Annotated in this window: 94 protein-coding genes, 3 tRNA genes, 1 other RNA gene and 2 pseudogenes; 80 read left to right on the top strand and 20 right to left on the bottom strand. The window is 32.1% G+C overall.

All coding sequences use genetic code 11. The features are described from left to right. Window positions 1-69: 69 nt before the first annotated feature. The 3 genes from PW5551_RS04425 (at window position 70) to thrS (ending at window position 4,013) form a co-directional block, all read left to right on the top strand. Window positions 70-939, top strand: coding sequence for a DegV family protein (locus PW5551_RS04425; protein WP_113074584.1), 870 nt, complete (start codon window positions 70-72; stop codon window positions 937-939). A gap of 63 nt (window positions 940-1,002) precedes the next feature. After that, a complete protein-coding gene (gene prfA / locus PW5551_RS04420; protein WP_199562191.1) occupies window positions 1,003-2,073 on the top strand; it encodes a peptide chain release factor 1 in 1,071 nt (356 codons plus the stop codon). A 14-nt stretch (window positions 2,074-2,087) separates the two neighbouring features. Then, window positions 2,088-4,013 (top strand): threonine--tRNA ligase, encoded by a 1,926-nt coding sequence (thrS, locus tag PW5551_RS04415; protein ID WP_113074583.1) that lies wholly within the window; start codon window positions 2,088-2,090, stop codon window positions 4,011-4,013. Window positions 4,014-4,023: 10 nt separating this feature from the next. On the opposite strand, the gene PW5551_RS10660 is transcribed toward thrS, so the two are convergent. Both PW5551_RS10660 and iadA read right to left on the bottom strand, forming a co-directional pair. After that, the gene (locus PW5551_RS10660) at window positions 4,024-4,158 is read right to left on the bottom strand and encodes a hypothetical protein (RefSeq protein WP_255420117.1); all 135 of its coding nucleotides are present in this window, start codon (window positions 4,156-4,158) and stop codon (window positions 4,024-4,026) included. Window positions 4,159-4,193: 35 nt separating this feature from the next. Beyond that, window positions 4,194-5,336, bottom strand: coding sequence for a beta-aspartyl-peptidase (gene iadA / locus PW5551_RS04410; protein ID WP_113074582.1), 1,143 nt, complete (start codon window positions 5,334-5,336; stop codon window positions 4,194-4,196). 428 nt (window positions 5,337-5,764) lie between these two features. Between iadA and PW5551_RS04405 the strand changes: the two genes are divergently transcribed. From PW5551_RS04405 to PW5551_RS04360, 10 genes are all read left to right on the top strand, one after another. After that, the gene (locus tag PW5551_RS04405; RefSeq protein ID WP_113074581.1) at window positions 5,765-7,153 is read left to right on the top strand and encodes an ATP-binding protein; all 1,389 of its coding nucleotides are present in this window, start codon (window positions 5,765-5,767) and stop codon (window positions 7,151-7,153) included. Between the two features lie 421 nt (window positions 7,154-7,574). After that, a complete protein-coding gene (locus PW5551_RS04400; RefSeq protein ID WP_113074580.1) occupies window positions 7,575-8,597 on the top strand; it encodes a LacI family DNA-binding transcriptional regulator in 1,023 nt (340 codons plus the stop codon). 17 nt (window positions 8,598-8,614) lie between these two features. After that, complete coding sequence (galT, locus tag PW5551_RS04395; protein ID WP_113074579.1) at window positions 8,615-9,598, top strand: galactose-1-phosphate uridylyltransferase; 984 nt, start codon at window positions 8,615-8,617, stop codon at window positions 9,596-9,598. 31 nt (window positions 9,599-9,629) lie between these two features. Continuing rightward, window positions 9,630-10,790, top strand: a complete 1,161-nt coding sequence (locus PW5551_RS04390) for a galactokinase (RefSeq protein ID WP_113074578.1) — start codon at window positions 9,630-9,632, stop codon at window positions 10,788-10,790. Window positions 10,791-10,945: 155 nt separating this feature from the next. Next, the gene (locus PW5551_RS04385; protein ID WP_158526135.1) at window positions 10,946-12,178 is read left to right on the top strand and encodes an ABC transporter substrate-binding protein; all 1,233 of its coding nucleotides are present in this window, start codon (window positions 10,946-10,948) and stop codon (window positions 12,176-12,178) included. Window positions 12,179-12,287: 109 nt separating this feature from the next. After that, on the top strand, window positions 12,288-13,157 hold the full coding sequence (locus PW5551_RS04380; protein WP_113074576.1) for a carbohydrate ABC transporter permease: 870 nt from the start codon (window positions 12,288-12,290) through the stop codon (window positions 13,155-13,157). Further along, window positions 13,154-13,960 (top strand): carbohydrate ABC transporter permease, encoded by an 807-nt coding sequence (locus tag PW5551_RS04375; RefSeq protein ID WP_113074575.1) that lies wholly within the window; start codon window positions 13,154-13,156, stop codon window positions 13,958-13,960. The genes PW5551_RS04380 and PW5551_RS04375 overlap by 4 nt, the downstream gene beginning before the upstream one ends. 45 nt (window positions 13,961-14,005) lie before the next feature. After that, entirely contained in the window at window positions 14,006-15,025 is a 1,020-nt protein-coding gene (locus PW5551_RS04370; protein WP_199562187.1) for a glycoside hydrolase family 43 protein, read from the top strand. Between the two features lie 47 nt (window positions 15,026-15,072). Next, on the top strand, window positions 15,073-16,815 hold the full coding sequence (locus PW5551_RS04365; RefSeq protein ID WP_113074574.1) for a glycoside hydrolase family 2 protein: 1,743 nt from the start codon (window positions 15,073-15,075) through the stop codon (window positions 16,813-16,815). Window positions 16,816-16,862: 47 nt separating this feature from the next. Beyond that, window positions 16,863-18,929 carry a beta-galactosidase gene (locus tag PW5551_RS04360; RefSeq protein WP_113074590.1) on the top strand — a complete coding sequence of 689 codons (2,067 nt, stop codon included), beginning with the start codon at window positions 16,863-16,865 and terminating at the stop codon, window positions 18,927-18,929. Window positions 18,930-19,000: 71 nt separating this feature from the next. On the opposite strand, the gene mscL is transcribed toward PW5551_RS04360, so the two are convergent. Continuing rightward, the gene (mscL, locus tag PW5551_RS04355; RefSeq protein WP_113074589.1) at window positions 19,001-19,402 is read right to left on the bottom strand and encodes a large-conductance mechanosensitive channel protein MscL; all 402 of its coding nucleotides are present in this window, start codon (window positions 19,400-19,402) and stop codon (window positions 19,001-19,003) included. Window positions 19,403-19,504: 102 nt separating this feature from the next. On the opposite strand from mscL, the gene PW5551_RS04350 reads away from it, so the two are divergent. The 12 genes and pseudogenes from PW5551_RS04350 to PW5551_RS04295 all read left to right on the top strand — a co-directional run bounded on the left by PW5551_RS04350 (window position 19,505) and on the right by PW5551_RS04295 (window position 31,803). Next, on the top strand, window positions 19,505-21,655 hold the full coding sequence (locus PW5551_RS04350; protein ID WP_113074573.1) for an alpha-galactosidase: 2,151 nt from the start codon (window positions 19,505-19,507) through the stop codon (window positions 21,653-21,655). A 254-nt stretch (window positions 21,656-21,909) separates the two neighbouring features. Further along, complete coding sequence (locus PW5551_RS04345) at window positions 21,910-23,028, top strand: ROK family transcriptional regulator (protein ID WP_113074572.1); 1,119 nt, start codon at window positions 21,910-21,912, stop codon at window positions 23,026-23,028. 99 nt (window positions 23,029-23,127) lie between these two features. Continuing rightward, window positions 23,128-24,999, top strand: a complete 1,872-nt coding sequence (locus tag PW5551_RS04340; RefSeq protein ID WP_113074571.1) for an ABC transporter substrate-binding protein — start codon at window positions 23,128-23,130, stop codon at window positions 24,997-24,999. A 99-nt stretch (window positions 25,000-25,098) separates the two neighbouring features. Then, a pseudogene (locus tag PW5551_RS10805) lies at window positions 25,099-26,108 on the top strand (ABC transporter permease). Between the two features lie 12 nt (window positions 26,109-26,120). Continuing rightward, window positions 26,121-26,984, top strand: coding sequence for an ABC transporter permease (locus PW5551_RS04330; protein ID WP_113074570.1), 864 nt, complete (start codon window positions 26,121-26,123; stop codon window positions 26,982-26,984). A 5-nt stretch (window positions 26,985-26,989) separates the two neighbouring features. Beyond that, the gene (locus tag PW5551_RS04325) at window positions 26,990-27,826 is read left to right on the top strand and encodes an ABC transporter ATP-binding protein (protein ID WP_199562182.1); all 837 of its coding nucleotides are present in this window, start codon (window positions 26,990-26,992) and stop codon (window positions 27,824-27,826) included. Beyond that, window positions 27,795-27,899 (top strand): annotated as a pseudogene (locus PW5551_RS10800) (oligopeptide/dipeptide ABC transporter ATP-binding protein); the annotation flags it as partial. The gene PW5551_RS04325 and the pseudogene PW5551_RS10800, both read left to right, overlap by 32 nt. Window positions 27,900-27,989: 90 nt before the next feature. Beyond that, window positions 27,990-29,003 carry an ABC transporter ATP-binding protein gene (locus PW5551_RS04320; RefSeq protein ID WP_113074588.1) on the top strand — a complete coding sequence of 338 codons (1,014 nt, stop codon included), beginning with the start codon at window positions 27,990-27,992 and terminating at the stop codon, window positions 29,001-29,003. 206 nt (window positions 29,004-29,209) lie between these two features. Continuing rightward, the gene (locus tag PW5551_RS04315) at window positions 29,210-29,614 is read left to right on the top strand and encodes a carbohydrate ABC transporter permease (RefSeq protein WP_199562180.1); all 405 of its coding nucleotides are present in this window, start codon (window positions 29,210-29,212) and stop codon (window positions 29,612-29,614) included. 590 nt (window positions 29,615-30,204) lie between these two features. Beyond that, on the top strand, window positions 30,205-31,098 hold the full coding sequence (locus tag PW5551_RS04305) for an MFS transporter (RefSeq protein WP_113074568.1): 894 nt from the start codon (window positions 30,205-30,207) through the stop codon (window positions 31,096-31,098). 128 nt (window positions 31,099-31,226) lie between these two features. Continuing rightward, complete coding sequence (locus PW5551_RS04300) at window positions 31,227-31,631, top strand: hypothetical protein (protein ID WP_113074567.1); 405 nt, start codon at window positions 31,227-31,229, stop codon at window positions 31,629-31,631. After that, window positions 31,591-31,803, top strand: coding sequence for a hypothetical protein (locus PW5551_RS04295; RefSeq protein ID WP_146738327.1), 213 nt, complete (start codon window positions 31,591-31,593; stop codon window positions 31,801-31,803). The genes PW5551_RS04300 and PW5551_RS04295 overlap by 41 nt, the downstream gene beginning before the upstream one ends. Window positions 31,804-31,865: 62 nt before the next feature. On the opposite strand, the gene PW5551_RS04290 is transcribed toward PW5551_RS04295, so the two are convergent. From PW5551_RS04290 to PW5551_RS04280, 3 genes are all read right to left on the bottom strand, one after another. Continuing rightward, a tRNA-Met gene (locus PW5551_RS04290) sits at window positions 31,866-31,942 on the bottom strand. A 10-nt stretch (window positions 31,943-31,952) separates the two neighbouring features. Further along, window positions 31,953-32,029: transfer RNA gene (locus tag PW5551_RS04285), tRNA-Met, on the bottom strand. A 30-nt stretch (window positions 32,030-32,059) separates the two neighbouring features. Further along, window positions 32,060-32,148, bottom strand: a tRNA-Leu gene (locus tag PW5551_RS04280). 134 nt (window positions 32,149-32,282) lie between these two features. Between PW5551_RS04280 and PW5551_RS04275 the strand changes: the two genes are divergently transcribed. Continuing rightward, on the top strand, window positions 32,283-34,730 hold the full coding sequence (locus PW5551_RS04275; protein ID WP_113074565.1) for a hypothetical protein: 2,448 nt from the start codon (window positions 32,283-32,285) through the stop codon (window positions 34,728-34,730). A 10-nt stretch (window positions 34,731-34,740) separates the two neighbouring features. Here PW5551_RS04275 and PW5551_RS04270 read toward each other — a convergent pair whose 3' ends face one another. From PW5551_RS04270 to ftsH, 5 genes are all read right to left on the bottom strand, one after another. Further along, window positions 34,741-37,071 carry an RND family transporter gene (locus PW5551_RS04270; RefSeq protein WP_158526134.1) on the bottom strand — a complete coding sequence of 777 codons (2,331 nt, stop codon included), beginning with the start codon at window positions 37,069-37,071 and terminating at the stop codon, window positions 34,741-34,743. 524 nt (window positions 37,072-37,595) lie between these two features. Further along, the gene (locus PW5551_RS04260; protein WP_113074562.1) at window positions 37,596-38,279 is read right to left on the bottom strand and encodes a hypothetical protein; all 684 of its coding nucleotides are present in this window, start codon (window positions 38,277-38,279) and stop codon (window positions 37,596-37,598) included. Window position 38,280: 1 nt separating this feature from the next. Next, window positions 38,281-39,561, bottom strand: a complete 1,281-nt coding sequence (locus PW5551_RS04255; protein ID WP_113074561.1) for a S41 family peptidase — start codon at window positions 39,559-39,561, stop codon at window positions 38,281-38,283. A gap of 41 nt (window positions 39,562-39,602) precedes the next feature. Then, window positions 39,603-39,872 carry a metal-sensitive transcriptional regulator gene (locus PW5551_RS04250; RefSeq protein ID WP_113074560.1) on the bottom strand — a complete coding sequence of 90 codons (270 nt, stop codon included), beginning with the start codon at window positions 39,870-39,872 and terminating at the stop codon, window positions 39,603-39,605. 32 nt (window positions 39,873-39,904) lie between these two features. Beyond that, window positions 39,905-41,797, bottom strand: a complete 1,893-nt coding sequence (ftsH, locus tag PW5551_RS04245) for an ATP-dependent zinc metalloprotease FtsH (RefSeq protein ID WP_113074559.1) — start codon at window positions 41,795-41,797, stop codon at window positions 39,905-39,907. A gap of 309 nt (window positions 41,798-42,106) precedes the next feature. Here ftsH and PW5551_RS04240 point away from each other — a divergent pair, with 309 nt between their 5' ends. From PW5551_RS04240 to PW5551_RS04215, 6 genes are read left to right on the top strand one after another with little or no spacing between them, the layout of a single operon-like run. After that, window positions 42,107-43,108, top strand: coding sequence for a TolC family protein (locus PW5551_RS04240; RefSeq protein ID WP_113074558.1), 1,002 nt, complete (start codon window positions 42,107-42,109; stop codon window positions 43,106-43,108). Further along, the gene (locus tag PW5551_RS04235) at window positions 43,105-44,451 is read left to right on the top strand and encodes a TolC family protein (protein WP_113074557.1); all 1,347 of its coding nucleotides are present in this window, start codon (window positions 43,105-43,107) and stop codon (window positions 44,449-44,451) included. Before PW5551_RS04240 ends, PW5551_RS04235 begins: the two co-directional genes overlap by 4 nt. Then, window positions 44,448-45,527 (top strand): efflux RND transporter periplasmic adaptor subunit, encoded by a 1,080-nt coding sequence (locus tag PW5551_RS04230; protein ID WP_113074556.1) that lies wholly within the window; start codon window positions 44,448-44,450, stop codon window positions 45,525-45,527. The genes PW5551_RS04235 and PW5551_RS04230 overlap by 4 nt, the downstream gene beginning before the upstream one ends. Beyond that, window positions 45,524-46,222 carry an ABC transporter ATP-binding protein gene (locus PW5551_RS04225; protein WP_370445906.1) on the top strand — a complete coding sequence of 233 codons (699 nt, stop codon included), beginning with the start codon at window positions 45,524-45,526 and terminating at the stop codon, window positions 46,220-46,222. The genes PW5551_RS04230 and PW5551_RS04225 overlap by 4 nt, the downstream gene beginning before the upstream one ends. Continuing rightward, entirely contained in the window at window positions 46,209-47,417 is a 1,209-nt protein-coding gene (locus PW5551_RS04220) for an ABC transporter permease (protein WP_158526133.1), read from the top strand. Before PW5551_RS04225 ends, PW5551_RS04220 begins: the two co-directional genes overlap by 14 nt. 5 nt (window positions 47,418-47,422) lie before the next feature. Further along, window positions 47,423-48,553 (top strand): hypothetical protein, encoded by a 1,131-nt coding sequence (locus PW5551_RS04215; RefSeq protein ID WP_113074553.1) that lies wholly within the window; start codon window positions 47,423-47,425, stop codon window positions 48,551-48,553. Window positions 48,554-48,558: 5 nt separating this feature from the next. Here PW5551_RS04215 and PW5551_RS04210 read toward each other — a convergent pair whose 3' ends face one another. Genes PW5551_RS04210 through PW5551_RS04190 form a run of 5 tightly spaced genes read right to left on the bottom strand, consistent with a single transcriptional unit; the run spans window position 48,559 to window position 52,545 of the window. After that, a complete protein-coding gene (locus PW5551_RS04210) occupies window positions 48,559-49,032 on the bottom strand; it encodes a metallophosphoesterase family protein (RefSeq protein WP_158526132.1) in 474 nt (157 codons plus the stop codon). A 37-nt stretch (window positions 49,033-49,069) separates the two neighbouring features. After that, window positions 49,070-50,122 (bottom strand): S-methyl-5-thioribose-1-phosphate isomerase, encoded by a 1,053-nt coding sequence (gene mtnA, locus PW5551_RS04205; protein WP_113074551.1) that lies wholly within the window; start codon window positions 50,120-50,122, stop codon window positions 49,070-49,072. A 20-nt stretch (window positions 50,123-50,142) separates the two neighbouring features. Further along, window positions 50,143-50,946, bottom strand: coding sequence for a protein-glutamate O-methyltransferase CheR (locus PW5551_RS04200; protein ID WP_233488431.1), 804 nt, complete (start codon window positions 50,944-50,946; stop codon window positions 50,143-50,145). 30 nt (window positions 50,947-50,976) lie between these two features. Continuing rightward, window positions 50,977-51,732: a hypothetical protein gene (locus PW5551_RS04195; protein ID WP_113074549.1), complete on the bottom strand. Its 756-nt coding sequence runs from the start codon at window positions 51,730-51,732 to the stop codon at window positions 50,977-50,979. A 57-nt stretch (window positions 51,733-51,789) separates the two neighbouring features. Then, window positions 51,790-52,545 carry a YebC/PmpR family DNA-binding transcriptional regulator gene (locus PW5551_RS04190; protein WP_113074548.1) on the bottom strand — a complete coding sequence of 252 codons (756 nt, stop codon included), beginning with the start codon at window positions 52,543-52,545 and terminating at the stop codon, window positions 51,790-51,792. Window positions 52,546-53,001: 456 nt separating this feature from the next. Here PW5551_RS04190 and PW5551_RS04185 point away from each other — a divergent pair, with 456 nt between their 5' ends. From PW5551_RS04185 to rplQ, 45 genes are all read left to right on the top strand, one after another. Beyond that, window positions 53,002-54,984: a transglycosylase domain-containing protein gene (locus tag PW5551_RS04185; protein WP_146738325.1), complete on the top strand. Its 1,983-nt coding sequence runs from the start codon at window positions 53,002-53,004 to the stop codon at window positions 54,982-54,984. A gap of 115 nt (window positions 54,985-55,099) precedes the next feature. Continuing rightward, window positions 55,100-55,414 carry a 50S ribosomal protein L21 gene (gene rplU, locus PW5551_RS04180; RefSeq protein ID WP_113074546.1) on the top strand — a complete coding sequence of 105 codons (315 nt, stop codon included), beginning with the start codon at window positions 55,100-55,102 and terminating at the stop codon, window positions 55,412-55,414. Between the two features lie 6 nt (window positions 55,415-55,420). Beyond that, on the top strand, window positions 55,421-55,714 hold the full coding sequence (locus PW5551_RS04175; protein WP_113074545.1) for a ribosomal-processing cysteine protease Prp: 294 nt from the start codon (window positions 55,421-55,423) through the stop codon (window positions 55,712-55,714). A gap of 3 nt (window positions 55,715-55,717) precedes the next feature. Beyond that, complete coding sequence (gene rpmA / locus PW5551_RS04170) at window positions 55,718-55,987, top strand: 50S ribosomal protein L27 (RefSeq protein ID WP_113074544.1); 270 nt, start codon at window positions 55,718-55,720, stop codon at window positions 55,985-55,987. Between the two features lie 6 nt (window positions 55,988-55,993). Continuing rightward, window positions 55,994-56,554: an ECF transporter S component gene (locus PW5551_RS04165; protein ID WP_113074543.1), complete on the top strand. Its 561-nt coding sequence runs from the start codon at window positions 55,994-55,996 to the stop codon at window positions 56,552-56,554. A 43-nt stretch (window positions 56,555-56,597) separates the two neighbouring features. Then, the gene (gene rplM, locus PW5551_RS04160) at window positions 56,598-57,023 is read left to right on the top strand and encodes a 50S ribosomal protein L13 (protein ID WP_113074587.1); all 426 of its coding nucleotides are present in this window, start codon (window positions 56,598-56,600) and stop codon (window positions 57,021-57,023) included. A gap of 16 nt (window positions 57,024-57,039) precedes the next feature. Next, window positions 57,040-57,447 carry a 30S ribosomal protein S9 gene (gene rpsI / locus PW5551_RS04155; protein ID WP_113074542.1) on the top strand — a complete coding sequence of 136 codons (408 nt, stop codon included), beginning with the start codon at window positions 57,040-57,042 and terminating at the stop codon, window positions 57,445-57,447. 45 nt (window positions 57,448-57,492) lie between these two features. Further along, the gene (gene dnaG / locus PW5551_RS04150; protein WP_113074541.1) at window positions 57,493-59,235 is read left to right on the top strand and encodes a DNA primase; all 1,743 of its coding nucleotides are present in this window, start codon (window positions 57,493-57,495) and stop codon (window positions 59,233-59,235) included. A 59-nt stretch (window positions 59,236-59,294) separates the two neighbouring features. Next, window positions 59,295-60,539, top strand: a complete 1,245-nt coding sequence (gene rpoD / locus PW5551_RS04145) for an RNA polymerase sigma factor RpoD (protein ID WP_113074540.1) — start codon at window positions 59,295-59,297, stop codon at window positions 60,537-60,539. A gap of 14 nt (window positions 60,540-60,553) precedes the next feature. Then, complete coding sequence (locus PW5551_RS04140; protein ID WP_113074539.1) at window positions 60,554-62,530, top strand: ATP-dependent helicase; 1,977 nt, start codon at window positions 60,554-60,556, stop codon at window positions 62,528-62,530. Between the two features lie 186 nt (window positions 62,531-62,716). Beyond that, window positions 62,717-63,091 (top strand): 30S ribosomal protein S12, encoded by a 375-nt coding sequence (gene rpsL / locus PW5551_RS04135; RefSeq protein ID WP_113074538.1) that lies wholly within the window; start codon window positions 62,717-62,719, stop codon window positions 63,089-63,091. Between the two features lie 19 nt (window positions 63,092-63,110). Further along, a complete protein-coding gene (rpsG, locus tag PW5551_RS04130) occupies window positions 63,111-63,578 on the top strand; it encodes a 30S ribosomal protein S7 (RefSeq protein ID WP_113074537.1) in 468 nt (155 codons plus the stop codon). Between the two features lie 30 nt (window positions 63,579-63,608). After that, window positions 63,609-65,696 (top strand): elongation factor G, encoded by a 2,088-nt coding sequence (fusA, locus tag PW5551_RS04125; RefSeq protein ID WP_113074536.1) that lies wholly within the window; start codon window positions 63,609-63,611, stop codon window positions 65,694-65,696. Window positions 65,697-65,760: 64 nt separating this feature from the next. Next, window positions 65,761-66,960: an elongation factor Tu gene (gene tuf, locus PW5551_RS04120; RefSeq protein WP_113074535.1), complete on the top strand. Its 1,200-nt coding sequence runs from the start codon at window positions 65,761-65,763 to the stop codon at window positions 66,958-66,960. A 69-nt stretch (window positions 66,961-67,029) separates the two neighbouring features. Then, a complete protein-coding gene (gene rpsJ, locus PW5551_RS04115) occupies window positions 67,030-67,338 on the top strand; it encodes a 30S ribosomal protein S10 (protein WP_113074534.1) in 309 nt (102 codons plus the stop codon). A 62-nt stretch (window positions 67,339-67,400) separates the two neighbouring features. Continuing rightward, on the top strand, window positions 67,401-68,042 hold the full coding sequence (gene rplC, locus PW5551_RS04110) for a 50S ribosomal protein L3 (protein WP_113074533.1): 642 nt from the start codon (window positions 67,401-67,403) through the stop codon (window positions 68,040-68,042). A 16-nt stretch (window positions 68,043-68,058) separates the two neighbouring features. Further along, window positions 68,059-68,724 carry a 50S ribosomal protein L4 gene (gene rplD / locus PW5551_RS04105; protein WP_113074532.1) on the top strand — a complete coding sequence of 222 codons (666 nt, stop codon included), beginning with the start codon at window positions 68,059-68,061 and terminating at the stop codon, window positions 68,722-68,724. 5 nt (window positions 68,725-68,729) lie between these two features. Further along, complete coding sequence (gene rplW / locus PW5551_RS04100) at window positions 68,730-69,020, top strand: 50S ribosomal protein L23 (protein WP_370445908.1); 291 nt, start codon at window positions 68,730-68,732, stop codon at window positions 69,018-69,020. Window positions 69,021-69,035: 15 nt separating this feature from the next. Further along, the gene (rplB, locus tag PW5551_RS04095) at window positions 69,036-69,860 is read left to right on the top strand and encodes a 50S ribosomal protein L2 (RefSeq protein ID WP_113074586.1); all 825 of its coding nucleotides are present in this window, start codon (window positions 69,036-69,038) and stop codon (window positions 69,858-69,860) included. A gap of 30 nt (window positions 69,861-69,890) precedes the next feature. After that, window positions 69,891-70,184 carry a 30S ribosomal protein S19 gene (gene rpsS / locus PW5551_RS04090; RefSeq protein ID WP_113074530.1) on the top strand — a complete coding sequence of 98 codons (294 nt, stop codon included), beginning with the start codon at window positions 69,891-69,893 and terminating at the stop codon, window positions 70,182-70,184. Window positions 70,185-70,196: 12 nt separating this feature from the next. Further along, entirely contained in the window at window positions 70,197-70,646 is a 450-nt protein-coding gene (rplV, locus tag PW5551_RS04085) for a 50S ribosomal protein L22 (protein WP_113074529.1), read from the top strand. Between the two features lie 15 nt (window positions 70,647-70,661). Further along, window positions 70,662-71,297: a 30S ribosomal protein S3 gene (rpsC, locus tag PW5551_RS04080; protein WP_113074528.1), complete on the top strand. Its 636-nt coding sequence runs from the start codon at window positions 70,662-70,664 to the stop codon at window positions 71,295-71,297. 42 nt (window positions 71,298-71,339) lie between these two features. Next, window positions 71,340-71,765, top strand: coding sequence for a 50S ribosomal protein L16 (gene rplP / locus PW5551_RS04075; protein WP_113074527.1), 426 nt, complete (start codon window positions 71,340-71,342; stop codon window positions 71,763-71,765). After that, window positions 71,765-71,965 (top strand): 50S ribosomal protein L29, encoded by a 201-nt coding sequence (gene rpmC, locus PW5551_RS04070; protein WP_113074526.1) that lies wholly within the window; start codon window positions 71,765-71,767, stop codon window positions 71,963-71,965. Before rplP ends, rpmC begins: the two co-directional genes overlap by 1 nt. A gap of 7 nt (window positions 71,966-71,972) precedes the next feature. Beyond that, window positions 71,973-72,305 (top strand): 30S ribosomal protein S17, encoded by a 333-nt coding sequence (gene rpsQ, locus PW5551_RS04065; RefSeq protein WP_113074525.1) that lies wholly within the window; start codon window positions 71,973-71,975, stop codon window positions 72,303-72,305. Further along, window positions 72,286-72,654 (top strand): 50S ribosomal protein L14, encoded by a 369-nt coding sequence (gene rplN / locus PW5551_RS04060; RefSeq protein ID WP_113074524.1) that lies wholly within the window; start codon window positions 72,286-72,288, stop codon window positions 72,652-72,654. The genes rpsQ and rplN overlap by 20 nt, the downstream gene beginning before the upstream one ends. A gap of 9 nt (window positions 72,655-72,663) precedes the next feature. Further along, complete coding sequence (rplX, locus tag PW5551_RS04055) at window positions 72,664-72,984, top strand: 50S ribosomal protein L24 (RefSeq protein ID WP_113074523.1); 321 nt, start codon at window positions 72,664-72,666, stop codon at window positions 72,982-72,984. A gap of 75 nt (window positions 72,985-73,059) precedes the next feature. Then, on the top strand, window positions 73,060-73,617 hold the full coding sequence (rplE, locus tag PW5551_RS04050; RefSeq protein ID WP_113074522.1) for a 50S ribosomal protein L5: 558 nt from the start codon (window positions 73,060-73,062) through the stop codon (window positions 73,615-73,617). Window positions 73,618-73,633: 16 nt separating this feature from the next. Then, window positions 73,634-73,819 carry a type Z 30S ribosomal protein S14 gene (locus PW5551_RS04045; RefSeq protein ID WP_113074521.1) on the top strand — a complete coding sequence of 62 codons (186 nt, stop codon included), beginning with the start codon at window positions 73,634-73,636 and terminating at the stop codon, window positions 73,817-73,819. Between the two features lie 14 nt (window positions 73,820-73,833). Continuing rightward, window positions 73,834-74,238: a 30S ribosomal protein S8 gene (gene rpsH, locus PW5551_RS04040; RefSeq protein ID WP_113074520.1), complete on the top strand. Its 405-nt coding sequence runs from the start codon at window positions 73,834-73,836 to the stop codon at window positions 74,236-74,238. 12 nt (window positions 74,239-74,250) lie between these two features. Next, window positions 74,251-74,811 carry a 50S ribosomal protein L6 gene (gene rplF, locus PW5551_RS04035; protein WP_113074519.1) on the top strand — a complete coding sequence of 187 codons (561 nt, stop codon included), beginning with the start codon at window positions 74,251-74,253 and terminating at the stop codon, window positions 74,809-74,811. Between the two features lie 47 nt (window positions 74,812-74,858). Further along, window positions 74,859-75,227, top strand: a complete 369-nt coding sequence (rplR, locus tag PW5551_RS04030) for a 50S ribosomal protein L18 (RefSeq protein ID WP_113074518.1) — start codon at window positions 74,859-74,861, stop codon at window positions 75,225-75,227. A 16-nt stretch (window positions 75,228-75,243) separates the two neighbouring features. Next, a complete protein-coding gene (gene rpsE, locus PW5551_RS04025; protein ID WP_113074517.1) occupies window positions 75,244-75,783 on the top strand; it encodes a 30S ribosomal protein S5 in 540 nt (179 codons plus the stop codon). 4 nt (window positions 75,784-75,787) lie between these two features. After that, the gene (gene rpmD / locus PW5551_RS04020) at window positions 75,788-75,982 is read left to right on the top strand and encodes a 50S ribosomal protein L30 (RefSeq protein ID WP_233488430.1); all 195 of its coding nucleotides are present in this window, start codon (window positions 75,788-75,790) and stop codon (window positions 75,980-75,982) included. Between the two features lie 27 nt (window positions 75,983-76,009). Then, complete coding sequence (gene rplO, locus PW5551_RS04015) at window positions 76,010-76,465, top strand: 50S ribosomal protein L15 (RefSeq protein WP_113074515.1); 456 nt, start codon at window positions 76,010-76,012, stop codon at window positions 76,463-76,465. Continuing rightward, window positions 76,466-77,746, top strand: a complete 1,281-nt coding sequence (gene secY, locus PW5551_RS04010; protein WP_113074514.1) for a preprotein translocase subunit SecY — start codon at window positions 76,466-76,468, stop codon at window positions 77,744-77,746. It begins immediately after the preceding gene. A 7-nt stretch (window positions 77,747-77,753) separates the two neighbouring features. Further along, window positions 77,754-78,395, top strand: coding sequence for an adenylate kinase (locus PW5551_RS04005; RefSeq protein WP_113074585.1), 642 nt, complete (start codon window positions 77,754-77,756; stop codon window positions 78,393-78,395). 2 nt (window positions 78,396-78,397) lie between these two features. Continuing rightward, complete coding sequence (gene map, locus PW5551_RS04000) at window positions 78,398-79,150, top strand: type I methionyl aminopeptidase (protein WP_113074513.1); 753 nt, start codon at window positions 78,398-78,400, stop codon at window positions 79,148-79,150. A 33-nt stretch (window positions 79,151-79,183) separates the two neighbouring features. Further along, window positions 79,184-79,417, top strand: coding sequence for a translation initiation factor IF-1 (infA, locus tag PW5551_RS03995; RefSeq protein ID WP_113074512.1), 234 nt, complete (start codon window positions 79,184-79,186; stop codon window positions 79,415-79,417). Window positions 79,418-79,430: 13 nt separating this feature from the next. Further along, entirely contained in the window at window positions 79,431-79,547 is a 117-nt protein-coding gene (gene rpmJ / locus PW5551_RS03990) for a 50S ribosomal protein L36 (protein ID WP_113074511.1), read from the top strand. A 67-nt stretch (window positions 79,548-79,614) separates the two neighbouring features. Further along, window positions 79,615-79,980, top strand: a complete 366-nt coding sequence (gene rpsM / locus PW5551_RS03985; protein WP_113074510.1) for a 30S ribosomal protein S13 — start codon at window positions 79,615-79,617, stop codon at window positions 79,978-79,980. Between the two features lie 82 nt (window positions 79,981-80,062). Then, complete coding sequence (gene rpsK, locus PW5551_RS03980; RefSeq protein WP_113074509.1) at window positions 80,063-80,452, top strand: 30S ribosomal protein S11; 390 nt, start codon at window positions 80,063-80,065, stop codon at window positions 80,450-80,452. A 15-nt stretch (window positions 80,453-80,467) separates the two neighbouring features. Further along, window positions 80,468-81,103 carry a 30S ribosomal protein S4 gene (rpsD, locus tag PW5551_RS03975; protein WP_113074508.1) on the top strand — a complete coding sequence of 212 codons (636 nt, stop codon included), beginning with the start codon at window positions 80,468-80,470 and terminating at the stop codon, window positions 81,101-81,103. A gap of 90 nt (window positions 81,104-81,193) precedes the next feature. Then, the gene (locus tag PW5551_RS03970; RefSeq protein WP_113074507.1) at window positions 81,194-82,258 is read left to right on the top strand and encodes a DNA-directed RNA polymerase subunit alpha; all 1,065 of its coding nucleotides are present in this window, start codon (window positions 81,194-81,196) and stop codon (window positions 82,256-82,258) included. Then, the gene (rplQ, locus tag PW5551_RS03965; RefSeq protein ID WP_113074506.1) at window positions 82,248-82,634 is read left to right on the top strand and encodes a 50S ribosomal protein L17; all 387 of its coding nucleotides are present in this window, start codon (window positions 82,248-82,250) and stop codon (window positions 82,632-82,634) included. The genes PW5551_RS03970 and rplQ overlap by 11 nt, the downstream gene beginning before the upstream one ends. 50 nt (window positions 82,635-82,684) lie before the next feature. Here the strand turns inward: rplQ and rnpB are convergent. The 4 genes from rnpB to PW5551_RS03945 form a co-directional block, all read right to left on the bottom strand. Beyond that, an RNA gene (gene rnpB, locus PW5551_RS03960) (RNase P RNA component class A) lies at window positions 82,685-83,013 on the bottom strand. Continuing rightward, a complete protein-coding gene (locus PW5551_RS03955) occupies window positions 83,013-83,939 on the bottom strand; it encodes a TIGR01212 family radical SAM protein (RefSeq protein WP_370445905.1) in 927 nt (308 codons plus the stop codon). The genes rnpB and PW5551_RS03955 overlap by 1 nt, the downstream gene beginning before the upstream one ends. Then, the gene (locus PW5551_RS03950; RefSeq protein ID WP_146738324.1) at window positions 83,933-84,394 is read right to left on the bottom strand and encodes a hypothetical protein; all 462 of its coding nucleotides are present in this window, start codon (window positions 84,392-84,394) and stop codon (window positions 83,933-83,935) included. Before PW5551_RS03950 ends, PW5551_RS03955 begins: the two co-directional genes overlap by 7 nt. Continuing rightward, a complete protein-coding gene (locus PW5551_RS03945; protein WP_113074503.1) occupies window positions 84,333-85,661 on the bottom strand; it encodes an amidohydrolase in 1,329 nt (442 codons plus the stop codon). Before PW5551_RS03945 ends, PW5551_RS03950 begins: the two co-directional genes overlap by 62 nt. A gap of 512 nt (window positions 85,662-86,173) precedes the next feature. Here PW5551_RS03945 and PW5551_RS03940 point away from each other — a divergent pair. The 3 genes from PW5551_RS03940 to PW5551_RS03930 all read left to right on the top strand — a co-directional run bounded on the left by PW5551_RS03940 (window position 86,174) and on the right by PW5551_RS03930 (window position 91,343). Further along, a complete protein-coding gene (locus tag PW5551_RS03940) occupies window positions 86,174-88,162 on the top strand; it encodes a hypothetical protein (protein ID WP_113074502.1) in 1,989 nt (662 codons plus the stop codon). 18 nt (window positions 88,163-88,180) lie between these two features. Further along, the gene (locus PW5551_RS03935; RefSeq protein WP_113074501.1) at window positions 88,181-90,655 is read left to right on the top strand and encodes a S8 family serine peptidase; all 2,475 of its coding nucleotides are present in this window, start codon (window positions 88,181-88,183) and stop codon (window positions 90,653-90,655) included. Window positions 90,656-90,758: 103 nt separating this feature from the next. Next, window positions 90,759-91,343 carry a protease complex subunit PrcB family protein gene (locus tag PW5551_RS03930; protein WP_113074500.1) on the top strand — a complete coding sequence of 195 codons (585 nt, stop codon included), beginning with the start codon at window positions 90,759-90,761 and terminating at the stop codon, window positions 91,341-91,343. Window positions 91,344-91,775 lie beyond the last annotated feature (432 nt).

Below are 91,775 nucleotides of genomic sequence, written 5' to 3'. Positions count from 1 at the left end.
AAAGTTTTAAAATTTGAAAGAATTTTAATGATTAGAAAATCTATAAAATTAAAGAAATGAGGAGAAAAAATGGGGAAAATTGGTATAATAGCAGATTCCGGAGGTTACCTGCCTTCAGAAGTATTGGAAAAATATGATGTTTCTTTGGTTCCTTTTTACATAACCTTGGATGGTGAAAATTACTTAGTTCAGGGTAAAGACATTACAGATAAAGAGCTCTACAAAAAAATGAAAGATGATCCTAATTTACTTCCTAAAACTTCAGCACCCAATCCAGAAGATTGGTATAATAATATTTTGTCCAAGTATGAAAAAGGGCACAAAAATATATTAATAACAACTATATCAAGCAAATTATCATCGAGTTTTAGCAATGCTAATGTAGCAAAGGAATCTTTTGAAAAAAAGTACCCTGATTGTAAGATTAAAATAATAGATACCAAAACCTGTTCCGGAGGTCAAGCAGCTTTGGAAAACAAAATATATGAAATTATTGAAAAAGGAAAAAATACAATAGAACAATTGTATGAGATATCTAAAGGATTAATTGAAAAAACTCATACTATATTTACGGTTAAGTCCTTAAAATATATGAGTGCAGGAGGAAGAATAGGGGGAGCTGCCAAATTTCTGGGTATGATGCTAAGAGTTAATCCTATCAGTGAATTCATAGAAGGAGAAGTTAAGCCAATAAAGTTAGCTAGATCTAGAAAAAAAGCTCTAGAGGGAATGGCTGATATTGTTGTGACAAGAATTTCGAATCTAAGTAATTTAATTTTTCATACTCGAAATGCTTTATTTGACGAAGATGAAAATTACTTTGTAAATCTACTAAAAGAAAAGTTGAATGGTAAAGTAGAGATACAGTCTGGTCCTTTAGAATCAGTAATTGGAGTTCATGGAGGTCCGGGAACCATTGGGATCGGATTTGTAGAATAAAATTTCAAAATATAACGAAATTAATTTTTTGGGAAGGAGGAAAGGTGTTTTTACACCAAACCTTTGAACATATTAGATTTTAAAGAGGAAGTTAAGAAAAAAATAGAAGAATTGGAAAAACAATTAAGTGATCCAGAGGTAACCAATGATGTAGAACAACTGAAAAAACTAGGTCAAGATCATTCTCGTTTATCGGAATTAGATGGTCTATTTAGTAGTTATGAAGAAGTGTTAGAAGATAAGAAAACCTTGAAAGAAATGTATGACGATGGAGAGATTTCTGAGGAAGAATATCAATCTATGCTAAGTGAGATAGAAAAAAAAGAAGGGAAGATAGAAAAACGGATTTTGGAAGGTTTAGTTACACAAGATAAATACGATGAAAGAAATATAATAATGGAAATAAGGGCAGGAACAGGCGGGGACGAAGCAAGTCTTTTTGCTTCAGAATTGATGAGAATGTATCTCCGTTATGCCGAAAGAAAGGGTTGGAAGTATGAAACACTAGATCTTAACGAAAACGAACTAGGGGGAATAAAAACCGCTATAATAAAAATAAAAGGAAAAGATGTTTACAGGAGATTTAAATATGAAAGCGGAGTACACAGGGTGCAACGCGTGCCTCAAACAGAATCTTCTGGAAGAATACATACATCAACCGCAACAGTGGCTGTTCTGCCAGAAGCTACAGATATAGATGTTCAAATTAACGAAAATGATTTAAGGATAGATACTTACAGAGCAAGTGGTGCAGGAGGTCAATACGTAAATAAAACGGATTCGGCAGTTAGAATAACTCATCTTCCAACAGGGATAGTGGTTACTTGTCAAAATGAAAGGTCTCAGCACCAAAACAAAGAGAAAGCATTAAACATATTACGAACTAAGCTTTTTGAAATAAAATTGAATGAGCAACAATCTCAACTTATTCAAGAAAGAAAATCTCAAATAGGTAGCGGGGATAGAAGCGAAAAAATCAGAACTTATAATTTCCCACAAAACAGAATTACAGATCACAGAATTCATTATACAACTCATAGAATAAATGAATTACTTGATGGTGACTTAGATGAAATTATAGATAAACTTATAGAAAGAGATTTAAAAGCAAAACTTGAAAGTTTAACGATATAATCAGAGGTGATTAAATGGTTAAAATAACTTTTCCTGATAATTCGGTTAAAGAATTCGAAAAGGGAGTAACACCGGCGGATATAGCAAAAAGTATATCTGAGGGGTTATTTAGGAACTCTATTGCTGCAGAAATAAATGGTGAGTTAAAGGATTTAAATACTTCTATTACCGAAGATTCTACCATTAAACTGATAACTTTAGGTGATGAAATAGCTCCTAAAATATATAGGCATACAATGGCTCACATTATGGCTCAAGCAGTGGTAATAATCTTTGGAAAAGATAAAGTGAAATTGGCTATAGGACCAGTTATAGAAGATGGATTTTACTATGATTTTGATATTGAAGGATACAGTCTCTCAGAAGAAGATTTTTCAAAAATAGAAGAAGAAATGAAAAAAATTATAAAAGAAGATATCTCTATAACAAGAAAAGAACTTTCCAAAGAAGAGGCTAAAGAATTATTTAAGGATCAACCGTACAAAGTTGAATTGATTGAGGAACTTCCAGGGAATAAAGTTTCCGTTTATTACCAAGGAGATTTCTTTGATCTATGTAGGGGTCCTCATCTTCCTTCAACTGGATACGTTAAATATTTTAAACTTCTTTCAGTTTCGGGGGCATATTGGCGAGGAAATGAAAATAATAAGATGCTTCAAAGGATATATGCAACGGCTTTTTCAAAAAAGAAAGACTTAGAAGATTATCTAACTATGTTGGAAGAAGCAAAAAAAAGAGATCATAGAAAACTAGGTCCTAAATTAGATTTATTTATGTTGCAATCCGAAATGGCGCCAGGTATGCCTTTCTTTTTACCAAATGGTAAGATTATACTGAACGAATTAATGTCTTTTTCACGAGAGATTCACAAGAAATATGGATACGAAGAGGTTGAAACTCCACAAATAATGAACATTAAATTATGGCATCAATCTGGTCACTGGGATCATTATCAAGAGAACATGTTCTTTACAGAAAAAGAAGATATGCCTATGGCTGTAAAACCTATGAATTGTCCTGGCCATATCTTAATATATAAGAATAAGTTTATAAGTTACAGAGATCTTCCGATAAGAATGTTTGAATTCGGTAAAGTTCACAGGTATGAAAGAAGTGGAGTTTTACATGGATTATTTAGAGTAAGAGCTTTCACACAAGATGATGCCCATATTTTCTGTACTCAATCACAAATAGAAGAAGAAATAATAAAAGTCATACAACTCACAAATGAGATATATTCAACGTTTGATTTTAAATACGAGGCAATATTGAGTACAATGCCTGAAGATCACATGGGAGATTTGGAAAGCTGGGAAAGAGCCACAAACGCCTTAAAACTAGCTTTGGAAAAATCTAACATTAAATATCGGATTGATGAGGGAGAAGGAGCTTTCTATGGTCCCAAGATTGATTTTAATCTAACTGATTCATTAGGAAGAAAATGGCAGTGTACCACTATTCAACTTGATTTTCAAATGCCAGAAAGGTTTGACCTGGTTTATGCAGATGAAAATGACGAACAAAAAAGACCTGTAATGATTCATAGGGCTATTTTGGGTTCTCTAGAAAGGTTTTTTGGTATATTAGTAGAAAATTTTGCTGGAGAATTTCCAACTTGGCTATCTCCAACGCAAATTTCCATAATTCCTGTTTCTGAAAAGTACAATGAAGAAGCAAAGAAGTTTGCTCAAGAACTTGACAAAGAAAATATTAGAGTTTATGTAAATGACTCTGATTCAACTGTTGGTTACAAAATACGAAGCGAACAGATGAAAAAGATACCTTACATGATAGTTTTTGGGGAAAAGGAAGTAAGTGGTGATACCATAAATGTAAGAACCAGAGATGGGAAAACAGTGGAAAATATTTCAAGAAAAGATTTTATAGCCACTATCAAAAAAGAGATAAAAAACAAAAATTTAAAATTGAGTTATTCATAACAGTAAATAACTAAATTTCTATTTCTGATCCCGTTCCTATCTCTATAAAATTGCCTTTGAAATTTGCTTTGAATAAATTTCTCGCTAAATCACCACTACAATGAGTTGGAGCTACTTTTGTGGCTCCACACTTTTTTATTTTCATTATAACTTCTTCAATATTAGATTTTGAAAAATCTTTTAGAAAATGGTTATTAGAAGTTTCCCTTTTGCCATGACTTTTTCAATATTCAAAGTGTCTTTTTGTAATAACACCAAATCTGCATCGAAGCCTTCTTTTATTTGCCCTTTGTTTTCTAATTTAAGAAAATTAGCAGGATTAGAAGTAATGACTTTTAAGGCCTCTTCTAATGGGATATTTTCTTGAATCACGCAATCTCTTACCTCTTCAAAAAGCGTACATACATCTGCTACATCCAATTTTAAGAAATTACCTTTTTCATCAAACTTTGGTAGACTTCCTTGACCATCAGAAGAAAAAGAAATATTATCTATATTTACCCCTTCGTCCAATAAAGTTTTCAAGGCTTTAGAAGGTTTTGAAAAATCATCTTTGCTTCTCTTTTCAGAACTACTAGTTGTAAAATCCACTCTCCCTCCTAAGTCAATAAATTCTTTGCATACCTGAATAGATTCTTTACCTTTGTTCATATGAGTTGGCAAGAACTGGGTAATAGGCAAATCTGAGTTCTTAACCACTTCTATTAAAGGGTCTACAAAATTTTTGCCTCTTCCAACATGAACATTGACAATACCAGCTTTTTTCGACAAAATACCTCCAACTCTTGCATCCGAAGTTAATCTTGTCAACTCTTCTATCGTAGGTTGAGAACCTCGATGATCTGAAATAGCTATTTCTCCAACACCTATGATTTCTTCAATAAAAACTATATCGTCTATAATTCTTTTGGTAAAAGTCTTCAAAGGCAAATGATAAGAACCAGTATATGCGTAACAACTAATTCCTTCTACATTTAATGATTTAGCCTTAGCTATTAAGTTCTCCATACTTCTTGTTGCATTATCTGTTCCTAATACACCTACCAACGTAGTTATTCCGCCTTTTACTATTTGAGAAAGGGTAATTTCTGGAGTTCTGGTATTGTATCCCCCTTCTCCACCTCCACCAACAATATGTACGTGAGAATCGATAAAACCAGGAACTAATAGATAACCCTCTCCATCAACTATATCTACCTGTAAATTTGTATCTAATTTTATATTTTCTTGAATGTATAAAATCTTTCCTCCACCTATTAAGACATCTTTCTTTCCTTCATAAGAAGGAGAGTAAACTTCTGCATCTTTTATTAATGTTAACAATTTTTTCACCACCTATCTATTTTCTGACCACAATAATATACTCTGTTTTCAGTTTTCTGGAAATCCTCGCTTATATCTCTCAGATTGGATACCATATAACCGTTTTCGCTTTTTCTGGTGCGACCTTTCTAACATCACTCGAATAAATTTCATCATTCAGGGACTTATCTGAAAATATCCAACAAATATGCCCATATCGCATCATATTTTTATTATAGCATAATTTTTAAAGTCAACTTTTTAATATAGTTTGTTTATTGTTTTCTATGTTTGTTCTGTGAGTTTTTCTGTAAGATTAGAGTGTAGATTTTTGTCTAATCAATTCGACAAAACCGTGCGTTTTTGTCAAATACCTTAGATAAAAACCTTCACTTTATGATATAATTAATTCGTAGTAGGGAAATTTTGGATTAGAGGTGGGATTATAAATGGACTTTGAGGACTTGCACATCATGAATCCTTGGTGGAGAGATAAGATGACCATATACCAGGATAGAAATATAATCAATTATGAAAAAAGTAATTTCAAATATTATCCAGAGAAACTTTTTTCAAATATTCCTGTTGATAAATTCGGTATATATACTATAAGGGGTCCGAGACAGGTGGGAAAAACTACTTTTATTAAATTATTTATTAGGAAGTTAATCGAAGATAATATTGACCCCCTACGTATATTATTTTTTACATGCGATATGATCAAAGATAAGTCGGAACTGGCTGACATAATAAAAATTTATTTACAATCCTTCAATATTTCAAAAAACGAAAGAACTTACATATTTATAGACGAAATAACAATGGTTAATAATTGGCAGAGTGCGATTAAGTATTTGGTAGATATAGGCTTAATAGTTAATGCAGTGGTTATCTTAACAGGTTCATCTGCTTATGACTTGAAAGTATCAAGCGAAAGAATGCCAGGAAGAAGAGGCGTGGGTAAAGATCTAGTGTTTTTACCTTTAACGTTCAACGAATATCTAAAAGCAAGGGGAATAGAGATAGATTCATTAAATCTAAGAGAAATTGTTTCGCTTGGCGAAGAAGATATCAAAGGTTTAAATTTTCGATATTCTTTTTTACAAGAATATTTTTTAAAATATATCAATTTTGGCGGATTTCCAAAAGTAATAGATGAATATATGATCGAAGGTAAAATTACAGAACAAACTAAAAACATATATCGCGATTTTATTCTAGGCGATGCTGAAAAATATATGAATTCAAGAGGAATTATAATTGAAATATTTAAAAAACTTCCTGGAATAATTGGTCAGAGATTTTCCTGGCGTTCAATCTTAAACGATTTAAGTGAATCGATAAAATCTGTTGACACAATTCAAAAATATTTTGAATATTTAGCATATAGTTTTATTATCTCAACGATTTATTTTATAGATCCTTCAACAAAAACTATCAAGTTTAAGAAGCAAAAAAAAGTTTATCCTTTAGATCAAGTAATTTGCACTTTGATTACTGAAACAAGTGGTAAAGAGATAAAAATGTCACAAAGGATAGAACAAATAACCTTGCGGCATCTATTAAATTTAAACAAACTGAGTACTTATGCTTTAAATTTATACAACGGACCATATTTTTGGTATTCAGATAGGGGTAATGAAATAGATTTTGTAATAGAAGAAAATGAGGGATTATTTCCAATAGAAGTAAAATTTCAAAACAATATCACTAAAAGTGATTATTTTAGTATGAAAAAAGTTTTTGGTAAAGGTGTATTGATAACAAAAAACACACTAGCAAAAGAAGAAAATATCGTAATAATGCCGGCGTGGTTATTTTTTGCTCTTTTAATTTGACAGAAAAATAGGGCTTGATAATGTTGTTAAAGGCGGGCAAGAGGGTGTATAATCTCAAAAAAAGAAAGATTCGATAGCTAAAGCCGAGGACTTTTGTAGATCTTTGGACTAATCTTTTGATGTTGAAATGATATTATGATAAACGTTTGATTTGTCTTTTTTGATGTCTAGATTGGGGTGATGAGTTTTATAGAGAATCGTTGAGGGAGATTCAGTACCCTCAATGCCGTAGCCACAAAGACCTTCAATCAAACTCACCCTTTTTCTTATTAATAAGAGTGAAAGCAAAGCGTTATTTTCTAAAAATATTCTTTGATAAATAGGAAAATTATAAAAAACATTTTGTTTTTTATTTTTTTTGGTGTAAAATTAGTTTGATACCGTTAACGTTAACATAATTAGATTAGTGAGGTGATTAAAAATAAGCCGAAGTAGCTTTGTTACTATAAAAGATATTGCTAAAAAAGCTGGTGTATCTCCCAATACAGTATCCCGGGCTTTGAATGATAAACCTGATATAAACGAGAACACGAAGAAGAAAATAGAAAAAATAGCCCAAGAAATGGGATATGTTAGAAATGTATATGCAACTATGCTTAAATCAAGTGTTACTCATACCATTGGAGTTATAATGCCTGATAGCTCTAACCCATTTTTTTCAGAAGTTTTTAAAGGCATTGATAAAGCTGCGCAGGAAAGAGATTATCAAATAATAATAATGAACTCTGAAGGAGTTTATGAAAACGAAGAAAAATTCATTAAAACGCTTTTAGAAAGAAGAGTAGATGGAATACTGCTTTTTCCAATGCAAGAAAGTTATGAAGATATTAGAGAACTCATTAAAGAACATTTCCCTATGGTTTTAGTAGGAAGGGAAATTTATGAATGGAATGTTGATGAAATCTTTAGTGATGAAGTAAAAGGTGGGTATATAGCTACCAAACATTTAATTGAAAAAGGGCGAACAAAGATAAAGATGATTACCGATCAATTGTATAATTCTGCCTCTTTTGGAAGGTTGGAAGGTTTTAAAAAAGCTTTAAAAGAAAAAGGAATATCTTTTTCAGAAAACGATGTAAAACTGTGTCATCATGTTCATGAAGGATACCATGTTCAAGCGGGATATGATAAAACTATGGAAATGCTTCAAAAAAAAGAAAAATTTGATGGAATCTTTTGTTATAACGATCTAATAGCCTATGGGGCTATTAAAGCTTTAAAAGAAAAAAAGGTAAAAATTCCTCAAGAAGTTTCGATAGTTGGATACGATGACATAAGATTTTCTAGATTAATAGAACCAGAATTAACAACCGTAAAAGTACATAAATTTGAAATGGGATATCAAGCGTTCCAAATGATTTATAAAAGGATAAAAAATAAAAACAGAGTCAATTCCTCAACAAGAAAAGTTTTGGATGTGGAATTAGTAGTGAGAAATTCTTAGAAAAGGAGAGAAAAATAATGCCTGAATTAAGATGGAATCCTTTATTAAAAACTTGGACAATGGTTGCTGATAATAGGCAAAACAGGCCCCATCTTCCAGAAGATTGGTGTCCTTTTTGTCCAGGCCCCGGGAAAAAAGTTCCCGAAAACTACGAAGTTTATACATATGATAATGATTTTCCTGCCTTGAAATTGGATCCTGATGAACCAAATATAAAAGGAACGGATTTATACAAAGTAGCTAAAAATTATGGAAAATGTGAAGTAATATTATATTCTCCCGATCACAACGTTACTCTTCCACAACTATCCATTGAACATATATATAAACTTGTCAATTTGTGGGTAGAACGGTTTGTAGAATTATCAAAAGACAAAAACATCAAATATATCTTTCCTTTTGAAAATAGGGGAAAAGAAGTTGGAGTAACCATGTTTCACCCCCACGGGCAACTCTATGCTTATTCTTGGATTCCCTTGAAATTAAAAGTAGAACTAGATAGTTGCAAAGAATATTACGAAGAAAAAAATAATTGTCTAATTTGTGATATGAACAAAGAAGAAAAAAAATTTGAAAAAAGAATACTTTTTGAAAATGATTCTTTCCTTGTTTATCTTCCTTTTTTTACAGATTACCCGTATGGCGCTTTTATCGTTAGTAAGTCTCACAAAGGCAACCTTTCACAGTTTACGGATAAAGAAAAATGGGATTTAGCAGAAAGTTTAAAGTTATTAACAGGTGGATTTGATGCTCTTTTTGATAAACCATTTCCATATATGATGAACATACATCAAAATCCTGTGAATTCACAAGAATATAAAGATTCTGACAAATATTTTCACTTTCATATAGAATTCTATCCTCCTCTTAGAGATAAAAACAAAATAAAATGGTACGCGTCTAGTGAAATGGGAGCTTGGGCTGCAGCTAATACCTTAGCAGTCGAAGAAACAGCAGTTACTTTAAAAAAAGCTATAGAAAAATACAAAAAATCCTTATAAATATCTTAACTAATAAGAGAGGTAAGAAGAAATGAATCTAAGAAATTCTTTTATTGAAACTTATGGAGAAGTAGAAAAACCAATATATAGTTTTTTTTCACCAGGTAGAGTAAATTTAATAGGAGAGCATATCGATTATAATGGTGGTTATGTTTTACCAGTTGCTATTAATTTAGGCATATATGGAGTAATGTCTCTTAGGGATGATAAGATAATTAGATTAAAATCTATGGACTTTTCTAACGAAGTTATAATTGATTTGGAAAAAGAAATAAAATACGAAGCCAAAGACGGTTGGGGGAACTATGCTAAAGGTGTAATGAAGTTTCTAAAAGAAGATGGATATTCTTTGAAAGGTTGTAATATATTGATTAAAGGGAATCTTCCCAACGGTGCAGGCCTCTCATCTTCCGCTGCTTTAGAAGTGTTAATTGCCTATATGCTTTTATACCCAATTTTGCAACCAGAAAGTATAAATAAAAAATATATTGCTCTATTAGGGCAAAGAGTCGAAAACAAATTTATAGGTGTAAATTCAGGAATAATGGATCAATTCGTTGTAGCCAATTCGAAAAAAGATCATGCTTTACTTTTAGATACACAAAATCTATCTTATGAAAATATCCCATGTTACTTAAATGGGTACATTTTGATTGTTATGAATACAAATAAAAGAAGAGAATTAGCCTCTTCAGAGTATAATAAAAGAAGAAAAGAATGTGAGAATGCCTTAGAAACAATAAATAAAGCAAAAAATAACAAGGTTAGTAATTTATGTCAATGTACACTCGATGACCTTAAATATTTGAAAGATGAGATAGAAATAAAAAGAGCAAGGCATGTAATTACTGAAAATCAAAGGGTGATTAAAGCTGTTGAATTACTAAAAAAGGACGATATAAAAGGTTTTGCAAAATTATTAATCCAATCACATGACTCACTAAAATATGATTATGAAGTAACTGGTTTGGAACTGGATACCATCGTCGAAGAGTCATTAAAAACACAGGGTTGTGTAGGGGCAAGAATGACAGGCGCAGGTTTTGGCGGATGTGCGATAGCCGTAGTTGAAAAAAATAAAGTCGAATCATTCATACAAAATGTCTCTGCTGCTTATTTTAATAAAACCAATATAAAAGCTTCTTTTTATACTACATCAATTGAAAGTGGAGTAAGAATTTTAGAAAATTAAGAAAAACCAAGTTAATCATAAATATTTGCTCTTAATCAAACCTAAACTTCCCTAATCGTTCATAAAAAAGTTTTGCAAATAACGTTAACTTTGTTATAATGTTTTTGGTATCGTTAACGGTATCGGTATCAATAATATATAAGGAGGCAGAAAAAATGAAGAAGTTAAGTAGATTTTTTTTGGTATGTTTCATAGTTATTCTGACAACTGTTGGATTTTCGAAAGCTACTGAAATAACTTTTTGGACTCTTTTTAGTGGTGGGGAAGGACACATTATAACTGGGCTTGTCAATCAATTTAACAAAGAGCAGAATGAAATTTTTGTTAATCAACAACCTCTTGATTGGGGCGAGTATTATAACAAGTTACTAGCTTCAATGGTTGGCGGTAATCCCCCTGATCTAGCCATAATGCATAGATCATCTTTAGTAGATTACGTAGAAAGAGGAGCATTATTACCGATAGATAAATATGTTTCTAATAGCTTAAAAGTTGATTATTTTGATAATATTCTTCAAGCGGCTACTTTTAATTCTCAACTATATGCATTACCCTTAGATGCACATCCTTTAGTTTTATATTATAATAAAAGTGTACTTCGCGAAGCTGGTTTAGTAGACAGTAATGGTCAAATATTACTTCCTAAAACATTCGAGGAATTCTATAATTTCTGTAAACAAATTAAGCAAAAGACTGGAAAATATGGTGTGGCTATAGAAGATTTGAACGGTTTAGGTGAGAGATTATGGCTAACTTTGTATAGAAATTTTGGTGGAAAACTAGAAGACGAAAATGGTAATTTCATGATTGATAAGAACATTGCAGAAAAAACTTATGCAGAAATACTCAAATTCTATAAAGAAGATTTAACGACTTACGTAGATTATGAAACAGCTAGAGCGCTATTTATAACTGGGCAAGCTGGTTTTACTTTTGACGGCGTCTGGGCAATGGCTGCATTCGAAGATATGGGGGTTTTAGAAGAAATTGGCGTTATGCCTGTTCCGCCTTTCTCTTTTACTGACACACCATATGTTTGGGGAGATTCTCATACGTTAATTATACCAAAAGCTCCTAAAATAAATGAAGAGAAAGTAAAAGCAGCTGTTACTTTTGCAGAATGGCTAGTAAATCGCTCATATGAATGGGCTAAAGCTGGACATCTTCCTGTTGTAAAAAGTGTTGCAGAGTCAACAGAATTTTTAAGTTTGCCACTAAGAGAAAATTTCATAGTTTCGTCTGAAAGGGCGTTTGTACCTGAAGTTAGGGGATGGAAAGAAATACAAGACAAACTATTGGAACTTTGTCAAGGTGTAGTTTTAGGTGCACTTACGCCCGAAAAAGCTGCAGATGATCTTGTTAATACAGTTAAACAAGTAGCGAAATAAGATTTATTATCTCATTATCGCACATCCCACGATATTTCGTGGGATGTTTCTCTAACTTATTATTTATTTAGAGGAGTATCTTAAAAATCATTGAGAGGAGACTTTAAAAATGAAAAAAAGAACTCTTAGTGGGTATCTTTTTTATATTCCCTTCGGTTTTTTATACATTTTATTTTTAATTTATCCACTTATACAAGGGTTTAGAATGTCATTTTATGAATGGGATCTATTTAGTGAACCTACCTTTATAGGATTAGCTAATTTCACAAAAATGTTCAATGATCCCACTTTTTGGGAAACTTTATGGCACACGCTCTACTTTGTTATATTAACTGTGCCTATTTTAGTAATTTTAGGTTTTTTAATAGCACTTTTATTAAACTCTAAAATATATTTTCAAAAATTATTTAGAGTATTGTTTTTTTTCCCTTATATTTTATCCATTACAATTGTATGTAGCATATGGGTATTTATGTATCAACCCAATTTTGGAATTATATCTAAAATATTTCAAGCTGTGGGTATTAACTATAGAGGCTGGTTAACAAATCCTACTACTGCCATGCCTGCTATCGCTTTAACTACTATTTGGTGGACTCTGGGCTTTAATGTAATTCTCTATTTAGCAGGATTACAAGAGATTTCTCCTTCTATATATGAAGCGGCTACAATAGATGGTGCTAATTCATTTCAAAAAACTTTTTTTATCGCAGTTCCCCTTTTAAAGAGGACTCATTCATTAGTTTTAGTTCTTCAAACAATTGCCTCTTTGCAAATATTCGGTCAAGTTTATATTATGACTGGAGGAGGGCCGAATGGCAAAACGAGAGTTTTAATTCAGTATATTTATGATCAAGGATTCAGATACTTTAGAATGGGATATGCTCAAGCAATGGCTTTATTCTTTTTTGTTATCATGTTCATAGTTAGTATTGTACAATTTAGGTTAACTCTTGGAACAGGTGGTGAAAAAAGTTGAAAAAATCAAAGCTATTAACCTTTGTAGCAATTTTGATTATATTTATATACATATTTCCTATCTTTTGGATGGTTATTTCTTCTTTTAAGACTGATTTAGAAGTAATTACCCAAAAATTTTTCCCTTCAAAAATAAATTTTAACAATTATAAATATATTTTGGAACAATCAGGGGTCTTAAGATGGTTTTTTAATAGTACTTTAATCTCGTTAATTTCAACTTTTGGTGTGGTAATTATTACGATTTTTGCCTCTTACTCATTAGGAAGGTTAAACTTTCGAGGAAATAAATTTTTATTTTATTTCACGTTAGCAGGAATTATGATACCTCTCCAAGCCATTATGATACCTAGATATTTGCTTTTAAGGGACTTAAATTTATTAAATTCCTATTGGGGCTTAATAATTCCATATATGATAAATCCTATGTTTGTTTTGATTGTATCTCAATTTTTCAAAGGCATCCCCAATGAGTTTGAAGAAGCGGCTCGGATTGATGGAGCTGGTGAATTGTATATTCTGTTTCGAATAATGGTCCCATTAGCTAAGCCTTCTTTAGTTGCTATATCCGTTTTCAGTTTTGTAAGTACATGGAACGATTTTTTATGGCCTTTAATAGTTATGACTGATCAAAAAATGTACACTTTACCAGTCGGTTTGGCAACTTTTTATGGTTCATATTCTATGAAATATGGTATTACGATGGCAGGAAATGTAATTGCAGCTCTTCCTATTTTTATATTCTTCATGATCTTCCAAGAACAACTCATACAAGGATTAAATGTAGGAGGACTGAAAGAGTAAGAATTAAAAATATACAATGTGTACTGTAGACAGAGGTGAAGCAGATTGAAAACTCTTTTTTTAATTATTTTAAGTTTATTTTCGTTGTTTATTTACGGTAATAATCATATTGGCACTGATTCATATCCTGATTCTACCTACACTAATCCTTTAAAAGTTTTTGTAGCTGATCCTTATGTATTGAAAGTAGAAGACACTTACTATCTTTATGGTACATCAGTTGCAAATATGGGATTTAAAGTATGGGAATCAAACGATTTGGTCAATTGGGAGGAAAAAGGTTTTGCTTTTAGTAAGTTTGAAGAAGGAAATGAATGGGGACAAGGTGATTTTTGGGCACCAGAAGTTGTTAGCTATAAAAATAAATATTATATGATATATAGTGCTCGAGCTTCTGACGGGCACTTAAAAATAGCCCTTGCTGAAAGTTCATCTCCGATAGGACCTTTTTTAAACATTAAAGCTCCTTTATTTGATAAGGGTTTTTCAAATATCGATGGACATATTTTTATCGATTCAGATGGAACTCCATATTTATTTTACGTTAGAGATTGCTCAGAAAATATTATTGATGGAAAGCATATAAGTCAGATCTATGTTCAAAAAATGTCCAAAGATCTTTTAACTTTAGAGGGAGATCCTATTTTAGTTGTTGAACCTTCTCAAGATTGGGAAGGAATTGGAGAAGATTGGCAATGGAATGAAGGTCCTTTCGTTATAAAAGAAAATGGAATCTATTATCTACTATATTCAGCTAATTATTTTGCTTCTCCAGAATACGCAATAGGATATGCTACGGCTGACAACCCAATGGGACCGTGGATCAAAAGCGAAGATAATCCGATTCTTTCAAAAGATTTATCATTAGGTGTTTCTGGTCCTGGACACTGTTCAGTTACTAATTCACCTGATAGCAGCGAACTTTTTATAGTTTATCACTCACATGCTTTTCCAAAATCTCCGAGTGGAATCAGAGTGCTTAATATCGATAGAATTTATTTTAATGAAAATGGAGAATTAAGAATAAAAGGACCTACAAGGACTCCTCAACCTTTTCCATATTGAAATTTATTCTTATGAAAATATCTAATAATAAGAAAGGAGATATAATTATGAATGAAATACCTCGTCCTGAATATCCTCGACCGAACTTTGTTAGGAAAGAGTGGTTAAATTTAAACGGCACATGGGATTTTGAATTTGATGATGATAATGTTGGAGAAAAAGAGAAATGGTTTATATCGCATAGTTTTTCACAAGAAATAGTAGTTCCGTTTTGTTATGAAAGTGAAATGAGCGGTATTAACAATAAAGGCATTCATGATTATGTATGGTATAAAAAGAATTTCTCTATACCAGAGTCTTGGAAGAATAAAGTAATAAAAATAAATTTTGGAGCAGTTGATTATGTAGCCAAAGTATGGTTAAATGGTAATTATATAGGTAGTCATAAGGGAGGTTATACTCCGTTTAGTTTTGATATTACTAATTTTTTAAATTGGAATGGTAATGAAGAAATTGTAGTGAAAGTTGAAGACCAGAGCTATAATGCAAAACAAGCAAGAGGGAAGCAAACATGGATAGGAGAACCTTTTGCTTGTTGGTATACAAAAACTACTGGTATATGGCAAACAGTCTGGTTAGAAGCTGTCGATGATGTACATATCGAAAAAGTCAAATTGACTCCAGATTTAGACAATGGTAATCTAAAGGTTAATATTTTAATGACACCAAAAGCGGTTGGAAGAAAGCTAAAGGTCAAAATAAAGTTTGAAGAAATAGATGTTGTAGAGACACAATTTCAATGTTCGAATGATGAAATGAGTTTTGTTTTAAATTTGTTAAGTAAGAAATTCGAGTGGAAGATTAAACTATGGACTCCAGAGGAGCCTAATTTATATGACATTTACTTTGAGTTAATAGATAATAATGGAAAAACTGTAGATTCTGTTAAAAGTTACTTTGGGGTTAGAAAAGTCTCCATCAAAAATGGAATGTTTTTATTGAACAATCGTCCTTATTACCAAAAGTTAATATTAGATCAGGGTTATTTCCCTGGCTCATTGTTAACTCCTCCAAGTGAAGAAGCAATTATAAATGATATAAAAATGACTAAAAATTTTGGATATAACGGGGCACGAAAGCATCAAAAAGTTGAAGATCCACTATATCTTTACTGGTGTGATAAGTTAGGATTATTGGTATGGGGTGAAATGGCTTCTTTTTATGAGTTTACGGACGAGGCAGCCAACCAATATACAAGGGAATGGCAAGAAATCTTAGATAGGGATTATAATCATCCTTCTATAGTAGTTTGGACACCTTTTAACGAATCATGGGGAGTTCCTAGCATTTTGGTAGATAAAAGTCAACAGAGTTATACAGTAGGTCTAGTTAACATGATAAAATCTATAGACTCCACAAGATTAGTTGTATCCAATGATGGTTGGGAACATACAGACACTGATTTATGTACTATTCATGATTACAGAGAATCCGGAAAAGAATTTCTGAAAATATATGAGGATAAAAATAAAATTATCAATGATGCTCCTGCGAATAAATTTATATTTGCAGAAGAATTCTCATATAATGGTCAACCAATTTTAATAACGGAATATGGGGGAATTGCTTTTTCACAGGCAGAAGGATGGGGTTATGGAAATAAAGTAACTAATGAAGAAACTTTTTTAAAACGTCTAATCGAAATAACCAATGCAATAAAATCTATTGAATACATAGTCGGTTATTGTTATACACAGTTGACAGACGTTGAACAAGAAATGAATGGGCTTTTGACTTATGATAGAAAGTTTAAAATTGATCCTGAAAAAATAAAAGCTATAAATGATTGATTTGTTTAACTACCTCCGAAACAGTATCTATTTCAAAGGAGCAAGAAATTGTGAAGTATAAACCAATTAGTGAAAAACCCCCTCATTTTTTGCATGGTGCTGACTATAACCCCGACCAATGGTTAAAGTATCCAGATATTTTAGAAGAAGATATTAGATTAATGAAACTAGCTAACTGTAATGTTATGTCAGTTGGGATTTTTGCGTGGAGCACTCTTGAACCTGAAGAAGGAAAGTTTAATTTTGAATGGTTAGACGAAGTTATTGACCGATTGTATAAGAACGGGATTTATACTATTTTAGCAACTCCAAGTGGTGCAAGACCTGCATGGATGGCTCAAAAATATCCAGAAGTTTTAAGAGTGGGACCAAATAGAGTAAGAAACTTATTTGGAGAAAGGCATAATCATTGTTATACTTCTCCTATTTACCGAGAAAAAGTTAGAATAATGAACACAAATCTTGCTGAAAGGTATTCAAAACATCCCGGAGTAATCATGTGGCATGTATCTAATGAATATGGAGGAGAGTGTCATTGTAACCTTTGTCAAGAAGCATTTAGAAATTGGCTAAAAGATAAGTATGGAACTCTTGATAATCTTAATCATGCTTGGTGGACTGCTTTTTGGAGTCATACATATACCGACTGGTCGCAAATAGAATCACCTGCTCCACATGGAGAAAATATAGTACATGGCTTAAATTTAGATTGGAAAAGATTTGTAACATATCAAACAGTTGATTTTCTTAAACATGAAATCAAGCCTTTAAAAAAGATAAATCCAGATTTACCCGTTACAACTAATTTCATGGGGGTGTACGAAGGTTTAGATTATTGGAAATTTGTAGATTATTTAGATATTATATCTTGGGATAGCTATCCAAAATGGCATATATATAATGATGATATTGATTTAGCTTCTGGTGTGAGTTTAGTTCATGATTTAAATAGATCCTTAAAAAGTGGGAAACCTTTTATGTTAATGGAAAGTACTCCAAGTACCACAAATTGGCATGAGATAAGTAAATTAAAAAGACCTGATATGCATTTGCTTTCTTCTATTCAGGCAGTTGCTCATGGTTCAGATACAGTTCAATATTTTCAATGGAGAAAAAGTAGAGGAAGTACAGAAAAGTTTCATGGAGCTGTTGTTGATCATTGTGGGTACGAAAATACAAGAGTTTTTAATGATGTTAAAGAAGTAGGGAATATGCTTCAAAAGTTAGATGAGATTGTTGGAACAAGTGTAAAACCTGAAGTAGCCATAATCTTTGACTGGGAAAATAGATGGGCAATGAAAGATGCAGAAGGACCCAGAAATATTGGAATTAATTATGAAGAAACAGTTGTAAGTAATTATAAACCTTTCTGGAAAAATGGGGTTTCTGTTGATGTAATTAATATGGATTGTGATTTTTCAAAATACAAGCTACTTATTGCTCCTATGTTGTATATGGTTAGACCAGGAGTTTCTGAAAGAATAGAAGAATTTGTAGAAAGTGGCGGAACGTTTGTTGCAACCTATTGGTCTGGGATAGTTAACGAAACAGATTTATGCTTTTTAGGGGGATTCCCTGGACCTTTAAGAAATGTTTTGGGTATTTGGTCTGAAGAAATAGATGCTTTATATGATGGAGAAGAAAGGCTTGTCTCTTTTAATGAAGGAAATGAATTAGGGTTAAAAGGAGATTATAAAGCAAAAGAGTTGTGTGATTTGGTTCATTTAGAAGGAGCTCAAAGTTTAGCAAACTACAATGAAGATTTTTATAAAGATAGACCGGCTTTAACGGTTAATAGTTTTGGAAGAGGAAAAGCTTATTATATTGCTTCAAGAAATGAAGAAAAATTCAACGATACTTTCTATTCAGCCCTTATAGAAAATTTGAAATTAAAAAAAGTCATTGATACCAAGCTGCCAAGTGGAGTAACAGCTCAAATGAGAACAGATGGGCAAAACGATTACGTATTCCTAATGAATTTTGGGAATAAAGAAAAAGTTATTAATTTGGATGAAAATAACTATTTTGATATAATAACTGAGCAATTTATAGAAAGACAAGTAGCATTACCTATTTATGGATTAAGGATTTTAAAGAGAAAAGCAAAAATATAAAAGAAGAAATAATAAAAAAGGGGTGTTTCACCTCTTTTTACTTATACTTGGTTATGAATTTAACTGAAAAATTATTTTTTAGATTTAATTTCTTCTAAAATGTTTTTGATATCTGTTAACAGCATCTCTTCTTTAGAAGGAACTGGTGGAGCGGAAGTAGGCGGAGGAGGAGCGGGTTTTTCAAATTCCTTTCTTATCCTATTTATGAAGTGAACAAATATGAATATAGAAAATGCTACTATTAGAAAATCCACCACTATTTGGATAAAATTACCATATTTAATGGACGCCTCTCCTATGCGAAATTCAAGGCTTGCGAAGTTTATGCCCCCGATGAGTAAACCTATAAAAGGCATTAAAATATCGTTTACTAAAGAAGTGACAATTTTACTAAAAGCAGTCCCTATAATAACCCCAACAGCGAGATCAATGATGTTTCCTTTGACAGCAAATTTTTTAAATTCTGACAACATACCTTTCATAAGATCCCCCCTCGTATAATAGTAAATTGAGGAAGTATTTCAATTAATTTTATCATATTAATAATATAAAACAAATGTGAAGAGGTGATAAGTGTGGCAATAACTTATGAAGGCAAAAACAAAAGATGGTTTTTAGAAACAGAAAATATGGGTTACGTGTTTGGATTGGATGAAAAAGGCAAGTTGAAAAATTTGTATTGGGGATCAAAATTGCCAAGATTTGATGATTATCCTGGGGTTAATGACCTTGTTGTAATGGACAGATACACTTGGAATGATGAGTTTTCTGTGAGAGGTGAAAAGAATAATGTTGAACATTGCCTTAAAGTTGAATATTACGATGGAGTGAGAGACGTAGTTTTGAATTATGTTAATTTTGAGATTAAAGGCGATCAACTAATTATAAAATTATTAGATGAACAATATGGATTGAGTGTAAAACTTTTTTATAGATTAATAGAAAAGTACGACATTATAGAAAGATGGGTAGAATTAGAAAATAATTCTGATAAAGAAATAAAGATAGAAGATATAAAATCAGCGTCATTATACGTTGAAAATTCAAAAAAAGCGAGCTTAAATTATTTAACTGGTATGTGGGGAAGCGAATTTCACTTACGAAAAGAAAAAATAAATGAAGGGAGCAAAGTTTTAGAAAGCAGAGTAGGTAAAACCAGTGCTTATATGAATCCGTACTTTGCAATTGACTATGAAGCTACTGAAGAAAGGGGTAAAGTATATTTTGGTGAATTAGCCTGGAGTGGAAACTGGAAAATATCGATCCAGAAAAGGATTTATGAGAGAATAGGAATCATCTCTGGGATAAATGAATGGGACTTTACATATATTTTAGAACCATCAAAAAAATTCATAACCCCTAAGTTTGTGTTTGGTTTTTCAAATGAAGGATTTTCCAAAGCTAGTCAAAATCTTCACCATTATCAACTAGATTATATATTGCCCCAGGATAAAGCTCATAAAATCAGGAAGGTTTTATACAACTCATGGGAAGCAACTACGTTCAATGTAACTGAGGAAAATCAAAAGATTCTTGCAGAAAAAGCAGCAAAAATAGGTGTTGAATTATTTGTAATCGATGATGGATGGTTTGGTCAAAGGAATGACGATCATGCCGGCCTTGGAGATTGGTATGTCAACAAAGAAAAGTTCCCAAATGGGTTAAAACCATTAATAGAGTATGTAAAATCCTTGGGAATGGATTTTGGTATATGGGTAGAACCAGAAATGGTTAATCCTGATAGTGATTTGTATAGGAACCATCCAGATTGGGTGATCAATTTTCCTAATAGGCCTCGTTCATTACAGCGAAATCAGTTAATACTTAATCTTGCAAGGCAAGATGTAAAACAATTTATAATAAATTTCATGGACAAGCTTTTAACAGAAAACGATATAGATTTTGTTAAGTGGGATATGAACAGGCATATTTTTGAATCAGGCTGGTCAGAAACGGAAGTGAAAAAACAAAGAGAAATATGGGTTAAATATATTTGGAATTTGTACGATATTTGGAAATACTTAAGAGAAAAGTATCCTCAAGTTACTTTTGAAAACTGTTCTAGTGGTGGAGGAAGAGTAGATTTGGGTATTATGCAGTATGCAGACCAAGTTTGGACAAGTGATAACACAGATCCTTTTGATAGGTTGGAAATCCAAGAAGGGTTTTCTTATGCCTATGCTCCTAAAATAATGATGGGTTGGGTAACTGATTGGGGAGGAAAAGAAGCGTACCCTTTAGAATACAGGTTTCATTCATCCATGATGGGATCTTTAGGAATTGGAGCAGATTTAAACAAATTTAGCGAAAAAGATTTTGAAATAGCCAAAAACCAAGTTCAATTTTACAAAGAAATAAGAAAAATAGTACAAGAAGGGTATCAATACAGGCTGTCATCAGTAACAAATGAGAGATATTTTGCAGTTCAATATCTAAACGAAGATAAGAGCGAAGGAGTCATTATATATCTTAGAAATCCAATGAGATTTGGGTTGTTTGATAGAGTCAATTTAAAGTTAAAAGGTTTAGAAGATGAGGCTTTATATACAATTTACGAAGGAGTTAAAGATGAAGAAAAAGAAGTGATCACTTTGTCTGGTAAAGCACTGAAAGAAAGAGGAATTATTATAGAAGATTCAAGTAAGAAGTTTCTAACTTATGGAAAAATAGACCATTTTTTTAGCAGAATATTGAAAGTAAAGAAAATTTCTAATAATATTAAGTAAATCAAGTAAATTTTGTTAAGATAAATTAATCTTAGGTTTTATGGTTATTTGAAAATAGTTCTATATTTTTTATTTTGTTCAAAATTAAGTAATTTTGAGATTTCTTTTTGTAATTGAATTTAATTACGAATAATCTACCGTGATTTAAAATAGCTAACGTTTATTAGACTTGCTTTGCATTATAATAGTTGATATAATATTTTGTGTAATGTGCAAATATTAAGTTAAATTAACAATATTTTTTGGTGATAAAAATGCTTTTAAATAATAATACTCAACTAAAAATAATACAAAATATCTGGTTAAAGGGAAATGTAACAATGTTAGAGCTTAGTAGAGAATTAAATATTGATAGATCAAATATTTCGAGAAATTTAAAGAAATTAAAGAAAAGCGGTCTTATTATTTATGATGCTGAAAAAGTTGAAAATCATACCGTTGGTAGGAAATCTTATCAGATAAAATTCAACTATGATTTCGCCTATAATATAGGAGTAACTGTTACAGAAAGCTTTATTCTTGCATATCTGATGAATTTAAATTTTAAGGTTATTAGAAAAGAAATTCTTTTTAAAAAGGTTGATGAAAAAACAATCATAGATGATTTAAATTATTGTATAAATCTTTTCTCATCTTATTTAGATAATGTTCTTTTTATAGCGGTTTCTTTCCCTGAACCTGTGGACCATGAACAAGGAATGGTTTTATCATCCGGTATTTTCCCAATTCAAGATCTGCCTTTAAAAAGAATATTAGAGAAAAAAATTAACAAGTTAGTTTATCTAGAAAATGATGCTAATGCAGGTGCAATGTATCATTTTTTACGAAATAGAGGAAAATATCAAGATATTGTTTTTATGTTTTTAAGTTTTCATATAAATGAGAAAAATATAGAAGGGATTCAAGGTAATGGAATAATTATAAATGGTGAACTTTACAAAGGAGCTCATAGTTTTTCGGGAGAATTACCCTTAATAATAAAAATAGTAGATCAAGAAAAAACTAATGCTTTAGATCTTTTACGATTTCAAAAATTTGTAAACAGCAAACAAAATTCTATTATTTTAGAACCTTACGTTGAATGGTATTCGAAAATAGCATCTATTATGATTAATTTTTTAGATCCAGAAATATTCATTATTGGTGGACATACGGAAATTCTACCTAAAAAAGCTTTAAAAGAAATGGTGAAAAAAACAGAATCTAAAATTATAGACAATGGTAGAAGGAAAATTAAAATAATAATAGATGAAAATGGATTAGAGAGCATTTCAAAAGGATCTGCTATGTCTTATATGAACCAAATTATGAATGATACAGAATTAGTCAATAAAATTTTCTCAAAAATTAGCGCCAATAATAAATATAATTAATGCTTCAATTAGATCTAAGAAATTTATTCTGTAAAAACTTCATAATAAGTATCATCGTTCTTTTGTTTTCTATTTTAATTTTGAAGGAGGAATACGGGCATGAAAAAGAGAGTGTGGATAGTAGCTTTAGCTATTTTGTTGGTTGGGACTTTTTTTTCACAGGTATTACCAACGATCCCACGAAGTGAAACTTTGATTGTCGATAACTTGCACGGAAGAGTTGGTAATCCAGGAAATTTTAATCTCTGGATACCTGGATCTCTAGCAGGACATGGGCCTCAACAGGTATTAATGGATGCTTTGTGGTATGTTGATCCACAAACAGGTGAATGGATAAATGCTTTAGCAGCAGAGGAACCTGTGTATAATGAAGATTTCACCAAAATAACTATAAAATTAAGGGAAGGGATTTACTGGAGTGATGGGGTTCCTTTCACAGCTGAAGATGTAATATTCACTGTAAAAAATATAGCAAGTAATCCGGGAATGAATTCAAGTGCTCAACTTCAAATGTACGTAAAAGATATTTACAAAACGGATGATTATACCGTGGTTATAGAACTTAATTCTCCAAATCCTAAGGCTCATAACATTTTTACTTCATTAGTTTATGGAGCTCTTTTTATCCAGCCAAAACATATTTGGGAGAATGTTGAAAATCCTTTAACTTTTACTTTTAACCCACCTGTTTCAATAGGTCCATATATACTAGATAGTTACGACCCACAAGGATATTGGTTTCTATTCAAAAAACGTGATGATTGGCAAAGAACAAGTGTAGGTCAATTGTATGGAGAACCAAAACCTAACTATGTTCTCTTCATTTACTATGGTACTGATGATAGAAAAGTAGCTGCTCAGGCTCGTCATGAATTGGACATGATTTTTGACTTAACTCCTGAAGCGTTTGAAGTTTTGAGAGAAAGGAACGAGTATTCCGTGGTATGGTACGAAGACTTCCCTTGGGCATGGATGGATGATGTTAATTCCAGAGGGATGTTCATTAACAATGCTAAATATCCGTTCGATATAAAAGATGTAAGATGGGCATTAACCCTAGCGATAAACATAGAGGAAGTTGTTATTTCAGGATACGCTGGAATAGAGAGAGTTTCTCCTCTCCACTCGTGTCCTACTCAATATTTCACTGAGATATATTATGATCCTTTAGAATCCTGGCTTGAAAGCTTTACATTAGATGATGGATATAAACCATATGATACAAATGTTGCTTACAGAATAGCTGATTGGGCTGAAGAACAATACAATATTGAAGTAGAAGATCCCGAAGCAGTTTGGGGGGTCGGTTGGTGGAAATACGATCCTCAACAAGCTGAAAAACTTCTTTTGCAACATGGTTTTTCTAAAGACAAAAATGGAAGATGGTTACTCCCTGATGGGACTCAGTGGAAGGTAAGCATCGTTGCACCAGCTGATTTTGAAATAGATGCCACAAGATTAGCTTTTGCGGTAGCCGATCAGTGGAGAAAATTCGGGATACAGGTTAATGTTGAAACCCTAGAAGCAGGTCCCTTATGGACAAGACAGGCTATAGGAGATTATGAAGTTGGTTCATTCTGGGGAGGAATGTTGGCATCCTCAGGTATTCCTGATATTTGGACGTTCATCAATGGCTTTAAATCCGACTTCTATACCCCTTTAGGAACTGCCGTAACAACTGCGAACAATTACAGATGGAAAGTCCCTCAAAGAGTAGATAAAATAATAGATGAGATGGGCGCTTCTTATTTTGCAGATCCTAAAGTTATGGAATTAGCGCAAGAGTTCTACAAAATAGCTGTTGAAGAAATGCCTATAATTCCAATGGTAATAAACAAAAAATTTAATGCTAACGATAACTATTATTGGACAAACTATCCTTCGGCAAAAAATCCTTATATGGCCAATGTTTCTTGGTGGGCTGAATTTAAGTTCATGCTGCCAAGACTAGAACCTACAGGAAAAAAGTAAACTAATAATAAAAATTTTCACAAAAAAACTAGGTAGTCAAAAGGTTCGATGCCCGCTCGTAAGAGCGGGCATTTAACAAATAAAATGGAGGGGAAACTATTGAGAGTATTGAAAACATATGTTATTCCTCGTTTAATTCAGTATGTAGTCGTTATATTCATTGGAATAACAATAACTTTTATAATTCCCAGATTAACTCCGATAGATCCGGTCCAAACGGCAATAAATCGCCTTACTTCTTATGGTGGAATGTATATGGAACCTGAAGCTATTGCAAGCTTACAAAATAATTTAAAAGAATTATATGGTTTAGAAGGAACATTATTTGAACAATATTTAGCTTTTTGGAAACATCTTTTTACTTTTGATCTGGGTCCATCATTATCCATGTTTCCAACACCAGTTATGGAAATAATAGCCAACTCTCTTCCATGGACATTTTTTTTACTTTTGACTTCTATGATCATATCATGGCTCATCGGTAATATTTTGGGAGGATTAGCCGGATATTTCAAAGATAAAAAATGGTCTGATGTATTAGCTGTAATATCTATGTCCATTTATCCTATTCCATATTATGTTATGGCACTAATTTTAGTTATTTTGTTTGTTTATATTTTCCCAATATTTCCAATGATGGTGGATACAGTATAGGAATCCAACCGTCTTTTAGCTGGACGTTTATTATGGATGTTATTAAACATAGTATTTTACCTGGTATATCTTTAGTAATAATAGGTATAGGTTGGTGGTTTTTAAGTATGAGATCGCTGACTTCTAATATAGTAGCAGAAGATTTTGTGACTTATGTAGAATTTGCAGGGTTACCTAAAAACAAAATACTGTTTAGTTATGTAATGAGAAATGGTATGCTTCCTCAAATTACTAATTTAGGTCTTCAAATTGGAGGCATTTTTAATGGAGCAATTATAACTGAAGTTGCTTTCTCTTACCCAGGAGTTGGTTCTTTATTAAAAATGGCAATTACTAATGGAGATTTTAACTTAATGATGGGCATCTCAGTTTTTTCAATTATAGCTATTGCAACTGCTTCTTTGATAGTTGATTTAACTTATCCTTTGTTTGATCCAAGAATAAGGTATAAATGAGGTGATGATAATATGTTTGTTATATTTAAAGACCTTTTAAAAAGGGATAAAAAATTTTTATTTGGATTTGTAGTAATCTTTATCTTAGCTTTTTTAGCTATAATATCGATTTTTTCACCATATGACCCAAGATCATGGAACGTAGTTCCAAAAGATAGACCACCAAGCTTGCAATATCTATTAGGTACAAACTCAATGGGACAAGATATATTTTGGAATACTACGCATGCATTAAAAAACTCGTTCATTTTAGGATTAACAACGGCCATCATATCTACTATAATAGGAACAATAGTTGGATTAATAGCAGGGTATAGAGGAGGAATCTTAGATAGAGTTTTAATGTCAATAAATGATAGTTTTATTGTATTACCTTCTCTACCAATACTAGTATTTTTGTCTTTCTCTTTAAGGGAAAGAATGACTATATTTGTATTAGGGGCGATACTATCAATATTTTCATGGCCTTGGGGTGGGAAACAGGTTCGAGCTCAGGTCTTAAGTTTAAGGGAAAGAGAGTTTACTTACACATCTGTATTTTCAGGGATGAACATGTGGAAAGTAGTATTTAAAGAACATTTACCTTTTGTTATCCCTTGGGTTATAGCAAACTTCATTAATACAATACTTTGGGCTTTAGGAATGGAAATAACATTATCAGTTCTCGGTTTAACTAGTTTAGAAACTCCCACTATAGGTACAACGATACATTGGGCCATGCAGTATCAAGCTATATTCAGGGGAATATGGTGGTGGATGCTAACTCCAATAATTTTGTCTATAATATTTTTTGTAGCCTTATACATGTTATCAGTAAGTATAAGTGAATTTTTAGATCCAAGAACTAGGCTGCAAAGAATAAAAATGGGAGGTTAATATAGATGGCGTTACTTCAAATAGAAGATCTGTCTGCATATTATATAACCCATGTCTTTGGTGTGAAAAGAGATGTAAAAGCGGTAGATAATTTAACCTTTTCTGTTGAAGAGAACGAAATTATGGGTTTAGCAGGTGAATCAGGATGTGGAAAAAGTACATTATTGAAAGTGCTATTAGCGATGGTAAAGCCACCCTTAAGAGTTTTAAAAGGAGAAGTAAATTATTCATACAATGATAAAAACTTTAATTTATTAACTTTAGAAAAAGATAAACTTAGAAAAGTACAATGGGAAGATATCTCATATATTCCACAAGGATCGATGAGTACATTTAACCCTGTAAGAAAAATAAGAAAGACTTTTGAAGATGTAATTTCTGCTCACAAAAAAACCGAGGACAAAAAGGAGTTTGAAAAGTTAACGGAAGATCATTTAAAATATTTAGGATTACCTTTGGAAGTCTTGAATTCTTATCCTCATCAACTATCTGGAGGCATGAGGCAAAGAACTACAATAGCGTTAGCAACTATCCTTAAACCTAAAATTATTTTTGCAGATGAACCCACAACAGCTTTAGATGTTGTAGTTCAAAGAGGAGTTATTCAAATGCTTAAACAATTGCATAGAGAACAAGAAAATACCATGGTAATAGTAACTCATGATATGGCAGTACATGCTAACATTGCAGATAGAGTAATGGTAATGTATGCGGGTAAAATAGTTGAAATCTCAAAAAAAGAAAAATTGTTTACCAACTCTAGCCACCCCTATTCTAAATTTTTGATTAATTCTCTTCCGAAAATAGGAGATAGAAGTCAAAAAAAAAAGTGCACCAGGTAATCCTCCGTCTCTTGCTAATCCACCAGAAGGTTGTAGATTTCATCCAAGATGTCCATATGCGAAAGATATTTGTATAAAGCATGTTCCAAAACTCATTGAGGATGAAAAAGGGCATTATGTAGCTTGTTTCTTATACTCAGACGAAATTGAGGAGCTGATAACATTGCCGAACAAACTATTAGAAGTTAAGAATTTAGTAAAAATATTTCATTTAGGCGGAAGGTTTTTTGGAAGTAAGTTAAAAGCAGTAAATAATGTGAGTTTTGATATAGAAGCGGGTAAACCTGAAATACTAACTTTTGCTGGAGAGACAGGAAGTGGGAAAACGACAGTTGCTAGGATGATATTAGGTTTAGAAGAACCAACATCTGGAAAAGTAATTTATAAGGGCAGAGATGTAACCCATATAAAAAAAAGGCAAGAATTAATGAAACACATGAAAGAAGTACAACCAATTTTTCAGAATCCGTTTGAGACATTCAATCCTCTTAAGAAAGTAGACTCCTATTTGTTTGAAATGACTGACAATTATCATTTAGCAAAGACAAATGAGGAAAAGTTAAAGGTTATAGAAGAACCTCTCAATTCAGTTGGTCTAACTCTTAAAGAAATCAAAGGGAGATATCCAAATGAATTATCTGGTGGACAACTTCAAAGGGCTTCAGTAGCAAGAGCTTTAATAACAAGACCTTCTTTACTTATTGCTGATGAACCAGTTTCAATGGTTGATGCCTCACTAAGAATGTCGATCGTTAATTTATTTGCTGAGTTAAAAAATAAATTTAACGTATCTGTATTATATATAACACATGATCTTGCAACAGCTTATTATATAAGTGATCGTATAGCAATAATGTTAAGAGGAGATGTAGTTGAATTTGGAGATATAGAAAAAGTTATGCTTTCGCCACTTCATCCATACACAAAAATACTCATCGAATCAGTTCCACAACCTGATCCTGAAGGAACTTGGAAAGAAGATATAAAACTTTCAGCTCTTGAAGTAAAAGAATTTTCACGTCTTGGCTGTAAATTTTATGAAAGATGTCCTTTTGCCATGGAGGTATGTAAGAATATTGAACCCCCAAATGTTTTTGAAGATGGTAGAGAAGTAAAGTGCCATCTTTATTCTAAAGAAATAAAAAATTATAAGAAAGTAAAAAAATTCGTCGAATAATTTATTTGGAGAAATAAAGGTGAATTGAAAGCTTTTTATTTGTTTTCAAGAAAATATTTTAGTAATTGTAGATAGTAAATTAAAAAAGGGAGGGCTTCCATAGCCTTCCTTTATTTTGCTTACTTTTAAAGTTTCTTTAATTATTAAAATATATAGCCTAATAAATTCTATTAGTTAGTAAGGATTAGAGGGAGGAGGTTTCTAAAATGACACCCGGATTTGAAAAAAGTCGAAATAAATGGGGTTGCTTTTTTGTTAGCATTGCAGTTTTTTTCTTAGTTTTATTTATTTTTTATCCTTTAGTGTATTCTCTTTATTTATCAACATTTTCAACTAGAGGTGTTTTAAAGAATTTTGTGGGTTTTGGTAATTTTCAAAGGCTCTTTCAAGATACATACTTTTTACAATCATTAAAAAATATTCTTATAATTTTGGTTATTCAAGTTCCTATAATGCTTTTCTTAGCTCTTATATACGCATTTATACTTAACGATCCAAAATTAAAGCTTAAAGGAGTATTTAGAACAGCACTTTTTTTACCTGCAGTTACTTCCCTTGTTGCTTACAACGTGGTTTTTAAAATGATGTTTTCAAATGTTTCTAATTCTTAATTCTATTTTTTGTACATTTTTATTTTCCTTTTTTTGTACATCTAGGTATTGACTTTTACAATATAAATGTACATTGATTTCAAAAAATTAGCTAAATTTAAATATGGTGGCAGATACTATATGCATACGATATGGTTCAAAGAACATGGAAACACTTAAATCTATTTCAAAATGGAATTTACATACATGCAAAAGTACAAAGGATAAAAACTGATGATAGGACAAAAGTTTTGTAGAGGTTCCCTTTGAAGATTTACTTCAAAAAGGCTTTTCAATAATCTTGATGAGGGCTGATTACGACAACAAACTAAATCAAACGATAGGGATAAACGAAGAAGCAAAAGAGTTGAGTGAAATATCAACAGTGTTAAAAGGGTTAGTTGAGAGTTTTAAGATTTGAAAATTTATTTTTTTACAAATAGTTAGGATATTTTTTAAAAAACGGGCTTAGCCCGTTTTTTATGATTATTAAAAATAGTTGAAAAGATAAACTATTTTTTTGTTTATATAAAAAATGCATATTTTTATTATGGCAAATTAGCTTTTATGTTAGAATAAATAAAAAATATAAAAAGGGAGAGAGGAGAAAGTTGAGAAGATCAAATAACCAAACTAAAAATTCAATGTTGATTATTTTTGGAATAACCTTAATGGTAGTTATGGGAGTGTCAAGTATTTCTCCCATTTTCCCTATGTTAAAAGATGAATTTAATGTAACTGAACAACAAGTTGGACTTTTAATTACTTTTTTTAATCTTCCCGCTATATTTTTGACTCCCGTTTTTGGAATATTAGCTGATCGGTATGGAAGAAAAAAATTCTTGGTTCCTTTGCTTTTTTTATATGCAATTTCCGGAGTATTATGTGCTTTTACTAGAAAATTTAGTGTTTTGTTGTTTTTAAGAGCTTTGAATGGGATCGGAGCATCCTCATTAGGAGCATTAAACGTAACCCTTATGGGAGATCTTTTTGAAGGTAAAGATAGGATAAAGATAATCGGATACAATGAAACAGTCGCAAATATTGGTTTGGCTATATACCCTTCTATAGGTGGTTTGTTAGCAATATTTGGTTGGCAGTATCCTTTTTTCTTGTCTTTGCTGGCTATTCCAATAGGTATATTAACTTTAGTTTTTTTAGAGGATTCTCACCAAAAAGAGGATGAAAACTTTAAAGAATATTTTGTGGGTCTTTTAAAAGCTTTAAAGGATGTTAAAATAGTTTTTATTTACCTTGCAGGTTTTTCGACTTTTTTTTTGATGAGTGGTGCATACTCCTTAACAACTCAATTAAGTACAAAAAAGAACCGTGGTGCTGTTCTCTCATTAAGAGAGGTATTTTTTAAGTTATCCGGAACTATTGCACCATTAATGATGGGTTGGTTATATGCTATTAACGGATTGAAAGCTGTTTATTTGTTTTCTGGGATTTTTTCATTAATAATTTTCTTTTTATTTTTGTTTGTTTTCAAAAAAATATTTTAAAAACCCAAAGGATTATAAAAATTTTGACTTAATTAATAGAGCCAATATTTATTAAAAAATGTTTTAATTCTTTTTTAATTTATAACCATTAAAATCAAGATATATATGCTTTGGATATTTCAGGTGGGGTGAGTTACAACAGTTTTAACTTTGATTCATATGTAGATGGCGAAAAAAGTAACGCTTATGAAGGTTACGAAGGTTTAACGGAAGGATTGGGAGCTCAAGCCGGATTAGGTATAGGTAACAGATTTGGAATAGAAGCAGGTTTTGAGATGTTTCAAAGTAGTGGAGAAAAATCTTGTGTGTCCGTTGAACAAAAGACGTATGCTCCGTATGGAGTTTTAAAATTGCAGATTATTGATAGCTTTCTTCCTATAAGTTTCAACATAAATGGAGGTGTGGGATATTATAACAATGAAACAACTTCATCGGGAAAGTTGGAATTAGGCTCAATTGGTATTGAAGCTGACTTAGGAGGAGTAAAGTATAGTGGATGGGGGTTATTTGGTAGGTGCGGGAATGAGATTTAACCTTAACTCTAACGTAGGAATATCTATAAATGGTAGTTATAGAAAATCAGAATTACCCCTTACCGAGATGCGTGTTTTAGATGGAGAGTATCAGAAATATGAGGGAGAAAAAGAGGTAAAACTCGATCTTTCTGGATTTAAAGTTGGAGCAAATGTTGTTTTGAGTTTTTGATTGAAAGTTTTTATAAATATAAAAAAGGTGTGGGATACCCACACCTTTTTTAATATCGATGTTGGTGGCGGCGAAGAGATTCGAACTCTTGACACTACGGGTATGAACCGTATGCTCTAGCCAACTGAGCTACGCCGCCATAAAACAAATGGTAGCGGGGGTAGGATTTGAACCTACGACCTTCGGGTTATGAGCCCGACGAGCTACCAGACTGCTCCACCCCGCACCAAGTATAAAGAAAAATATATATTTTAGATGGTGCCGAGAGTCGGACTCGAACCGACACGAGTGTCTCCACCCAGCGGATTTTAAGTCCGCAGCGTCTACCAATTCCGCCATCTCGGCTTAATTACAAGAATAAGTTTATCATAAAAAGGTTTCTTTGTCAAGATTTTTTATATAAATTTTAGTAAAATATATTATAATCAAAATAGGATGTTCAAATAAAAAAAGATATTAAAAGGAGAGTAGATTATTTTATGATTTTAAAGAAAGAATTCAAAAGAGGAATTTTATTTTTTGTTTTTTTATTTATAGTTATAGCCGCTTTTTCTTCCATGGTTTACACTCCACCTAAAGAATTATATCAGGAAGAAACGAAGAATTACAGATTTGTTTTTGAAAAGGATTTATATTATTTCTATTCTGAAATTAAAGATTACGCGGAAGAGTTGTATGCCAAATATATGTATTTTTATGGTTCAAACCCTGGAAAGATAACTGTTTTTATACTTGATGATGTTGATTTTACTAACTCTTTTGCAAATACTTCAACTAACGTAATAAGACTTTATATCAATCCCCCTAATGATTTTATGGCATTGGGAGGTAATGTAGAAGATTGGAGTAGATTTGTATTTTCTCATGAGCTGACGCACATATTTTATGGAAGCGATGTAAGAGACCCTTTGATTTCGTGGATTCCAAACCAATTGATTAAAAATTCCATAAATATGATTCATCAACCTAGTTATTTACATGAAGGTTTGTCTATTTATATGGAGAGCAAAGAGTTTGATGGAAGGTTTGAAGACGATTTATTTAATATGTATCTAAGATCAGAAATTTTGAGTAATGAGTTTCCTCGATATTATTTGGGTTCAGGTTCACAAATAGATACTTGGAGTCCTGCGGGATTTAATTACATGTATGGAACGATTCTAGTTCGAGAGATAGTTAATAATTATGGAGAGATGGCCTTAAGACAAATGGTTAGAGTTTTAAATACAAGTGTTTTTACTAATATAGATGAGGCGTTTTATTGGGTGACAGGAAAGAGTTGGAATAGGTTTTTGTATGATGTAAAGCAAAAATATTTGGAAGAGTATGACATTTTAACAAATAAAGGATATAAAATGTCATGGATGAAGGTAGATGATACTTACAAAGATACAGGGAATCTTAGAACTGATGGGGATTCCTTATATGGTTATTTTTTAATGCCGGATAAACCTAAAGGTATTTATAAGGATTATGAGCTACTTAAAAAGAGCGTTAATTCTTTTGATGTTAATTCTAATGGGGACCTTTTGTATTTGGTTACAACTTACAACACAGGTTTTTACACTAACAAGTTGTATTTTGAATGTTCTTGTAGAACTGGAGAACAGCTAATCGATGAAAGGGTAACAAGTTTTGGATTTTTATCGGACAATAAAGTAGCGTATTCAAAATTAGAAAATGGATTAACTGCATTTTATGTATATGATTTAAACACTCAAGAAAAAGAGAAATTGATTGATTATGGGAAATATGTTGTTAACGAAATTACGGGAAATCAAGACATCATTTATTTTTCAGCTAATTACAAAAACCAAACAGATATTTATTCGTTTGATTTAAATACCCACAGATTGTATCAAATTACCAATGATTCTGTAAAAGAACTGGGTTTATTTGTGTATGATGATTATATTTATTATTCAGCTAATTATAAAGATGGCATTTACAATATTTATAGATTAAATATTGAAACTCAACAAGCAGATCAATTAACCTCTTATTTAAGTGGGGCATTTAATCCGGTGTTAATTGAAGATAAACTTTATCATCTTGTATATAGCCATGAAGGTTTTCATCTGAGTTTTATTGATACAGATCAAAACGTTATAGATTCATTTGCTTTAAACAATAAAGTTCAACAAACTGATTTTGAGAAATTTGAAATATTTTATCCTGATAATAAACAAATAGATAGGTATGTTTTTGAGAAACCTTATTTTGTTCCTTTTCCTTTGATATTGGCAGATCAAGATGATAATGTTTTATTGGGCGCAGGAGTTTTTTTCATGAGTGAAGCAATGAATTACTCGGGATTTGTAGATGGTTTAAGCGACGGAGAAAATTTCTATGGAGATCTGTTTTTGAGCTTTGATTATTTCACAACAAATAGCATAGGATTAAGTTTCGATGGTGAGAATTTATCTTCTAGTTTTTCAATTTCTGATAGTTACACATGGTATTTAGGGAATTACATTAATTCAGCTTTAGGATTAGAAATAGCTTTTGAAAATACTTCATTTGATTATTACGGACTTCAAGGGATTTTTCAATATGGTCCATACGCTGTAAATAATTATAATATATATGAATTAGGAACGGGTATATCTTATTATTCAAATTCTGGATTAGTAGCTTATGTGGATAAACCTTTTGTTGTTTTTAATAGTAAAATTAACCCTTATGTCGGATACCAAGAAAAATCTATCTATTTAGGAAGCAGTATTGATAGAGTATTATGGCGACCTTATGTTTCCTTTGAAGCTGGAAAGTACAGGTTTGATGGGATTGTTGCAGGAGCGGATGTTAATTACAATTTTGGTAAGGAAGAGTTTGATTATCTAATTTATATTCAATTTGATTTTAGTTTGTTTTATTGGCTTAATTTGCCTCTAGCAATAACAAGTGATATGTTTGGAATTAAATAGTTTGAACTAACTAATCAGTCTTTTTTTTACCTCTCCAAAATTTCCTGAGAATTTCTCTATTTACTATAAATATGATTGTTGTGAATAGCCAAGTAAAACCTAAAGACATGGACATAGTTAAGCTGAATTCTTTTAGTAGGTCTCCTCTTGAGACTTGAAAACTTAAAAAGGATAATGTAGTGGTTATAAGAGAAAATGTAATAGATTTCAAAGAATTCCAGAAGTTCATTTTATTTTCACTGAAAGTATGGTATAGGTGGAGAAATCCATCTATACCAATTCCAAAAATTAACGGAAAGGTTAGTACTGTGACAAAAGTTGCTCTTATCCCAATTAAATAAGATACACCAAATGTTGATAAGACTGACAAGATTAAACTTAACATAGCTTCGGAAGGTTGTATAACGTTTTTTCTTACTATTGCAGTTGTTCCCCATATAAAAACGAATGAAAGCAGTAGGGGGATATAAAATCGGTTTCTGACCATTTCCATAATCTTGTATGTAGCTTTAGGAAGCCCCATTATTCTTTCGGTTTTTTCCTCACCAAGTGCATCAAAAAATTTTTTTATGCCGTTATCTTCCCATAAAGTAAACTTTGGAGTTATCTCCAAAACAAGATAATCATATCCATCTTTTTGGACAAGAAAATTATTCCTAAGGTCTTCAGGTAAAATATTCAAAGTGTTAAGGGTAAAATGGTAAAGATCGGAAGATCTCGCAGCGGCATCTATTAACTTTAAACTATCTGAGTAAAGATTGTATTTATTTAAAATAGATATTATAATTGGATTATTGATTACCTGTGAAAAACCCTCTAATTGACTTTTTATAATTGGGAAATCCCCGATGTTCTCTCTAATAATATCAGGTAAACTACTTACAGATTTCACAACGCCGGTATCCATCAATTCTTTTTTTGTTTTCTCCAAATCTTCATCAACTCTTAAAAGGTAATGCATTGTATCAAAAGAAGCAGTTCCAAAATGCGATAAAACCTCTTCTCCGATTTTTACAGATTCTGCTTCCGAAGAAATTAGTCCAGGTGGAGTATATGAAAAGTTAATATAATTAAATATTCCAATGACGCTAAAGATTAAAACAACAGGAGCTATAACAATAAAAATGATCTTAGAATTTTGCGAAATTTTGTGAGGAAGAGTTTTAAAAAAATTGTTTATTTTAAAGGATAAAGAACCAAATTTAATCTTATTTTTAAACATGTAAACTAAAGCAGGGACAAAAAAAGACATAACTAAAAAGAATATTATTAATCCTATAGAACTAACAATTGCAAGCTCATTGAAAGCTGGTAAGCCCATGAATAAAAGAGTTAAAAAAACAAGAATAGTTGTGATCATACCTAGAAATATTGGTGAAATAACTCCTTTGTATGTAGAAGTAAGTGCAGAAATAAAATCTTCCTCTTCTTCCATATGTTTTGAAAATCTTGTTATTATATGAATACCATAATCTATACCCAAACCTAATGTTATAGCCATGACAAAAGAAGTAACGATATTAAGTTCTTGAAAAGTTAGAGTTATAAATCCTAGTGTCAACAAAGTGGATACAAGTAATCCAATCAAAACAATAAAGGATAGAGTGAAGTTTCCAAAAGCGAAAGCAAAAAGAATAGTTATAAGAATTATAGAAAGAACTGTCGTCCTTGTGAAGTCTTCCATTACCGTTTTATTGGATTCATAAGCTCCTATGTATGAATTAGTAAGTCCCGTACGAATATTGTAATTATTTTCTATATTTTTCAAAATCGATTTTACCCTTGGAACAATGTAATTTACATATTCTAAATTACTAGCCGGTTCATTGAAAGTGAGCCCCATGATCATAATTCTTCTATCTGGAGAAAGTGCGTAATAAGAACTTACTGGATCAGAACTATCTCCTTCCTCCAAAACTTGTTCTAATGAATAGATACTATCAATAAAATTATCAATTTGTTCAAAGATTTTAAAATCGTAAGTGAAATTTCCTGTAAGATTGTTAGTTAAGTTTTGAATGTTTTCATAGATTTCATACAAAATATCGGTCTGGCTTAAATTAATAATCCCATAAGAGAACAAAAAAGAGAGATCAGTCTGTATGAAAGTAGAAAAGGTACTCTCTTGAAGCATTTGTTCAGAAAAAGCTTTTGCAATTTGATGTGGATCTGATTCTTCATTTAAAAAAAAAGCGGCCACCATTACATCGGAATCTTCTAATAATAAAAGTTCCTTTTGAAGTTCTATAACTATTTCTGAATCTTGAGGCATTATTTCTAATAAATCAGAATTAACTCGCAGTTGGGTTGAAATAATTCCAAAAAAGACTGTGAAAATCATGACCAAAATTATCAAATAAAGAGAATTTCTAACTATAAAATTTGCAAGTTTTGAAAAAAAAATTGTTATATTTTCTCACAGTAACCACCAAATCAAGAATAAATCAAATGCAGTGCCCACTATTAACGAATGATAATTCTTCTCTCCAATATCGATGTAACTTCTCAAAATAATGATCCACAATATAGAAAAATTAAAGAATAACTTTCCTAATAAACCTATTATCATAGGCGAAGTTGAAGAAATATAAGAAAAATATAGATTATTGTTAGAGGAAAAAATTATTCTGATTCCTGAACTAAGGTATGAAAAAAACAAAACAAATAAGACAAATTTGATTCTGAATATATCAAAATGTCCTATATCTAATAGTTGCATCTTTGTTAGAAAAATTGGTGAAAATACGTAAAAACCAAGAATAAAAAGCGGAATAAAGAACGAGTTTTTTGTTGAATTAATAATCTTATTTGGAGATACAAATGAATTAAAGAAATCCAAAAAGATATCAGTCATTATTTCACCTATTAAAAGCTATAAACTAAAATAGAGTTATCAACCTTAAGGTTTTGTTCCTTCAATATATCAAAAAGTGGTTGTATATTGGTAATGTTTAAAATCTCTTCATCTATCAGAACTCCTCCGAATTGATGAAGAGTATTTAAAATATCGCTATTAAATGAATATGGGCGATAATTTTCTTTGGTATATAAATTATAGCTTGATTCAAGGATGTTTATAATTTCATCGCTATATTCATCGATACTTAAAAGGCCTATTCTTGGAGTGAGCTCAATATATATGTTCTTAGTCATTAATTGATAATATGTTAGATTCAAGCCAAAGAACTCGTATTCATTATTAGATTCAATAAAATCAATATTCATTGAAACAATTAGATTTCTTAAATCGTTATAATTTTTTTTATTCAAAGGTTTAACTATTAATAAATTATCCGTCAAATTATATTCTATATTTCCAACAAAAAAATTTTTATCAATAATGTAACTACTAACTGTTGAAATATTTTTAATATCTTTTAATTGTGTATCTAAATAAGAAATATCATAATTAGAATTTCTCACATTAAATTTGGGAGATTTTTCTAAAGAATAAGCATTAATTTCTAAACGACCAAATGAAAAATATAAAATGAATGAAGCAACGAAAAAAACCAAAAAAGAAAGTAATACCCATCCATAAAAGCGCACCTTATTTACCTCCCGATAAAAAATCAACAGCAGCTTTTAATTGTAAATCATTATCTAAATCCAGAACAGGTTTATCAGTAGTTGTTAAAAACGCTTGAAATGCTTCCTCTTCTGAAATTTCATCGAAAGAAACAATTTCTTTAACAGGGTTCTTAACTTCAATATCTGGAGCTATACCTTTTAAATGTATGTCGCTTCCATTCGGAGTAAGATATTGAGCAATAGGTAACCAAATTTCTCCCCCAGTAGTTAAAGAAAATGTAGACTGAACGGCTGCTTTTCCGTATGTTGTTTCTCCGATAATAGTTGCCACATTGTTGTCTTTTAGTGCGCCAGTAAAAATTTCCGAAGCTGATGCTGAAGCATTATTTACCAAAACTACAATAGGTAAATCTCTCAAAAAAGCATTATACTTACCAGGTATAGTGGAAATAGTTTCTTTAGTATTGTCAAAGTACGAAACGCTAACTATCTCGCCTGTTTTCAAAAACATTGAAGTGATATCTATTGCTGCTTGCAACAAACCTCCTGGATTGTTCCTAAGATCTAAAATGAGTCCATTTATACTTTTTGTTGATAAACTTTCCAAAGCTTCACTCATTTCTTGAGAACTTGATTTTGCAAAATTAGTTAAAAGTATGTAGCCATAAGTTTCATTGTTATAACTAATAATATCGTGTTTTACTGTTCTAGTCTCAATAATCTCTCTGATTAATGTCACATTTTTTGGTTCATTCCATGAGCCCCTATAAACTTCTAAAGTTACCGCTGTGCCGGGGTCACCTCTCATTAAAGAAGCAGCCTTATTTATTCCTAATTCAGAGGTAGGAGTTCCATCCACAGATAAAATGTAATCATTGGGCATTAATCCTGCTCTTTCTGCCGGAGTACCGCTCATAGGGGAAACAATCACTACAGCTTTTGCATCGTAGTCATATCTTATAGTTAAACCTATACCTCCGTATTTAGCTTCTATATCAATTCTACTTTCTTCAGTTTCAACAGAATCAAGATACCAAGCAAATGGATCCTCCAAACCTTGAATCATGCCTTCAATAGTAGAGTCTAATATTTTATCATAATCTATTTTGTCTTTATTATAATAATAATTAGTAATATAGTAAAGAACTGAATAAATCGGTTCTTCAAATTTTTCATAGTATATTTGCTCGGCATTTTTGTTTTGATAACTATTGTAAACACTGTCTGCAAAAATCCAGGAAGTAATAAATAAACCAAAAATTACTATTATCGATATTAATTTCTTTTTCTTTTTACTCATATATGCTTCTCTCCTTAATAATATGTTTTAATAAAAACGAATCATATTTCTCTGAATTTTGATAAAACCTCAATCAACTCATCAAGCATTTTATCATTACCACTTTTTTCGTACTCAATAATACAACTTTTAGTATAACCCCTCATAATTTCTTCTGCTGCTTTATTTAGCGCTCCTTTTACAGCAGACAATTGAGTTAATATATCTTCACATCTTCTTTCTTCTTCTAACATCTTTTGCAAACCCCGAACTTGTCCTTCAATTCGTTTTAAACGATTTATCAGATTTTCTTTGTCGTTTTTGTTAACCATGTAAAACACCTCTTAATTAAGAAATATATACATTAAGCATAAGATGTAAAAATCTCTGTTTGAGTAACTTCTTTATCATTATATACATAATTTTTTAAATCTTCCAAATCCATTTTCATCATCTTATAGAATTCTTTTCCTGAAATATTTTCTTTGTTGTATAAATAAATTGCTAGTAAGTCAAGTTTTTCTTTGTTAGCTAATAATAATTTCTTAGCTTTTTCATAACTATTAAGAATAAAGTTTTTTATTTCAGAATCTATTTCTCTGGCTGTTTCTTGGGAAAAGTTCTTCATTCTTGTGATTTCTCTCCCTAAGAATATTTCACCTTCTTCTTCCCCCCAAGCAATAGGTCCAATCTTTTCGCTCATACCCATTTGAGCAACCATTTCCCTAACCAATTCAGTTACCCTTTTTAAATCATTACCTGCACCAGTAGTAATTTCATTAAATATTATTTCTTCAGCAGCTCTTCCTCCAAGCATACCAACGATTTTATCTTTAATTTCAGGTTCTGTTATTAAAAATCTATCTTCTGTTGGAAGTTGCATTGTATAACCAAGTGCGGCTTGTCCTCTAGGTACTATGGTGATTTTGTGAACGGGATCAGCATATGGAAGCAAATATCCTAATACTGCATGTCCTAATTCATGATAAGTAACGATCTTTCTCTCTTTTTCACTAATCTTTCTAGATTTTCTTGATGGTCCAACTATTACTCTTTCTATTGCCTCTTGAAAATCATCATTTGAAATAAAATCTCTATCATCTCTGGCTGCTAAAAGGGCGGCCTCATTAACCATGTTTTCAAGATCTGCCCCAACAAATCCAGGTGTACTTTTTGCTAAGCTTGAAATATCTAAATCGTTAGATATTCTTTTCCCTTTCAAATGAATTTTAATAATCTCTTCTCTTGCTTTCAAATCCGGTACATCAAGGAATATCTTTTTGTCAAACCTTCCAGGTCTAAGCAAAGCTTTATCTAATATATCAGGTCTATTAGTTGCGGCCATAACTACAATTCCCTCTCTGGGATCAAAACCATCCATTTCAACCAATAAAGCATTTAAAGTTTGCTCTCTTTCATCATTACCTCCGCCAAGTCCTGCTCCTCTTTGTCTCCCTACTGCATCTAATTCATCGATAAAAATTATAGACGGACTATTTTCTCTTGCTTCTTTAAAAAGATCTCTTACTCTAGCTGCTCCAACTCCAACAAATAACTCTACGAAGTCCGAACCAGACATGAAATAGAAAGGAACACCCGCTTCCCCAGCAACCGCTCTTGCCACTAAAGTTTTACCTGTACCGGGAGGGCCAGATAAGAGAACCCCCTTGGGCATTTTTGCACCTAAAGCACTGAAATCTTTTGGATCTTTCAAAAATTCAACAATATCTTCTAATTCTTCCTTTACTTCGTCTATACCAGCCACATCGTTAAAGGTGATCTTGTTTCTTCTTGTATCATACTTTTTAGCTGGACTGCTCCTATAATTAGAACCTGGAATACCTTCACCAGTTCCAGCTTTTCTAAACATCCAGAACCAAAAAACCATCATTATTACCAATGGAAGCATGTAAATAAATATTGTAAACCACCAACTAGTACCGCTGTTTCTAACATATTCGACTTTTACTCCATCGTTAGCTAAAGCTCTTAAGTAAGCCTGGTCATACAACAAAGTGGGAGCATATGATTGAAAAATTTGCCCATTTTTAGCTTTTGCATTAATTAAACCACTTGTATCTAATTGAAGGCTTATTATCTGATTTTGATTTATTAAATTAACTAAATTCGTGTAACTTATTTCGGTTACACTAGTAGTATTCAATTGAGAAATACTCATAAAAATAAGCATAGCTAATATAAAATATATAAATAAAGGTCCCATCAAAGAACCGTTTCTTGAAGAATTGTTTTGCATATAAACCTCCTCATTCTAAAAAAATTATAGAAATTTTATACTATATTCAAATATATTCTATAACATTATAATCAAATATGCAAACTTTATTTTTTTACCTAGAAAATTTGAAACGTAAATAAGATAAAATTCATATTAAGATAACATTTATCAAATCTTTAATCGGCAACATTAATCTAATTAGATATAATACAGTTTTCCTATTAAAAAAAAGAATATTTTTTGTTAAAGGTCTATTTTTAAGGAAGATTTAAGAAAAAAAAGTTAAAATCGTGTTTGTTATAAAATGAAAAAGAGGAGGATGAAAACATGAAAAAGTTTTCATTATTAGGTGTTACCTTACTATTAGTTGTTGGGGTATTTTCAGCAAACTTAACAGAGGTGTTTGATACATCAAAGGCAAATAGCACTATATATAAAACAGCACAAGCGGATCTTGAAATTACTAATCTTGATTATGAAAAATCAAAGATAGAAGCAGTGAACAAAAAGGCAGAATTAGCATCAGAACTTGCCTTTTACAATGGACTTTCAAGTTACAATACCTCAATGAAAGATTATTACTCAGATATTTTGGATCGTGTTTTGAATGTTTATATTGAAGAAGTAAATTTGAAAATCGCTAATTTACAACTTAAAAATGCTCAAATTGATTACAATAATAATAAGGCTTTGTACGATAGAGGGTTAATTTCTAACGACGGTCTTAAAAACTCTGAATTGAACGTAAAAGACGCACAAACTAACTTAGAAACTGTACAATTGAATTTAGAAACAGCCCTGGATAATTTGAAAAAAGTATATAACAAAGATTATAAACAAATAGAATTAAAAATCCCTGAATATGAAGGATTATTTGTAACTGATGAAGAATATTTAGCCAAAAATTATAATTTAAAGTTAGTTTCTTTGAATGTAGAAATGTCTCAATACGATTTAAATAATTTGCCATACAATGTTTCTCAATACGATAGACGAAAAGCAGAAGTTACACATCAAAAAAATCTTTTAACATTAGAAGATTTACAATATACCCTTGTTGATGCTCATAAAACCACAAAAAACACAATAGAAACTCTCTACAAAACTCTACAAAATCTGAAAGAAAGAATGGATTTATCTCAAAGCACATACAACGATACAAAAGAACGATTCGATAAGGGATTAGTATCTGAGATAGAATTAAATACAGCAAATATAAATTACTTAACAGCTCAAAAAAATTATTATGATAGTTTAAAGAATTATATTAAAGTTTATATAAACTACCTAATAGATACAGGAAGGAGCCCTGAGGAGGTAGGATTGTGAAAAAATTTTTGATTTTAACGCTCAGCCTACTTACAGGAGCTTTAATGTTGTATGCCACGACTTTCGAAGAGTTATATAATGAAAATTTAAATAAAAGTTCGTCGCTTGCACAAGCTGAGTTAAATTTAAAAAATGAAAAGATAAAAATGGAAAAGATAGACAATTTTTTTGTGCCTTATTTGAGCTTGTCTGTTGATACGATTAAAACAGAAATAAATCCAACTACAGGAAAACCAATAACAATTGGAGGTCTTGTCTTTGATAAAGATGGGGGGATAGAAGGATATAGTTTTGCATTGAATACAAATTTCGTAGAGGTTTGGGGAGCAAGTTTAGCGCTTTCATTTCCTTTTCAAATAATTTTTGATGACTTTGATGTACAATTCCCTTGGGATGAAGACTTACAAAAGCAGATATCTTTAATCCTCTCTCGTGATTTAACAAAATTAGACCGGGTAGATAGGTTAAACACACAGGCAAGTTATTATAATGCGCTTTCAAATTATTATATGGCTCAAATGAATGTTTTTATCGATACTATTCAAGACATATTCAGCAGGTATTACAATCAAGAAATGATAGAGTTATCACAACGGGAATTAGAGATATTACATAATCAGTATCAAGCGGCTACAGACGAGGATCTTAAGGAAAGCATAGAAAAGCAGATTCTGATCGCTCAAAAAACGTTAGAAGGTTTAAAATCAAGTAATGCAAGTTTAGAATATTTTGAGTATTCAGAAGAACTATATAACCAAACAAAAGATATAGTAGAAAGCATAGTAAATTCGAATCAGAGTTATTCAAAAAACATAGAAGAAAGGTTAGATTTAAAAGCTTTGAAACTACAAGAAGAAGCATCAAATATCCAAAAGAACTTTTGGTTTATACCTTATATACCATTTAATAATGTAAGTTTGTCTTTTTCTCCTTTTAATGATGATAATGACTGGAGTATAAGTGTGGGATTTCAGTTGGCTATATTAGATAAAGGAGAAAGAAAACTAGCATCTGATACAATGAAATCAAATGTAGCAACGTTGACGTATGATGAAAGTGTAAAAAAGATAGAAGAAACTGTTAGAGGTCTTGAAACTAATACCAAGACGTTGAATTATGATTTGAATATAAATCAAATTGATTTAGATAATGCTTTGGATGAATACAACAAAAATGTAGATTTATACAATAAGGGATATATAACAAAGGAAGATTTAGATATGTCTGAAATCAATTTACAAAGAACTCAACTTACAAAAGAGAATACAGAAAATAATTTGTTGGTGAACGAATTAAGAATCATGCAGCAATATTATGTACAAATATGGGGTGATGAAAATTGAAAAAAAGAAGAAAGATAACGATAGGCTCGATAGTAATAATAGCAATAGTTGTTGTTATATGGATAGTAATATTTCCAACTGGTAATACTACACAAACAAATCAATCGAGTGGAATTCCTCCTGTATATTTAGAATACCAAGTAAAATCAGGAGAAATAGGAGATTCTATAGAAGTTGTAGGGAATATAAAAGCGGAAATTGAGTTAGTTATTCCAAAAGTATCAGGAGAAGTAGTAGAAGTATATGTTGAAAAGGGAGACAAAGTACAAAAGGGCCAAGTTATAGCAAAGATAGATGATCTTGATTATCAGATAGCGTATTTAAATGCGCTGAATGATTATGAGTCTTCAACGAATATAGGAGAAAGGATGCAAGAAGTAAAGCGATTACAGTTAGAAAAGGCCAGAAAGAACTTGGAAAACACCGAAATAAAAGCACCGGTGTCAGGTATAGTTAACGAAGTGAATATTTCCGAAGGTGATCTGGTTGGTACAAATTCTGTCTTATTTACAATAGTTGATGTTAATAATTTGAAAGTAACAACAGCTGTTGATGAAATAGATCTGCCTTTTGTAGAAGAAGGAATGGAGGCTCAAATTTCAATTGACTCAATGAATACGGAGTTAGCTGGAAAAGTTAGTTGGATTAGTTCAACCTCTACAACAGATATGGGGGTCGTAGTTGTACCGATAGAAATCGAATTTACAAACGAACATTCTCAAAACTCTTTAATTTCTGGGATAACCGCAGATGTAGAGATAGTAATATTAAGATTAGAGAATACAGTTGCAATTCCTAAGGACGCCATTCATGATGGACCTGACGGAACTAAAATTGTTTACAAAAAAACAGCAGAAGGTGGGATGGAACCTGTCAGAGTTCAGACAGGAAGAGAAACAGATAGCATGGTCGAAGTGGTTGAAGGTCTTTCAACAAAAGATGTTGTTTTGATTTTACCCTCTCAATCTGACTTGCAAAGAATAATGCAAAATTATAATTTCCCTATGGGATTTCCTATGCCAACTTCGGGGGTTCCTTCTAATCCTTCACCAGGTTTTGGAAGAGGTGGATTTTGATGTCAGTAATGGAATTAAAAGATATATGGAAGATATACGATATGGGAGAAGTAAAAGTCGAAGCGCTTAAAGGAGTTTCTTTTGATGTTGAAAATGGGGAATATGCAATTATAATAGGTCCATCTGGAAGTGGTAAATCTACATTGTTGCAAATACTGGGATGCTTAGATAAACCCTCAAAAGGGGAAATTTTCATTGAAAATGTTGAAGTTTCAAAGATGAAAGATGGAGATTTGGCGAAGGTAAGAAATAAGAGAATAGGCTTTGTATTTCAAAGTTTCAACTTATTACCAAAATTAAGTGCTGTTGAGAATGTAGAATTACCTTTAATATATTCAGGAATTCCCCCCAAAAAAAGAAGAGAAATAGCCAAAGAGCAGCTGGAATTGGTAGGTCTTGGAAATAGATTGGATCACAGACCTACGCAGCTTTCTGGAGGGCAACAACAAAGAGTTGCAATAGCAAGGGCTTTGGCTAATGATCCTTCATTTCTTTTAGCAGATGAACCTACAGGAAATTTAGATACTAAAAGTGGCGAAGAAATATTGGAAATATTTAAGAAGTTGAACGATATGGGTAAAACTTTAGTGGTTGTTACACACGATATGAGGATGTTAGATGAAGGATCAAAAATTGTAAGACTTTTAGATGGTAAGATTCAGTCTATAGAGGTGAATGCAGTTGGAAATACTTAAAGAGACAATAAGATCTTTACTTTCTAATAAATTAAGGACCTTTCTTTCGATGCTTGGAATAATAATTGGTGTAGGGGCAGTTATGACAATTATATCAATAGGAGACGGTGCAAGAGCCGAAATTAATAATACAGTATCTTCCTTAGGTTCTAATATTATAATGGTTTCGTCTCAAGCATATTCTAGATTTGCTGCACAACCTTTGGAATTTCAAGACGCTATAAATATTCAAAATATGGTTCCAGGAGTTCAAAACGCTACCGGTGTTTTAAACTCAAATCTTACGGTAGAAAGGGACGGAAAAACCACTTCGGCATCAGTATTTGGTGTTTTCCCTAATTTTTTTGATATAATGAATTTGGAAATAGCTTATGGCCGGCGAATAGATGAATCAGATGCGGAACAATTAAGATCTACGGTTGTTGTTGGCTATAATATTGCTGATAAAATATTTGGAAGGCAAGATGTTGTGGGAGAAAGAATTAATGTCATACAAAGCGGAAGCTCTGGAAGTAGAAAAATATCTTTTGAAGTAGTTGGGGTAATAAAAAAGACGGGAAGTAGGCTTTTATTCAATGTAGATAATATGGTTATAATTCCTCATAATGTTGCTGACACAAGGTTGTTTCATATGAATGGAAGAACTAGTCAATTATTTGTGTCTGCAGTGGATGAAAAATCTGCCGATTTGGCAACAATGGGTGTTGATTTCTATTTATATAGGAAATTTCAAGACGAAGATAAATACAATATATTAAGTCAGGATGCGATTTTAGAAGCAGTAAATCAAATAACCGGAATTATGAATGTAATACTTGTTGGTATAGCTGCAATTTCTCTTGTAGTTGGTGGAATTGGTATAATGAATATTATGTTGGTATCGGTAAAAGAAAGAACTAGAGAAATAGGTATAAAAATGGCAATAGGAGCTACAAGACGCAGAATACTTCTTGAATTTTTAGTAGAGAGTGTAATTTTAACTATAGTAGCTGGTATAATAGGTATGATATTAGGCGGATTACTGTCAAGTCTAATCGCTTATTTTGGTAGAGCATTTGGATTAAACGCTTTGATAACTTGGAAATCTATAGTCCTATCTTTTGGGATCTCTGCAGCTATAGGTTTGTTTTTTGGAATTTATCCAGCTAACCAAGCCTCCAAATTAAGCCCTGTTGAAGCCTTAAGGTATGAATAAAGAAGGTGTTTATCTTAGAAGAAATATATTTTCCAAAATCCTTTTTTTGGGGAGTAAAATCTACATTATCTTTATTTGATGAGAAAAATGTTAATATTTCAACTGAAGAAAAAATAATAAATCTTCAGAAAGATTTATTAAGAGAGCTATCTTTAATTGATAAGATAGCTCTTAATTCTTTCTTTTTTAGCATAGATTCCGAATTGTTATTTTCCGACGTTTCTACTTGTTCAAAAATTTATAACAACTTTATCAAAGAACTTTATAAAAGAGAAATTGAACCTTTTATAAATCTTATAAATCCAGAATGGTTTTTAAGCTTTAATATAGACATTTTCGAAGATGAAGATACTAGGAAAATTCTGTTAGACAATTTGGAGAAATTTCTGAGTAGTTTAGATTCAAGAGTTCAATATTATTCTATTTGGAAAGAACCATATAATCTTATTTATAATAGCAATAAAAGTAATTCTGATGAGATTATTGATTTAGACAAGATAATCGATATATATAATAAAATTGTTCAAGTAATTAAAAGAGTTAATTCTTTTGCTAAAGTTTCAATATGCAAGGAAATTGATATAAATAGAAATAATTCTATAGATTTTAATTTTATCAATGAAATTGTAAAAAGTAGTAAGCAGAAAGATTCTTCATCTTTTGTTATTAAAGACAATAAGTTAGATTTTGTTGAGTTTGATTTTGGTGACCATTCAAAGAATGGCGATGAATATAATACGTTGATAAGCAACCTTAAAAAAACAGAGTTAGAAAAAGAAAACAAAACTAATGAAAACTCTCCAGAGAAAATTATAGAAAAATTTTCTGAGTTATACGACTTACCAATAATTATTAGTGATAGTATAGAAGAAAGCCTGGATGAGAGTTTGAAATCCAGGCAATTAATAGAAAGATTATATAAAATTAGTAAACTATTAAAAAATAACTCTAAAATTCTGGGATTTTCTTATAATTCTTTGATAGATCATCCTTTGGCTAATCATCAGGTGGCAAAAGGTATATATGAAAAAAATTTTAAAAATGATTACGTGACTTTAAGAAGTATTGGAAAGGTTTATTCAAATATTGTTAAGAGAAATTGTATTTATGAAAATTATTTAAAATATATAGAATAACAAGTTCAAATATTGAAAAAATTTATATTCAAAGAGTTTTTCTCATCTTCAAAAATTATTTCTGCATAATATCCTTCACAGAATGCTCCAGGATTAAAAACAATCGTATCTTCAATTTCTAGTTTTTCTTGATAATGTGAGTGTCCAAAAATCATAATATCTAATTTTTTCTTAAAATAATTCAAAAGTTTACTTGGGACAGCAGGCCCCGTTTGATGACCATGAATAAGTCCTATTTTCTTATCAAACAATTCTAAAGTAACCTTTTCTGGGAGTTTATTTTTTATATAAAAATCATCCATGTTTCCATAAACAGCTTGAAGAATAGGTTTTTGATTCTCTAAATACTCTAACACCTCTATTTTTGCTATATCTCCAAGCAAAAATATCTGATCATAAGTGTTAATATTTAATTTATTTAGAGTTTGAATATTTAATTTAATAGGAATATGTAAATCGCTTATCACAAGTATTTTCAAGGTAAAATCACACCTCAAAATATTATTAATTTAGAACTCATTTAAAAAGTTCTAATATATTTTTTTCATATGGGGATCTTATTACCTTTTTTTCAGTGATTATTGCAGTAACTAAATCGTTTGGAGTTACATCAAAAGCTGGGTTATAAACATTCACTTCTTCTGGAACTAAACGTGTTTTATGGCAATATCTGACTTCATTGCTGTTTCTTTCTTCGATAGGTATTTCATCTCCATTTTTTGTTTCAATATCAATAGTTGAAAGTGGTGCTGCTACATAAAAAGGAATACCGTGCCTTTTGGCAAGAACTGCTACAGAATAAGTTCCTATTTTATTTGCAACATCACCATTTTTTGCAATTCTATCCGCTCCAACTATTACAGCGTTTATCTTTCCTTGTTTCATAACCCAACCTGCCATATTATCGGATATTAAAGTGGTTTTAATACCGCTTTTCATTAATTCCCAAACGGTTAATCTTGCACCTTGAAGGTAAGGTCTTGTTTCATCAGCGTAGACTTTTATATTTTTCCCATTTTCAACGGCGGCTCTAATAACTCCTAAAGCTGTTCCATAATCCACTGTTGCTAATGCCCCAGCATTACAGTGGGTTAAAACAGTATCACCGTCATTTAAAAGAGCTTCACCGTTTTTCCCAATTTTTTTGTTTATTTCGATATCTTCATATGCGATTTTTAGGGCTTCATCTTCTAATAATTTAGTAACCTCATTTATTGTTTTATTGTTTATATTTTCTTTTAAAACTTTCTCCATTCTATTTAAGGCCCAAAATAAATTAACCGCTGTAGGTCGGGTTTTTGATAAAATTTCTTTGGTTTTTTCTAAGTTTTTTAAGAAGAGTTTTTTGTCTAAGATATTAATAAATTCTTTGGCCCCAAGTACAAAACCAAATGCAGCTGTTGCACCTATTGCGGGAGCTCCTCTTACTACCATATCTTTAATAGAAACAGCAACGTCTTGAAAATTCTTACATTCTATGTATTTTTCTTCTAGAGGTAAGTATCTTTGATCAATTAATATTAGACTTTTTCCTGTCCATTCCATCGTCATAGTTTTTATGTTTTCCATTTCTTTTCCTCCTTGGGAACTTAGTTTTTTCTATAAAAAAAGGGCGCAATAGATATTAAATGAAAATCTTTTGGATTAAAAATTCTTTCAGTTGACCCAACAAATAAAACTCCATTTTTTTTGAGGGCATCACCAAATTTTTTGTACAATTTATCTTTAGCCTCTGTATCAAAATAAATAACTACATTTCTACATACAATTAAATCAAAATTACTTTCAAAATTATCTAAAAGTAGGTTTATTTGTTTGAAATTAACCCTTTTTCTTATGAAATCCTTGATTTGGTAGTTGCCATTTTCTAACTTGTTAAAGTATTTTTGTTTAAAAGAATCGTTTAAATTAATTAAGGTTTTTTGGTCATAAATTCCCTCTTTTGCCTTTTTCAATGCCCCTTCGTCAAAATCCGCAGCTATTATTGTCGATTTGTTGAGATTTCCCATTTCATTTAATAAAATTGCAATTGTATAAGGTTCCTCACCAGTGGAACATCCCGCACTCCAAATTTTTAAATTTCCCATACTTTCTTTAATTAAATCAGGTAGAATTTCTTTTTTTAAATATTCCCATTTTTCAGGATTTCTAAAAAATTCAGTAACGTTGATAGTAAGCTTGTCTAAAAATTCTTCCCATATGTCTTTGTGGGTTTTTAATAAATCGAAATACTCTGAATAAGAAGTAACCCTATGTTTTCTTAATAGAAGGTCTGTTCTTCTTCTTACTCTATGCTGTTTATAACCAGTTAGATCAAGATTAAAATGTTTTATTAGTTTTTTTAAGAAAAGTTCGTAATCATTATCATCAAAAGGGGACGAATAAAATTCCACGATTTTTCCTCCGTTTTTTTATTAATCATTTTAATTCCTTAAAATATTTAGGTAAAAGGAAATGCCCAGTCCCAAGTTCGAATAAGTGAGAAACAGATTTTTATTAATAGGTACTCTGAAATAGAAATTCTCTTTGTTTTTTTCGAAAAAAATAGAGTTAACTATTAAAAGACCTGTGTCAGCATGATATTCTAATGAGTACTCTGAATTAAAAATATAAACACTTTCTAAAGTCTTATTGTTTAAAGAAAATAACAAATCTCCTACTCTAAAATAATATTCTAATTCTTGGTAAAAGCCTAAAGAAAAACCTAACTTATTCGAAGAGCTAAGGGATAGAGAAAATCTATAATCTGAGATATCAGATATTTTAGCCCAAAAAGACGCGCCTAAAAATCCTTCTTGAAAAACAATTCCTAATGTTGGTTCATCAAAAGTCATTACAAGAAAATCATCAAGAATCATAGTAAAGCCATTGTAATTATTAATTAAGAAATAAGGATCATTTCTTTCAGCAGGGTTTCTATAAGAGAATTCAAAACCAGCTTGGTCAAAACTAAAATATCTGACTATATCTTCAACTCCCGAAAACAACACTTTGTTAGGCAAGATTGCAAAATCAAAATTTAATTTTGATTCATAAACATCTTCTAGTTTCAAATCAAAGATTAATTTATTTTTAAAGGAGGGGTTGAAATCACTAATAAGATATATCTTTGATTCTTCCCCAAAGGAAAAAACACTTATCAAAAAAAAACAGATTAAAAAAAAGGAGAATTTTTTCATTTTTATTTTCCCCTCTAAGTAATTTAAAACGGGGACTCTTTGTCCCCATTTATCAACTTAAAGATTGGCAGCTAATCTTTCCATAACTTCGTCATCTATTTCGTAGTTCCCAAAAACTTCTTGAACGTCATCCATATCGTCTAAGGCATTAAGGAGTTTCAATAATTTTTCTGCGTCTTCTTCTGGTAATTTAACAGAGGTTTTTGGCAAAAATGCAAGATTTTCTGATACAGTGAAGCCAGCCTCTTTTAGAGTACTTCTGACTTGAGTTAGATTTTCAGGAGCTGTTACTATTTCTATTGGATCCGTATTTTCATTTAAATCCTCTGCTCCCGAATCAATTACCATCATCATTAATTCATCAATATCTTCCACTTCTTCTTTTGGTACAGTAATTAAACCTTTTCTTTCAAAATTCCAAGAAACAGCACCTGATTCAGCTAAAGAACCTCCCCACTTTGAAAGAACATGTCTAACCTCTTGGGCAGCTCTATTTTTGTTATCAGTAACAACAGAAATTAAAAGGGCTACTCCACCGGGGCCATAGGCTTCATACATTATTTCACTGAGTTCTTCACCTTCTAACTCTCCTGTTCCTTTCTTAATAGCAGATTCTATTTTATCTTTTGGCATGTTAGCGGCTTTTGCATTTTCTATAGCTGTTCTCAAACGAGGATTAGATTCTGGATCACCGCCACCCTCTCTTGCAGCAATAGTCAATTCCCTTATCAGTTTTGTAAACATTTGAGATCTTTTTGCATCTTGAGCGCTTTTCCTGTGTTTAATATTTGCCCACTTATTATGTCCTGACATAATATTCAACCTCCTAAAAACATACAATTAAATTAAATATTTTTTCTAGTATAAACTTCAAACAGAAACTATTATACGTTTGAGTATTACATCCTTATTTTTGTTCTTTGTCAATATAATTAACTTTTTTTGGCTTTATCCTAAACAAAAAGAACAGTTTATGTATACTCTTAATTTCAAACAATGGATAATAAAGTATAGAACTATATATTCTAGATTCAGAATTTTCTAATCATATTTTATCACAGATTTAGAAAAAATATCATTGAAATATGGTATGATATTTTTTAGTCTATTATCTTTATTACACTAAATAAATGAAAGAATTATGTATAATAGTTCTGGAGGCGGTTTTTATTAGGAGCTTTGCTGTCGGTTTCATTACAGGTATTTCAATTTTTTTTATTAATATTTTTTTATATATATAATTATTATAATAACTCTTTTTCTATATTTTTGGTAGATTCCAACTACAACACTTATTTATTTGATAACCAAGAAGTTATTTTACCAACTAAATATAAATATGTCAAATTAGAAGATATACCTGTGGAGATGTTATATTTTTTGTTATGGTCAGAGGATAGAGAGTTCTATGAACACAATGGAATAAATATAAAGGCTATGACAAGGGCGGCTTTAACAAACATAAGAAATTTATCTATTGTTCAGGGAGGAAGTACGTTAACTCAGCAACTAGCAAAAACTGTATATTTAACCAATGAGAGATCTTATAAAAGAAAGATAATGGATATAATGCTCGCTTTTTTTCTTGAAAGGTCATACACTAAAGAAGAAATATTGGAAGCCTATGTAAACAGCGTCTATCTAGGAAACGATATATCAGGTGTGGGAGCAGCCTCACAAAGATATTATGGCAAAGAAGTAAAAGATTTGAGTTACGCAGAAATGTTTATTCTAATTGGAATAATAAACGGACCAGAAATATTTAATCCGTACAGATATCCAGAAAGAGCAAAAGAACAAGGGTTAATTGTTTTAAACTCTTTACCTGATAAAAATATCTTTATTGAAAATACTGAGGAAATAAAAAAAGAAATCGAAAACATAAGTTTTGATCCACCTCCCTATAAAGATAAATATTTGAATCTGGTTTACAAAGTGAAAGCGGAAGAACAGAGTCTTGGTTTAACTGGAGGTGGATACACAGTAAAAACTACTATCAACAAAGGAATTTATGATTCAGTTACTTTGGATTCGGATTCTTCTGCACTTTTGATAAATAACAAAACTGGTGAAATCTTGAGTTTTTGGGGCGGAGAATACGATGTTTTTTATTCTAACCAATTAATAGGCTCAGCAATAAAACCTTTTTATTATCTCTTAGCCCTTGAAAAAGGATACAATAAAGATACAAAATTACCTGATCAGCCTATGAAATTCGGAGATTGGGAACCTCAGAATTTTGATAAAACCTTTAGAGGAACAGTTACTTTAGAAGAAGCTTTAATTGATTCAATTAATATTCCTTCTATTTATTTAGCAATGCATATAGATATTTCCCCACAAAAATCTATTGAAAGTATAAAAAATTTCTTAGTGTCTGATGTAGGATTAAAAGGTAATTATCCAGATGATTTGACTATTTCTTTGGGGACTGTAGAAACAAACCCTTATGAGTTAACAAAGGCTTACACCATTTTTCCGAATTATGGTCTTATACCTGAAACTTATATTATTTCGGAAGTTTATGATAGAAAAGGGAATTTAATATATAAAAGGTATCCCAAAATTGAAAACAGAATCACCGACATATCTAACCAAGCCTTCTCAGAAATAAATAATCTTTTAAGAAGAGTTGTTTTGGAAGGAACTGGTAGAAGAGCAAATATAGTAGATTTAGATTTACACGGTAAAACAGGAACTTCTGATTTATCAGCTTGGTTTATTGGATATACAGGAAGCGAAAGTTTATCAACGATGGTTAAGGGAGAAGATTTATTATCTTCATCAAATGCGGTTCCTATAGCTAGAGATATAGCCACTTCAATATTGTATTTTGGACATAAAGATGAAGTGTATGTTTATCTAAGTTTAGATGCCTTGCAACAAAAGGTTTCATTTTTTGATAATCCTATAGAATTCATATCAACTGGGAGTGAAGTAATTACTTATCTAAACTCTATAAAATTTGATTATTCTTTCAAGGAGTTAGAAATGAAAGTCAATGATGCTCTCCAAGAGATTAAGTATTTTTATCCAGACGTAGTAGAGGAAATAGAACAATGGAAAACAAACAATTTAATAGACTTTTTTGAGGATCCGTATGGTTTTATACAAAATGGCTATGATTTAGAAAATTATTTGAAAACTCTTTCTTTAGACATAGAACAAGAAGAAAAATTAAAAAATATATATCAACAGATTAAATTCGTATATCCTGATCAGGCAAGAATTTTGGAAAAATTCATTAATTAACGCCTTACTACATTATTTTTTTAAAATTTACAAATAATTAATGTTTCGAGATTATTTAAATGGTAAAATAGGCAATTGGATTTTAGAAAATTATGATAAGTTGGGAGGTGCATCTGTGTACGCTATTGTAGATTTTAATGGTAAACAATACAAAGTAGAAAAAGAGCAAGTTATTTACACAGAAAAGGTTAAAGATGTAGAACCTGGGAATGAAGTAGTTTTAGACAAAGTGGTATATATTAACAACGATCAAGAAAGAAAAAGTGGCAAACCATACGTTGAAGGGGCAAGAGTTATTACTGAAGTATTGGAGCATGGTAAAGATAGAAAGATTCAAATAATAAAATTTCAAGGAAGAAAGAATTACAAAAGGGAAAAAGGTCACAGACAACAGTATACTGCCTTAAAAATAAAAGAAATTGAAGGCTAAATTTTAATGATTAAGGTATTATATTCAAAAAGGATGCCTACTATAGAAATAAAAGGTCATGCTTTATTTGCATCTGCAGGTAATGATATTGTTTGTAGTGCAGTAAGTATTTTAACCCAATACGTCGCTGAAATAATTGAAAACGAAGGTTTGGGTACTTATGAAAAGAAAAAAGGTTATTTGAAAATAACAGTTAGGAACGAAACTGAAGTATCAAAGGTATTAATAGACTACTTGATTAAAAGTTTGATATCAATATCTAACGATTACCCAAGAAATCTTAAAGTGGAGGTCAGATGAATTATGAAATTGGATCTGCAACTTTTTGCGAAGAAAAGTTCTGATTGGAATAAAAAAGATAGTTTGCCAAAATATCTCGGTGTAAAGGCATCAGAGGGAGAAAAAGTTAACCCAGGAACCATTATAATTAGGCAAAGAGGAACCAAGATACACCCAGGAGAGAATGTTGGCGTTGGTAGAGATTTCACGATTTTTTCTAAGATTGAAGGAAAAGTTAAGTTTGAAAGAAAAGCTAACAGAAAGTTTGTTAGTGTTTATCCAGAGAAGGAATAAAGTAAAGTGCATGGTAGAAGAGTAGCAGTTATAGGGATTTTTGGAGCACTTTCATTTTTGTTGACATTTATAGAATTTCCTATAATACCTTTGTTGCCTTTTTTAAAATTTGATCCTAGTGATAGTATAATAATACTTGTCACAATGGGTTATGGTTTTTTACCGGGTTTTTTTACATTGCTTGTAAAAAGCTTTCTTTTCATTTTTAGAGCTGGCGACGGTGGATTAATAGGTATTTTTATGAATTTTGTTGCTGGAACAGTTTTTATTTCTACTTTATATGTTATAAGAAATTATTTGAAGTTGAACATTTGGCTAAATTATTTGATATCGTCTTTAATAACTGGAATGGTAGCCTATGCCATGAATTTCTATCTGGCAATACCGGTGTATACAAATCAAGCTACACCTCAATTTGTGAGTAATATGGGGATTAGTTTGCAACTATTTTTTTATTTAGTATTACTTTTTAATTTTATAAAGTTTTTTGCAAATTCTTCTATATCGCATTTTCTTTTGAAAAAAACAAAAATTACTAGTTTTGCTCAAACTAACAAAAAAAACTGAGGAGGTTATCGAATTGAATTCAAAATTAGTTACACCTTCCTATATGGCTAAAAAGGAAGAAATCCAAAGGGATTGGTACGTTATTGATGCAAGCGATTATACCCTTGGAAGGTTAGCCTCAAGGATCGCTAAGATTTTACAAGGAAAACACAAACCTACTTATACACCACACATAGATTCTGGGGATTTTGTTGTAGTTATCAATGCTGAAAAGATAAAGCTTACTGGTAATAAAGGAGAAGATAAAATATATAGAAAACATAGCGGCTACCCCGGAGGGCTTAAAGAAATTCCATTTAAAACTATGGCTGAAAAGCATCCTGAAAGGGTAATTAAATTAGCAGTAAAAGGGATGATGCCAAAAACTATTTTAGGAAAACAGATGTTAAAAAAACTAAAAGTTTACGCAGGCCCAGAGCATCCACATCAAGCACAAAAACCAAAAGAAATCAATTTGGAAAATATTTAATCAGGAGGTTATTTGAATGGCTGAATTTATTGATTATTATGGAACAGGTAGAAGAAAAACAGCTATAGCTAGGGTACACTTAAGACCTGGTAAGGGTAAGATTAAAATTAACGGTAAAGAATACAATAAATTAGCTGAATATTTAAGAGGTAACGAGGTATGGGAAATAGAAGCTTTAAAACCTCTTGAAGTAGCAGGATTAAAAGGTCAATTTGACTTGGTAATTAGAGTAAATGGTGGAGGATTAAGTGGTCAAGCTGGAGCCATAAAATTGGGTATTGCAAGAGCTTTGTTATCTTATGATGAATCTTTAAGATCTTCCTTAAGAAAAGAGGGTTTATTAACAAGAGATCCAAGAGAGGTAGAAAGGAAGAAATACGGATTAAGAAAAGCAAGGAAAAGACCCCAATTTTCCAAAAGATAGATGTTTTATCATTTATTCATGCTTTATAAGGAATAGTGAAGCTTCATGGATAAAAATTATGATAATGTTCGAAAAAAAATTGACGAAATTAAAAGCAAAGTTGATATAGTTGATTTCGTCAATTCTTATTTATCGCTTTCAAGAAAAGGGAAAAATTATGCTGCTTTGTGCCCTTTTCATGCAGAAGACACACCCTCATTTTATATATTTCCCGAGACACAAACTTTCCATTGTTTTGGTTGTGGAGCACATGGTGATGTAATAACATTTTTAGAAAAATATGAGCAAATAAGTTTCTTAGAAGCACTTAAGAAAATAGCTCAATATGCTGGAGTTGAAATTGATCTCACAAAAAAAGAAATACCAGAAGAAATAAGTTTGAATGAGGAAGTTTCAAAACTATATACTGAAAATTTACTCAATCTGCCTTCTTATCATGAAGTATGGAAGTATCTAAAAAACAGAAAAATAAGTAAGGACTTAGCAAAAGAGTTTGAGTTAGGATTTGCAACAGGTTCAGATGTTAAAAAAGTTTTAGAAAGAGAATTAATTGACACTACAATTGCGATTAAAGCAGGGTTAATTCATAATGAAGGTAATGAATTCTTTCATAATCGTTTGATAATACCCATCAGAGATAATGATGGACTACTGGTAGGATTTTCTGGACGGATTATAAAAGAAGAAGAAAATATACCCAAATATCTAAATACTTCCGAAAATAATTACTTTAAAAAATCTAAAATTCTGTATATGTATTACAAAAACAAGAAATTTATAAAGGAAAATGATTTCGCAATTTTGGTAGAAGGCTATTTTGATGTAATCTCAATGTACAGACTCGGATTTAAAAACGTTGTAGGTATTTTAGGTTCGTCTTTTACTAAAGATCATGCTGTTGGGCTAGTTAAATCAACTAACAAAGTTGTATCTATGTTTGATATGGATGAGGCTGGTAAAAAGGCTACACTATCCACAATAGATATTTTGTATCCAAAAGATTTTCAAATTGCTGTTTCAACGTATCCCGCCAAAGATCCGGATGAGCTAACAAAAAAGCATGATGAGAAATACATTGCAGAGCTTCTAAAAAGTTCCTACAAATTTTATGAATTTATAGTTGATTATTATTCACAGAAGTATGATCTTAATAATGATTTTGCTTTAGAAAAATATTTAAAAGACATGGCAATTTGGTACAGAAAATTTGAAAAATCTGGGAGAATCAGTTATTTAGAAAGTTTTATTGAAAAAATAGCTGATAAAACTAAAAAAAGTACGATATATGTACAAAAGATTCTAGAAAGAATGTCAAAAGTAGTCAATGTAAATTTTTCAGCAAACAATGAATCAAATATAAAACCTAAAGATAGTGTTTATGTAGAAAAAGATATTAAATACGATATTGTAAAATCATATCTATATTTATGGGTAAAACATCCTCAATATAGAGAAATTTTACAAAATTATTTCCATGAGGAAGATTTTAACTATGCTGTTCTTGAAGAATTTTTTTCTTTAATTGCCCAAAAACAGGATATAGGTTTCTTACTTGAAAATTCATCAGAGGAATTAAGTAAATTAATAGTAGAAGTATGGAAAATAGAATATTATTTTAATCCTGATAGAATTCTTTCTTCCTTGAAGGAAAGTATCGAGAGAGAAAAAATCATTAAACAAATCGAAGAACTAAAAGAAAAACTTCATCAAACTACCAATCTATCAGAGAAGACTGAAATTACATCCCAAATCGTAAAATTGTATTCTAAGTTGAAGGTAATTAACTAACGTCTTTTCTTCACATAACAAAAGATCTAATTAAGCTAGCTATGGAGGTAAACCAACAAATGGAAAAAGTTAAAAAAATAGTAGATTTTTCTGAAATAATCGAAGAAATTGAAAAAATTGAGGTTGTTGGTAAAGATAAAATTAGAGTTAAAAGAAAAAAAGAACCATATATCAAAGAACTTGAAAAAGGATTAGAGAATCTTATCCAAATAGCCAAAAAAAATGATAATACTATTAATTATCAAGACATAGACGAGTGTATCCCTCAAAGTTTATCAGATGTAATTGACAGTCACTTTTTGGAAAAAATCTATGAAAAATTAGAATCTGAAGGAATTGAAATAATTGAATCTAGTGAAGAAAGAATTCATACAGAAGATGTAAGTATTTTAAACGACAATATAGACGAGTTATTCCAGGATAGTGAAACACAAATATATGACAATTTTGCAGTTAATGAACCAATAAAAATATATTTAAGAGAAATTGGAGGAATAAAACTTTTAACCCCCTCTAGAGAAAGGCAATTAGCAATAAGGGCAAAAAAGGGAGATAAAAAGGCTAAAGATGAGTTAATTAAAGCCAATTTAAGGTTAGTTATAAGTATAGCAAAAAGGTATACAGGTAGAGGGTTAACTTTTTTAGATTTAATTCAAGAAGGGAATATTGGACTGATAAAAGCTGTCGAAAAGTTTGATTGGAAAAAGGGTTTCAAATTTTCGACCTATGCAACATGGTGGGTTAGGCAGTCAATAACAAGGGCTATAGCTGATCAAGCAAGAACTATAAGAATTCCTGTTCATTTGGTTGAAACTATAAATAGGATGAATATGGTAATCAGAAACCATTTACAAGAAACAGGGGAATATCCTTCAACAGAAAAATTAGCAGAATTGCTTGATAAACCATTGGAAAAGATGGATGAGATATTATTAGCAACAAGAGAAATTATCTCAGTGGATGCCCCAATTGGTGGAACTGATGAAGAGGATGCATATATAGGAGATTTTTTGGAAGATACAGAGGCAGATAAACCTGAAGAAATTGCTGTAAAAATGATTCTCAAGGAAGAGATAGAAAAGGTCTTAGAAACACTACGACCTAAAGAAGCTACTGTTTTAAAAATGAGATACGGTTTATTAGACGGAAAAATGAAAACACTTGAAGAAGTAGGAGCATTTTTCAACGTGACTAGAGAAAGAATTAGACAAATAGAGGTAAAAGCTTTAAGAAAATTAAGACATCCGACAAGAAGTTTGCAATTAAAAGAAATAAGCGATATGATAGAAAAGAATGATTTTTAATAGGAGTGTAATTAATGCAAAACTATCAAGGGAAAAACTCTCTTTTTTTAGAAAAAGAGGTTCCCTCATTTTTAAAAGACCAACTCGACGAAGAGCAGCTAGAGGCAGTGCTTAAAGCAGAAGGCAAATCAATTATCGTGGCTGGTCCTGGTTCGGGCAAAACTAGGGTAATAACATATAAAATAGCTTATTTAATTTATCGAGGTATAGAACCAGAAAATATTCTACTAGTTACTTTTACAAGAGCAGCAGCAAGAGAAATGATAGAAAGAGTAAAAAATGTAACTAAAAGGAATATCGACAAGATGCTCGCAGGAACATTTCATCATGTATGTAATTCGATACTAAGAAAATATGCCTCATATTTGGATTATAAAAATAATTACAGTATTCTTGATAGAGAAGATGCAAAAGATTTATTGAAAATGGCAAAACAAGATTATTTGAAAGAAATAACTGATGGGTATAAACTTCCTAAAGAAGATGTTATAATGAAAATCATAAGCTATTCATGTAATACTCTAACGTCACTAAGAGAAGCAATATATGAAAAATCGCCTTATCTACTTAATTTTGAATCAGATATAGAACAAATATGGAGTATATACACCCAACTAAAAAGAAACATGAATGCAATGGATTACGATGACCTTTTAGTAAATACACTTATGTTATTTCATACTCAACCAAAAGTATTAAGTAAAGTCTCTAGTCAATTTAAATATGTATTAGTTGATGAATTTCAAGATACCAACAAAATACAAATAGAATTAGTAAAAGCACTTTCCTCTGTTCACGGGAATTTAATAGTAGTTGGAGATGATTCTCAGAGCATTTATTCATTCAGAGGAGCTCTGTTTAAAAATATAAAAGAATTCATAGAAGAAGAAGGAACAAATATCTTTAAGATACAAAGTAATTATAGAAGTACAGCCGATATTGTTGAATTTGTAAATCATCTAATTCCTGCTAACTCTGTTAAAAAGGTTCTAAAACCAAAAAGAAAAACACACATAAAACCTTATGTTGTCGAAACTTTTGATGATTTAGATCAAGCTGAGGTAGTAGCAAAAATAATCAAGGATAAAATAGAAGAAGGAATGAATTTTAAAGATATTGCGGTTCTATATAGATCTCATTCATTATCCATGGTTCTTCAGCAAAAACTTGATTCCAAAGGCATACCTTATAGAATACTCTCAGGATTAAGATTCATTGAAACTGCTCATATAAAAGATATTTTAGCTTTTTTAAAAGTCATAAACAATCCTTTAGACAAAATTTCTTGGTCAAGAATATTAAAGTTGTTTCCTGGAATTGGAAATAAAACATCATCAAGAATATATGAAGAAATTGAAAAAAAGATCATTGAAACCGACAAAGACATAATAGAAATAATTAAAAACAGTAATCAACTAAAAAACTTTAAAACACCACAAAATTTATTGATTAAGCTCTTTGAAAGAAGAGAGGATGCTCCTAATGAGATTATAGAAATAATATATTCAGATTTTTATAAAGAGTACTCTTTATTGACCTATTCTGATTCCAAAACTAGAATTATGGATATTGAGAGATTTATTGAAATTGCCTCTCGTTATGAATCAATTAACACATTTCTTGAGGATTTAACACTCAGTGAAGATTTATCAATTATTAATTCGCAAAAAGAACAAAACAACGACAAATTGACTTTAACAACTATACATGGAGCAAAAGGACTTGAATGGAAAGTTGTTATATTAATATCTGTCAATCCGGGTGATTTTCCAAATGGACTTGCGATAAAAGAAAATAAATTGGACGAAGAAGAAAGATTATTCTACGTTGCAGTTACCCGTGCAAAAAATGAGCTCTACATTATAAAACAGTCAACCGGGACTTCTAATCCTTATATCAGAAATTCGTTTTATTTTGTGAAGAAAGAAAATGATTTTATCAAAAAAATTCCCGAAAAAATGATCAATCGGTTGAGAATAACTAATAAATAACATAAATTATTTAAATTGTTATATATAATTAATTTTTATTTAAGGTTCAATAATGTAGAATATCCACTGGTATTTTTGTTTTCAAAAAGATTTTTTAGCCCAAATTAAACAATAAAAATTAAAGGAGGTGAACTCTCGTTCCAAGGGTCATCTTTTGGTTTATTCCATGGAATGAGAGAAATATAAGTGCCAACTATTAATCAACTGATAAAATACGGTAGAAAGACAGCAAAGAAAAAGACTAAATCTCCTGCTTTACGTGGTAATCCTCAAAAAAGGGGAGTTTGTGTAAGAGTATCTACTATGACTCCAAAAAAACCTAACTCCGCTTTAAGAAAAATTGCCAGAGTAAAACTATCTAACGGGATAGAGGTTACTTGTTACATACCCGGAGAAGGGCATAACTTGCAAGAACATTCCAATGTTTTAGTAAGAGGTGGTAGGGTTAAAGATTTACCAGGTGTAAGATATAAGATAATAAGAGGAACTTTAGATACAGCTGGAGTTGAAGGAAGAAAGCAAAGCAGAAGTAAATATGGAACAAAAAAACCAAAGGCTTAATAAGGAGGTACTTTGTTAAATGAGAAGAAGAACTGCTGAAAAGCGGGAAGTAGTTCCAGATCCAGTTTATGGGGATGTATTACTATCAAAATTCATTAACAGACTTATGTATGACGGTAAAAAGGCATTAGCTCAAAAAATTGTGTACTCCTCTTTGGAAAGATTAGCGCAAGCAACAAAAGAGGATGCCTTAGAAGCGTTTCATAAAGCTATTCAAAACGTAAAACCATTGATTGAGGTTAGATCTAGAAGGGTAGGAGGTTCAACATATCAAGTTCCTTTTGAAGTAGAAGAAAAAAAAGCTACCTCTTTAGCAATTAGATGGATTGTTACATCCGCACAATCTAAAAAAGGAAGAGATATGGTAAGTAAATTATCCCAAGAATTGATAGATGCATACAACAACACAGGAACAGCTGTAAAAAAGAAAGAAGACGTTCATAGAATGGCTGAAGCTAACAGAGCCTTTGCTCACTTTAGATGGTAGTCTTAGTGCAACCAAGTAGGAGGGATTGTGTTGAAAGAGAGATTATACCCCATAGATAAAATAAGGAATATAGGAATCATTGCACATATAGACGCGGGAAAAACGACAACGACCGAAAGGATATTATTTTATACGGGGACAAAACATAAATTAGGAAACGTTGATGATGGAACAACAGAAACTGACTGGATGGATCAAGAAAAAGAAAGAGGTATTACTATTACCTCAGCTGCGACTTCTGCATTTTGGAAAGAACACAGAATTAATATAATTGACACACCAGGGCACGTTGATTTTACTGTAGAAGTTGAAAGGTCTCTACGCGTTTTAGATGGTGCTATTGCAATATTTGATGCTCAAGTAGGTGTTGAACCTCAGTCTGAAACTGTTTGGAGACAAGCCGATAGGTATGAAGTTCCAAGAATCGCTTTTATGAACAAGATGGATAAAATAGGTGCTAATTTTTTTGCTGCAGTACAAACCATGAAAACAAAATTAGGCGCAAATCCTGTTGCAATGCAAGTACCTATAGGTTCAGAATCAGACTTTAGGGGTGTAGTAGACTTACTAACAATGGAAGCGCTGTACTGGAAAGATGAAAACGGACTTGTTATTGAAAAGCAAGAGATACCTAATGACTTAAAAGACATTTGTGAAACAAAGAGGGATGATTTAGTAGCAGCTGTTGCGGAAATTGATGAAGAGCTTATGGAACTATATATAGAAGAAGTTGAAATACCTCTTGATAAATTAAAATCGTCTATAAGAAAATCCACTATTCAAAATAAAATCGTTCCAGTTTTTTGTGGAAGTTCATTTAAAAATAAAGGAGTACAGCTTTTATTAGACGCTGTAATAGACTATTTGCCTTCACCATTAGATATGCCTCCAGTTAAGGCATTCGAAAATTCAACTGGTGAATTTGTAAAAGAAATACATCCTCAAAAAAATGAAGATTTTTACGCTTTGGCATTTAAAATAATGGTGGATCCATTTGTTGGAAAGTTAACTTTTGCAAGAGTTTATTCTGGAACATTGGAAAAAGGAAGTTATGTTACTAATACTTCTAAAAATAAAACTGAAAGAGTTTCAAGGCTTGTCTTTTTTCATTCTGATAAAAGAGAAGAAGTTGATTATATAAGGGCTGGCGATATTGTCGGGTTAATAGGTTTAAAGGATACTTCCACCGGGGACACTCTTTCCAATGTTAATGAAAATATTGTTTTAGAAAAAGTTGATTTTCCTGAACCAGTAATTTCTGTTTCCGTTGAACCAGAAACCAAAGATGATGAAGCAAAACTGGGTAAAGCATTAAATTCATTAACAGAAGAAGATCCAAGTTTGCGAAGTTATGTCGACCACGAAACTGGTGAAACTATATTATCAGGAATGGGAGAATTACATTTAGAAATCATAATAGAAAGAATAAAAAGAGAGTTTAAAGTAAACGTTAGAGTAAGTCAACCTAGAGTAGCGTATAAAGAAACAATAAAACTTTCTGCAGAAGCAGAAGGGAAATATATAAGGCAAACAGGCGGAAGAGGTCAATACGGTCATGTTAAACTTAGAGTAGAACCTTTACCTTTAAATGGGGAAAAAGATTTTGAATTTGTAGATAAAATTGTCGGTGGTGTAGTACCCAAAGAATATATTCCAGCTATACAAAATGGAGTAAAAGAAAGTATGCAGGATGGAGTTTTATCCGGGTATCCAATGGTAAATATTAAAGTTGAAGTTTTCGATGGATCTTATCATGAAGTTGATTCATCTGAAATGGCTTTCAAAATTGCAGCATCGATGGCTTTTAAAGATGCTATAAAAAGAGCAAAACCCGTTTTATTAGAACCTATTATGAGAGTAGATGTAACAACACCAGAAGAATATCTTGGAGATATAATAGCAGATTTGAATTCAAGAAGAGGTAGAGTTGAAAGTTTTGAAACTGTTGGAGGAACAAACACTAGAATTGTAAAAGCAAAAGTTCCTTTATCGGAATTGTTTGGGTACGCAACTATAATGAGATCACTTTCTCAAGGTAGAGCAACAAGCTCGGTTCAATTTTCTCATTATGACGAAGTTCCTGAACAAGTAACTCAAAAAATATTAGGTAGAGAATAGTAGTTTACAAAATAAGCGATTTCTTAGAAGTTTTAAATGAAAATTACAAGGAGGAGATTGAAAGATGGCTAAAGAGAAGTTTGTTAGAGAAAAGACGCATATGAACATAGGAACCATTGGCCATATAGACCACGGGAAAACAACATTAACCGCAGCAATTACTAAGGCTTTATCTTACAAAGGTGGAGCAGATTTCACGCCTTTTGATGCAATTGATAAAGCACCAGAAGAAAAAGCAAGAGGAATTACCATAAACGTTTCTCACGTAGAATATCAAACTGGAAAAAGACATTATGCACATATAGACTGTCCAGGGCACGCAGACTACATAAAAAACATGATTACTGGTGCAGCTCAAATGGACGGAGCCATCTTGGTTGTTGCGGCTACCGATGGTGTTATGCCACAAACCAGAGAACACGTCTTATTGGCAAGGCAAGTTAACGTTCCTGCATTAGTTGTTTTTATTAATAAAGTTGATATGGTTGATGACGAAGAATTAATAGATTTAGTTGAAATGGAAGTTAGAGATCTCTTAAGCAGTTACGAATTTCCAGGAGACGAAGTTCCAGTTGTTAAAGGTTCTGCTCTTAAGGCTTTGGAAGAAGATAATCCGGATGGCCCATGGACACAAAAAATCTACGAACTCATGGACGCAGTTGACAACTACTTCCCAGAACCTGTGAGAGAAACAGATAAACCTTTCCTCATGCCTATAGAAGATGTATTCAGCATTACGGGAAGAGGAACAGTTGTTACTGGGAGAATTGAAAGAGGAGTTGTGCACACAGGAGATCAAGTTGAAATAATTGGTTTAAGTTATGAAACTAAAAAGACCGTAGTTACAGGTGTTGAAATGTTTAGAAAGATTTTAGATGAGGGTGAAGCGGGAGATAACGTTGGATGTCTATTAAGAGGTATTGAAAAAGATGAAGTAAAAAGAGGTCAGGTTCTCGCTGTACCAGGTTCTATAACTCCTCATAAGAAGTTTAATGCCGAGGTTTACGTATTAAAGAAAGAAGAAGGCGGAAGACATACTCCATTCACAAAAGGATACAGACCTCAATTCTATATCAGAACAGCCGATGTTACTGGTACATTAGTTGAATTTGCAAGTGGAGCAGAAATGGTAATGCCAGGTGACAACATAAACATGACCGTTGAATTAATTTATCCTGTTGCTCTTGAAGAAGGTATGAGATTTGCTATTAGAGAAGGCGGAAGAACCGTCGGAGCTGGAGTAGTAACAAAAATAATTGAATAATTGAAAAGCTATTTTCGGGGAGCTTTAGCTCCCCTTAATACTGAGTGTAAAGGAGGTTTAACAAAATCCATGGCCAGTAAGTACATAAAAATTAGGTTAAAAGGCTACGATCACAAATTGTTAGATGAATCATCAAAAAAGATAATCGAAGCTGTAAAAGATACAGAAGCGAAGGTATCTGGTCCAATCCCCTTACCAAATAAGAGAACAGTTTATTCGGTTATCAGGTCTCCTCATAAATATTCATATTCCATGGAACAGTTTGAAAAAATAATACATAAAAGAGTTATATATATTTACAATGCTTCATCAGAAACTGTTACAAAGCTACTAAAGGTAAACATACCAGCAGGCGTTTCGGTAGATATTAAGGCGTAAGAATACTTTATAAAGTTTATTATATATAATAAACTAATCATTCGGGCTCTGGAGGTGTAGAAATGAAAGGTATTTTAGGGAAAAAAGTAGGAATGACTCGTATTTATAAAGGTGATAAAGCCATCCCGGTGACAGTTATAAAAGCTGGACCATGTGTAGTAATACAAAAGAAAACCGTAGAAACAGACGGTTATAATGCTATACAAGTGGGATTTGAAGAAATACCGGAAAGAAAGGCTAATAAACCGTTGTTAGGTCATTTCAAAAAGGCAGATGTAAAACCTTACAGAATTTTAAGAGAATTCAAAGTAGAAAATCCTGACGATTATGAAATTGGACAAGAAATTAATGTTTCAATATTTTCCGAAGGAGAAAAGATTGATTTAGTTGGCAAATCTAAAGGTCGCGGTTATTCAGGAGCTATGAAAAGATGGAACTTTGGTGGTGGTGAAAGTAGTCATGGTTCAAAATTTCATAGAGCTTTAGGATCAACTGGAAACGCAACTTATCCAGCAAAAGTTTTTAAGGGGAAAAAGATGCCTGGGCAATACGGTAACGAACGAGTAACCATACAAAATTCAGAGGTAGTATACATTGATGTTCAAAACAATCTAATAGCAGTCAAAGGCGGAGTTCCAGGAGCGAGGGGCGGATTGGTAACAATAAGAGAAGCTGTTAAAGTTAAACGCCCAAAAACGGAGTAAGGAGGTCAATTAGGCTATGGCGCAGGTAGATGTATATAACATAAAAGGTGAAAAAGTAGATACCTTAGAATTAAAAGATGAAGTTTTCAATATAGAACCAAACATGGATGTACTCTATAGATATGTTGACATGCAGTTAACTAACAAAAGAGCTGGAACTGCTTCAACAAAAACTAGAGGAGAAGTCAGAGGTGGGGGAAGAAAACCTTGGCCTCAAAAACATCTGGGAAGAGCCAGAGCAGGATCTATAAGATCGCCTATTTTTCGACATGGTGGTGTAGCTTTTGGTCCTAAACCCAGAAAATATCACAAAGATTTAAACAAAAAAATGAAAAAACTTGCTTTGAAGTCAGCTTTAAGTGTTAGATACAAAGAAAACAATCTAATAGTTTTAGATGATATAAAGTTGGAAAAGCCTCGAACAAAAGACATGAAAGAAATTCTAAAGAAATTTGAAGTTGAAAATAACAAAATATTGTTGGTTTTACCTTATCAACAAGAACAATATAAGAATGTAAAACTTTCAGCGAGGAACTTACAAAAAGTTAAGATTTTAATAGCAGATAATCCTGGCCAAAAAAAGACTAATATCGATGGATTAAATGTATTTGATTTAATAAACAATGAAAAAATATTCCTTACAAAGGAAATGGTTAATAAAATAGAGGAGGTGATCGGCTAATGGAGATGCAAAGAGCTTACGAAATAATAATAAAGCCGATCCTAACTGAAAAGTCTTATGGATTGATGCAAGAGAGAAAATATACCTTTGAGGTAACAAAAGATGCCACAAAACCAGAAATTAGAGAAGCTATTGAAATGATATTTAAAGTAAAAGTTGAAAAAGTCTATGTAATGAATATGAAGCCAAAACCAAAACGATTGGGAAGAAGTGAAGGATATTCCCGCAGTTGGAAAAAAGCTATTGTAAAAGTAGGAGAAGGTTACGTCATAAGAGAATTGCAAGGCAGTTTGTAAGAGAGGTGAATAATGATGGCGATAAAACAATATAAACCTGTAACTAAATCAAGAAGATACATGATAACCTCTGATTTTTCTGATTTATCAAAGGTAAAACCAGAAAAAAGTTTACTAACACCTTTGAAAAAAACAGCTGGAAGGAATCATTACGGTAGAGTTACCATGAGACACCGTGGTGGTGGGCACAAAAGAAAATACAGAATAATAGACTTTAAGAGAAATAAATATAATATTCCAGCCAAAGTTGTTTCTATTGAATACGACCCAAACAGAAGTGCAAGAATTGCTTTACTGGTATATGCTGATGGAGAAAAAAGATATATTTTATCCCCAAAGGGGTTAAAAGTTGGAGATACTGTTATGAGTGGAAATACCGCAGACATAAGACCGGGTAATGCATTGGCTTTAGAAAATATTCCTTTGGGTACCTTCGTTCATAATATAGAGTTTGAACCAGGAAGAGGAGGAAAAATTGCTAAATCCGCTGGAACTTATGCTCAATTAATGGCAAAAGAAGGGAAATATGCTCTTTTAAAAATGCCTTCTGGAGAATTAAGAAGGGTACGCTTAACTTGTATGGCTACTATTGGAGCCGTAGGTAACGAGGATCACTCCAACGAAGTAATTGGTAAAGCTGGAAAAACTAGATGGTTAGGAAGAAGGCCAAAGGTGAGAGGTATGGTTCAAAACCCAGTCGATCATCCGATGGGTGGTGGAGAAGGTAAAAGTAAAGGTCATATTCCTAAATCTCCATGGGGCACACCAGCCAAAGGTTACAAAACTAGAAGAGGCAAGAAAAAATCCGATAAATTTATTGTAAGAAGAAGAACGAAATAGGCTTTTAGGAAAGTTTAGGAGGTGTAACGAATGGGAAGATCATTAAAAAAGGGACCTTATGTTCATCCAAGCCTTATCAAAAAAATTAGAGAAATGAATGAAAAAGGTGAAAAGAAAGTAATCAAAACTTGGTCAAGGGCATCCATGATTCTTCCAGAAATGGTTGGACATACAATAGCTGTTCATAATGGGATGAAACATATACCTGTTTATATAACAGAACAAATGATAGGCCACAGATTAGGAGAATTTTCTCCAACAAGAAGATTTGGAGGACATCCAGACAAAAAAGCCACTAAAGGTAAGTTAGAAAGGCAAGGTTGAGGAGGGTAGTTTATGGCTTCTAATAGTAAAGTTTCTAGAGTTCAAGAGGACGGTAGAAAAGTCAAAAGATCAGTTTATCATAGAATGAGAAAAGAAAAAGAAGCTGCCGAACCAAAAGTTGAAGCTAGAGCAGTAACAAAATATGTTAGAATATCTCCTAAGAAAATGAGATCTATGGCTAACGCCATAAGAAATAAAGATATAAGTGAAGCTCTTCAAATTTTAACTTTTAGCCCTAAAAAATCAGCAAGAATATTGTATAAAACCCTGATGTCTGCAATAGCTAACGCAGAAAATAATTTTGGTTTAAACCCAGAAAAATTATATGTTTCAGAAGTAATGATAAACGAAGGTCCAAGACTGAAAAGGTTGTGGCCCAGATCTCATGGAAGAGCAGATATATTACAAAAAAGAATGAGTCATGTTTATATAACCGTTAGGGATAAAAGTGCTGACAAATAAAGTGAGGTGAATTAGGTGGGGTCAAAAGTACATCCATATGGTTTCAGATTAGGAAACAACAAGAATTGGAAATCGGTATGGTTCAATGAGAGAAGTTACTATGAATACCTTCATGAAGATGAAAAAATCAGAGATCACATTAAATCAAAATACGGTGCATCAGGAATCTCCGAAATTCTAATAGAAAGACCAAGCGATTCTATGGTTAGAATTGATATTTATGCTGCTAGATTAGGGATCTTGATAGGCAGGAAAGGATCAGAAATAAGAAATATAAGAAACGAATTGGCCGAAATTGTCGGAGATAAAAGCGTTAAAGTATACGTTCAAGAGGTAAAAAATCCATATGTCGATGCTCAGCTAATAGCAGAAGATATCTCTGGTCAGCTACAAAGAAGAGTATCTCATAAGGTGGCAATGAAAAGAGCTATAAACAACGCTATGAGAAGAGGAGCAAAAGGTATAAAAATAATGGTTTCTGGAAGATTAGGCGGAGCAGAAATTGCAAGAACAGAATGGTATATGGAGGGAAGATTACCCTTACAAACATTAAGATCAAACATAGATTATTCTATGATACACTCTCAAACTAAATATGGAACTATTGGAATAAAAGTTTGGGTGTATCATGGCGATACTCCAATACAATAAAAATTGTGAGCATATACAGAGTAGAGAAGGAGGATATCCCAAATGTTGATGCCCAAAAGAGTAAAATATAGAAAACAACAAAGAGGAACTGTAAAAGGAATGACTAAGGGCGGCAGCTTGGTCCATTTCGGTGACTGGGGATTGAAAGCCATGGAAAGTTCATGGATAAGCGCTCAACAAATCGAAGCTTGCAGATTAACTATGGTTAGAACGCTTAAAAGAACCGGTAAGATATGGATCAATATATTCCCTGACAAACCGGTGACATCAAAAGGTATCGGTACTAGGCAAGGTAAAGGAAAAGGTGATGTCGAAGGATGGGTTGCAGTAGTAAAAAAAGGAAGAGTTATGTTTGAAATAAGTGGTGTTGATGAAGCAACTGCAAAAAGGGCATTAGAGTACGCTGCCTCCAAGTTACCGATAAGAACTAAAATAGTTCAAAGATACGATATAGGAGGGGAACTCTGATGAGAATATCAGAAATGAGAGAATTAACAGATGAAGAACTCAATAGAGAATTAGAGAATTTAAAAGAAAGATTATTCCAATTAAGGTTTCAACTTGAACTTGGACAATTAAAAAACTCATCTAGCATAAAAATGGTAAAAAAAGACATAGCTCGTATCAAAACTATCCTCAAAGAAAGGGAACTCGGAATAAGGAGGTAAAATTTCGATGTCTAAAAAGACAATAATAGGAAGAGTCGTCAGTGATAAGATGGACAAAACTATAACCGTTGAAACAGACAGAATGACAAAAGATCCGAAATACCATAAATTTGTTAAAAAGACAAGACGTTACCACGCTCATGACGAAAATAACGAATGCCGTATCGGAGATGTTGTAGAAATAGAAGAATCAAGAAAACTATCAAAAACGAAGGCGTTTGTTTTGAAAAGAATAATAAAGAAAAATATTTTATCGGAAGAAGATGAAACACCTGAATCAGTTGAAGAAGAAATAGAACAAGCTTTTGGAGGTGAGGTCGATGGTACAACTAGAGAGTAAAGTAAGAGTTGCCGATAACTCCGGAGCAAAAACCTTAAGAGTTATAAAGGTACTTGGAGGGTTTCATAACTCAAAAGGAACTATCGGAGATACTATAATATGTTCTGTAAGAGAGGCCATACCTCACACCGATATAAAGAAAGGGCAAATCGTTCAAGCAATCATTGTAAGAACTAGGAAAGAGGTAAAAAGGAAAGATGGAAGCTACATAAGATTCGATGATAATGCTGCTGTATTAATAGACAAGAACAAATTGCCAATTGGAACAAGGGTTTTTGGCCCCGTAGCTAGAGAAATAAGAGAAAAAGGATACTCCAAAATAGCATCTTTAGCTAAAGAAGTGTGGTGAGGTGAAAATATGAATAAAATAAAAAAAGATGATACGGTGGAAGTAATCTCTGGAAAAGACAAAGGGAAAAAAAGTAAAGTTTTAAGAGTAATCCTAAAAGAAAATAAAGTAGTAGTTGATAATATTAATGTTGTAAAAAAACATCAAAAACCAACACAGCAGATGAGAGAGGGAGGAATAATTGAGCAACCCAAACCAATAGATATTTCTAACGTAATGTTGATTTGCCCAAACTGTGATCAAAAAGCAAGGGTTGGTTTTAAATTTTTAGAAGACGGGAGCAAGGCAAGATATTGCAAAAAATGTGGAGAAGTAGTAGATAGATCTTAATTGATTGAAAATATTTTGTAGAAACAACCAATTCAGGTGTTTCCACTTGAAAGAAACGAAAAAGGAGGACTATCAATGGAAAATGTTCAATATATACCTCTTAAGGATAAATACAAAGAAGTTGTAATTCCTTCAATGATGAAAGAATTCAACTACAAAAATGAACTTCAAGTCCCAAAAATCGTAAAAATAGTTGTTAATATGGGAATAGGAGAAGGCACTAGGAATAAAGCAGTAGTAGAAAAACATGCTCAAGAGCTTACAAAAATAGTAGGACAAAAGGCTTTGATTACAAGAGCAAAAAGAAGTGTTGCCAACTTTAAAGTTAGAGAAGGCATGCCTATTGGTGTTAAAGTAACCTTAAGAGGCTGGAAAATGTATAACTTTTTGTATAAGTTAACTAATATTGTTTTACCAAAATTGAGAGATTTTAGAGGTCTATCAGCAAATGCCTTTGATGGTAGAGGAAATTATACATTCGGAATTCCCGAACAACTTATTTTCCCCGAAATTAGACCTGATGACATAAACCGAGTCCAAGGAATGGATATAACAATAGTAACTACAGCAAAAACTGATGAAGAAGCAAGAAAATTGTTGGAATACTTTGGTTTTCCACTACAAAAATTATAAACGGAGGTTGTGAGTAATGGCGAAAAAAGCTCTAATAGAAAAATCTAAAAGAACTCCAAAATACAAAACGCGAGCTTACTCCAGATGTAAGGTTTGTGGTAGGCCTAGAAGTGTATATAAAGAATTTGGACTATGTAGAATATGTTTCAGAGAAAAGGCTCTAGAAGGTAAACTTCCTGGAGTAAAGAAGGCTAGCTGGTAAGGAGGGAAAAATCAATGTGGAGCGATCCAATAGCAGATATGTTAACACGAATAAGGAACGCTAATTCGGTTTTCAAGGAAAGTGTTGAAGTACCTGCTTCCAACTTAAAAAAGGATATCCTTGAAATATTGAAAAAAGAAGGATTTATTAATGATTATAAATATATTGATGATGGCAAGCAAGGAATACTAAAAATTAATTTAAAATACAAAGGAACAAGAAGAGATAGAAAACAAGTTATGGAAGGAATAATAAGGGTTTCTAAAAGCGGAAGAAGGGTATATGTAAATACAAAGAATATACCGAAAGTAAAAGGCGGATTAGGAATAGCTATAATTTCTACCTCTATGGGTGTAATGACTGATAAAGAAGCTAGAGAGAAAAAAGTTGGTGGAGAAGTAATATGTTATGTATGGTGAGGAGGTGCACAAATGCCACAATCTAGAATAGCAGATAAACCAACAATTGTTCCTGAAGGTGTAGAAATAATTGTGGATGGAGAAAATGTAAAAGTAAAAGGGAAAAATGGTGAGTTATCTATAAAATTACCTGAAAATTTAGAAATAAAGCAAGAAAAAAATGAAATCCTAGTAGTAGGAAAAGAAGGGATAGTAAAAAGAAGTTCTGATAATAAGAGATTGAAAGCATTAAGAGGTACTTATACCTCTCATTTGAGGAACATGATTGAAGGAGTAACAAATGGTTACCAAAAGGAATTAGACGTTATTGGTGTAGGTTATAGAGCACAGTTGCAAGGTAAGAATTTAGTATTAAATATAGGTTATTCTCAGCCTGTTCAATTTCCAATACCTGAAGGAATAACTGTTGAAGTACCACAACCTACTAAAGTAATTGTTAAAGGAATAGATAAGTACCAAGTAGGTGAAACAGCAGCTAAGATAAGAAAGTTAAGAAAAGTAAATGTTTACAGTGGAAAAGGTATTAAATATGTAAATGAATTAGTACTACGCAAAGAAGGTAAAAAAGTTTAAGGTTTATTGAATTAAAGGAAAAATCAGATAAGGGAGGTTCACACAAATTGATAAAACCATTAGATAAGAAGACCCTTAGAAGAAAAAGGCACTTAAGAGTCAGAAAAAAAATAAAGGGTACCCCTGAAAGACCCAGAATGACAATATTTAAAAGTCAAAAACATATATATGTTCAACTTATTGATGATACACAAGGAGTTACTATAGCAGCAGCTTCTACAACAGAAAAAGAAATAAAAGAAAAATTAGAAAAAACATGGAATGAAAAAGCTGCCCAAGAAGTTGGGAAAAACATCGCACAAAAAGCAAAAGACAAAGGTATAACAAAAGTTGTTTTTGATAGAAGTGGTTATAAATACCACGGGAAAGTCAAAGCTCTTGCTGAGGCAGCAAGAGAAGCAGGCTTAGAGTTTTAGGAGGTGTTGGTGATATATGCCTAATGATAATGATAAAAAGGTAAAGGCTACCGATGCAGCAAATGAATTTGAAGAAAGAATCATCGAGATAAGAAGAGTAAGTAAAGTTACAAAAGGTGGAAAAACTATATCCTTTAGAGCTGTATCGGTTATAGGAGATAAAAACGGTAAAGTTGGATTAGGAATCGGGAATGCAAGAGAAGTACCTCAGGCCATTAGAAAATCTATACAAAATGCAAGAAAAAATTTAATCGAGGTTCCTGTTAAAAACAAAACAATACCTTATGAAACAACTGGTGAACAAGATGCTTCAATAGTATTGTTATTTCCAGCGGGTCCAGGAACAGGAGTTATCGCAAGTTCCCCTGTCAGAGCAGTTGTTGAATTGGCTGGGATTGATAACATACTTAGTAAATCCATAGGATCAAATAACGTTTTAAATCTAGCAAAAGCCACATACAATGGACTAAAGAATTTAAAATCTCCTCAAGAGATTGCTAAGTTAAGAGACATTACTGTTAAACAAGCATTTTATGGTGCGCATGAGGAGGTATGAGCTTATGTCGAATTTAAAGATAAAATTAATAAGAGGAAGAGCAGGAAAAAACAAAAGACAATTAGCTACTCTTGATGGATTAGGATTGACAAAAAAAGATAAAGAAGTAATTAAACCAGATAGTCCTCAAATTAGAGGAATGATAAGAAAAGTTGAACATCTGGTTGAGTGGGAAGAAATTGATTCTGAAAATCTGTGAAAAATCGTAAACAAGGAGGCTGCATAGATGCCACTTAAAATAGAAGATCTAAAACCGACTGAAGGATCTAGAAAAGCAAAAAAAAGAGTAGGAAGAGGAAGCGGATCCGGGCTAGGAAAAACTTCTGGAAAAGGACATAAAGGTCAAAAAGCAAGAGGTAGCGGAAAAATAAGTAAAATTTTTGAAGGCGGACAAACTAATATAATCAGAAGGACTCCAAAATACGGATTCACAAATAAACCTTTCAAGAAAGTTTATTCTATAGTTAATGTAGAAACTTTAGAAAAATACTTTTCTGAAAACGAAGAAATAACTCCTGAGATACTTTTAGAAAAGAAAATAATTAAAAAATTAAATGACGGTGTAAAAATACTAGGAAAAGGAGAAATCACAAAACCTCTTGTCGTTAAAGCCAACCTCTTTTCTCGAAGTGCTAAAGAGAAAATAGAAGCAGTTGGTGGAAAAACAGAGGTGATCCAATAGATGTTTAAAGCCTTTAAGAACATTTTTAGAATTCCCGAATTAAGAAGTAGAGTCATATTTACTTTTTTAGCGTTAATAGGTTTTAGAATAGGTATATACATACCGATTCCAGGGATAAATGTTCAAGCATGGCAAGCTGCCTTAGGTGGTGCTTCTGAAGGAGCGGTAGGAGGCTTTATTGGATTTTTTGATGTTTTTGCTGGGGGAGCGTTAAGTAATTTATCCATATTTGTTCTCTCGGTAACTCCGTATATTACGGCATCAATTATTTTTCAACTATTATCTTCCGTTATTCCAAGTTTAAAAGAAATGTTGAGAGAAGGAGAAAGCGGAAGAAAAAAGTTTGCTCATTATACTAGGATGTTAACACTAGTACTAGCTTTCGGTCAAGGTTTATTAATGTCAATGGCTGCTAGTAGTTACAGAGCACCAACTCTTTCTCCTGTTCTTTTTGTAACTTTAGCAACCGTCTCAATAGCGGCAGGAACGATGTTTTTATTGTGGATAGGAGAATTAATTACGGAAAAAGGAATTGGTAATGGGGTGTCTGTTTTAATCTTTGCAGGTATAGTCTCAAGATATCCTCAATACGCAGCAGAAGCCCTTATAGGGATGACTCCGCTCGAATGGATTTTGTTAGCGGCGATAGCGATATTTATTGTTATTGCGGTAGTTGCTGTCCAAACTTCTGAAAGAAGAATAAATATACAATATGCTAAAAGAGTTGTCGGAACAAAAGTTTATGGAGGTTCTTCAACATATTTACCAATAAAAGTCAATGGTGGAGGAGTAATTCCTATAATCTTTGCTTCTGCTATAATGACTTTACCAAGTATGATTGCTGGAGTTACTTCAGCAACTTGGGATGACAGATTATTTGCAATAGGATCGCCACTATACCTTGTGTTATATGGTTTGTTAGTTTTCTTCTTCACCTATTTTTACAGTTCCGTTGTTATGGATCCAAATGATGTAGCTGATAACATAAGAAGTTATGGAGGGTTCATACCTGGAATTAGGCCGGGAAAACCAACAGTTAATTACATTACCTCTGTAATGACAAGGGTTACTTTCATTGGAGCTATTTTTTTAGTAGTTATAGCTTTATCCCCTTATTTTATAAGAGGTGCTTCAGGAATGCAACAAATTTGGATAGGTGGTACTAGCACATTGATAGCTGTTGGTGTGGCGCTTGATATAGTACAACAAATTGAACAGCATATGATAGTAAGACAATATGAAGGATTTATGAGAAAAGGAAGGTTACGTGGAAGGAGATGAAAATAAATTGAAGCTTTTATTTTTCGGGCCTCCTGGTGCAGGTAAAGGAACTCAAGCTAAAATGGTTGCAGAAGAGTTCGATGTTGAACACATATCAACGGGAGATATATTAAGAGAAGCAGTTAGTAAAGGAACTGAATTAGGTAAAAAAGCAAAGGCTATTATGGATAGGGGAGATTTAGTCCCCGATGAGATAATGAATGGATTGGTAAAAGAAAAGTTAATTGAATTAGATTCTTTTATCTTAGACGGATATCCCAGAACTCTTGAACAAGCACTTTTTTTAGATAGAACACTAAAAGAGCTAAACAAAGAGATAGATGCAGCAGTACTCATCGATGTATCGGAAGAAGAAGTTGTTAAAAGAATTAGTAATAGAAGAGTATGCCCAAAATGTGGGAAAGTATATAACTTAATAACCCTCAAGCCAAAAGAAGACGAAAAATGCGATGTATGCGGCACAAAAATAGTACAAAGAGATGACGATAAAGAAGAAGTAGTTAGAGGGAGATACAAAGTTTATAAAGCAAACACCGAGCCCGTAATAGAATATTATAGAAAAAATAACAAAATTATTACAGTAAACGGGGCTCAGGATGTTGAAGAAGTTACAAAAGAATTGTTTAATATATTAAGGAGATTCAAATAATAATGATTATCATTAAAACCGACCAAGAAATTGAAATAATGAGACGGGCTGGAGAAAAGCTTGCCCGTCTTCTTGACGCTTTAATTCCAGAAATTATAAAAGAAGGCGTTAATGGGGAAACTGTAGAAAATTATGTTTTAAAGTATATGGAAAAAGAAGATGCTACCCCTACCTTCAAAGGATACAACGGTTACAAATATGCTATAAACTTCTCTGTTAATGAAGAAGTAGTTCATGGATTTCCTTTAAAAAACAAAGTATTAAAAAATGGGGACATAGTTTCCATAGACTGTGGATTAACATATAAAGGATATATTGCAGACTCTGCCCGCACATATATAATAGGTGAAGTTTCCCAACAAGAAAAAGAATTAGTAGAAGCTACAAAAAAATCTTTGTATTTGGGAATAAAAAAAGCCGTTCTTGGTAATAAAATTGGAGATATAGGGAATGCAATTCAAAACTATATTGAAGGAAAAGGTTTTTCAATTATTAGAGAGTATGTAGGGCATGGAGTTGGGAAAAGACTTCATGAAGATCCCCAAATCCCTAATTATGGAACAAGCGGTAGAGGTCCAAAACTAAGAAAAAACATGACAATTGCCATAGAACCAATGGTTGCAATGGGAAATTATGAAGTTGAATTATTGGAAGATGGATGGACCGCTGTAACATCTGATAAATCTAAAGCAGCACATTTTGAACACACCATAGCAATAACAGAAGAAGGGCCAATTATTCTTACTGAATTATAAAAAAATTAAATCCCTTAAAAAGGAGGGATTGAATTGCCGAAAAAGGATGTAGTTATTATGCAAGGTTACATCGAAGAAGCATTACCGAATACAACCTTTAAAGTTAAATTAGATAATGGACATGAAGTTATGGCACATATTTCTGGACGTATGAGAAAAAACTTTATTAAACTACTACCAGGAGATCGCGTTACGGTTGAAGTATCTGTATATGATTTAAACAAAGGAAGAATTGTGAAAAGGGAAAAAATACAGAAAAGTTCTTAAGGAGGAAGTAATTATGAAGGTTAGAGCTTCGGTTAAGAAAAGATGCGAACATTGTAAAATAGTAAAAAGAGGCGGAAGAGTTTGGGTTGTATGTTCAAAGAATCCCAAGCACAAACAAAGACAAGGGTAATTTACACACCGACCTTTCAAGCTTAAAATAGCATTAGTTCAAAAAATTAGTGTAAGGAGGAAATTTAATGGCGCGTATTTTGGGAGTTGAAGTACCAGATAATAAGGTTTTATTTGTGGGTTTGACATACATTTATGGAATTGGAAGAAAAACAGCCTTTGATATTTTAAACGCAGTTGAAATTGATCCCAATAAAAAAGCTAAAGATTTAACAGATGATGAAATATCAAGGCTTACTCATCATATAAATGAAAATTATAAGGTTGAAGGTGAATTAAGGCAAGAATTAAACAAAAACATCAGAAGATTAATAGACATAGGAAGCTATAGAGGAAGAAGGCACAAAGCCGGATTACCAGTAAGAGGGCAAAAAACACATTCAAATGCCAGAACAAGAAAAGGGCCAAGACTAACTAAAATCAGGAAAAAATAATTACAACAAATCAAAGTAGAAATGGTCAAAATAATCGTTTCACAAAAAACAACATACAATTTTTAAGGAGGCTTCAAAATAAATGGCAAAAAAAGGAGTTAAGCAAAGAAGCAAAAAAAAGAAAGCTGCTCCTGAAAAAGCGGCGGTACACATTCATTCAACCTTTAACAATACTATTGTTACCTTAACAGACTCAGAAGGCAGGCCGATAATTTGGTCAAGTGGAGGAAATGTAGGATTCAAAGGAACAAAAAAAGGAACTCCATTTGCTGCTCAGATGGCTTCTGATAAAGTTGCAAAGGAAGCTTTGAATATGGGAGTAAAAAAGGTAGAGGTATATGTTAAAGGCCCCGGCTCAGGAAGAGAATCAGCAATAAGATCATTGCAAGCTGCTGGCTTAAATGTTGAGAGTATTAAAGATGTAACTCCTATACCTCACAACGGTTGTAGACCAAAGAAGAAAAGATTTTAAGGAGGGAAAGAATTAATGGCCAGGTATATCGGTCCTCTAGATAAACTGTCTCGTAGAGAAGGAATTAACCTTTATTTAAAAGGTAAAAGAAGTTATACTGAGAAATCAGGTGTCAGAAAAAGAAATTATGCTCCAGGACAACACGGAAGGCAACAGCAAAAACAAACTCAATACGCCATGCAGTTAAGGTCTAAACAAGCTTTAAAAAGAATGTATGGATTGATGGAAAGACAATTCAGAAATACCTTTGAAGAAGCAGAAAGATCTCAAAGTGGAGAAACTGGAGAAGTTTTAATGCAATTGCTTGAAAGAAGATTAGATTCCGTGGTTTTTCAAATGGGGTTCGCACCTAACAGAAGAACTGCAAGACAGATGGTAACTCATGGGCACATATTGGTAAATGGTAAAAAAACAAACATTCCTTCTTTCAGAGTCAAGGTAGGGGATGTAATAGAAGTTAAAGAAAAAAGCAGAAACATTCAACAGGTAAGAGAAGGTCTTGAATTAGTACAAGAAGGGTACAGAAATCTTCCTGCTTGGGTTAGTGTGGACTTTGAAAATCTAAAAGGAACATTTGAAAGATTACCTAAGATTGATGAAATGGATGTTCCAGTTTCATTAACCAACATTATAGAGCTTTATTCCAAGTAAAAAGTATAAATTTTTAAAAATATCACCTCGCTCTAAAGGGGCAGGAAAGGAGGTGTACTCTGAATCCCTAATAAGGATTTCAGAGAATTTATGGATTTGTTAATTAAACCGGAAAAATTTAGAATAGTAGAAAAACAAGAACATAATGAGTACAATTACTCAAAATATGAACTATTTCCTTTGGAAAAAGGATACGCTATAACTATTGGTAATGCACTAAGAAGGGTTCTTTTATCCTCTATTCCTTCTTTAGCAATAACAGGTTTAAGAATACCTGGAAAATTGCATGAATATGACACCGTTGAAGGAATAAAAGAAGATATCATCGAAATAACATTGAATTTGAAAAAAGTTCAATTAAAAGCTGATGATATCGATAAATTGAGTGCGATAGACTATCCCATTTTATTGACATTAAAAAAGAAGTACAAAGCAGGGCAAGAGATTAAAAGTGGTGATATCAGAACACCTGCCGGAATAGAAGTATCTAACCCAGATCATGTTATAGCCCATCTTAACAAAGATATGGAAGTGGATTTTGAACTTTATGCACAAACAGGCAAAGGATTTATACCTGGACAAGAATTAAAGTTTCAAAGCGATATAGAATACATTTATATTGATGGGATATTCAGTCCAGTATTAAAAGTTAACTATTTAACTGAGAACATTCGTGTTGGAAGAAGGACTGACTATGATAAACTAATTCTTGAAATTTGGACTAAGAAGAATATTACTCCTACAGAAGCTTTAAGAGAAGCAACAAAGGTTTTAATGGAGCATTTTGACTTCATATCTAAACTTTGGGAAAGAGAAGGAAATTTAGAAACAATAGAGCAAATGGAAGTATCAATAGAAGAAGATATTGAAGAAGAGGAAGAAGCTGAAGAAAATATATTCGGACTGCCAAGAGATTTAGTGGAAACTCAAATTGATATATTAGATTTAACTAAAAGAGCTAAAAACTGTTTGAAAAGAGAAAGAATTGAGACAATAGGGGAATTGTTAAAAAGAAAACCCAATGATCTACTTAAAATCAAAAATTTCGGAAGTAAATCTTTAGAAGAAATAAAGAAAGAGTTAAAAGACAAATTTGATATAGACTATGAAAAGTTATACCAAGAAGAAAGGGGGAACACTTTCGATGAGGCATAGAGTTAAAACAAATAAGTTAAATAGGTACGCTTCTCATAGAAAGGCTTTACTAAACAATTTAGCCAGAAGTGTCTTTGAATCAGAAAGTATTATAACAACAACAGCTAAGGCAAAAGCAGTAAGGCCACTTGTGGAGAAAATTATCACGAAAGCAAAAGAAGCAAATGCGACAGACTCTCCTGACAGAAGGGTAGCCTTAAATAGAGATATAAATAAACATTTCAACGACAGAAAACTTGTATACAAAATAGTTCATGAAATTGCTCCAAGGTATGAAAACCGAAACGGTGGATACACAAGAATATTAAAAATCGGATACAGAAAAGGTGACGCCTCTGAATTATCTATCCTTCAACTATTACCAAAAGAAGAATAATAGAAAACAAATAACTTAAAAACAATCCCAAAAAATTTGGGATTGTTTTTTTATTAAGTAGGACTATAAGCCGGATTCTGTAGAGTTGATCATTAATCTAAGCGGTCTACCTGGAAGGCGGAGATAAACTCTCTCGGCGGGCAACCTTTGGCCTTCCTGCTTGACCTTGCTCAAGATGGAGGTTACCAAGCTACCAGATCACTCTGGTACTGGTGGGCTCTTACCCCACCGTTCCACCCTTGCCTTTCGGCGGTTTTCTTTTCTATGGCCCTTTTCAAGGATTGCTCCCTCTGGTAGTTAACCAGCATCCTGCCCTTAGAGTCCAGACTTTCCTCATAATAGACCAAGTATGTCTATCAGCGATCAACCGTCCTACTTTCAATTATTTAAATAATCAAAATATTTGCCTTGGAAAGTTCCTCTTTCTTTCATCCTGCCTTCAATCATATTTAAGATTTTGATCTTAGAAAATCCCCAGTTACCGTGTAAAGTTCCTTCTTTAGGGGGATCTGCAACCATCCTATGAATAACAATCTTTGGGTCTAAATACTCTAAAAAATTGATAGCTCTTTCGATAAAATCATCCAAAGATAATGGAGAAATTTCATTTTTCTTATACATCTCTGCTAGTTTAGTATTTTCAACTATGTATAAAGAATGAAGTTTTACCCCATCTATTTTCAACACTGAACTTATTTTAGCCATTTCTATAACATCCTCTATTGTATCGGTAGGAAAATCTATTATGTAATGTAAAATAACTTCTAAACCCGCTTTTTTCAATCTAATTACACTATCTATAACTTCTGCTAAAGAATGCCCTCTATTCATTAATTTTAAAGTATTAACGTTCGTGCTTTCTACTCCTAACTCAACATAAACATCAACTCTATCTCTAAAATTGTTTAACAGGTTAATAACAACATCTGGAACACAATCAGGACGAGTTGATACATCTAACCCAACGATTCTTGGATCTATCAAAGCACTTTCATACTTATTTTTCAATTCATCAATAGGGGCATAGGTATTAGTATTAGCTTGAAAATAAACCAAAAACTTATTTGCTTTTAATTGGTATCTTTCAATCATACCATTGACTTGATCTTTGATACTCACCTTTGGTTTAAAAGAAGAAAAACCACTTCCTGTAAGATCGCAATAAATACAGCCACCCTTTCCTTTCTCTCCTGTTTTATTAGGGCAACTAAACCCGGCATTTATTGGAAGTCTTTGTACTCTTTCACCATATCTATTTTTAAAATAATCGCTTAACCTATTGTATAAATCCAAAAAAATCACCATCTATTAAGTTTGATTTTTAAATCGTTAATAACCAAACTTCTAGGGCCATAAACTACAAAAAAAGTATTATTTAAGCCCCTAAACCATGCACTTAACTGCATTTTCATATATTCTGTATTAAATTCTCCATACACAAAAGGCACAGCAGAAAAAGCAGAATCTAAAGCACTAGAATAATCACTCACAAAAGAATACCAAAAATTTACCAATGTAAACGGATTTCTGAAATGTACAACATGAACCTCATATAGTTCGTTATCTTTTTTAAAAATAAGTTCTAAATGTTCCCCGTTTTCAGGAATGGTAGTATTTACAACGGTACCATTTCTTGTAACTATTCTACTAACTTCTTCATAACCAACGGGCATAAAATCAATATAATCTTCTATTGGGCTAGAAATCGCTATCGTTGGGATTATTAGAAGAAGAAATACTGTTATTAAACTTATCTTCAATCTCTTTGTAATAGAAGTGGAAATTTTCATATATTTTCTCCTTTTTTTGATTCAAATTTAAGAACTCACCATTATAATATAAAAAGTTACCAGCAACCATAGTGGCAAATACATTTCTAGGATTAGCTGAATATACAAGGTGAGACTTGATTCTTGAAAGATCAAAAGGATAAAACTCATAATTATCCAAATCAATAACAGTTAAATCTGCTTTGAATTCTGGTTCTAACCTTCCTAACCTTTCTTCCAAAGCGAAACCACCATTTTCCCATGCCATACGTAAAACTTGATCAACACTAAATTTATCTGGCCCATACCTCCATTTTTGTAAAACACTACCAAACTTCATCTCACTAAAAAAATTCAAAGAATTATTGCTGGCGCTTCCATCCGTTCCAAAGGTTACGTTAATATTCTTTTCAATCATATCAACAATAGGAGCCACCCCATTAGCTAATTTCATATTACTAATAGGGTTATATGCAACGTTTACTTCGTTCCTTGAAAGCACCTCTATATCTTTTAAATCAGATTGTACACAATGTGCAGCAATAGTTGGAACATCGAACAATCCACTTTTTTCTATATCAATTAAATTGTATTGTTTTTTTTCTTTTATCGATTCTAACAAATGAATTTGAACGTGTGTATCATATCTTTTAGCTAATTTTGCAACTTCTTTCAACTTATCAACAGGAACGGTATACGGAGCGTGAGGTCCAAAACCTATGTATATTCTATTATCTAAACCGTTATATTTTTCATAAGTTTGAATATTTTCTCTAAGTCTTCTTTCCCAACCTTCTTGGGTATCAAAAGATAACCCCCTTGAAATATATGCCCTAACTCCTAAATCATATGCTGCCTTTGCAATATCATCTGTAAACATATACATATCAACAAAAGTTGTTATCCCATTAGAAAGCATCTCTAAAATTGAGACCAAAGAGCCATAATAAGATAACTCATTATCCAAAAAGTTCTCCCTTGGAAGCATGTTGTTAAAAAGCCAATCATCAAAAGTCAAATCATCTGCTACACCTTTAAAATAAGACATAGGAGAATGTGTGTGTGTATTAATAAAACCAGGAACGATCAATTTCCCTGAAAGATCGTAAACTTCTAAATCTCTATCCTCAATAGGATAATCTGAATCTCTAGGAACAAGATCTGCTATCTCATCACCATCTATCAAAATATCAAGCTTTTCTACATCATCATCCGCACTAATCAAAATGTACCCATTTTTTAAAAGCTTATTAGGCATAAACACATCTCCTTCAACCATCTTATTTATATTATACTATAAAACCTAAAAATCTTCTTAAATTCTCATTCATTTTAATTCCCCTCTTGAGAGGGGTGGATGCGACGTTCTTTGTCGCAGCCGGGGTGTGGCTGCAGCCGGGGTAGTCGGTTCTATTCCCCTTCTGTGAAGGGGAATAAAAACCAACAGACCTCTCAAGAGGTGAATTAAAGTTTTATTCCACTTTTATGAAGTGAATTTGCAACACTTCAAACTCAAAAATTCATTAAATGTTACAAAGAAAATTTAAAAAAAGTATAATAATTGATTTAATTTATGGTATAATATCTATTGTATGAATTATGTTGTGATTATAAAACTTTGCAATTAACTATTATGAATTTAGATTAAAAAGAAATCTTACTATTTCCTAATAAAATATAAAGGGGGTGAAAATCTTTAAAAATTTGAAAGAATGTTTTTTGGAGGTTTTACAAGATATCTTAAACAACTAAACGGGGGTGATTATTGCTATGAAGAAGTATTTTTATTTGGTTGTTGTGTTGATTGTTTTATTAACGTTTTCTGCGTGTGTACCTACGTTGAATAATCCACCGAACAAACCTTCGAATCCTTATCCTGCAGATGGAGCATCAAATGTTCCATTAGATGTAACTTTAAGGTGGGAAGCAAGTGATCCTGATGGAGATACCCTAAAATTTGATTTATATTTTGGTGACGATAGTAATCCTCCTCTTTTAGAATCCAATTTAACGACGAAATCCTACCAACCTTTGTCACTTGAATATGGGAAAACATATTATTGGAAAGTTGTGGCAAAAGATCCAGACGGTGAAACTGCTACCAGCGATCTTTGGAGTTTTACAACCTCTGCTCCCTCTGCTCTTGAACAAGAACGCGCTTTTATTGTAATTGAATACAATACAGGGTCTGCAGTTGAAGGGGCAAACGTGGTTGTCAAATCAGGTGATGATATATTGGCTCAAGGCGTAACAGACAAAAAAGGACAAGTAATCTTTAACCTTAGTGGTTTTCCTGAAAAGATAGACGTAGAATTGAAAAAACAAGGATACGCTTTAAGTAAAATAGAAGGTTTAAAAACCGAATACCTCGCCGAGAATGTAAAAGAAGTTCAATTAAGAGCTACTGGATTATATACAGACCCTGATTCTCAAACTTTCCCTGAAGTTACTCTCAGCTTTTTTGATTTGCAAGGTAACGAGTTAGATATCACCAACATTACAGGAAATTTCACGTTAAGAGTTGATGTTGAAACGGATAATCATCCGAGTATTATTTACGCTAAAATAGGAAGTGTTCCAGGTTCAAGCTTTTTTGGAGATCGATATATTGCTTCAGACACGCCAACAGCCACATTCACTAATATGGATGTATCCACCTTTTCTGGAGAAGTTCCTTTATATGTTGTATTTTATGATTACAATGACAATAGAGTAGAGAAAATAGAATATATTACGATAAATAGAGAAGTTGAAGAAGTAGAGGAAAGTCTTTTTGTTCCAGTAAGTCCTGTTTATTTAGGTTATGTTGGAATAGTATCTTATACAAGAAACCAAGGAGTAGAATTTTATAATAACGATAAACTTTTAAAAATAGTTTCTGATAAGTTTGATTTTAATGGTGCTAATAACTTACCACAGGATTTTGAACCATTAAAAAATTTTGGTACAGGGATAGAAGCTGCACCACAAGGAACTAACTTATGGGTAGAAATAAGCTGGTTTGATTATGATACATTGGATTACTACGGACTTGTTGGGCCAAATGTCGTACGTCCTGATGGCTATAACGTTTATAGATCTTTTGATGGAGTTAATTATAGAAAAATAGCTACTGTAGCATCTGGTTATTATAGAGATCCATCAGCACAAAATGAAGTTGGGAGAGAAGTATGGTATGCTGTGAGTTCTTATAGAGGTAATCAAGAAAGCGAACTTGTTGAATTGGGTTCAGTAGTTCCTCTTGATAGTTTCAATGTGAATTTAAAGTCACCAGCAGATAGAGAAACAAACGTTTCAAGACAACCAACCTTTGTTTGGGAACCTACAAAAGAGTTAACTTCTCCCGAATCTGTTGTTGAGTATTACTATACAATATGGATATACGATTTAGTGCAAAGTGAAAATTATATATTTCCAGGTATTTTAGAAGGTACAACTGTTTATATGTATGACTTTGCGACAGTAGGAGCACAAGAAATTTCTGTGACTTTCAAAGGAAATGAAGGAAGCCCTGAATATGAAGACTTAAGCTGGTTCTTATACTTTCCTCCGTATAGTTATCCTTATAAATATGAAGAAGATAATAAATTGGAGCCTGGTAAAACCTATGATTGGGGAGTAGATTATGCATACGCTGTGTCTTATGATTCAGATAGTGTGGCATATTCCATAGCAATAGATTACGGTTGGGGCATAGATCCTCTTGGTGGAGTAATGCCTGAAATGCACAACGAATTTACTACTACTACAGGCAATTAAGAAAGGGGGTAAGATGAAATGAAAAAGAGATTTTCAATAATAGTTGTTTTGGTTGTTTCTTTGGTTTTTATAATTTCAGGTTGTATGAATTTAAACGTGCCTTCTAATGATGGATTTAATGATAATTCAACAAATTCTAACTTATCACGTTACAATTCATATATTCCCACATTTATAGAACTTCAAGGTCGCGAATATAACGATAATGAATTAGTAGTTGGATATGAAGAAGGAAAAGAAGAAGCATTGGACGAATTACTTAGTAAACTCAAAGGAGTAGAAATTAAAGAAAAGATACCCGAACTTAATGCGGTTTTGATTGAATTAGATACCAAGGTTATGGATGTAAATAAAGCTTTTGAAATTCTTAAAAATAAGAAAGTAGACGGAATAAGATATATTGAACCAAATTTTACAGATAGAGAAATACCAGTTATTAAATCTGGAAAAGATAACGTTATAAATAAAAATAACATTATAAATAAACAATTTAGTTCTAATATTTTAGTAGTAGATGAAATAGAAGCAGACCCATTTTTAGAATATCAATATGCTTTAGAATTATTAGACGCTGAAACTGCATGGGATACTGCTACAGGGGAAGGTGTAATAGTTGGTTTATTAGACACTGGTACAGATGGAACTCATCCTGATTTACAAGGCCAATTAGTAGATGGATATGATCCTGTTTCGAAAAGTGTACTTTATGCTAATGAAGACTCCGATTCACAAGGTCACGGTACACACACAGCTGGAATAATAGCTGCTAAAAGAAATAATGGTGAAGGAATATCAGGATTAGCACCAGATGCTAAGATTATGCCTATAAGAATATTCATTCCAGGGTATATAGGTGACTTTGCAGTCGCTGACGGAATAGTATGGGCTGTAGATCACGGAGCAGACGTCTTATCAAACAGTTGGGGCGGCGGTGGCTATTCCAACATACTAAAAGATGCATTTGATTACGCTCTTATGAATAACGTAGTGGTTGTTGCTTCCTCTGGTAATGATACTACCGATCAATTCTGGCATTATCCCTCAGCATATACTGGAGTTATAGGAGTTGCTGCAAGTGACGCAAGAGATGAAATCACCAGCTTCTCTTCAAGAGGAGAATATGTATCAGTTGCTGCTCCAGGTGACAATGTAATTTCTACTATTCCAAAAAGTTTAGCCGAAGTTGAAGGCGTAGAAGAACAGCCTTATGCTTATTGGGCAGGTACTTCTATGGCATGTCCATACGTGTCTGCATTAGCTGCTTTATTGAAAGAAGAATATCCAGATGCCAATGTTTACCAAATAAAAAGGATGATAGAAGAGGGAGCAGAAGATATAGATAAACCTGGATACGATACTGCTGCTGGCTATGGAAGGATAAACGCTGCAAATTCTCTTGATCTTGATCCAAATGACTATGAAGTTGGAGCGTTACGGGTTGTAGCAAAAGGTGCATTAAGTGAAGATTTTTATTTGTCAGGAGTTAATGTTACTATAGAACATAAAGAAACAGGTAAAAGATATTACGGAAAGACCAACAATTATGGTTATGAATTATTTGTCGGTATTGAGCCCGGAGAATACGATATTATAATTGGAGGACCAGAATATCTATATGCATATGCACCAAATTACAGAATGAAAGAAGAATTGGGTTATCAAGATGTAGTTACTGTTGAATCAGTTGAATACGAACCTGTTAATCTTTTGTCTGAGGCAACAGTAACGACTTACACTCAAGAATTTGAAACGACTAAATTCGAAGCAACTTTAAGTACAGACTTACCATTTTCTGGTACTCTTAATGTATTCTTATTAGATCAAGATTTTTATGTTGTGGAAGCTTTTGATATGAAAAGTTATCAGACAATGATAATGAATTTATTACCTTATATAGAAGAAAGTGGTTATTATTATTTGGTTTATTATTATGATGGAGAACTTCCTGAAGCAGATACAATAGCAAAAGAAGATTTCGAAGATGGTGATTTAGAACATGATTTCTTTAACTGGGTAACTGGCGGAGATAAAGAACCTGTTATAGAAACAATTGATGAAGCTACAGTTTTAAGATTTGGTGATATAGACGATAATGAGCAAAGTTGGATAGAAACTTCATTTACTCTTGAAACTGTTGCTTCATTGTCGTTTAAGGTTAAAGTTTCTTCTGAGGCAAATTGGGATTTCTTTAAACTATACATTGATGGGGCGGAAATATTAAGTTTAAGTGGAGAACAAGATTGGATGACTTATAATTTTGTGTTGGATCATGGCCCTCATACCGTAAGGTTTGCTTATGAAAAAGATTTTATCTGGAGCTCTGGTGAAGATACTGCCTGGCTCGATGACATAGTATTAGCAAAGCCGTTTGGCATAAGTGGGGAGATAACAATAAATAACGAGAATGTCCCTGTTTATAGAGTAATAAGTGGACCAGGAATGGGTTTCTTAGACGAATATGGAGGAGTAGGAGTTCCTTGGACAATATTTTAAATCATTATTTTAAATAAAAATTGGGGCCGAAAGGTCCCAATTTTTATTGAATAAATAATATCTTATCAAAATATTATAATCTTAGAATGAGGAGGTAATTAGAATGTCAACAACTCAAGTGATTTTAATAATTGCTATATCGGCATTGGCAATTGGATCATTATTTTTTTTCATTTCACCAAATACACAAAATGAAATAATTCCTGAAAGTGAACAACTTCAAGAACAGGTGCAGGAGGATATACAAAAGCCAGAACAACTGCAAACCTCTAAAGAAAATTACAACTTTGAAGAAGGAGAACCTATGATAAATTATAAAATTGTAGACTGTTATTTTAAATCTCAAATACCAGATATGGTAATAAAACAAAATAACAAAATAGTTACTAAAATAGAAGAAGTGCCATTTGTAGTTTGTATAAGTGCAGGAGAAAAAAGAACGGGAGGATACTCTCTAAATTTAGAAAGTATAAAACATGATAATGCAAACAACAAAATATTGATAAAGTTGTTCTTAAAAACACCAGAAAAAGGAGAAATGGTAACACAGGCATTCACATACCCATCAATAGGCATAGAAATCAACGAAATTTTAAAGGAAGGAGATTGGGAAATAATCGTAAAAATTGAACAAAAGAATAGCCAACCCATTATATTAACAGAAAAATTCAGTTTTTTAAAACTTTGAATTACCGTTCTATAGTCTCTTTGATCATTACTATTTAGCGGTTGAAATAATGAAATTTGTTTCACAAAAAGGTTCTATTCCCCTTCGCCCTTCTGTGAAGGGGTAAATGTAATAGAAATTCCCCTCTTGAGAGGGGTGGATGCGACGTTCTTTGTCGCAGCCGGGGTGTGGCTGCAGACGGGGTAGTTGGTTCAATTCCCCTTCTGTGAAGGGGTGGATGCAGCGTTTTATGCTGCAGCCGGGGTAGTCATTTTAATTCCCCTTCCTCGAAGGGGTGGATGCAGCNTTNTATGCTGCAGACGGGGTAGTCACTCTTTAATTTGCTTTTAGCAAATTGAAAATCCAATTCAAAAGCAACTACCCCGTCTGTGACAGTAACCGTCACAGCCACCCCTTCAAAAAGGGGAATTTAAGCTAATTTAAGATATCTTC

It is taken from the genome of Petrotoga sp. 9PW.55.5.1 (genome assembly GCF_003265365.1).
GTDB lineage: Bacteria > Thermotogota > Thermotogae > Petrotogales > Petrotogaceae > Petrotoga.
The sequence above is the reverse complement of the archived record's forward strand: the minus strand, read 5'-3'. Positions and strand labels throughout refer to the sequence as shown.

Bases quoted from the DNA above. Each gene is read 5' to 3' on its own strand.
- PW5551_RS04365 (WP_113074574.1), top strand. From the start codon at position 15,073: ATGAATGAAATACCTCGTCCTGAATATCCTCGACCGAACTTTGTTAGG.
- galT (WP_113074579.1), top strand. From the start codon at position 8,615: ATGCCTGAATTAAGATGGAATCCTTTATTAAAAACTTGGACAATGGTT.
- rpmJ (WP_113074511.1), top strand. From the start codon at position 79,431: ATGAAGGTTAGAGCTTCGGTTAAGAAAAGATGCGAACATTGTAAAATA.
- PW5551_RS04275 (WP_113074565.1), top strand. From the start codon at position 32,283: ATGATTTTAAAGAAAGAATTCAAAAGAGGAATTTTATTTTTTGTTTTT.
- rplM (WP_113074587.1), top strand. From the start codon at position 56,598: ATGGCTAAAAAGGAAGAAATCCAAAGGGATTGGTACGTTATTGATGCA.
- dnaG (WP_113074541.1), top strand. From the start codon at position 57,493: ATGGATAAAAATTATGATAATGTTCGAAAAAAAATTGACGAAATTAAA.
- rplV (WP_113074529.1), top strand. From the start codon at position 70,197: ATGGCTTCTAATAGTAAAGTTTCTAGAGTTCAAGAGGACGGTAGAAAA.
- mtnA (WP_113074551.1), bottom strand. From the start codon at position 50,122: ATGGAAAACATAAAAACTATGACGATGGAATGGACAGGAAAAAGTCTA.
- PW5551_RS04405 (WP_113074581.1), top strand. From the start codon at position 5,765: ATGGACTTTGAGGACTTGCACATCATGAATCCTTGGTGGAGAGATAAG.
- PW5551_RS04385 (WP_158526135.1), top strand. From the start codon at position 10,946: ATGAAGAAGTTAAGTAGATTTTTTTTGGTATGTTTCATAGTTATTCTG.
- mscL (WP_113074589.1), bottom strand. From the start codon at position 19,402: ATGTTGTCAGAATTTAAAAAATTTGCTGTCAAAGGAAACATCATTGAT.
- rplX (WP_113074523.1), top strand. From the start codon at position 72,664: ATGAATAAAATAAAAAAAGATGATACGGTGGAAGTAATCTCTGGAAAA.
- rpsG (WP_113074537.1), top strand. From the start codon at position 63,111: ATGAGAAGAAGAACTGCTGAAAAGCGGGAAGTAGTTCCAGATCCAGTT.
- rpsE (WP_113074517.1), top strand. From the start codon at position 75,244: ATGCCTAATGATAATGATAAAAAGGTAAAGGCTACCGATGCAGCAAAT.
- rpsQ (WP_113074525.1), top strand. From the start codon at position 71,973: ATGTCTAAAAAGACAATAATAGGAAGAGTCGTCAGTGATAAGATGGAC.
- rplN (WP_113074524.1), top strand. From the start codon at position 72,286: ATGGTACAACTAGAGAGTAAAGTAAGAGTTGCCGATAACTCCGGAGCA.
- PW5551_RS03930 (WP_113074500.1), top strand. From the start codon at position 90,759: ATGTCAACAACTCAAGTGATTTTAATAATTGCTATATCGGCATTGGCA.
- rplE (WP_113074522.1), top strand. From the start codon at position 73,060: ATGGAAAATGTTCAATATATACCTCTTAAGGATAAATACAAAGAAGTT.
- rpsK (WP_113074509.1), top strand. From the start codon at position 80,063: ATGGCAAAAAAAGGAGTTAAGCAAAGAAGCAAAAAAAAGAAAGCTGCT.
- PW5551_RS04345 (WP_113074572.1), top strand. From the start codon at position 21,910: ATGCTTTTAAATAATAATACTCAACTAAAAATAATACAAAATATCTGG.
- PW5551_RS04250 (WP_113074560.1), bottom strand. From the start codon at position 39,872: ATGGTTAACAAAAACGACAAAGAAAATCTGATAAATCGTTTAAAACGA.
- PW5551_RS04270 (WP_158526134.1), bottom strand. From the start codon at position 37,071: ATGATTTTCACAGTCTTTTTTGGAATTATTTCAACCCAACTGCGAGTT.
- PW5551_RS03935 (WP_113074501.1), top strand. From the start codon at position 88,181: ATGAAAAAGAGATTTTCAATAATAGTTGTTTTGGTTGTTTCTTTGGTT.
- rplQ (WP_113074506.1), top strand. From the start codon at position 82,248: ATGAGGCATAGAGTTAAAACAAATAAGTTAAATAGGTACGCTTCTCAT.
- rpsJ (WP_113074534.1), top strand. From the start codon at position 67,030: ATGGCCAGTAAGTACATAAAAATTAGGTTAAAAGGCTACGATCACAAA.
- PW5551_RS04240 (WP_113074558.1), top strand. From the start codon at position 42,107: ATGAAAAAGTTTTCATTATTAGGTGTTACCTTACTATTAGTTGTTGGG.
- PW5551_RS04315 (WP_199562180.1), top strand. From the start codon at position 29,210: ATGACACCCGGATTTGAAAAAAGTCGAAATAAATGGGGTTGCTTTTTT.
- PW5551_RS03970 (WP_113074507.1), top strand. From the start codon at position 81,194: ATGGATTTGTTAATTAAACCGGAAAAATTTAGAATAGTAGAAAAACAA.
- rpsD (WP_113074508.1), top strand. From the start codon at position 80,468: ATGGCCAGGTATATCGGTCCTCTAGATAAACTGTCTCGTAGAGAAGGA.
- rplB (WP_113074586.1), top strand. From the start codon at position 69,036: ATGGCGATAAAACAATATAAACCTGTAACTAAATCAAGAAGATACATG.
- rpmD (WP_233488430.1), top strand. From the start codon at position 75,788: ATGTCGAATTTAAAGATAAAATTAATAAGAGGAAGAGCAGGAAAAAAC.
- PW5551_RS04390 (WP_113074578.1), top strand. From the start codon at position 9,630: ATGAATCTAAGAAATTCTTTTATTGAAACTTATGGAGAAGTAGAAAAA.
- map (WP_113074513.1), top strand. From the start codon at position 78,398: ATGATTATCATTAAAACCGACCAAGAAATTGAAATAATGAGACGGGCT.
- PW5551_RS10660 (WP_255420117.1), bottom strand. From the start codon at position 4,158: ATGAAAATAAAAAAGTGTGGAGCCACAAAAGTAGCTCCAACTCATTGT.
- rpmC (WP_113074526.1), top strand. From the start codon at position 71,765: ATGAGAATATCAGAAATGAGAGAATTAACAGATGAAGAACTCAATAGA.
- PW5551_RS03940 (WP_113074502.1), top strand. From the start codon at position 86,174: ATGAAGAAGTATTTTTATTTGGTTGTTGTGTTGATTGTTTTATTAACG.
- rpsH (WP_113074520.1), top strand. From the start codon at position 73,834: ATGTGGAGCGATCCAATAGCAGATATGTTAACACGAATAAGGAACGCT.
- PW5551_RS03955 (WP_370445905.1), bottom strand. From the start codon at position 83,939: ATGGTGATTTTTTTGGATTTATACAATAGGTTAAGCGATTATTTTAAA.
- PW5551_RS04175 (WP_113074545.1), top strand. From the start codon at position 55,421: ATGATTAAGGTATTATATTCAAAAAGGATGCCTACTATAGAAATAAAA.
- rpoD (WP_113074540.1), top strand. From the start codon at position 59,295: ATGGAAAAAGTTAAAAAAATAGTAGATTTTTCTGAAATAATCGAAGAA.
- rplD (WP_113074532.1), top strand. From the start codon at position 68,059: ATGGCGCAGGTAGATGTATATAACATAAAAGGTGAAAAAGTAGATACC.
- rplO (WP_113074515.1), top strand. From the start codon at position 76,010: ATGCCACTTAAAATAGAAGATCTAAAACCGACTGAAGGATCTAGAAAA.
- rplF (WP_113074519.1), top strand. From the start codon at position 74,251: ATGCCACAATCTAGAATAGCAGATAAACCAACAATTGTTCCTGAAGGT.
- PW5551_RS04195 (WP_113074549.1), bottom strand. From the start codon at position 51,732: ATGAAAAAATTCTCCTTTTTTTTAATCTGTTTTTTTTTGATAAGTGTT.
- rpmA (WP_113074544.1), top strand. From the start codon at position 55,718: ATGAAATTGGATCTGCAACTTTTTGCGAAGAAAAGTTCTGATTGGAAT.
- tuf (WP_113074535.1), top strand. From the start codon at position 65,761: ATGGCTAAAGAGAAGTTTGTTAGAGAAAAGACGCATATGAACATAGGA.
- PW5551_RS04325 (WP_199562182.1), top strand. From the start codon at position 26,990: ATGGCGTTACTTCAAATAGAAGATCTGTCTGCATATTATATAACCCAT.
- rplC (WP_113074533.1), top strand. From the start codon at position 67,401: ATGAAAGGTATTTTAGGGAAAAAAGTAGGAATGACTCGTATTTATAAA.
- PW5551_RS04330 (WP_113074570.1), top strand. From the start codon at position 26,121: ATGTTTGTTATATTTAAAGACCTTTTAAAAAGGGATAAAAAATTTTTA.
- rpsI (WP_113074542.1), top strand. From the start codon at position 57,040: ATGGCTGAATTTATTGATTATTATGGAACAGGTAGAAGAAAAACAGCT.
- rplW (WP_370445908.1), top strand. From the start codon at position 68,730: ATGCAAAGAGCTTACGAAATAATAATAAAGCCGATCCTAACTGAAAAG.
- rpsS (WP_113074530.1), top strand. From the start codon at position 69,891: ATGGGAAGATCATTAAAAAAGGGACCTTATGTTCATCCAAGCCTTATC.
- rplP (WP_113074527.1), top strand. From the start codon at position 71,340: ATGTTGATGCCCAAAAGAGTAAAATATAGAAAACAACAAAGAGGAACT.
- PW5551_RS04340 (WP_113074571.1), top strand. From the start codon at position 23,128: ATGAAAAAGAGAGTGTGGATAGTAGCTTTAGCTATTTTGTTGGTTGGG.
- PW5551_RS04140 (WP_113074539.1), top strand. From the start codon at position 60,554: ATGCAAAACTATCAAGGGAAAAACTCTCTTTTTTTAGAAAAAGAGGTT.
- secY (WP_113074514.1), top strand. From the start codon at position 76,466: ATGTTTAAAGCCTTTAAGAACATTTTTAGAATTCCCGAATTAAGAAGT.
- PW5551_RS04255 (WP_113074561.1), bottom strand. From the start codon at position 39,561: ATGAGTAAAAAGAAAAAGAAATTAATATCGATAATAGTAATTTTTGGT.
- rpsM (WP_113074510.1), top strand. From the start codon at position 79,615: ATGGCGCGTATTTTGGGAGTTGAAGTACCAGATAATAAGGTTTTATTT.
- PW5551_RS04380 (WP_113074576.1), top strand. From the start codon at position 12,288: ATGAAAAAAAGAACTCTTAGTGGGTATCTTTTTTATATTCCCTTCGGT.
- PW5551_RS03945 (WP_113074503.1), bottom strand. From the start codon at position 85,661: ATGCCTAATAAGCTTTTAAAAAATGGGTACATTTTGATTAGTGCGGAT.
- PW5551_RS04425 (WP_113074584.1), top strand. From the start codon at position 70: ATGGGGAAAATTGGTATAATAGCAGATTCCGGAGGTTACCTGCCTTCA.
- thrS (WP_113074583.1), top strand. From the start codon at position 2,088: ATGGTTAAAATAACTTTTCCTGATAATTCGGTTAAAGAATTCGAAAAG.
- PW5551_RS04190 (WP_113074548.1), bottom strand. From the start codon at position 52,545: ATGTCAGGACATAATAAGTGGGCAAATATTAAACACAGGAAAAGCGCT.
- ftsH (WP_113074559.1), bottom strand. From the start codon at position 41,797: ATGCAAAACAATTCTTCAAGAAACGGTTCTTTGATGGGACCTTTATTT.
- PW5551_RS04045 (WP_113074521.1), top strand. From the start codon at position 73,634: ATGGCGAAAAAAGCTCTAATAGAAAAATCTAAAAGAACTCCAAAATAC.